Origin of the sequence: Dokdonia genika, from assembly GCF_042652845.1 — a bacterium.
GTDB lineage: Bacteria > Bacteroidota > Bacteroidia > Flavobacteriales > Flavobacteriaceae > Dokdonia > Dokdonia donghaensis.
This window is the reverse complement of record NZ_JBHSHB010000023.1, coordinates 1-115,343: the sequence shown is the minus strand read 5'-3', so window position 1 is coordinate 115,343 and position 115,343 is coordinate 1. Positions and strand designations below refer to the sequence as shown.

Genomic DNA, 115,343 nt, shown 5'->3' with positions numbered 1-115,343 from the left:
TATTTCTTGAGGATTGAGTACCTGCTCATTTTCTTCAAGTAAATCTGTAGAGGCAACGCCATCATTGTTTAAGTCTATAGCCGTCTCTACTGTGTAAGAAATTTGTCTATAAGTCGCCTCTGCAATAGGAGACTTTTCTTTAGACTCATCTGTACCACAACTTATAAAAGCAAGTAGTAATAGTGAGAGATATAGACTTTGTTTCATTTATTTTTTTTAACTCGACAAAGATATAACGTATTAATCGTAGTTAAGGATATACCGTTAAAAATTATTTTTCTCGCACATCACTTAATGTAAATATGAGATGTTACGCTTTCGCGAAAGCGTAAAAAACCCCAAAACCTACATACAAGTTTTGGGGTGCATTTGGGGCATAATTTTTATTACAATACAAATCTATACGTCCATTTTACTAAAAATGTATTCCTGATTTGCTGTCCAAGTATCTGACTATCTGCCGCGTCAAAGAGGCTATCTTCTGTAGAGGCTCCACCTTCGATACCTTGCGACCAGACTAAAAACAACTCAGAGCCAGGCTTATATTCCCATCTCGCTACGAGGTTTGATCTAAATTGAACAAAGTTAAAATCTGGATCTCCAAAGGCATAATCTACACTTCCATCCTCATCTTCATCTACAGTATAACCACCATCTACAGTACTTATTTGGTTTTGATTAAATAAGGTTACTCGCTTGTTAAGATCTTCGTTTTCACTATCTGCTACATAGTTAAATTTAGTATAGGTTCCTTTTGCTATAAACGGCTGCGCATAATACTGTATGGTAAAATTAGGGTTGATATTATAATTAACACGTAGTGTTGCGCTCAACGTTTCTTGATTAATCGCTCCTGTTATATACCTCGTATTATATTGGGCAGGCTCATAAGCTTGTTGAGATACATACTGCGTTCTGTTTGGGTTTTTCTCATAGACTGTAGAGAGTGATAAACTTAATGCATCTAGCGGCTGGTAGTTAAGTCTAAGCTCGTACTGATTAAATGAGAAGTTATTTTGCTTTGCTTGCGAGTTTACATAAATCGCAACTGCACTCAACTTTTTACGCTGGTCTGTACCTGCGGCTACAAAGTAAAAGTTTTCTTCATTAAACCTCCAGCGTGGTCCTCCTCTCAAAAATGAGTTTATAAATATGCGAGGTTTGTGCGCTCCACCTACTTCTGTAAACCAGTTGTTTTTCCAGTTTATCTCTGCCCTACCTTCATACTGAATGCGATTAAAGTTACCTTGAAAATCATACTGTGTAGTTTGCTCTACACCTACATTTGCTTGTCTATACCAAGAGGTAGAATTGTTCCAGAAGCGTCTTACACTTGCAAATTGTACAATACGGTCTGCACGACGCAAGAAGCCTATATCGTTGAGCTCTAGACCTGGAGACCTCCAGTTACCCCCTAGCTCATAGCGCCATTTACCACTACCTCTACCTATGGCAAGATTTCCTCCTGTACCAGAGAGGCTTGTAGCATTAGGGTCTACCGCTACGTGGTCTGCATCTACACGTTGATATAAATGTGTAAGTGAGGTTTGTGTATTGAGTATAGCCTGAGGATCTCCGTTAACACGACTTATAATCCCTCTACCAGTTATGTAATACTTACGATCTTTCCAGTTATGGTTAAAATCTATACCGCCAGAGTAGGCTTGTGTATGCAAGAAGTCTAAGCTACGCTCCATATTACGTGTTGTGTTTGTAAATATGGCCCCTATAAAAGAGTTACGATCATTAAAATCTTTTTGAACTCTACCCACAAAGTAGTTAGTAAGAGGCTCTACCAGTTCTTCTCTTTTTGTACCTAGCTCATCGCTAAGCTCCAGTTGTGTTGTGATTTCTTCTCTATCATCTAGCTCTATCTCTGCAAACTCTTTTGCCGTGACACTTTCAAGTACACCTATAGTCCAACCGTTTTTAGTTTTTCCGCTAAATTTTGCAGCACCTAGTATGGTTGTATTAATAGGGAAGTCTTCATACTCTCCCTTACTTGGGTCTGAGGTAGTAAATCCTTGTGGAGTCCTCCCTATACGTCTCGGGAAAAACACATTATCTGCACCACCACCTACTCTAAAATCAAAGACACTTTTATTTTCGACAAAGAAAGGTCGACGCTCTTGAAAGAAAATCTCAAATCCATCTAGCGCTATAGCTCCAGGGTCTGCATCTACTTGTCCAAAATCTGGGTTTACCGTAAGATCGAGTGTAAGGTCATTTGTGATACCAATTTTTGCATCAAGACCTACGTTGCCACTAAAATCATCTCCATCTCTAAAGGGATTACCCGCCTCTTCTTCAAAAGTATCGTACTGCCCCAGCACAAAGGGTTGTATTTCTAATTGCTTTTGAGGTTTTATTCCTTTTATACCACGCAGCTCTCCAAACTCACTTACCCAGCCAGGAGGATTTGCCGGCAGAGGTTGCCAGGTAGAACGCTCTTCATTTGCAAAGTAGCGTCTTGTAGACTGTATACCCCACACCTGCTCATCATCTGCACTAAAACGCAACTGACTTAACGGGATACGCATCTCTGCCGTCCACCCTTCTTCATCTTCTGAGGTGGCGAGATACCAGATAGGATTCCAGCTGCTATCAAAGTTTCCGTTATTTGATATAAACTCATCACCTTTTACTCCAGAGGCAGAGGCTGTAAATGAGAAACCTGTACGATCGTCATTATAACTATCTATATTAATCTCTACCCAATCACCCGGAAAGTCATCACGGCGGCCTAATCTTTTTTCTAGTTTTGACTTATCACTCTCTAAACAGTGAAAGGCCACATACAGATTTTTTGCATCATAGGTGATTTTCATCTTAGTTTGCTGTGTAGGCGGTGTGCCTACATCTGGCTCAAATTGTAAATAATCTGCAGACCACGGCACGCTAGCCCAGGCACCATCAGATAGGTTTCCATCTATTTTAGGCGCGTCACCGGTAAAGGTATTTGTGGTATAGACTTTTCTTGCAATGGCTATTTTGGTAGAGTCTACTTGAGCAAATAGAGACAGGGAACTTAGAAAGAAAAGAATGATTACTGCTCGTAGGCGATTGACTGTAAGATACATTAGGTTGTTTTTGGTTGATGATATTAGAGAGACTTATAAAAACAAGCGTTGTGACAACCTAAACAGTTTTTTAAGATTTTATTAACTTTTGTGGGGTAAAATATCGCTTTCGCGAAAGCGTAAACAACACCTATTATATAGACCAAAAAAGTACTGTAAATGATAGAATATATTATTGAAAAAAAATGCTTACAAAATATAGTGATACAGAGGTTTGTGTGATAAATAATTTTATGTACTTTTGCAAACCCGTTTTTAGACGGGAAATGGAATGTTTAATTAAAATTAATTAGTGTGGACGCATTAAGTTACAAAACAGTATCTGCAAACAAAGCTACCGTAAACAAGGAGTGGGTTTTGATAGATGCAGAAGGACAGACGCTAGGACGTATGTCTTCTATCGTAGCTAAGTTTTTACGCGGTAAGTACAAGCCTAGTTTTACACCTCACGTAGATTGTGGAGATAACGTTGTTATCATAAACGCTGCAAAGGTGCAATTATCTGGAAACAAGTGGACGGAAAAATCATACATCCGTCACACTGGATACCCAGGAGGGCAACGTAGTCTTACAGCTAGAGAACTCTACGATAAAGATCCAACACGTGTAGTAGAAGCTGCCGTAAAAGGGATGTTACCTAAAAACAAATTGGGGAGTGCAATCTTCCGCAACCTTAAAGTGTATGCAGGAGCAGAGCACGATCAGGAAGCGCAGAAGCCTCGTGCCATTAACCTAAACGAAATCAAGTAAATGGAGACTTTACACAAAATCGGTCGTCGTAAGACCGCAGTAGCTCGTGTTTATCTTACTGAAGGAGAAGGTAAAATCACTGTAAACAAAAAAGAACTGAACAACTACTTCCCTACTGGAACATTACAGTACAAAGTAAACCAGCCACTTGTTTTAACAAACAACGAAGGTAACTTTGACATTAATGTAAACGTATATGGTGGTGGTATCACTGGTCAGGCAGAGGCTATCAGACTTGCTCTTTCTAGAGCGATGTGTGAACTAGACGAAGAAAATCGTCTTATCCTTAAGCCAGAAGGTCTTCTTACTCGTGACCCAAGAATGGTTGAGCGTAAGAAATTTGGTCAGAAGAAAGCACGTAAGAAGTTCCAATTCTCAAAGCGTTAATATATCGCTTCACTTGCAAGTGGCTCAGGCTATATGGCAAGCGAGATTTAGAATTACTTATTTTTAAAAATTTAAATTAATTGAAATGTTGTCGTTGCTTATTATGCTTTCGCGAAAGCGGAATCTTAATAAGGTTAGTTTAGCATCTAAACTTCGTAACACGGAGTTGCTAATTTTAATGTCCAACGGAACGTAAACTATTACAAAAATGGCAAACAACATCGAAATAAAAGAATTGCTTGATGCAGGTGTACACTTTGGACACCTCACAAGAAGATGGGATCCAAATATGGCACCGTATATCTATATGGAGCGTAACGGGATACACATCATCAATCTTTATAAAACTGCAGCAAAAATTGAAGAGACTTGCGAGGCTCTACAAAAGATTGCTGCTTCTGGTAGAAAAATACTCTTTGTAGCTACCAAAAAACAAGCTAAAGATATCGTAGCAGAAAAAGCTCGTAACGCAAATATGCCGTACATCACAGAAAGATGGCCTGGTGGAATGCTTACTAACTTTGTTACTATACGTAAAGCAGTTAAGAAAATGCAGACAATTGACCGTATGAAACAAGATGGTCGTTTTGATACACTTTCTAAGAAAGAAAAACTACAGATGAACCGTCTTCGTGAGAAGCTTGAGAAAAACCTTGGTTCTATATCAGATATGACACGTCTTCCTGGCGCTCTATTTGTTGTAGATATTAAGAGAGAGCACATCGCGATTAAAGAAGCTCAAAAATTAAACATTCCAATTTTTGCAATGGTAGATACTAACTCTGATCCAAGAGAGGTAGATTATCTTATCCCTGCAAATGACGATGCTTCTAAATCTATCGACAAGATAGTAGGTTTTGTTTCTGACGCTGTTAGCGCTGGTCTTGCAGACCGCAAAGCTGGAAAAGATGCTCAAAAAGAAGGTGCAGATGCTCCTAAAAAAGAAGCAAAAACTCCTAAAGCTAAGCCTGCAAAAGCTGCCGTAGCTGCAAGTGAAGAAGAAGAGTAAATAACATTAAGTTAATACTAAAAGGTCGTTTAATTCTTTTCTTTGCGGAAAACGATTAGACGACTTTTTTCAATTTTAAAACATATACAAATGGCAAACATAACAGCCGCAGACGTAAAAAAATTAAGAGAAGCTACTGGTGCTGGAATGATGGACTGTAAAAAGGCCCTCGTTGAAGCAGAAGGTGATTTTGACAACGCAGTAACTGTACTTCGTAAGAAAGGACAAAAAGTTGCAGAAAAGAGAGCAGACAGAGACTCTTCTGAAGGTGTTGTTGTTGCAAAGATTAACGACGCAAACACTCGCGGAGTTGTAGTATCACTTAACTGTGAGACTGACTTTGTTACTAAGAACGATACATTTGTTGAACTTGCTAACAAAATGGGAGATATCGCTCTTTCTGTAAATTCTAAAGATGAGATGCTTGCTGCAGACTTTGATGGGATGACAGTTGCAGAAAAGCTTATCGAGCAAACTGGTGTTATTGGTGAAAAAATTGAAATAGGTGGTTACGAGACATTAGAAGCTCCTTTTGTAGGTTCTTATGTACACGGTAACAAGATAGGTGCTCTAGTAGGACTTACTGCTGCTACAGATAATGCTGCAGAGGTTGCAAAGAGTGTTGCTATGCAAGTTGCATCTATGGGTGCTACTACACTTTCTTACAAAGATTTTGATCCAGCATATGTTGCATCAGAAACTGAAGCAAGAATTGCAGCTATCGAAAAAGATAACATCGAGCTTGGACGTCTTGGTAAGACTTTAAAGAATGTACCTCAGTATATCTCTATGTCGCAACTTACTCCTGAAGTACTTGCAAAGGCAGAAGCAGATATCAAAGAGCAGTTAAAAGCAGAAGGAAAGCCTGAGCAAATCTGGGACAAAATTGTTCCTGGTAAAGTTGAGCGTTTTGTAGCAGATAACACTACTCTAGATCACGAGCAGGCACTACTTGACCAACGTTTTATTATGGACGACAGCCAGAACGTAGCAGAATTTGTTGCTTCTAAAGGTGATGCATCTGTACAAGGATTTAAAAGAGTTTCTTTAACTTAATAGTTTAGAACTTATCCATAAAAAAAGCCTCCACAATGTGGGGGCTTTTTTAGTATATAGAATGTTTAAATTCTATTAGTTTCTCGTGATAGTGAGATTTCCTAAACTCTCTACAAAAGGACCATCACCAGCATATGGGGCATCTACACAAATTCCTATTGTGTTATTTTCTGAAACAGAAGATGACTCATAAGTTTCTCCAGCCTTAGTACCAGCATCAAGCAATACAAGACCTGTTTGAATCTCTTCCTTAAGAGTATTACCATCTACAATATCTAGTGATGCGGCTCCTACAAACCAATCTGGACTAGGGTTGAGCTTTGCTAGAAAAGTCACTCTTGTTCTAGTTGGTGTAAAAGTAATATCAAAAGACGATGTTCCTACAGCACTAGCATTACTAGCTGTTTGAATTAAAAACAAACCTTCACTTTGACCTTGCTGACTTTCTAAAGCAGTAGCTAGCGCATCTACATCACCAGACTCTGCATACGCAGCAAGTCCATCATTTGCGACACTTCCAGTTTGGAAAACATTTATATTAGGAGAATGTATGATTGCGACCACTGGACCAAAGCTAGGGTTACTTGGATATTCTTCGGGAAACATTTCTTCACTAAATGATGTTTCAAAGCTAAGTGTATACTCTGCTGTTGCATTTCCTTCAAAATCAGTCCCGCTATCTGGCTCTCCAGCAGGACTACCATCATCATCACCACAACTAAGTATTACCATACTAAGCACTATTACAAAAGCATATTTAAATTTAAATTTCATTTCCTTGTTTTGAGTTTGTTAATATTTATTTTCTGGCGTGAGGTCTAACTCACCCATAAGGAAACTAAAGATACTAAAGAATAGTAGATGCGGGGTAAGCTTTTATAAAATCTAACCCCTAATCATCGCTTCCCTATTTAAATAATGCTGGTTTCTTACATTATGTGATTTTAAAAAAAGGTTTAAACATTATATTTGCATAATCTTAGATATTATGAAATACAAAAGAATTTTACTTAAGCTTTCTGGTGAAGCATTAATGGGAGAACGTCAATATGGTATTGACCCAAAGCGTCTAGCAGAATATGCAGAAGATATCAAAGCAGTAACAGAAAAAGGTGTTGAAGTTGCTATTGTTATAGGTGGTGGTAACATCTTTAGAGGTGTAGCCGGAGCAAGCAAGGGTATGGATCGTGTACAAAGTGATCATATGGGAATGCTCGCCACGGTTATAAACGGCCTAGCATTACAAGATGCACTTGAAGCCGCAGATGTAAAAACAAGACTTCAGACTGCTATAAAAATAAATGAAGTTGCAGAACCTTTTATACGTCGCAAAGCTATGAGTCACCTTAGAAAAGGGCGTGTAGTAATCTTTGGCGGAGGAACTGGTAACCCTTACTTTACCACAGACTCTGCAGCTGTGCTTAGAGCAATAGAGGTTGAAGCAGATGTAATTTTAAAAGGAACTCGTGTAGATGGTATTTATACAGCAGATCCAGAAAAGAATACAGACGCTGTGAAGTATGATCATATATCATTTGATGATGTACTAAGCAAAGGGCTCAAGGTAATGGACACAACTGCATTTACCCTTAGTCAAGAAAATGAATTACCTATCATTGTTTTTGATATGAATACACGAGGCAACTTAATGAAGGTTGTTTCTGGAGATGATTCTATAGGTACTACTGTAAACTAAGAACGCAGAATATTGGCTCAATTTTTGTAAACTTGTTATCACAATTAATATTACGATGAACGAAGATTTAAAATTTATAATAGATAGTGCAAAAGAAGCGATGGATAATGCCATCGTGCACCTGGGGAAACGCTTACTCACCATTAGAGCTGGAAAAGCTAGCCCTGCAATGCTTCAAGGTTTAATGGTAGATTACTACGGGAGTCCAACGCCTCTTAGTCAGGTAGCAAATGTAGTTGCACCAGATGGTCGCACAATATCTATCCAACCTTGGGAGAAGTCTATTATTCAAGAAATAGAAAAAGCCATTATAAATGGTAATCTAGGGTTCAACCCTATGAATAACGGTGAGAGTGTTATTATAAACGTACCACCACTTACAGAGGAGCGTCGTAAAGAGCTTGTAAAGCAAGCGAAAGCTGAAGCAGAAGACGCAAAAGTAGGTGTACGTAATGATCGTAAAAACGCAAATAACGATATCAAAAAAGTAGACAGCGCCTCTGAAGATGAGAAAGCAAATGCCGAAGTAGATATTCAAAAACTTACTGATATTCATATCAAAAAGATAGAAGAAGTTCTGGCTAATAAAGAAACAGAGATAATGACTGTGTAATTACTTACAGTAGTTAAACAATTACAAAAAGCGACCTCTTGGGTCGCTTTTTTGATACATTTACGTTACAACAATTTATATGCGTATAATTTTCGTATTCCTTTCGTTTATCTGCAGTGCTACACTAAGCGCCCAAACCACACTTACAGCAGATGCTATAGTGCAAAAGGCAATTGATAACAAATCACAAAATGACCCTCGAGAAGCGCTAGAGTCATTCTCGCTACACGCATATGAGAAAACGATTATCACAGACAGCCTCAACGGGAGCTCACACAACTTCTTTTCTGAAAAGGCTAGTCTAGTACAATATGACCGTGAGAGCGACTTTACAGAAGAAATTATGGGCTACCAGCTGGCTGGTTTTAAAAACCCAAGGTATGAAGTCTTTGCAGTAAACATACAGTCTCGCTCGTTTTATGACAGTGATTTTGTCATATTTAATAATAGATATGCCGGCATCCTTTCTAAAAGAGGCGTACGTAATTACAACTATACACTTCAAGAAACCGCACCTGAAGAAGATTACATTATTTCATTTACCCCAAAAGCACCTAAGCGCATCCCGGGGCTAACAGGAACAATGGTACTCGACAGGGAAACCCTTGCTATAAAAGATGTCAAAGTACGTATAAACGATAAGCTCAATATCGTTCTAAACCAAGAATACACGTACCTAGAAGATAATGAGATTTACCTCCCAGTGCGTAGGGAGTTATTTTTAGACAAAGGAGAAGAAGATAGAAAACTTTCTTTCTTTAAAGGTCGTATCTCAATAGGCACCATTGAAAATGAGGTTGTAGAAAATATTGTGAGCCGTAAGTTTCTCGTATCGACTACCACAATGAGTGATTTTAAGATTAACGAGGGTATAGATAAAGAACTCTCAAAATATGCCATCACCTTTGACAAAGAGGCAAACAATAGACCAGAGGATTTCTGGAAAAAATATCGTTCAGAAAATCTCACTACCAAAGACAAGCGAAGCTTTTCTGAAATAGAAAAAATAGTAAATGCCGAAAATATTGAACGTAGACTTGGCACTACAAACAACTTTAGCATAGGCTATTTTAGCTTTAAAGCTTTTGATTTTGATCTTACCTACCCCGTAAAGTTTAATAACTATGAAGGATTACGACTAGGCATAGGCGGCGTTACAAATGAGTCTTTCTCAAAACGCTTTAGGCTAGAAGGCTACACAGCATACGGTTTTAAGGATAAAGATCTTAAATATGGAATAGGTGGAGGCTACTTACTTAATCCAGATAAAGGTGCCTGGATCTCTGCGACATATAACAGTGACCTTGAGGAAGTAGGTAACTATGCATATCTCACAGACCGCAGGGTGTACTCACTATTTGAGCCTCGCCTTGTAAATATTACACAGTTTTACAAACATCGCACCACGCGCATTAATCTAGAGTACAGACTTACCCCACAAATATTATCTGAATTTCAAATTGCTCATAGGCGCTTAGATCAGACCACACCCTACCGCTACAATAAAGATGGTGAGATTATACGTGATTATGACGTAACAGAGGCAACAGCATCTTTTAGATGGAGCCCGTCTAATAAATATTTAAAAACAGATAGCGATGTGCTTCCAGTTTATGAGGGTCACCCCATCATCTCTGGTCAAATCTCTCAAGCAGTAGATGGCCTAGGTGGCGATCTTGCATTTACAAAACTGGCTGCAAAAATGTTTTATCGTGTAGACAGACTCAATAAAACGGCAACCGAAGTTCTTCTTGAGGGTAATATTGCCTTTGGAGACTTACCCATTACTCACCTCTTTCACGCATTTCCAAATGCGCCCACTAAAGAAACCATATTACAGCGATTCTCTGTAGCAGGAGTTAATAGTTTTGAGACTATGTATTTTGGCGAGTTCTTTTCAGATAGATTATTTACTGCTCAAATCAAGCATAGACTCGCACCTTTTAATATCTCAAAGCGCTTCAAGCCAGAGATGGTCTTTATAAGTCGTTTTGCGCTAGGCGACATACGCAATCCAGAAGACCACCTTGATATAGACGCTTTTGGCTCATTAAGCAAGGGATATACTGAAACGGGTTTTGAACTCAATAAGCTTCTTTTCGGTTTTGGTACGAGTTTGACATATCGTTATGGTGCCTACCACTTACCTAACTGGGAAGACAACATTGCATTTAAGTTTACCTTCAACCTAAAACTTTAGTGAACAGACCTAGCTGTTTATGTTTTTATGAACCTAGGTTAATTTTTTTACGCTTTCGCGAAAGCGGTCTACACATTACCCACAAGCCGCTCGCATTTTCTCCAAGTATCTGCTCTCAAAAGAATATCTTTGCACGGCTTAAAACAAGGCAATGGCAAAATTTCTAAGTAAGGGTTTCTGGGAGTCGGTAGCGAGTATTATACTACGCAACCGTCCGTTAATAATCATTCTTGTCTTAGCGTTTACTGTATTTTTAGGATTTCAGTGGCGTCATATGAGATTTACATATACGGAGGCAAATCTTCTGCCTGATGACCACGAGGTAAATCTAGAGTATCAAAATTTTAAAGATAAATTTGGCGAGGAGGGTAACCTCATCGTGCTAGGTATACAAGACGAGCGCCTCTTTACCCCAGAAATACTTACCGCTTGGAATGAGCTCTCTGCTAGAATTGCTCAGGCAGATGCGGTTGCACTTTCTTTATCACTTAAGGATTTAAAAATACTAGACAAGCAAGAGGAGCCACAGCGTTTTGACCTTGTGCCTTTTATGACAGACAGTACGCTCACCGCAGAGAGTGCTGCTAGTTACAGAAAGTTACTCTTTGACGATTTACCTTTTTACGAGAATCTCATTTATAATAAAGAGACCGGTACCGTACGCTCTGCGGTATATCTCAAAAAAGATTTAATAAACACACCAGCCCGTAGGGACTTTGTGGTGAACGACCTCATCCCTGCCATTGCAGATTTTGAAGCGGCACACGACATTAAAGTTCGCACTAGTGGTATGCCTTACATACGCACACTAAATGCTCAAAACATTATAGATGAGATAGGCATCTTTGTGGGTGCAGCATTACTGGTGACTTCATTTATATTTTTCTTCTTCTTTAGATCTTACAGAGCCACTTTTATCTCTATGGTAACGGTGATAATAGGTGTGATGTGGGCTTTTGGATTTTTAGGATTACTAGGGTATGAAATCACTGTACTTACAGCGATCATCCCGCCGCTTATTATTGTTATAGGGATTCCTAACTGTATTTTCTTAATAAATAAATACCAGCAAGAGTATAAAAATCACGGTAACCAAGTAAAAGCACTCCAGCGAGTGATTACAAAAGTGGGTAACGCCACCTTAATGACTAACATTACTACGGCCTCTGGTTTTGGGACTTTTATCTTAACAGAGAGTTCGCTACTTAGTGAGTTTGGTGTCGTGGCGAGTATAAATATCATTGCGATATTTTTATTATGCCTCCTCATCATTCCTATTTTATATAGTTATATGTCTCCTCCTAAGGAGAAACACCTCAAGCACCTAGGTAAAAACTGGATAGAAGGTTTTGTAGACTGGATGGAACGTATGGTGCGCAACAGGCGTACAACCATTTATGCATCAAGTGTATTATTACTTGCATTAAGTATTATAGGGATCTATCAAATAAGTATCTCTGGCTCGCTTATAGAAGATATGCCTAAAAAGGCTGGCTTCTACAAAGACATCAAGTTCTTTGAAGAAGAGTTTGATGGGATTATGCCGCTTGAGATTCTTATAGATACCAAGAAAAAACAAGGTGTAATGAAGCTCTCTACCCTCAAACGAATGGAAGAGCTAAGCACTACTATAGAAGAGCAACCAGAGCTCTCTGCTCCTATCTCTATTGTAAATCTTGTGAAGTATGCAAAGCAAGCTTACTTTAATGGCAACCCTAAGTACTACCAACTCCCTACCAGCAACGAGCGCAACTTTATACTGCCGTATGCAAAGAGTTTTGATAATGACGAAAACCTTATGGGAGCCTATGTAGACAGTACTGGGCAATATGCTAGAATCACTACATTTATGAAAGATGTAGGCACAGACAAGATGGAGCGTGCCGAAGAAAATATACAGCTCAAAATCGATAAACTCTTTCCGGAAGAGCGCTATGAGGTGACAATGACGGGTACTGCTCTCGTTTTTCAAAAAGGAACAGACTACCTCGTGATGAACCTCGTGATAAGCCTATCACTAGCCATATTACTCATTGCTTTATTTATGGCGTGGATGTTTAAATCACTACGTATGATTATTGTATCCCTCATCCCTAACCTACTACCACTACTTGTTACAGCAGGTATGATGGGCTTTATAGGCATCCCTATCAAGCCATCTACGATTCTTGTTTTTAGTATTGCCTTTGGGATCTCTGTAGATGATACAATACACTTTCTTGCCAAATACAGACAAGAACTCAAAGCAAACAAGTGGAAAATTAAAAAATCTGTGTATGCCTCACTACGTGAGACGGGAGTAAGTATGTTCTACACTTCTATTGTGCTTTTCTTTGGCTTCTCGGTATTTATGATAAGTAGTTTTGGCGGTACAGTGGCACTAGGCGGTCTTGTGAGTGCAACGCTATTATTTGCAATGCTTGCAAACCTTCTATTATTACCATCACTCCTACTCTCTCTTGAGTCTGAAATTGCAAATAAAGATGTCTTTAAAGAACCTGCACTTCAAATTGTAGATCGTGAAGGTGATGAAGATCCGGCTGGCACTAAAACTAAAGACAAGCAATAAGCCTGTAAACACATACTAGTGACTATTACACTTTTATAAAGCTAAGCGCTAGCGCGTATCTTTGTAAAAAAAGGCGATGCTAGATCAATATTTTGACGAGGTAAAAAAGGAACTCTCCCTAGGTATTAATAAGAAAGGGCATCCTTTTAGATACCTTACTTTAGGCACGGTAGATGCAGGTGGTATCCCCCAGCTACGCACCGTAGTACTGAGGCAAGTACAAGACGACCTCTCGCTACGTATCTATACAGATAGTAGATCTTCAAAAATCGCTCAGCTGTTACAAAACCCTACGGCCAGTTTACTTTTTTATCACCCTAAAAAGTTACTTCAGGTCAAGGTGACCGCGACGGCAAGCATTATTACAGACCCAACAGAGCTTGCCAAATACTACACGGGTGTGCAACCTAATTCAAAAAAAGATTATACCACCGCACAGCCTCCTGGAGCTACCCTTTCAAATCCAGATGAAGTCTCTTATCTAGAAGCGACGCATTTTTTTACCATTATAGCATTTGCTCCTACACAGATAGAATACCTTCAACTTAAGAGGCCTAACCACATACGAGCATCGTTTACAAAGACTAATGATGAGTGGGAAGGACGCTTTATAAATCCTTAAAATTACGCTTTCGCGAAAGCGTACTAAAAACCCACATTACCACCGCACACAGCTAGCTCAAGTTAGGGTGTTTTACCTTACGCCCTACGGCAAAAAACTTTTATATTTGCCCACTGTCAAGCAAACCTGAAAAAATAACACATATGACACATACACCTATAGTAGAATTACTGAGTAGTGATTCTATTCATCAAGAATTTACCGTAAAAGGGTGGGTACGATCTTTTCGTGCAAACCAGTTTGTAGCTCTTAATGATGGCTCTACGATAAATAACCTACAGTGTGTGGTTGATTTTGAAAATACAGATCCTGCGTTACTTAAACGTATTACCGTAGGTGCTGCAGTGGCTATTACGGGTACCCTAGAAGAAAGTCAGGGTGGAGGACAACGCGTTGAGATTAAAGTAAAAGAAGTAGTAATAGAAGGTGATGCAGATCCAGAGGAGCTTAAAAAAACCATCTTATCGCCTAAGCGTCACACGCTAGAAAAGCTACGTGAGCAAGCACACCTAAGAGTACGTACAAATACCTTTGGGGCGATTATGCGTTTACGCTCTAAGCTCTCTTTTGCAATACACGAGTACTTTAATAAAAACGGATACTACCACGCACACACACCTATTATAACTGGTAGTGATGCAGAGGGTGCTGGTGAGATGTTTCGCGTAAGCGCACTAGATCCAGAAAACCCGCCACGTAAGGAAGATGGGACTATAGATTATAGCAAAGACTTTTTTGGCAAAGAGACCAATCTTACGGTATCTGGACAGCTAGAGGGAGAGACCTACGCGCTAGGTCTAGGTAAGATTTACACCTTTGGACCTACCTTTAGAGCAGAAAATAGTAATACCTCGCGTCACCTTGCAGAGTTCTGGATGGTAGAGCCAGAGATGGCTTTTTGTGATCTTGATGGCAATATGGACCTCGCCGAAGATTTTATCAAGTATGTGATAAGCTACGCGCTAGAAAACTGCCAAGACGACCTTGCCTTTCTAGAAGAAAGACAGACTAAAGAAGACCAGTCTAAGCCTGCGGCAGAGCGTGCTGCAATGCCACTACGTGAGAAGCTTCACTTTATAGTAGATAACAACTTTAAACGTGTGAGCTACACAGAGGCGATAGACATCTTACGTAATAGTAAACCTAATAAGAAAAAGAAATTTAAATACCCTATAAACGAATGGGGCGCAGATTTACAGTCTGAGCACGAGCGTTTTCTGGTAGAGAAGCACTTTAAGTGCCCTGTGATCTTATTTGACTACCCGGCAAATATTAAAGCTTTCTATATGCGCCTTAACGAAGATGGTAAGACCGTACGAGCGATGGATGTACTCTTCCCAGGTATAGGTGAGATGGTAGGAGGATCACAACGTGAGGAACGTCTGGATGTGCTTAAAGAAAAAATGGCAGCCTTAGACATCTCTGAGGAGGAGCTTTCTTGGTACCTAGACACGCGTAAGTTCGGAACGTGTACACATAGTGGTTTTGGCCTTGGCTTTGAACGCCTTGTACTCTTTGTGACTGGTATGACAAACATACGCGACGTGATACCTTACCCACGTTTCCCGGGTCACGCAGAGTTTTAGAAAAAAGTTTTTTAGTACGCTTTCGCGAAAGCATACACTCCGCATAAAATCCAATGTACTTAGGTATGTTGGATTTTTTTTGTAAAAGGGATCGCTTACTCGGGTGAAACATCCTCCCTAGCCCTCCTTCGAAGGAAGGGGCTTTAGTGGTGGTTTAGAAACAAATTCGGCTTTTGTCATCTCGACTTAAGGAGAGATCTTATTATCTAGCTCAGGCAGGTTGCTTACTCGTCGTTCTTATTCGGACTTGCTTACTCATATGCGATTTCTCCGCAAGGTCGAAATGACGAAGGGTTCAAGTTAAAGTTCAGCTTCAAGTTCGATTTCAAATTCAAGTTCAAGTTCAAAACCACTTTTCAAAATAAAATTTCTTTTTGATAAGCTTGAAAACGTAGTCATTACAATGATAAGTTGTATTTTGGTGACGAATAATAATCCAAATTAATTATCTAAAATCAAATTATTAATACGTCTTCTTTCTTTTACCCAGTAAGTGCTTCACTTTAACCCGTGATAAGCCTACAATAAATCCACAAGGAAAGACCACGTAAAATGTATCAAACTATGGCAGAGATACCTGACAACATTATCCCTGTACAAGAAGCAGATGACTTGTACAAAACTTATGGAGATGATCGCGCTCCTATCATTGAAAACAAAGTAAATGATCAATATAGAGATCAAGACCCTCCTTATGAAGCGACAAGATTTGTCACTGCAGATTATGAAAAGCTAAAAAAGTATATCGCTTTTATAGATCAAGAATCAAAAGAAGCTGGAGTAACCCCAGAAGGGCTACGTATCTATTTTGGGGCAACAGAACCTACTAAAGGAAAACCTGGCAGAGAGACGGTGTTCTTTAACCCAGTAGCCGCCTTTAAGGGCATAGATGGAGATATCTCTTATGCGATTCACACAGACTTAGATGGTAACAAACAGGCAATCACAGTAGGTGATGTAATAGATGGAAAAACACCTAAGGCTTCTGACACAGAATTAGTTAATGGAGATGTGCAAAGTCTCGCTGGAAACACGGTAACGTTCCCACCACCACCGCATTCTAACGATCCTAATGATTACCACTAGTAAATACCAACCAGAATAAATGCATCCACTTACGATTATAGCCTATTCTTCTGAAGTTATAGCTGCTATTTTGGCTAGTATTTATTTTTACAAGTATAATCACACTAACCTAAAATACTTTTTAGTTTATTTATGGTACAACGCTGCTAATGAATTAGGAGGGTTGTACCTTCTTAACCAAGGCTTTAAATTTGAACTTACTAATCTATTTTATGTAATAGCCGTAACATACTATTTAAGCGTTATAAGAATGGAAGTAGCTAGCCGTAACCTTAAACTAACTGCTAGTATTTTAATAATTGCATTCTTACTTATTGTAGTTTCTGACTTAAGCTTAAATGGTCTCTCTGAAGCGTGGAAAATGTCTAACACCCTAGGCTCCACCATCGCTATTATTGGCTTTCTGTTATATTTAATACACACGTTAAAATCAAGCAACCTTACAAATTGGTCACGTAATATGATTAATTACTTTGTTGCGGGATTTGCATTATTTTTTATTGCTGGCCCTGTAATTAATTTAGCTCGAGTCTTGTATATAAATAATTATGCACTTAACGTTAGTCTCTCATACATTATGGCAATTGTAGCAATTTTAATGTACACCATCTTCTCTTTTGGCTTTATCTATTCTAAAAAAGCATCTGAGTTAGAAGAGAACTAGGTTATTTCTTTTTTTTATGCTAGTGTGAGCTGTAACAACATTTGCCCTAGCTCCTACTTCCCATAAAGGGTCATTTACCCCTACCCCACTACCTATAAGGGTAGTATAATTGTGTTTCCCTAGCTTGGTTTAAGTTTTAACACTAACCTAAAACCAATTGTACAAATGAAAACAATTAAATTACTGGCCTTACTTTTTGTAAGTGTCATCATCCTTGAGGGCTGTAATGAGAAGCCCGCACATCCCACTGAAGGTGGCTCAATACCACCACCTAAGATTATTATAGACGTTCAAGAAGCTGAGGATATGTACCATCGTTATGGCAAAGACATAGTACCCATTTTAGAGAAAAACAATCCAAATCTTAAAGCGACCAGATCGCTTTCTATAGATTATAATACACTTAAAGATTATCTCGCCTTTATCGAGCAAGAAGCAGAAGAAGCAAATAAAACTGAAATTACAGGACTGCGCATTTATTTTGCCAAATATGACGACTCACAAAATGATGGAAGAGCTACTGTTTTTCTCAATCCCATAATGGAAGCTGGCGCAAGAGGTGACCTAATAGACGATGTTTCTTTTGCAATTAAGACAGAAAATGGAAAGAGCACTGCGGTTCCAGTAGGAAAATTAATAAAAAAACCAACTACTGGATCAAACAGAGCAGACTTAACAATGCCTATACAGAATGGAGTACAGAGTCTTGCGGCGAATGATTTTCCGTGGAGTCCACCACCGAATAGTGACCCCGATGATTATCAATAGGATAAATGAACGAAGAGTTTAAAATAGCAGGTATAATATCTGAATTTACAGCAGCAATTTTTGCTTCTATCTATTACTATAAATATCGTAATTCTAGACTTAAATTGCTGCTGTTTATTTTATGGTACATTCCCCTCAACGAGATGTTAGCTCAGTATCTTTTTGCAAGGACAGCAACTGGATACTTGTTAAAGAATCTCTATCGGATAATAATTCCCGCAAGTCTAATATTTCTAATTGGAACTCAAATCACACAAAGTTTAAGAAAAAAAATTGTTTCTATTTTTTTCTTCTTATGTGTCATTATATTCATAGTGAGTATTTATTTTGTAAACCCTCTTAAAGAATTTTCTAGTACTAATTTTACAATTTTCACTTTTATAGTGTTAGTATCTCTATTAATCTACTTTATTGATCTATTAAAGTCGGATAGGGTCTTAAAAATGTCAAGAGATCTTTTTCTATGGGTCGCTCTGGGGTTTTTAATTTTCTTTATTGCCTACCCTGTAATTTTATTGGCAAGAGAGTTTGTAAGTGACGGAAATAAAATACATAGGTCGTTAAATTATATTCAATTTACAGTGGCCATATTATCATATCTTACGATTGCCTTTGGATTCTATTATGGAAATAAGGTAGAAATCAACAAATAAATATTAACATTTAGAACAAAACATTGTACACCCTGTGGATTACCTAATATACATAGTGCTATTATTTGAGTTTGCTGCCGCAATCTCTGCCACTGTATATTATAAAAAGTACAAGTCAACCCCATTAAAATGGATGCTACCGCTTTTATGGTATATCGCCATTAATGAGTTTACTTGTCACATACTACTAGCGCCCTATAGGTTTGAGATACTTTATAACTTTTATGAGGTTATCGTTTGTTTAGGCTTATTAATAATCACAAGATTGCATTTATCACATCACACACGCATCGCTATAGCAAATGTATTAATCATAATAAGCGCTATCGCATTTACTATTACTGCGATTACTCAAGACCCTTTTAAAGACTGGCCTGTGTTCTCATTTACGTTATCTACTATTTTAATCATTATAGCACTCACGCTATACCTAGTGGAGCAATTAAAAAGTAATAAAATTGCAGCATACACCAGAGATATCTTTTTGTGGGTATGTATTGGTTTTTTAATATTCCACATTTCATATCCCGTCATTATGTTTTCGCGATACTTCCTTGTTATGGATAGTGTTTTCATATATGAGGCAATTTTTCTTATTCAATTTATTGCAGTAATTGCGTGTTATGGCACGATTGCATTTGGTTTTTATAGAGGAGTACATTCAGCAACATTAATAAAGCGCACTTTATGATTAAGGAAGAAGTTCTTGTCATATGGCTGGTCTGCGTGACCATTTTGTTTCTACTATTTTTAGTAGCGACTTTGTTTTGTGCAATTGCGCTGTATTACCGTTTTGATAATAAGCCGCGTGTACGGTAAATGGCGTTTCTCTCGTTTTTTTAAAATTTGGTTTTGAGTACGCTTTCGCGAAAGCGTAATACAACACTCCAGCGTAAAAAATCTTACAAAATGAAAATTTCTAATTTACTACCTTTCAATCTCATCAAATAAACCTCACTCCTTGAGCACCCTAATGTACATATCTGAAATTATAGCGGCACTTGTGGCAACTATTTTCTTCTACAAGTACAAACACCTACCTATAAAAACGATACTGTACATACTCTGGATAGCCGTTATTACCGAAGGTATGGCTAGAGTTTACTCACATTACTACCACAATAATCACTGGGTATATAATCTGTATGCGTTCTTGTTTTACACCTTATTTTATAAAATGATTTATGATCATATAAAAAATAAAACCAGAAAACGACTCGTACTAGTTATTGCTACTATAATGATGACCGCAGTAATTATACGAGGTTTTACTGTGCCTGTAATTACATTCTATATGAGTAAAACGTATAGTATCGCAATGGTGGTAATGGTGTTTTTACTTATGATTTATGCCGTAGAGCGCCTTAAGAGTGATGACAGTTTGCGGGTAAAAAATGAGCTAGCGCTTTTTGTTTTTACAGCTTATCTGGTTTTTGGTATTTCCTTTATTCCTCTGGCTCCTTTTTTGACAGGGCAGATGGACTTTAACTACTCCAGAGCTATGCTAGATATCTTGAGGGGCGTACAGACTGCGGCCTTACTGTTTGCAAATGCCTTACTTGTTTTTGGCTTTATATGGACAAAACCAAGAGCAAGAGAAGTCTTATAAGAGAGCTTTCTAGATGCAAATTTTAAAGCTCATACTGTAAACTAAAGGGCAAATGCCCTATGGTGAATGCGTACCAAAATAAGTATCTTGAACTCTTAATTTAATCACACCCCAATAGCAATCTATGTTTCTGATTCAAGATCAAGATAGCGGCACTCTTTTTATAGTGCTTGTTGCCATCACCATTTTACTACTACTGCTGGTTGTTGTTGTAGTACTATTTTCTGTTTTTATGAAGCGTAAAAACAGCTTACTGTTAGAACAAGAAGAGGCAAAACAACGTTTTGAAAGAGAAATTACAGAAACGCAGATAGAGATACGTGAGGAGACACTACGTAACATAAGCTGGGAGCTACACGATAATATAGGGCAGCTACTTACACTAGCAAAAATACAAACACAAAACTCTGGTGGTAGCCAGCAAGATCTAGACGAGGCAGTGGCAACCATAGGTAAGGGTCTTACGGAGATACGAGCACTGTCAAAACTCATAAACCCAGAGGCGCTTAAAAATATGTCTTTACCAGAGGCACTTAACCTAGAGCTAGAACGCTTTGAGAGAATGGCTTATTTAAAACCATCACTCAAAATATCTGGCAGCCCAATAGAAATAGATAAAAAGATTGAGACCATTATCTTTAGAATATTGCAAGAGTTTTTTACAAACACCATAAAGCACTCTAAAGCTACTCATCTTGATGTACTCCTCAACTATAGAGGTGACAACGTACTCATTACCGTAAAAGATAACGGAGTAGGTTTTGATTATGAAAAAGCCAGGGCAAAAAATGGTATAGGCCTTACTAATATAGAAACACGCGCAAAGCTTATAGGCGCTACCATACAATATATGTCACAAGTTAATGAGGGCACAACGCTATCACTTAACTATAAAACACAATCATTATGAAAACAATAGTTATTGTAGATGATCACACATTACTTAGCCAGGCCATAAGCGGCTTAGTAAATTCATTTGAAAACTTTAAAGTGCTTTATACCTGTAAAAATGGGCAAGAACTACTAGACAACCTAAAGTTTGAAAACAAGCGTCCAGACATAGTACTTATGGATGTAAATATGCCTATTATGGACGGTATTGAGGCTACTACAAATCTCAAAGAGCTCTATCCAGACATACTAGTGCTTGCGCTCTCTGTAGAGGAGGATGATCACACCATTTTAAAAATGATACGCGCAGGTGCAAAAGGATACCTCCTTAAAGACACCGAAAAAAAGGTGCTAGAAAACGCTCTTAATGAACTTATCATAAATGGGTATTACCATACTAATACCGTGAGCCAGCTTCTTGTAAAAAGCCTAGATGGAGATAATAGAGATGAACTTAGGGATAGAGAAATAGAGTTTATAAAACACGCCTGCACAGAGATGACTTATAATGAGATTGCATCTGTAATGTTTTTAAGCCCTAAGACGGTACAGGGATATAGAGATAGTGTATTCTCAAAACTAAATTTAAAAAACAGAACAGGTCTTGTTATTTATGCGCTTAAAAATGGCTTGTTTAAACCTTAACTACACATATTATATGGCCTACCAAACCTCCATAAATATATGATTTGTGGAGGTTTGTTTTTTTAGTGGATGTGTAAACACACCCATCTTTTATATATTTTGCATAGACACAAAATAATAAAAAGGGAGGCTTTCCCCCAAAAGCCTCCCGCTTGCTATCAAATACTAAATTCTATTGCTAGAACTACGATTCATTTGGATGGCAAGTTGTTAGGTATAAAATTAGATGATATTTACCCATTTTACAATTATATATAACGTTATTATTAGGGGTAAATGCCCTATTTATAAAACTACACATTTGTAACAGCCCTGTGGGCTACGTTTAACAACACATCCGTAAGTATCTCAAAATCAATATCTTTTAACCCTTTGTAACGTAGTGACCTAAGATTTTTCCTTTTTTCGCCTCCTACAAGTACCTCTTTATGAACAGTTATTTGCACTCCACGCGGAAAACCCACGTCTATAAACGACTTTCTAAAGTTGAGAAAACAAAACATTTTACCATCTAACATATAAAATGGTAAATTCCATTTATAGGTCTCCTCTACCTCAGGCACGGTACTTTTTATAATGGCTTGTAGCTCTATAAGCATTGTGCGCCAGGGCTCTGGTTTTGAGAGTATATATACTTGAGCAGGATTCATTACTTACTTGATTTTGGTAGTCATAATGGTTTTATCTACGCTTTCGCGAAAGCGTTATATTATTCATTCTCCCACACATACACTATGATAACAGCTTAAGGGGTTTAATGATGTCAAAATATCAAAAAAAACTATGGTGATGAATGCTTATCTTTCGCCTAATATTTCTCTTAAATATAAGACAAATTATACATTCTTATGATAGACTTATCAGGATTAGACATAGCCATTATTGCGCTACTTTTTATCATCATACTAGGTGTTGGGTTTTATGTAGGTAAAAGCGCCGGAAAAAACACGACTCAATATTTTCTATCTGGTCGCAGTATGCCCTGGTGGTTATTAGGTCTATCTATGGTTGCTACAACCTTCTCTACAGATACGCCTAATCTGGTGACAGATATTGTGCGTACTAATGGTGTGTCTGGTAACTGGGTATGGTGGGCATTTTTAGTCACTGGACTGCTCACCGTTTTTGTGTATGCAAAGCTGTGGCGCAAGTCTGAGGTAAAGACAGATATTGAGTTTTATGAGCTGCGTTATGGCGGTGCTCCGGCGCGGTTTTTAAGAGGTTTTAGAGCCATCTATTTAGGTATTGTTTTTAACGTACTGGCTATGGCGGGTGTAACCCTAGCTGCCATAAAAATAGGTGAAGTGATGCTAGGTCTTGACCCAGTAACAACCGTGGTAGTAGCTGGTGTGATTACTGTACTCTTTAGCGCCATAGGAGGGTTTAAAGGTGTGGTATATACAGATTTTATATTGTTTTTTGTGGCGATGGCAGGAGCCTTTGGCGCGGCATATTATATTGTAGGTATGCCAGAAATAGGAGGGCTTGAAGCGCTTATTACACACGATAATGTAAAAGATAAAATTAATATTCTTCCAGATTTTAATAATACAGAGATGCTCATCACGTTACTTATTATACCACTAGCAGTACAATGGTGGAGCTCTTGGTACCCAGGATCTGAGCCTGGCGGTGGTGGTTATGTTGCACAACGTATGCTCGCTGCCAAAGATGAAAACCACGCCATAGGTGCAACTTTCTTTTATAACATTATGCACTACGCGCTACGCCCCTGGCCGTGGATTCTAGTAGCACTAGCCTCACTTATAGTATTTCCAGACCTCGCAAGTATACAGGAAGCCTTCCCAAATATTTCTGAAGATAAGCTAGGGCAAGACCTTGCCTACTCTGCAATGCTCACAATGCTACCTAGTGGCTTGCTAGGCCTTGTGCTTGCATCACTATCTGCAGCATATATGAGTACGATAAGCACACACCTTAACTGGGGAGCATCATATGTGGTAAATGATGTGTATGCACAACAAATTAAACCGGAAGCGACAGAGAAGGAGCTAGTCGCTGTAGGTCGCATCACCACAGTGATACTTATGGTAGTGAGTGCAGGTATCGCACTGGCGCTTACTAATGCGCTACAGCTTTTTAATATTATACTAATGTTTGGAGCAGGTACTGGGCTCATCTTTATACTGCGCTGGTTCTGGTGGCGCATTAATGCGTGGACAGAGATAAGCGCGATGCTCGCCTCTGGTATCATTTCTATACTTATAGAATTTACCTCGCTGGGAGAAACACTTTTTGGCACTAGCGGGATGATGCCTGGCTATGCTAAGTTTCCTTTTGTGGTGTTTACCTCAACGCTTATATGGCTTGTTGTCACCTATCTCACAAAACCAGAAACTAAAGAAACACTTTATGCGTTCTATAAAAAAACGCAACCAGGTGGGCCAGGCTGGAAAGGAATTGTCACCGCTGCAAACCAAGAGGGAGTTACCATCGTACAACACACAGAAGCGTGGAGCGTGCCTATGGGAATAGTCGCAATGCTACTAGGCTGTATATTAATTTACGGAACGTTGTTTACCACAGGTTACTTCATTTATGGCCAACTTACTAATGCACTCATAGGGCTTAGTTTTTGCTTCACTTCTGGAGCCTTACTGATTGCGGTTTGGAAAAAAATAAAAGGAAAAGTACTCTAATGAAATTATCTCTTATTATCACCATATTGTGTTTGAGCCTAGGGCTGCAAGCACAAGAAACGACAGACATATACGAGCAGGCTATTGGTCTTGTAAAAAAATCATCAGCTTTTAAGCAAACTGGTGCGACAGCGATTGCTACGGGTTCAAAAACTATAAGCTTTACAAACCAAGCCTATGCATTTTGGCTAGATGGTCTAGACACCCGTTTTAATGACAAGGATTTTGAAAACTTCTTTGGTGATTTATATCAACCTAAGGAGATAGAAAGCTTTAAAAAAGCTGGAGACAAAAGAAGATCAAAATACCAGCTATATGTTTCTGAAACAGATACAGATCTGTTTGTGATAGAGATGCTTTCGCGAAAGCGTAAACGCAAAGCAAAGTACCCTAAGTTTTTTCAAGGGCAAAGCATCTCATTTCTTTTTGAAAAAACGAGTAATGGAGGTGTGCGCCTTATTGAGACGTTAACCCTACAAAACAATTAGACAATGATAGATTGCCAGCCTATAGTAGATAAAACGTATAAGAAGGTACTCGCTATGGAAAATAGCGGCAATGTAGCAAGCTACATACCAGAACTTGCTAAGGTAGATGATACAAAATTTGGCGTATGTCTCACCACCCAGAACGGTGAGGTGTTTACTGCGGGTGATGCGACTGTTAAATTTTCTATACAGAGTATTGCAAAAGTGCTATCACTTAGTCTAGTGCTTTCTAAAATAGGTGATGACCTATGGAAACGTATGGATTTTGAACCCTCTGGAACTGCCTTTAACTCACTAGTGCAACTTGAGAGTGAGAATGGCATCCCTAGAAACCCGCTTATTAATGCAGGAGCTATTGTGGTATGTGATATTATTTGTGAGCTTTTTGATAACCCAAAAAAAGCATTGCTGGATTATGTACGCGAGGTATCTGGCATAGAAGATCTTCAGTATTCTGAAAATATTGCTCATTCTGAACAGCAAACGGGTTATCGCAACTTTGCACTTGCAAATTTTATAAAGTCATTTAATAACATTAAAAATACCTGTGACCAGGTTACAGACCTATACTTTTACCTATGTAGTATCGAGATGACGTGTGAGCAACTCTCATATACGTTCGGCTTTCTTGCAAACCGTGGGAAGCAGTTTAATACAGGCAAAACAATTGTCACGCCTAATCAAGCCAAACGCATTAACGCCATTATGCAAACCTGTGGTTTTTATGATGAAGCTGGCGAGTTTGCTTATAAAGTAGGCTTACCAGGGAAAAGTGGTGTAGGTGGTGGTATGGTAGCCATACTGCCTGGTAGCTATGCAATTGCTGTATGGAGCCCAAAACTTAACAAACAAGGTAACTCCTATAGAGGAATGAAGTTCTTACAATACTTCACAGATGAAACACAGGATACGGTGTTTTAGGAGCTAGAAATTATTTTTAACCTTTTGAGCACACAAGTATTCTCTTTTCTTCTAAAGTCGTTTCCCGCTTTTCATTACAATTCCTCATTCTGCTAGCGCTCCATTGCGGGATTTCCATTGCAATCGGGGCTAAAGAGTTACACAATACCCCTCTTAATTAATTTGACTGTCACTTATTTTATTGAATAAAACAAATCATAAGTCTCATTCGAATTTTAGCACTTTAAAAAAGTTCTTAAAAAAACATTGTAATACATAAATTAGTATTAACTTTGAATTTCAAAGTACTTTAATATGGAATCGTCAAAATATTTAGAAGACATTGCCAGCATCAAAACGATGATGAGCAAATCTTCACGTTTTATGTCATTGAGTGGATTATCTGGTATACTTGCTGGGCTTTATGCCCTTATAGGCGCCTATATTGCTTATAGATTGCTAGCGTTTAATACAGTACCCGCATACATTCTTGAAAAAAGTAGAGATAATACTACAGTAAATCTTCAATATGGCTTAGAAAATCCCTTAAATATTTTCTCTTATGGATATTCCAATACATTAGCTGGTCAACTAATTATAACTGGACTTATTGTCCTAATTATGGCTCTAGTCACAGGAGGATTTTTAACGTTGAAAAAAGCTAGGAAAAATAATGAAAGATTATGGGATTCTTCATCAAAAAGACTCCTCATAAATTTTGCTGTTCCTTTAATTACGGGAGGTATATTTTCTATTGTACTGATACAATATGGCATTGTAGGTCTTATTGCACCAGCCACCCTCATATTTTATGGCTTAGCCTTAATCAACGCAAGTAAATACACTTTGGGCGATATCAAATACTTAGGACTTGCAAACGTTATTATTGGTCTAGTTGCTACTCAATTTATAGGTTACGGTTTGTATTTTTGGGCACTAGGCTTTGGTATATTTCATATTATCTACGGTACAATAATGTACCGCAAATATGATAAAGGAAATTAACATCTTCTAGATAGCGTAGACTGCATACCACAATAAATAAAAGTTACAACATCATAATAATGTCCATCATAAACAATATAAACAAAGCTTTTGATCATCGCATCCGTCTAGGGATTATGAGCGTGCTTATGGTAAATGAAAAGGCAGATTTTAAAGAACTAAAAGAGCTTCTAGGTGCAACAGATGGTAACCTTGCAAGTCACGCAAAAGCTCTAGAAAAAGAAACTTACATTGTAGTAAAAAAAGCATTTATAGGTCGTAAACCTAACACAAGTTATAGTGTTACAAGCAAAGGTAGAAATGCATTTAAAAAACATATTGAAGCCCTTGAAAAGTTATTAGGAAACAAGTAATACTATTTTTTTATCATTTTCACTTTGAAATACAAAGTACTTTACACGTCATTAAACATATCTAACAAAATTTAAATACTTATCATTATGAAAAAATTTATAATAAGATGTCTAGGCGCCCTGCTTTTCAGTTTATTATTTTATGGGCAAAATCTCGGTGTCAATATGCTTTTGTTTTCTATAATTGTAGTATTGGCTGTAATCATTATACGTCCAGAAACAAAATCAAACAAATCATTCCTATTATCTGCAACTTTATACATAATAAGCTCGATTTTCGTGTTTACGGTGAACAGCTTTCTTGCTATATCTAGCTGCATACTAGCCTTTATAGTCTTTGCGGGCAGTATTTCAGGACTAAAAAATGCTGTTTATATACAATGGCTTAATGGACTGTATCAATCCACCCTAGGCTTTTTGCATCAAAAAATCAACCCTAGCAAAAAAGTGCCAAATCTAGAAAGTAGTTATAATTACAAATTTATTTTTCTAACGACTACCATTGTTATCACTCTAGTTGTCATTTTTATATCACTCTATGGAAAAGCAAATCCTATACTTGGAGAGTGGGTAAACGCTATTAATCTTGATTTTATAAATTTTAACTGGATACTAATTACTTGGATGGGATATTATTTAATTACGAATCTCACCTCAAAAGCAGAACTCGATATAATTACTACCATAGATCGAGATGCTTCTACTTTTTTAATACCCAAAGCTATCTCTAAATTGAACGTCGGCAAGGTCCATCAAGAAAATATACTAGGTACAGTTCTATTGGGCGCTCTTAACACTCTCATAATAATTTTCATAACTACAGACGTTTGGTATGTTCTGAATGATCCACTTGCAAATGCCGTTACACTTTCCACCACTGTTCACGATGGCGTGTCTGCACTCATAACATCCATAGTTATAGCAATTACAACCATTTTAATTCTATTTCGTGGAGATCTTAATTTTTATAAAAAAAATAAAAATCTCAAACGTCTAACATATTTATGGATTGCCCTTAATATTTTAATCATTCTATTAACAGCTTATAAGAACTATTTATATAGTAGTGGTTTTGGGCTTACTTACAAAAGAATAGGCGTGTTTATATATTTAGCATTGTGCATTTCTGGAATGATTACAACATCTTTTAAAATTTTCAACAAACAAAATCTCTTATTTATGCTTAAAGCAAACACAAGAGTAGCTTTCATCCTTCTTATTTTAATATCAAGTTTTAGTTGGGATCGTACTATTACTACTTATAATTTAAGTAAAGTTGAATCTCCAGATATCAATTACTTACTTTCAATAGGAAACAGCAATGGGGATTTACTATATGCTTTCGCGAAAGCACATCCAGAAAAAATTATGAACCGCTCCAGTATAAAAAACAATTATAAGCAATGGCAAACATCACTATCTGAAGAGACTTGGCAATCTGCCACACTTGTAGGTATATTAAACACAAACTCTCGTCCTTATAAAAATCAAACAAAATACAAATAGACAGATACAATTATTTAGAAAATAGCTTTATAATATTATTAAGGAGAATCTAGAATATGAATCACATACAACCTTCCACACATCTCATTATCGCATTACTAATAACTATTTTACTCATAGTAGTTTTATGGTTTTATAAAAAGAAATTACTTGCCAGTCGTAAATGGTTATTTATAAATCCTATCCTTTTTTTATGCGTTTATTTTATTGTTGTGAGTGCTGCTTTATATCAAGACATCTCCCAACAGCTAACCTTGCAAAAATTTGATCTCAACCGTGACGGATTTTTCAGTGGTAATGAGATTACTCCACAACAATCTGAAGCAATGCAAAAATATGTTTCTGACACTGGTAGAACATTTTCGGTTATCTCTGGATTACTATTTGCGGGAACTATCACTATTATGATATCTCTAGGACGAGTTGTTATAAACATCTTCAAGTCCAAATGAACATCTCCATTAAGTACATCACTCTCTTTTTAGTTCTTTTTGCTATTGAAGTTATTATAGCAACATACATACACGACAATTTTATAAGACCCTACTTAGGAGATACGATTGTTATTGTATTAATCTACGCCTTTGTGATGGGGTTTTTCTATGTAGGTCACAGCCTCTCAAGCAAAATTAAAGTTGCCTTTTATGTATTACTATTTGCATTTATAATAGAGGGATTGCAAGCCTCTTCTTTTATTTATAAGATAGGCCTAGGAGATCAAAAATGGGCACAAGTAATCTTGGGCACTTCTTTTTCTTGGTGGGATATTGTAGCATACATAGCGGGCTTTATCGCAATAGTATGTGCTGAATGGGTTATAAACAAAAAGAAACAAGCTTCACACTAACGGCTTGCTAGCTCTAAGCATCTCACGCTTGCCTGGAGGTCCAGGCAGTCGCTCTACTACAAAACCTGCGGCTTGCATTGCCCTACGGGCTGCTCCTTGAGCACAGTAGGTAGTAAGTACTCCTCCTGGAATTAAGGCTTCATACATTTTTGTAAAGATCTCCTCTGTCCATAAAGTGGGCTGCACTCTTGGGCCAAAGGCATCAAAATAAATAAGATCAAAAACCTCACCATCTGTAATATCTTCAAAACGCTGTGTGCGCTTAATGAGTGTAAAATGATCACTTATATTTTCTGGTTGCTCCCAGGCAGCGTCGTGCATCTCATTATAAACTTTTGTAGCATCCTCTTCCTCTAGCTGGCTAGCATACTCCATAGCTTGAGCTTCTTCTTGAGAGACAGGATAAGCCTCTGCTCCTACATAATTAAAAGACACATTATGTTTATGCGCCTCAAAATAGGTAAGCAAGGCATTGAGACCTGTACCAAAACCCATCTCAAGGATAGCTATTTCTTTTTTTTGTGGATATGTAGTTACATAGTGAGCAAGCCCAGTTTTAAGAAAAACGTGTCTAGCCTCTTGTATCGCACCGTGTTTAGAATGATACTGCTCATCCCAGTCTGGTATGTGTATGGTCTTTGAGCCATCTGCCGTGGTAATTATTTCTCTTTTCATTTTTCTTTTGAGGTTATTGCTTTGCGCAACATATAAAAAAGGGCAGGCTTACACCCACCCTTTTAAAACTATTTCGAGTTACTTCTTATTCTGATTTAAGAAGAACACCATCTGCCATAAATCTTAATTCTCTCTGTGGCTCTGTAATGGCTGCAATCTCATCTTCAGACTTGCCACCGTCTTTTGCCATATGTCTCAACTCATCTACAGATACTTCTTCTAGATATGCCTTGCCTTCTACAATCGCTTCTCCTCCATCTGTATCTGTTGGGACAAAAAATCCGTAATCTTTAAATTTTACAAACACCTGCTCCTCACCAGCTATATCCAGTCGCATCCAGCATCCTTTTGAAACACAAACAGCGTTTACTGGAGCCTGAAATTTTACAACCGCCGTATCACCTTCGGCAAGTGAAGCATATTTTTCGGCAATCTCACTTTTAGTTAATGTATTTTCTGGAGATATCGTTGCTCCATAGCTAGCATAATCGTTTTGAGCAATCGTTTGATTTGTAGCTAGTTCTTCATTTTTTTCTGATTCCGCTTTCGCGAAAGCGTCATTACTCCCCTCTTCTCCTTGTTTACAACTTAGTAATGTCAAGAAAATTAAGAATATCGTTGCACATAGTTTCATAATCATTTGGTTTTAAGTTTAACATCGTAAAATTATGCAAAAATCAATCACCGAGTATGACAAATCACTAAATTTGTTACTATGGAAACAACCTCTACTCTTAAGATTACAAAGCGAGACAACAGCAAAATTGCTGATGTTGATTTTAATAACCTTGCTTTTGGAAGCGTTTTTACAGACCATATGTTTTCTGTAGAATATGTAAACGGGCAATGGCAGCAACCAGAAATAGTACCTTACGGACCTATCTCTATGGATCCTAGTGCAAAAGTTTTTCACTACGGTCAAGCTGTTTTTGAAGGGATGAAAGCTTTTAAGGATGATCAAGGAGATATCTTCTTATTTCGTCCAGAAGATAACTGGGAGCGTATCAATACCTCATCTGCACGTTTAGCAATGCCAGAACTTCCTAAAGAAGTTTTTATGGAAGGTCTTGTGGAGCTTCTTAAACTAGACGAAGCTTGGATAAAAGCTGGAGATGGTAATTCTTTATACATACGCCCTTTTCACATTGCAACACAACCGGGAGTATCTGCATCACCATCAGACAGGTATAAGTTTATGATTATTCTTGCGCCTGCTCAATCATACTACTCTGGTGAAGTAAGCGTAGTATTTGCCGAAAAGTATAGCCGTGCCGCGAGTGGTGGTGTAGGTTATGCAAAAGCTGCAGGTAACTATGCTGCACAATTTTACCCTACAAATCTTGCAAAAGAAGAAGGATACCAGCAGGTAATCTGGACAGATGCAAATACACACGAGTACCTAGAAGAAGCGGGTACGATGAATGTATTTTTCCGTGTGGGAGATAAACTTCTTACAGCACCTACTAATGATACTATCCTTAATGGTATCACACGCAAGAGTATCATACAACTGGCAGAAGCAGCAGGTATTACTGTAGAAGTAAGACCAGTGGCTGTAAAAGAGATTGTAGAAGCTGCACAAGCTGGTGAGCTTAAAGAAATTTTTGGCGTAGGTACTGCTGCAGTAGTAGTTCCTTTTAAGAGCTTTGCTTACAAGGGTGAAGATCACAAACTCAATGCACCAGAAAACAGTTATGGAGTACAGTTTAAAAAAGACTTAAACGACATACAATATAACCGCACAGAAGATAAATACGGATGGAGAGTTGCTGTAAAGTAGTACTTCACCATACATAAACAAAAACCGGAATGGCAACTGCTGTTCCGGTTTTTGAGTTTCTACAAGGCTATTATACTAAGAGACTAGAGACTTTTTATTACCTTGTAAGCATTAATAAAAACAACCATCTAGATTATGAGAAGAGGTAGCGGTCTTAAGATCAGGTTACTTATAGGAGTTGCCATTGTTGCATTTGCACTTTTTAAAAACTGTAGCAACAAGGAAGAAAATCCTTATACGGGTAAAACCCAAAGCATCACAATGTCTCCAGAAGAGGAGATTGCCATAGGCCTACAACACGCGCCTGCTATGGCAGAGCAGCACGGAGGCTTACATCAAGACCAGCAGTTACAAGCTTTTGTAGATCAAGTAGGTCACAAGCTCGTACAAGAAAGTATGGCTAGAGAGACACCTTATAACTATGATTTTCATTTATTGCAAGATGAGCAAACGGTTAATGCATTTGCATTACCAGGTGGCCAGATTTTTATCACTTATGCCCTACTCTCAAAACTTGAAAATGAAGATCAAGTTGCTGGAGTACTAGGTCACGAGATAGGCCACGTACTAGGTAAACACAGTGCAGAGCGTGTAGCAAACTCAGAGATGTGGTCTACCATCTCTATGGGTGCAGAAGTAGGCGGAGGTATGGGAGGCGCAGCAGGTGCCATAGGTCAAAACATATTACTAGGTAATGGTCGTGATGACGAGTTAGAGAGTGATGATCTAGGCGTGCGTTTTATGATACGCGCTGGTTATGACCCGTACCAGATGATAGGTGTGATGAAAATACTCAAAGCTGCAAGTGGTGGTAGCCGCCAGCCAGAGTTTGCAAGCACACACCCAGATCCAGAAAATCGTATAGAACAAATCAAGGAGAGCATCCAGAAATATGGTTATACGGGACCAGCGACTATGTAATAATATACTCGCAACCGTTTTCGTTAAAACCCCTTTAAAACCTCGCACCCGCGAGGTTTTGTTTTTATCTTTACTACTCAACCTAAGACGATGAATAAAAAAACAATCCTAATGATACTAGATGGCTGGGGAATGGCCCCAGACAAGAAAGTATCTGCCGTAGACCAGGCACAAACGCCTTTTATAGATAGCCTTTACAATAAGTACCCGCACGCACAGCTACTCACTCACGGTGAGAATGTAGGCCTGCCAGAGGGCCAGATGGGTAATAGCGAAGTGGGCCATATGAATCTAGGTGCCGGGAGGATTGTTTATCAAGACTTTGCAAAGATCAATAAAGCACTTAAAGAAGACACCCTCAAAGATGAGCAAGCGCTTAAGGATGCTTTCGCTTTCGCAAAAGAAAACAACAAGTCTGTTCACTTTCTCGGTCTCGTTTCTGATGGAGGTGTACACTCACACATTGAGCATCTTAAAGGACTTATTCTCGCTGCCGAAAATGCAGGAGTGCCACAATCTTTCATTCACGCGTTTTCTGATGGTAGAGATGTAGATCCAAAATCTGGAAAAAAGATGATAGGTGATATTTCTGCTTTCGCGAAAGCGCACAACGCACAACTAGCATCCGTAATAGGTCGCTACTACGCAATGGACAGAGATAAACGATGGGAACGCGTTGCACTTGCATATAATCTAATTACCAAAGGAGCGGGAACACCTACTAAAGATATAGAACAAGCTATACAAGCCAGCTATGACGCAGGTAAAACAGATGAGTTTATAGATCCGCTTTTTGTGACTCAAGATGGTGAGACCATCTCTACCGTACAAGAAGGTGACGTAGTGATTTTCTTTAATTTTAGAACAGATCGCGGTCGCGAACTAACAGAGATGTTATCTCAAAAAGATTTTGCAGAGCAAGACACAAAAAAGCTTGACGTGTATTATGTTACAATGACTAACTATGATGACACCTTTAAAGGCATTAAAGTTATTTACGACAAAGACAACCTCGTAAATACCCTTGGTGAAGTTTTAGAAAGCGCAGGCAAGAAACAAATACGCATCGCAGAGACAGAAAAATACCCTCACGTAACCTTCTTCTTTTCTGGAGGGCGTGAAGAACCTTTTGATGGAGAATCTAGATTGCTAGCTCCCTCGCCAAAAGTTGCTACCTACGACTTACAACCAGAAATGAGCGCTTTTGAGATACGTGATAAAATTGTTCCAGAAATAAACAAAGGAGAGGTAGACTTTGTGTGTCTTAACTTTGCAAATCCAGATATGGTAGGTCATACGGGTGTGATGGAAGCCGCAATAAAAGCCTGCGAGACAGTAGACAGCTGTACAAAAGATATTGTAACCGCCGCCGAAGAAAATGATTATACTGTAATCATCATTGCAGACCACGGTAATGCAGAGGTGATGATCAACCCAGATGGATCGCCTAATACGGCACACACGACAAATCCAGTACCAGTGATACTAGTCGATAAAGACATCAAGAAAATCAACAATGGTATTCTATCTGATATTGCGCCTACGGTTTTAAAACTGCTAGGCGTACCACAACCAGATGTGATGGATTGTGTACCTTTAATCTAAAATTTATGAAAATGAAAAATATCTTTTATACAGGGTTGCTAGCTGTAGTTCTTGTAAGCTGTAATACTTCAAAAACAGCTACAGAAACCCAGGCTACGGCGCCAAAAGAAGGAAAAGCTACAGTGATTTCAAAAGGTAATAGAATTGAAAAACCTACCACCCCAACAAAACCTGCCTTACCTGCAAGGCCTGCACCTAAAGTAAAGACAATGCTCGTGGGTAAGGAAGATCGCACAGCACTAGAGCAACCACCATTTGGAAGCTGGTACAACACAAACTATGCACGGTATAAAACTGATGATGCACTTATACCAGAAATCACAGAAGAGATAGAAGGCGTTACTATAACAACTTTTATGGGAACTTGGTGTGGAGATAGTAAGCGTGAGACACCTCGTATGTTTAAAATACTAGACAATGCGTCTTTTAGCAAAAAAGACCTTACACTTATTACTGTAGATCGCACAAAGAAAAAACCTACTGAATTTACAGCAGGAAATAACATTATACGCGTTCCTACTTTTATCTTTAAAAAGGATGGAAAGGAAATAGGTCGTATCGTTGAGCGTCCTGTAGAAAGCTTAGAAGCAGATATGCTTAAAATTTTAAAAGGAGAATCTTACAAACACGCATATGAAAATTAAAATAATTGCTCTTGCCGCTCTTACCGTACTATTAACAGCTTGTAATGAGCACAAAACAGTAGAGCAAGTTACCGAAGAGCTAGAAGAAAAAGTAGCTACAGAAGCACCTCTAGAGGAAGAGGCGCCTATACTTATAGGTGAGTTTAAAAGAGACACCCTCGAGTCTCGTGCTTATAATAAATGGTTTATACAGAGCTATAAAGATCACACACTAGATACAGAAAGTCTTCCTGCTTTAAAAAAGGGACTTACAGATGTACGTGTCACCGTATTTATGGGAACCTGGTGTGAAGATAGTCAGCGTGAGGTACCTGCCTTTTTTAAAATGCTTGATGAAATAGATTACGATAGTGACCTTATTCATATAGTAACCGTTTCTGAAGATAAAACAGAACCTGCAGAGCTAGTAAATCATAAAGAAATAACAAATGTTCCTACATTTATATTTACTAAAGATGGTAAGGAGCTAGGCCGTGTGGTTGAGTATCCGTTAGAAAGTCTAGAGAAGGATATGGTAAAAATACTCTCAGGTCAAGAATATAAACACGCTTATGCGGAGTAATATGAACAACCTTTAGATTATCAAAACCCTTCATAAATTATGAAGGGTTTTATTTTTTAGTACTTGTAAAAAGCTAGACAATATTCTTTAGTTTAGCCACACTAACATTAATCAAAAAACACAATTAATTTATGGAATGGTATTTAAAGGTAGTACGAGACAACTATGCAAATTTTGACGGTAGAGCACGTCGTCAAGAGTACTGGATGTTTTATTTATTTAATATGATATTTACTTTCTTACTGTATATCCCTCTCATAGCAGGGGCAGCGATGGAGAGTGAAGCTCTTATGATGGCAGGCGGTTTACTGCTTATGCTTTATATACTTGCAATAATAATTCCCTCTATAGCCGTATCGGTGCGAAGACTGCACGACCAAGATAAGAGCGGCTCTTGGTACTTTGTTACCTTTATACCTATTATAGGAGGTATCTGGCTCTTAATACTTATGGTTACAGAAGGAACTCACGGACCTAACCAGTATGGACCAGATCCTAAAGGAGATCTTATTCAGTAAATAACAATAACTACTTTAAAAAGGGCTTCTATAAAACTTATAGAAGCCCTTTCTTATTATATAAACGTAACCGTAGTTCTTTTTGTAATTTTGCATAAAATTTTAAGTGATTAAAGAAACACAAACCATAGCGGTAGACTTTGACGGTACCATTGTAGAAAATGCGTATCCTAAAATTGGTAAGCCATTATTATTTGCTTTTGACACACTTAAAAAATTACAGCAAGAAGGGAATTTATTGATTCTATGGACCTATAGATCTCAAGATAAACTAGAAGAAGCTGTAGCCTTTTGCAAAGAAAATGGACTCACCTTTTATGCGGTAAATAAAAGCTATCCAGAAGAAGTAATGAGCCCAAAAATAAGCCGCAAGATAAATGCAGATATCTTTATAGACGATAGAGATGTAAGAGGTATGTTAGGCTGGGGAGAAATCTACCAGAAACTAGGCAAAGGACAAGAACAAACCCAAAGCCTTAAGGCAACACAGAAAAAAAAGAAAACACCAAAAAAGAAAAAATCTAAAGGTGGCTTTATGGCACGTATAGAAGAGCTTTTTAAAGAAGATTAATAGCAATGGCAATCATACAAAAAACCAGAGAAGAAATAGAATTGATGCGTGAGAGCGCCCTTGTAGTATCACGCACACTAGGGATGCTAGCTGGTGAAGTAAAGCCGGGTGTTACCACGCTCTACCTTGACAAACTAGCCGAGGATTACATAAGATCTCAAGACGCCATACCAGGCTTTTTAGGTCTTTATGATTTCCCAAACACGCTATGTATGAGTCCTAATGAGCAGGTTGTACACGGTATCCCAAATGACAAGCCACTTGTAGAAGGTGATATTATCTCTATAGATTGTGGTGCTATAAAAAACGGATTTTACGGTGATCACGCCTATACATTTGAGGTAGGAGAAGTAAGCCCAGAAGTAAAAAAATTACTTGAGGTAACTAAGCAATCTCTTTATGTTGGTATAGAACAACTCAAAATAGGTAACCGCGTAGGTGATGTAGGATATGCTATTCAAAAATTTACCGAAGACCACGGTTATGGAGTTGTACGTGAGCTCGTAGGTCACGGTCTAGGTACTACAATGCACGAAGACCCAGAAATGCCTAACTATGGTAAACGTGGTCGTGGCAAAAAGTTTATAGAAGGTATGGTAGTTGCCATAGAACCTATGACTAATATGGGAACAAGAAACATAAAACAGCATAATGACGGCTGGACAATCACCACTCGCGATAATCAACCTAGTGCTCACTTTGAGCACGACGTTGCCATTGTAGATGGTAAACCTGAGCTGCTATCTACGTTTGCATACATTTACAAAGCATTAGGCATAGAGAGTGATGAGGAAACTCCTTTTCGCCAGCAAGCGCTAGTATTATAAGCTTTGAAGAAAATTTTTAAATTTTTCTTAAACGCCATTCCTCGACCTTTATTAATCAGGTTGAGTTATGTGGTGCGGCCACTACTGGCACTTACCCTTAAGGGTAATCGCTATGAAGACCCTATAGACGGTAAGACCTTTAAAAAATTCTTGCCTTATGGATATGGCACTCCTAGAGAAAATGTACTCTCACCATCTACCCTTTCGCTAGAGCGTCACAGATTTTTATGGCTGTGGCTGCAGCGTGAGACAGATTTTTTTAAAGCAGAAAGAAAAATACTTCACTTTGCTCCAGAGCAAGCTTTTTATAAACGCTTTCGCGAAAGCGCACACCTAGATTACACCACTACAGATCTTAACTCTCCACTGGCAGATGTTAAGGCAGATATTTGTGATTTACCATTTGCCGAAAATAGTTTTGACCTCATCTTTTGTAACCACGTACTTGAGCACATACCTGATGACACAAAGGCAATGCAAGAATTATATCGTGTGTTGAGCCCTGGCGGGATGGCGATATTACAAATCCCTCAAGATTTAAACAGAGCAACCACCTTTGAAGATAACACCATCACAGACCGTGATGAGCGCGCAAAAATCTTTGGACAGTACGACCACGTGCGTGTGTATGGTAGAGATTATTTTGAAAAGCTTAGATCAATAGGTTTTAAAGTAGACGAAGTAGACTATACGGCTGTACTAACACCAGAAGAGGTAGACCGTTATCGTCTTGCTCCTGGTGAGATTATACCTGTTTGCTACAAGTAATAGTTACCTCTGTATATATTGCTTAAAACCTGGAGTCATAAAAACACCTCCATCATACACGAGATAGGCTTCTATATTTTGACCTTTTAAGGCCTCTTTTGAGCGCTCAAGCCCCATTGCCATACAAGAAGTTGCCCAAGCATCTGCCGTGGCACAATCATCTGCTATAATGGTTGCACTGAGTACATCACTACGCTCTGCCGAACCCGTAAGTGGGTTTATAGTATGTACGTATTGTTTACCCGTAGCTTTGTCAACGCGATTTTTTCGGTAGTTTCCAGAGCCAGCCATTGCTTTGTCTGTAAGGGTTACGAGAACTGATGCAGTTCTATCTGTCACTTTAGAATCTAGATTTTCTATTCCTACTGTCCAGCGTTGTTCTTTATTGAGGTTGGTCCCGGCGGCTACTATCTCTCCACCTATATTAACGAGGTAGTTATTAAACCCTTTTGAACCCATATAAGCTGCTACTCTATCTACTCCATACCCTTTTGCGATGGCATTAAAGTCAAAATAAATAGTTGATGCTGTCTTGCTTATCGTTCCATCTTCTTGTAATTGTACTTTACTCCAACCTACATACTGCATTAATGAGTCTAATGTAGGTGTGTCTATGGCTTCTAGAGCTTCTGTATCTCCAAAACCATACGCATTGCGCAATGTACCTACTGTAGGGTCAAAGTAGCCTGAGGTGGCTTTATTTAGCTTTCGCGAAAGCGTAAATACATCCCTAAACATAGTATCTACAACAACCGTGGTGTCACCTCTATTTATTTTTGAAATATCACTTTGCGGAATGTAGGTGCTTAGTGACTGGTTTACTGCTGCTACCACAGAGTCTATACCCTTTTTAATTTGTGGAGCCTCTGCTACCTCTCCAAAATATTTTACCCCATAACTAGTGCCAAAAGCGTTGCCTGCTATTGTAATCTCGTCTGGGGTTTGTGACTGTTTACAAGCTAGAAAACTTACAGCAATAAGAAGTAATAGAAGTATGCGCATTATTGAATCTCTTGAAGTCCGTTATAAATCTCTCTGTAAGCCGAATCTTTTTCGACCGGCTTTTGATAATTGTCTCCGTGACCTAGCCCTACCCCAGCATAAAATGTACGTGCTTCAAACTTGAGTGCGTGATCACGCATTTTAATCATAAAAGCTTCATCATACACATTTGCATCCTGTGGAAATGTACGCGCTCTTACGATTACAAAATGTAATTTTTTATCCTTTAGAGCCACAAACTGCGGGTCCTTTTTAAGCTTAGAATTTACTGCCATAAACTCAAAGCCTTGACTCTTTAAATCTTCTCCTACGATATTCATCGCAAGGTTATGAAGCTCTTGTTCTGTAAGAAGTTCTGCCATATTACAAAGATAATTATTGCAGTTCTTACTTTACACATTTGCTCTTATTATTAAGACTATAGAGACTACTTACTTTTAAAGTTATTTAAAAAATCACTGCGCTTGTTACGGGATACAGGCACCTTATTATTCTCTGTAAGTTGGACGTACCCCTCATTGAGGTAAGCAATGATATGATCTAAATTGATAAGGTGCGACTTATGTACTTGATAAAACGTTGTTTTATCTAACATCTTTACAAAGTGGCCTATACTATTAGAGCTCAACATAGTTTTACCTTCTTCTAAATAGAGCTTTGTATAGCCATCTACTCCTTCACAACGTATGATGGATGGGATAGGGATAAACTCTAGGCCTTTTTGAGTGGGCACTACGATCTTCTTTTTTTGAAAATTTTGAACTCCTAGATTTGCGATAAGCTGCTTGTTTTTGGCCAAAGAATCCTTATGCTCTACGTTTTGAATAGCCTTGTGGACCGCCGTGATAAGATCATCCTTATCTGCTGGTTTTACTATGTAGCCTATAGCACAATGGCGTATTGCCTCGATGGCATACTCATCATAAGCAGTTACAAAAATGATTTCAAATGCGGGATTAGGAATAGACTTGAGCATATCAAAACCTGTCATCTCCGGCATTGAGATATCTAAAAATATCACGTCAGGCTGTAACTCTTGTATTTCTGTAATGGCATTTTTGGGGCTTTGACTCTCCCCCACAATAGTCAATTGCGGACAATACCTCTCTAACTTAGAACGTAAGATAGCAAGCGCCTTGCGCTCATCATCTACTAGGTATGCTCGTATATTCATCTTCTATGGGTTTAAAAATTAAAGTAGCTATCGCCCCCTCTGTATCTTCTCTATCTTCTAGTGTGTAGCTCACTTTCCAAGTATTACTGTATTCTAATAGCTTGAGACGATCTTGCAATACGCTAGACGACCTGTTATTAAGTTCTTTGCCGCTGTTATCAAATATTGCTTTAGACTTTACCAGTCCTATACCATCATCTATTATAGTGACTTTAAAAGAGTCTTCACTCACGTAGCCAAAATGAATCGCTATTGTGCCAGTAGTGGCTTTGTGAAAAATACCGTGATTTACAGCATTTTCAACTATAGGTTGCAACAACATTGTGGGTATAATATCTTCTTCATCAAGCTCGGTATCTTTTGTGATGCTATAGTTAAGCTTGTCCTCAAATCGTAATTGCTCAATAGAGAGATAATTTTCTAATAAGGACATCTCTTGCGCTATGGTAATATGACGCTTTCGCGAAAGCGTAAAAAACGACCGTATTAATTTTGAAAACTTAGTCAAATAAATCTCAGACAGCTCTACCTCATTGCGCTGTATATAATATTGAATTGCATTGAGAGAATTATGTACAAAATGCGGATTCATTTGTGATCGTAGCGCTTGGAGTTCTAGGGCGTGTTGTTGTCGCTCACTCATAATCTGATTCTCATACTTTTCTTTAACCAGTTTATTTCTCTGCTTTATAAATACTGTAAAAATAAAAATGAGCGCACCAATAATTGCTAAAATGGAGAACACTGAAATTAGTAAAACAGAATCTATCTTTTCTGAGGACATAAAAATGCTATTGAAAAAAAGCCATACAAAAGAACATTAACTACTACCAGAATAAGGTAGACCACGTTACGACTAGGTAAAAAATCTTTAGTAAGACTGAATGTAATAGGTAAATAACCTAAAGTAAAAATTAATATACCAGTGACAATCCAAAAAGCTGGTAACCTAATAAAATCTATTAATTGATTTGATTTTATAAGAGAGGTATAAAACAAAATGGAAAGTAAAAACATTATCATCGTTCCAACTGTAGACTGAATCTTTAACTCTCCAGTTATATCCTCAAGTATCAAGCTAAAAATTAATGAAATAACATAGCATACACCTAATAAAACGACAAGTTTATTCTTGCTAAGAATTTTATAAAACCAACTTATAAAAAATAGATATGTAACTATGTCAAATAAGGTGTACAATAGTTTATCAATACTGCTTATCCCATTGAAATGAGAGCAAACTTCAATTAAAACCACAAATAACATATAAAATGGAAAGTAAATCAGATTTCCTAGCTTAAGCTCCTTCCAACGCCAAAAAGATATGATTGCAGATAAGAACAAAACAAGCTTTGTCACAATTAACAAAATATCACTCATCATTAATTTGCTATTTTAAATATACTAATTAGAACCTCCTTCAACAGGTTGCGCATCACCTGGTTTTTTACCCATAGGGTCTAACTTATCATAAAAAGCGTGTGGATATGAGAATTTCTTATAATCATCAGTATCAGGAAAATCTGGATCCTCACTATCAGGATCTGGAGTTGCGTGCATCGCTTGAAAAAAAACAGTTGACCTTGGGACATTGTTTTCATCATTCTTTGCTCCAAAGTATATCACTGCTCCAGGATTTTGTTTTCCCTGTGCAATGGCTTCTTTTTTTATATTAATCAAATATTTTTGTAAATCATCAATATCCTTAACAATGACACCCACATTATCTGGCTCTCCGTTTTGATATTGACCTTCTACACCTATGGTAATATACTTATGCTGGTTATTAAAATAAGTTTGTTGCAATTGATATGCGTCGTTTTCACTTATTATATGTTGAGGGTCTGGAGCGCCGCTCGGACAGTCACAGCAAGAGATTAACAAAGCAGATAGTACAGCAAGAACTGCTAATTGTTTGAATGTTTTCATAATTAGAATGGTTAGTTATGCTTAAATATAGCTAAATATTACTAGTTAAAATTTAAGCCCCTAGAGCTCTATAACTCTAAGGGCTTATATTATTAATTGATTAGACAGAAGTTATCAAACCCAACGAACATTCTTCCAAAGTCCTCAAATGGTAAATGAGAATTTGATATCATAATATGGTTGAATCCGGCTGCTGGCATTGGTAACGTATTTGTATCTAATGAAAATGACACACTCGTGTACACATTTGTAGTACCAGATGTGATGGTTATCTCACCAAGGTAAACCGTGTTTGAAGAACCAAACAAATCTAGATTAGACGGTGCTCCTACTCCAGTAGGGTTTGCAGGTAGCGGTGTACTTGTATCATAATTAACTCCATAAACCCCTACCTTGATGTCATTTGAGGTTGCACAAGGTTGACTCATATTTGCATAATCAAAACTGAGTGTATAAGTCCCAGTATTGGGACTTATAACAGCATTTAGTTGATTAAAAAAACCTTCTCTAAATGTAGCACTAGCATCTGCATTGCTATTATTCTCAACCCACATACCTGCAAAAACTCCAGATTGTGGAGTAGGCCCTACAAAACATCCACCACCATAATTTGTTGTTGTATCGTCAAATAGGTCTGCGAGACTTCCAGATTGCCATAATGGACCCCAGCCAGTTGCTAAGTCAATATCATTATCAATTACAGTATTAGGGTCTCCTGTTGTAATTTCAAAGTCACCATTTTTAAAAAATCCAGGGCATTCAGAAATTAAAGTGAAGTCTGGAATACACTCACAAAACTCATTTACAGTCCCATTAGAAACCCCATCGCTATTTACAGAACAAGCGTCTCCTATATTAAGCCCTAAGCTCGGGCAATCTATACTTTGAGTCACTTCATACCCACACTCATCATCACTACAGCTCACTCCTAGAATGGCTAGTGACATCATTATTGTTATTTTATATATTGTTTTCATTTTATATTTAGATTTAAAAAAGGACCGCTTTATCTAAGCTAATTATCAACACCTTATCAGATCATAGTTCAACAATGATTGTTGTGATAGAGCAGTCCCTTTGGCTAACACTTAATTTTAATTACAGATTACTTTCATTTCTGTGCGTCTGTTTATTTGGTGTTTTGTCTCACTACAAGAAACACCATCTGCACACTCATTAAGTAATCTTGACTCACCGTATCCCTTACCTGTGATTTTACTTCGGCTTACGCCTTGCGAGACTACATAGTCTACAGCGGCATTTGCTCTGTTTTGAGATAGCGTTTGATTATAAGAGTCTGACGCTCTAGAATCTGTATGCGAGCTTACCTCTACACGTATACCAGGATTATCTTTCATAAACTGTGCAAGTCTATTAAGCTCTGGTCGTGCATCTGGACGTATATCATATTTATCCAGATCATATAAAATATTATTAAGTGTAATGGCTTTACCACACTCTGCTTCTTCTAGACAGATTTCAAGTTTTACAAAGAGTGTTGTACTTCTGTCATACTCGGCAGGGTTTATTGTAACCGTTTGAGAAAAATATTTATCTTTCTTACCTCTCAACTCATAAGAGCCACGTTGCCCTATATGTAATATGTAGGTACCATTCTCATCTGTGATTGTACTTTTTTGTTCTGCAGCTGTGAGGTTTTTTATAATGACATCTACACCAGGTAGTCCAGTTGCAGTATTACAGATAACGGCTTTACCTTGAAGAATAAAGTTCTCGTCTTCATAAAGAATCTCCTTTTGTAGGGTCTGTCCTTCTTTAAACTCAGAGGCACCTGCATTGTTAGTAGTTAGACCCACCTCATAAAGTTGACCATCTATAACATAATCATCTTTTGCTATGTCATTAAAAACTACTATACCAAATGTATTTGTAGTTCCCGTTTGCACTATATTACCTGCAGTATCACGCAAAGCAACATCAGTATCAGGCAGCACTTGTCTTGAAAACTTATCACGAGCTGTCACCGCTAGCGAGTACTTCTCACAAGTAGTACAACACTTATTATCGTGCTTAGATTTTAACTTTATAGTTACCCCTGCATATACCCCCACAGATGATATATCGTGTTCACAAGCCTCTGCTCGCGTGTAAATATCACCAGTGAGACTGCTACCCTGCTCTGAAATAGTAGCATCATAATATCTAGCAGCCACACCACCATCAAGACTCTCTTGTACACCAAAATGTCTCATATAGTAAGCTCCTGCGTGTATGCCAAAAGTTTGATTAAAGAAATAGGTAAATCTCAGTTGGGCTTTACCCGTAAGAACACTACCCTCATCATAACCTGCGTGAAAGTTTAATCGATCATTAATAACTGTGTTCTCTCTCAACTCAGTCAGTCCGCCTTTTATACTAGCAAGACCACCTCTAAGGTTTAGCTCTGCTTTAAACTTATTACTGGGTGACACATACTGAAAGTTAGGTCCTATACCATAAAAGAGTCTAGTAATACCCTCCTCTCTCAAAGAGAAATCTGTAAGTGTTGTTCCTGAGATATCTATAAGATTATCTATAGGAAACGTGCTCTCTGGACTGTTTTTAATGTAATCAAGATCTAGCCCTATACCAAACCATCTCCAGTAATAGTCTACAGAGAGACCCAGTTCAATACCTCCTTGATAATCTATAAAAGGAGTATCATTATCATATGTAGGAAAATCATATCCTACTCGGGGACTCAACTGCCAGTAATTGTGGTCAGGATGTGTCTGCGCTACACTCCCCCAAGTGCAAGCGAATACTACGAGTAGTACGACGGTTTTCATAAATGCTTTCATAATTAAAAGTTGTTGTTAATAATGATGCAAATATGAACCAGTTACATAAGGTGTAAAATAGCCACTACACGAACGGTAGTTTTGAGTATAGCAACGGTAATTTTAAAATGATAATAGATATGTACGCTTTCGCGAAAGGGTATAAAAAAACCCGATACATTGCTGTATCGGGTTTTTAGGTTTTCGCGAAAGCGAAATTATATACTATCCTCCAAAGTCATCAAAACGGATGTTCTCATCTGGAATTCCATAATCTTCTCCCATTTTCTGAACAGCGTTGTTCATAAGTGGAGGACCACAGAAATAAAGTTCGATATCTTCTGGTGACTCGTGCTTGCTTAAATACTGGTCTATTACTACTTGGTGAATGAAACCTACAAAACCGTCTCCTTCTCCATCTGTAGAGTCTTTTACTTTCCAGTTATCTTCTTCCATAGGCTCAGAAAGCGCTAGATAGAATTTAAAGTTAGGGAATTCTCTCTCTAACTCACGGAAGTGCTCTAAGTAGAATAACTCACGCTTAGAACGTCCTCCATACCAGTAAGTAACCGTACGTCCCGTCTTAAGGGTTTTGAAAAGATGATACAGGTGTGAACGCATAGGTGCCATTCCTGCTCCTCCTCCTACGTAAAGCATTTCTGCTTCAGATTCATTTATGAAGAATTCTCCATAAGGCCCAGAGATTACTACTTTATCACCTGGCTTTTGTGCAAATATGTATGATGATGCAACCCCAGGGTTTACATCCATCCATTGGTTTTTAGCACGATCCCACGGCGGCGTAGCAATACGCACGTTAAGCATAATCTCGCGTCCCTCTGCTGGGAAAGAAGCCATAGAGTATGCACGCTCTACAGTCTCATTATTTTTCATTGTAAGTGGCCATAGACCAAACTTATCCCACTCTGCTTGAAACTTATCTGGTGTTTCGTGCTCCTCTGGGTGAGCCGTGATATCTATATCCTTATAGTTAATCGTACACTCAGGGATTTCAATCTGGATATATCCTCCAGCTTTATACCCCATATCTTCTGGTATCTCAACTACAAATTCTTTAATGAATGATGCTACGTTATAGTTACGTACAACTGTTGCATCCCATTTTTTAATTCCAAAAACTTCTTCTGGAATTGTGATATTCATATTTTGCTTCACCTTTACTTGACAAGCAAGACGTGCTCCGTGAGCAAGCTCCTTACGAGAGAAGTGTGGTGTTTCTGTAGGTAATGCTTCTCCACCTCCTTCAAGAACGTGACACTCACATTGTATACAAGTACCTCCACCTCCACAGGCAGATGGTAAAAATATTTTATTGTTTCCAAGAGTTGATAAGAGCGTACCTCCAGAGGCAACTTCAACTTCTTTTTCACCATTTATAGTAATTGTTACAGGTCCTGATGGAGATAACTTTTGCTTAGTAAAAAGCAATAAGCCCACAAGGATTAACGTAAGCACTAAAAAGGCAGCGATTGTGGCGATAACAACGCCAGACATTGATGCAGCTAGTAACATAATTAGTTTTCTTTTTCGTTAGCAATTTCAACCTCGATCATAGCTACGGGTTGCGTATTTTCTTCTTGTAACTCTATTTGAGCAGCTTCGGTAGCTGGTGCAGCTTCTTCTTCGTCACCACCAGTAAGCATTCCTCCAAAACTCATAAAACCTATTGCCATAAGACCTGTAATGATAAAAGTAATACCAAGACCTCTTAATGGAGCAGGAACATTTGAGTAACGTATTTTCTCACGTATCGCTGCAATTGCAAGAATTGCAAGGAACCAACCTATACCTGAAGATATACCGTAGTTAAAGGCAAGACCTAGCGTTTGGATATCTCTAGATTGCATAAATAGTGACCCTCCTAAGATGGCACAGTTTACTGCAATAAGTGGTAAGAAAATACCAAGTGAGTTATATAATGACGGAGAGAACTTCTCTACTACAATCTCTACCAGTTGTACCATTGTTGCAATAGTTGCGATAAATAATATGAATGATAGGAAACTTAAGTCATAATCTGCATACTCTGGTCCTAACCACGCTAGTGCGCCATCACGAAGAATATACTGGTCAAGTAGCCAGTTTATAGGCACTGTTACTGCTAGTACAAATATGACAGCAGCACCAAGACCAACAGCGGTTGACACTTTTTTAGACACGGCTAGGTAAGAACACATTCCTAAGAAGGTGGCAAATACCATATTGTCTATGAAAATCGATTTGAAAAATAATTCAATATGCTCTAACATATCTTTGATTTTATAGGTTTACGCTTTCGCGAAAGCGTGATAATTCATTTTCTAGTTCTCTTCTACGAGTGCAGGGTTCTTGCTACGCTGTACCCAGATAATGAGTCCAACTACGATAAGTGCCATAGGTGATAGTAACATAAAACCGTTATTCTCGTAGCCTATGCTGTATAATCCTGTTTTTTCTATAGGATCTCCTAGTACTTTAATACCTAGAAGCGTTCCTGAACCTAATAGCTCTCTAAAGAAACCTACTATGATTAAGATCACACCATAACCAAGTGCGTTACCTATCCCGTCTAAAAATGATCTGTATGGACCGTTACCTAAAGCAAAAGCCTCAAAACGTCCCATAATGATACAGTTTGTAATAATAAGACCTACAAAAACTGAAAGCTCTTTACTAAGCTCATAAGCAAATGCCTTGAGCGTCTGGTCTACTACAATTACAAGTGTTGCCACAACGATAAGTTGTACAATAATTCTAATTTTTGATGGTATGATGTTACGCATAAGCGATATCACTACGTTACCAATACCTAGTACAAAAAGTACAGATACTGCCATTACGATAGACGCTTTAAGCTGAGCAGTAATTGCTAGTGCCGAACAGATACCTAATACTTGAATAGTAATTGGGTTATCATCTGCTAATGGATCAAGAATGAGTCGTTGATCTTTTTTTGATAGTATCGCCATTATGCTTTGGTTTTAAAATCTTTAATTACTGGAACGTAGCTCTTAAGTGTGCTTTTAATCATTGCACTCACACCGTCACCAGTGATCGTTGCACCTGCTAGAGCATCTACTTTATTATCGTCCTTACGTTCATTTTTTGGATCATTGTTACCTTTTGCAACTGTGATACCTGAGTACTGAGTGTCTGACATAATCTGCTCACCAGTAAAGTCGTCCATAAAGTAACGCTCTTTAATGTTTGCACCTAGACCAGGAGTCTCACCTTTGTGATCAAAAAATACACCTTGTACTACTAGATCTTTATCTAGCGCTACATATCCCCAGATGGCATCCCAAAGTCCCTTACCGTACATAGGCACAACAAAAAATTGTTTACCATCACGTTCACCTACAAAAAGAGGCATCTTGCGCTCATTTTTAGGCAACTTGCTTTGCTTCTTCATATCTACAGTAAATGCCTCATCACTTTGAGTCACTTTACCATTCTGGATGATGTAAGCTTCTTTAATGTACTTATCGTACTCTGCTTCTACCTTATCTGTAGGGATGAAGTTTACACCTCCATCACCTTCTACATTCTCATTTACGCCCATTGCATAAAGAATGTTCTGCTGCTTTTCAAAGCGCTCATTTTCTTTAATAGCAGGCTTAAGACCTTGTGCAAGTCCTGCTAGAACTCCTCCTACTACGACTACCATAATAGTCGCAAAGAGAATTGTATATCCGTTTCCGTCTGTCTTTGCCATCGTTATGCTGTTTTAAGTTTAAGACGCTTCATTCTTCTCTTCACATTCCCTTGTACCACGTAGTGATCAATTGTAGGAGCAAATACGTTCATTAATAAGATCGCTAGGAATACTCCTTCTGGGTATGCCGGGTTAAATACACGTATCATAATAGATATAAAACCTATTAAGAAACCGTAAATGTATTTCCCTTTATTAGTTTGTGATGCAGTTACCGGGTCTGTTGCCATATATACTGCTCCAAATAAAATACTACCTATTATAAGGTGTTGCCAGAAAGGAACACTCATTAAGCCATAAAACTTACTAGTATCATCTATCCATCCTGCATCTACAACTCCATTAAAGATAAGTCCCATTGCTAGTGCTCCTACTATAGTAGAAAGTATGATTCTCCAGCTACCTATCTTTGTAAAGATTAAGAATAAGGCCCCTACTATAATGAGTATTTTAGAAGTCTCCCCTACAGATCCAGGAATAAATCCTAAGAACATATCTGTGTAGTCATAATTAATCGTTGCTGCATTTTGAGCATAACTACCTAAGATAGTTTCTCCAGATATAGCATCTGGTGTTCCTGCTCTCTCTACTGCTTCGTGTACCCACACCTTATCTCCAGACATCCACGTTGGGTATGCAAAGAATAAGAAAGCACGTATAGTAAGCGCTGGGTTTAATATATTCATTCCTGTACCTCCAAAAACTTCTTTACCTATTACTACACCAAAAACAACTGCTACTGCAAGCATCCATAACGGAATATCTACAGGTACAATAAGTGGCACAAGCATTCCAGTTACTAAGTAACCTTCCTCTACCTCGTGTCCTTTTATTACAGCAAAAATAAATTCTACAAGTAATCCTACACCGTAAGAAACAATTACTAAAGGAAGTACTGTCCAAGCTCCTATAGAGAAGTTGTCTAGATTCCAGAAGTTAGTACTAAAGAATCCTTGAGCTGCTTCAATCTCTCCTGTTGCGAGATAATGCTGGTAACCAGCATTAAATATTCCAAATAACAAACAAGGAATCAATGCTATGATTACCGTGTTCATTGTACGTTTTAAATCATCTACCGCTCTTATGTGACCACCACTGTGTGTAGTCTCGTTTGGAGCGTATAAAAAAGTGTGAAGCGCGTTGAAAGCCGGAGCCATCTTCTTCCCTTCATACTTCATTTTAAGCTTATGTAAACTTTCTTTCATTCCCATAACTTATCCTATTTCTTTATACATAACATCTAATCCCTTACGAATGATCTCTTGGTGTGGCTGCTTAGACACACACATAAATTCTGTAAGTGCAAAATCTTCTGGAGCCACCTCATACATTCCTAAAGCCTCCATCTCGTCTAGATCTTCTACCATACAAGCCTTAAGGATTTGCATAGGGTAAATATCTAGAGGAAAAACCTCTTCATAATTTCCAGTTACTACAAATGCACGGTGCTCACCGTTTGTATTTGTATCAAGATCATATTTCTTTTTAGGCTGTAACCAAGAAAAAGTAAGCGCTCTAGATGGAGAGATTTTATCAAAAACAGGCTTATTCCACCCGAAGAATTCATAATCATCACCCTCTGGTATTACTACAAACTCTGTTGCATAAAACCCAAGCGCTCCGTCTGGCTTAACTTTAGCACCTGTTAACACGTTACCAGAGATAAAACGATTATTATCACCGTCTACTCCAGCATCATATGCAAATGTAGATACCTCTGCACCTATGATTGTACGGTAATACTTAGGCGCTTTTATAGAAGACCCAGAAACCGATATCACACGTTGTGCGTTAAACTTACCTGTAAGTAACAACTCTCCTATAACAACAAGATCTTGTGCTGCAACCGTCCAGGCTGTCTCACCTTTGTTAATAGGACTTGTTTTATTTATTAAGGTTCCCACATTACCAGCTGGGTGTGGTCCTTTTACTGTATATGTTGTAACACCTGTAAGGCTTGCAAATACAGATGCACTAGAACTTATAGATACGTGTACACCACCTTCTGTAAGTTTTCCTAATGCTGTAACTGCTGCCTGCAGCGCTGCTTCTTTACCTGCTAGTACAAAATCAAGATCTGCAGCAAGTGGTCCAGTGTTTACACCAGATATAAAAATTGCTTTTGGAGATACTGTTGGGTTTGCAACCACATCATAAGGACGTTGTTTTATAAACGGCCACACACCACCTTCAAGCAATCTTGCTTTTACAGTAGCAGCATCTGCAGTTGGACTCAACGCTCCAAGATCACGAGTAGCACCAGCATAATCTGCTTCAATCACAATATCAGTAATCACACGGCGAGCGCCACGCTTGATTTCTGTAATTGTTCCAGCAACTGGAGATACAAATTTGATTTCTTCTTGAGACTTTGAGTAGAAAATCTCGTCTCCAGCCTTAAGGCTAGCTCCTTCTTTAAGGACCATTTTAGGAGTCACGAGATGAAAATCTGAAGGCCTAATAGTAATGGTACGCGATCTAGGCCCTTCAGAAATTGTCTTTTCTGCTTCGCCTACTAATCGGATATCAAGACCTTTTTTGATTCTGATGTCTTTTGACATATGTCAGTAGATTTATGTTATCTAAAATCCTCTAAAATTGAGGTGCGCAAATTTACAAAATACGTCTCATTTTTCCGAGCTAGAAAAAGTGAAAGTATTATTTATAACATTTCTAAATAAGAGTTTATCAATCTGTTTAATAAACAGCCACTTTTTTAAGAAATCTATACTTAGACGCTCCACAAAATTCATAACGACTTCAAGTAGGCACCGCTACTCGTGGTTCATTTTCATTACAAACTAATATTAAGTACTTTAAAATTCAATTATTACCTTACAACTTCTTCAATTTCTAAAATTGTAAATACGCTTTTGCGAAAGCGTAAAAAACACAGTGCCCCATCACATCACCCACACCTCAACGCAATATCTCGGCATCAAATTTGTTTATATTTGGCAACCATCGATCCATTATGAAAAATTATTTTACGCTTTTCTTACTATTTGCAACGTTTACCACCTTTGCACAGGTAGCACAAGAAGTACCAGAACCTCCTTTTATTAAAACGGTACAATTTAACGCTACCAGCACATCTGGAACATCTTTACCCATACTACAACTAGGTAGCAGGTTGTCGCTGTCTTTTGACGATATTTATGGAGATGAGCGTGATTACTTTTATAAAATCACGCATCACAATGCAGACTGGACAGAGAGTAGCCTTGCTAGATCTGAGTATATGGACGGGATGGATAATGTGCGCATCCTCAATTTTGAAAACTCGGTTGCAACGCTCCAGTTATACACGCACTATGAGTTATCTATACCTAACCAGATGACTAAGCGCCTCACGAAAACAGGTAATTACCTCCTTAGCATTTACGATGAAGAAGGTGAGCTCGTTTTCTCACGTAAGTTTATGATATTCTCACCCCAATTTAATGTGGGTGCTCAAGTAAAAAGGTCAAGAGATTTACAATACATCAACACAAAACAAGTACTGCGATTTTTTATAGACTCTGGAGATGAAGTTATTATAAACCCAAAACAAAATCTTCACACAGTTTTAATACAAAACAACAACCTCAAAACAGCCATTACAGGCATAGAGCCTCAATATAATATAGGTAACAGACTCGAGTATAGATATGATCAAGAGACGGCTTTCTGGGCTGGCAATGAGTTTTTTAACTTTGAAAACAAAGATGTGCGTGCCGCTACTTTTGCCATAAAAAGCATAGAGCTCAAGAGCCTGTATCACAATTACCTATACTCAAATCCAGCTAGGTATGACCAACCCTACACCTACAATCCAGATATAAACGGAAACTTTCTCATAAACACCCTACAAGGTCGCACACCTCTTACCGAGGCAGAGTATGTATGGATACACTTCTCTTTGAGACACCCTAAACTTCTCGATGAGCAGTCTATACATCTTTATGGAAACTTTAATAACTATGTAATAGACAATAGCACAAAACTGGAGTGGAACACCCGCACTAGAAGATACGAGCTACCGTACTTACTTAAACAAGGTTTTTATAATTACAATTATGTGCTAGTAAACAAAGATGGAAGCATAGATTATAAGAATAGTCTAGACGGTAACTTCTGGCAAACAGAAAACAACTATCAAATACTAGTGTATTACCGTAAGCCTGGAGGACGTTTTGATGAGCTGGTAGGCTTAGGTCAAACTAATTCTTCACAAATAACAAATTAGATTTTTACGCTTTCGCGAAAGCGTATTCACTAAAATCATATATTTACAGGGATGAAGGAAACACCTGTAAAATCTAACTCACGTAAGGCGATGAAATATCGTGGCGTTGAGTGCCTTAACTGCGGGCACCCGCTAGACCTTACCGATCGTTATTGTGCATACTGCGGGCAAATTAACACGACAAAACGGCTCACTATAAAAGACTTCTTTAATGAGTTTGTACTGAGTGTGTTTACTTATGACTCCCGTTTTAGATACACCGTTAAAGATCTACTTTTTAAACCAGGAACCATCACAAGGTATTATGTAGAAGGGAAGCGCCTCAAATATGCAAACCCCTTTCGGTTTTTTCTGAGTGCGTCCATTTCTTATTTTATATTACTCGCAATCATAGGTTTTATAAATGGTAATAATGACTTAGATTTTACAGATGAAGGTGTCGTGCAACTCAATGTAGACCAAGCCAAAGATGATATAGACTCCATAAAAGAAATCACAAAAGACATTGATCTCAACGAGCTTCAAAACCTCAACAATGAAGAAGCACAACTCCTTGAAGAAAAAATAAACAACACTGTAGAGAAGAGTGTAAAAAAGCTAAAAGAGAGAAAACAAGCACAAGAAGCAAAAAAAGACTCCATCGTAAAAGTACCTTATGACACAAGAGCCGAAAGCTCCATAAACGGGATCTATCTTGAGAACATATTTACAAAAGGCGAGATATTTTACGACTTTTATGAATACACAGACATAAGTGACCCACAAGAAGCTCTAGATAGCTTAAAATATAGTAAGACCAGAACTAACTTGTTTTTATATAGCAAGAATGAGGATATAAAGCGCGTTAAAGATAATCCAGCTCGTTTTTTAAGATTTCTAGCTTCTAAGATTCCATTTTTCTTATTCTTTTTTGCACCTATTTTTGCGCTTTTCTTATGGCTAATTTATTCAAAGAAGAAGTTTAATTATATGGAGCACTTAGTCTTCATATTTCACATATTCAGCTGGGTGTTTTTAGTATTGCTTATTGCAATTATTCCAGACCTACTTATTGGAGATGAAATAGTTGCATCTCTATTACTCATTCTTGTGGGTCCATTTTACTTTTACAAGGCGTTGCGTAATTTTTATAAACAAAAACGCAGGTGGACAATTCTAAAATTTGTATTTTTAAACATAGTATTCTATTTAGGAGCGACATTATTTGCAGTAATCTTTTTTGCGATTACCGCATTTTTATTTTAAAATGGTACAACAAGTAACTAGAGGCATAAAGATTTCGGTAGAGACTACCTTTGAAGGCACGTTTTATAAAAACTATAAAATGCACTTCGCCTTTGGCTACAAAGTAACCATAGACAACCAGAGTAAAGATAGCGTACAACTTATGGCACGTCACTGGAAAATACAAGACGCTCTTAACACTCCCGAAGTCGTAAACGGCGAGGGCGTGATAGGTAAAAAACCTGTTTTAAAACCTGGCGAAAGCCACACCTATAGTTCTGGTTGCTTACTTACATCTCCCTTTGGCTCTATGGAGGGGCATTACCAGATGGTAAACTTTACAACTACAAAAAAATTCAGAGTAAAAATACCTGCCTTTAAGCTGAGCGCACCTTTTGCATTAAACTAGCTACCCTTTGCTCTGTAAGCTCAAGGCGAAAAATCTCTTCTCCCTGTTGTATTGTACAGTATGAACAGTTACTATCATAAACAAATTTATAAGGTTGTGTCGCATCAAACCCTTCTGGCAATTGTGTAGTGCCACAAAAGTCTTGCACTCCACGCTCTGTATATCTTTTTACTAATGCCTTAGTCTTATCACCCTGGACTTCTAAATAAAAGTAAGCTCCACTACCCGTACCATCTAGAAAAGTAGCTCCTTCTGGCACCTCAACACTCATCCCATCTTGATTAAGAACCTCAGGAACCTTTCGGTCAAAGAAGTTTGTGAGGTTTTCTTTTAAGGCTGTAGATGTGTATGGTTTTATACACCCATTATATATCTCATACACCCCTTCTTGTGATGCACTACGCTCTACATTACCCACGGTGCTGGGAGTAAATTTCTTATTGCGCTTAAGGTATTTTATTATAGAGTTGTTATTTGTACTAGCCAGTATCGTATCTGTTACAAATCTTGCACAGTTGCTTCCCACTTTCCCAAAGGCTTTGTAAGGAATGCTCCCTTGCCCTTGAAGACCCATTATATATGAGAGAGCCTTATCATAATCTACCGTATCACATAAGGATGCAACAAGACGCCCCTCCCCGTGTGTTTTTTCTGGATGCGCTTCTAGCCATAGCAAAAGCTCATTAAGATTAATTAATTTATGATTTTTTATCTGAGCTTTTACGGGCACAACAAGCTCTACATCTGTAAGAGCCCCACGCACTCTCCCCTTGCCTGGAGGAGTAATATACCTGCCAAAATCAAAGTACTGAGCCACTCCCGTTTCACTTTCTATAAGAACCAGCGCAGCGTGACCTGCTTTAATATGTGTGCGTGTGCCTAAGCCTACTAGTGGTAATATTTTACACATAAGCTCATCAGACATTTTTACAAAAGTATCTGGAAAAGCAAGCACTATTATTTTACCCGTATTTTTCAAACAGCGACTGCATCAAAGTTAGTAATGTGCACCTCATCCTTTTGCAAATCGCGGTAGGTCATTATACAATCTTCCTTAGTCTTTTCTACTTGGGTTACACTTACGGTACCTAGTTTACCACGATTCATTTTAAGATCTACCTTTTCATCTCCCTCACCAGCTGTGGTATGAAAACTTGATAATTGCTCACTACTCCAGTCAGTATTTTGAGCAAATGTTTTAAACCACTTTTTACGCTTCTCCTTCATCTTTGCAGTATATAAGGTAGAAGAAGACCATATTTTTGGTAAATCATCTAGTTCGCTTATATGCGCCTTCAAACCATCCCAAACCAGTTCTGTTGCCTTGAGACCAGTGTTCCAATCTATAGCGATAATGGTGAAGGGCTCAATTCCCTTATAGTCAAAATCATTTATAGAAGTCGTTAAATCATCAGACTTAAGTAGTTCTTTTACCACTACGCCTCTACTCATCTTATAATCCTCAACCTTTATATGATTTTCAAATCCTCCATTAAGAAGGCAAATCATTGTATTTTTTTCTGAAACTCCTATCCACGATCCACCGGCTACGGCATCTTTTGGAAACAGCATTTTTACCCCATCTATATCATAAAAGCTAGGCGCAAGTGTGGTTCTTCCATAAGCCTCGTCACGATTAGACGTTAGGATAAAAGTGTTATCTTTTTTAGGTATATAAGTAACTGTACACATTCTTTATAGGTCGTAAGTTCTGTTTGCAACTTACGAAAAAGCCTACACTTGCGGTTTCCATACCGATTATTTTGTAGTGTGACTGTCTACCATTGTCTCACTTACATTAAAATGTGATCTTCACAAATCTAGATATGATTGTATTCTATTTTACTTTCGCGAAAGCGTAAAAAACCCCAACTGTTACAGTATTGCCAAACCGCTGAGCTATCGCAATAGAATTTGTACTTTTGCACTACCAAAAAATTAAAACCAAACACCACTATGGGAAAAGGATTTTTTCAAGTTCCAATCGCTGTAAACGAAGAGGTAAAATCGTATGCACCAGGATCTCCAGAACGCGAGGCCGTTGCCGCAGCTTATAAAGAGTTATTTAACGCACATACCGAAGTACCTATGTACATAAACGGTAAAGAGGTGCGTACTAAAAATACACAACCTATCACGCCACCGCACGATCACAAGAAGGTGGTAGGTGAGTTTCACCTTGCCGAAAAAACACACATTGACCAGGCTATCGCTGGGGCACTTGAGGCTCGTACGGAGTGGGCAGAGCTTCCTTGGGAGCAACGTGCTGGTATTTTCTTAAAAGCTGCAGAGCTTATCGCTGGGCCTTACCGCGCAAAGATTAATGCTGCAACAATGATTAACCAGTCTAAAACGATTTATCAAGCAGAGATTGATGCTGCTTGTGAGCTTATAGACTTCTTACGTTTTAACGTGCAGTTTATGACAGATATCTATAACGAGCAGCCAGAGTCTACCTCTGGAGCTTGGAATAGACTAGAATACCGTCCGCTAGAAGGATTTATCTATGCGATTACCCCTTTTAACTTTACTGCCATCGCGGCAAACCTTCCTGCTGCTTGTGCACTTATGGGTAATGTAGTAGTATGGAAACCTTCAGACAGCCAGATGCTTTCTGCAAAGGTTATACTTGACATCTTCCGTGAGGCAGGTGTGCCAGATGGTGTGATTCAAGTGGTACACGGTGATCCAGTAATGATTACAGATACTGTACTTGCAAGCCCAGATTTTTCTGGATTACACTTTACAGGATCTACACACGTATTTAAAGATGTGTGGAAAAAGATAGGAGAAAACATACACAACTACAAAACCTACCCTCGCATTGTAGGTGAGACAGGTGGTAAAGATTTTATCGTTGCACACCCTACTGCACCAGCAAAACAAGTGGCAACAGCCATCTCTCGTGGAGCGTTTGAGTTCCAAGGTCAAAAATGTAGTGCTGCAAGTCGCGGGTACATACCAGCATCTTCTTGGGAAGAAATTAAAGAGCTTGTGATAGAAGACGTAAAGTCTTTTAAAATGGGATCTCCAGAAGATATGACCAACTTTATCACAGCCGTGATACACGAAGGATCTTTTGATAGGCTTGCAAAATACATTGACCAGGCAAAAGAAGATGCAAACGCAGAGATTATAGTAGGTGGAGGTCACGATAAGAAAAAAGGGTACTTTATAGAGCCTACCGTTATTGTAACTACAGATCCTAACTATACAACAATGCACACAGAGCTTTTTGGCCCAGTGATGACTATTTATGTATATGAAGATAAAGACTGGAGCGAGATGCTTAAGCTTGTAGACAGCACTAGTGAGTATGCACTTACTGGAGCAATACTAGCAACAGATCGTTATGCAATACAAGAAGCTACAAAAGCACTTAAAAATGCCGCTGGTAACTTCTACATAAATGATAAGCCTACGGGAGCTGTTGTAGGGCAACAGCCTTTTGGAGGAGCACGTGCTTCTGGAACAAATGACAAAGCAGGATCTGCTTTAAACCTACTACGTTGGGTAAGCCCACGTATGATTAAGGAAACATTTGTTACTCCTACAAATTACAGATACCCTTTCTTAGCTAAGAAATAGGTAACCTTTTTTTCGTCTTTGAGACGAGGTATATAATAAGCAACAGGCTTTCTATTATAGAGAGCCTGTTTTTTATTGCGCTTTCGCGAAAGCGGAATTACAGAATTTGGCGCTAGAGGGTTTTTCACTCATTAAAAAGGCCACTTCACTCATTCTAAATTTAAAAAAGTATAGAGGGCTAGTATGTTTGTCGAGCAATCAAAAACACTAAGAGTTATGAGAACCGTTATCGCACTTCTATTCACACTAATACCTATATTAAATATAATTGCCCAAGTAAACGTTGCTGGAACTATTTATGGTAATGAAACACCTCTAGCATTTGCCACGGTTACAATTAAAGGATCCGAGAAAGGAAGTATTACAGACGAGAACGGCCATTTTACATTAAGTGCAGAGACAAATGATACTTTATTAATCTCTCACGTGGGTTTTACTGCCAGAGAAATTAAAGTGACCCACTCAAACACTTTGAACATTAAGTTAGATAATAACAATCTGGAAGAAGTTATAGTTTATGCACAAAATATAAAGACCGAACAAAAAGTGATTGGTGGTTGTAAATTTCACACAATTATTAGCTGTAATGCAAAAGCCATTGGTGTTAGAATTGAAAACGAACGAAACGTACAACCTGAAAAAATTAGAGCTGCTTTTCCAAACCCTACATCTAGCGGATATTTCGACATCTTACTTAATGAGACCTTTCACAAAGTTTCAGTTACAATATCATCTATGACTGGCCAAATTATAGGCTCTAAAACTACATATGATATTAATCAATTAAAAAACCTTGATATTTCATCCTATTCTCCTGGAGTTTATGTTGTAAATATCATTGCAGATGGTAAACCTCTTAAACCACTTAAAGTTATAAAATCGTAATATCACATAAGAGAACACCCAACTAACCCGCAAGTCTACACGCACCATATACCTCTGGGATTCCCATAAGGCGCACCTCGCGCAAGCCATTACCATAACGCTGTACTCGCGTAGGTATCAACCATATTGCATACCCAAAAATCACAACCCACAATGCAGCTGCTATAAAAAAAGATGCGATCGGATCTACCAGATAACACAGATACTGAACGCCTGTTACAGCAGTTGCTGCCTTTATCACATACCTAGCCCATAACTTGACTGCGTATACCCTCACCTTATGCTCTTTTCTAGTTTTTGGCAATTCCATACCGAAATGCATAAGCAAGGCATATGCAAAAGGTCTATGTGCAGTTACGGCCACACTTGCGCTACCTAACAGCATTAAAAAATGTAGTATCTCCATTAGATTAATTTTTTAAAAAACAGCCGCTGCTATCTGTCTAATATTATCACTTTTACCCATAGAGTAATAATGTAACACGGGTACTCCAGCAGCTTGCAACTCCTTGCTTTGCTGTATGCACCACTCTATCCCTATCTGGCGTATGGCAGCAGTGTCCTTGGCTTTTACAACTTCCATTACCAATGCATCTGGCACATCTACGCTAAAGCGTTGCGGAATTAAATTGAGTTGCTTCTTTGTCGCCAGCGGCTTGAGTCCTGGTATAATAGGTTTTGTGATACCTGCGGCTCTGCATTTTTCTACAAAGTCGAAGTATTTCTGATTGTCAAAAAACATTTGGGTCACCACATAACAGGCACCAGCTTCTAGCTTTTTCTTTAAAAAATGAATATCACTTTCAAGACTGGGCGCTTCCAAGTGCTTTTCTGGATATCCCGCCACACCTATGCAAAAGTCTGTCTTGGCGCTGTTCTGCAAATCTTCATCTAGGTAGGTGCCATTATTTAAATCAATAATTTGCTCTACGAGGTCCTGCGCATAGATATTTCCGTTTTTATTGGGCTTGTAGTAAGTCTCACTCTTTACCGCATCACCACGTAAGGCCATTACATTCTCAATACCTAGAAAATCCATATCTATCAAAAAATTCTCAGTATCTTCTTTTGAAAAACCTCCGCACAACACGTGTGGTACTGCATCTACTTGATAGCGGTTTTGTATCGCAGCACAAATACCCACGGTACCAGGTCGCTTGCGCACCACCTTTTTCTCTAGCAACCCATCCTCACGCTCCTTATAAATGTATTCCTCACGGTGATAAGTTACATCTATAAAAGGCGGCTTAAATTCCATAAGCGGATCTATATTATCAAAAATGGTATTGATATTTTGTCCTTTAAGAGGTGGCAAGATTTCAAAAGAAAAATCGGTTCTCTTCGCTGCTATTGCTTCTGCTATGTGATCTCTTACTTTTGTCATAATCTACTCTGCTATATTTGGGGTGAGCCATTTTTGCGCTTTCGCGAAAGCAATATTTTTGCGGCTCGCATAGTCCTTTACTTGATCTTCTTTTATTTTACCTAGCCCGAAATACCTTGCCTCAGGATGCCCGAAATAATACCCACTCACACTTGCCGCCGGCCACATTGCCAAACTTTCGGTAAGGGTAACACCTATGGACTTTTCTACATTGAGGAGCTTCCAGATAGTCTCTTTCTCAAGGTGATCTGGACAAGCGGGATAACCTGGCGCTGGACGTATACCTTGGTATTTTTCTTTGATTAAATCTGTATTTGCTAGTGCTTCTCTGGTGGCATATCCCCAGTGTTTTGTGCGTACTTCCTTGTGTAGATATTCGGCAAAAGCTTCTGCGAGTCTATCTGCAAGTGCTTTAATCATTATAGCGCTGTAATCATCTAGTGCATCTTCAAACTCTTTTGCCTTTCTGGCTGTTCCAAATCCTGCTGTAACACAAAAAGCACCCATATAATCTTGCAATCCACTATCTAGCGGAGCAATAAAATCTGATAGCGCAATATTGGGCTTGCCCGCTGCCTTTTTTGATTGTTGCCTGAGGGTTCTAAACACCACCGAATCCTCTACTCGCTCCTGATTTACTACAATATCATCTTGGTTATTTGCATTTGCTTTAAAAAGTCCAAAAGTCGCTTTGGCAGTGAGCCATTTTTCGGTAATGATTTTTTTGAGCATTTGTTGTGCATCGTCAAATAGTTCGCTGGCTTGTTTTCCTACCACCTCATCTGTCAAAATCTCTGGGTACTTACCGTGTAAATCCCAACTCCTAAAAAATGGACTCCAATCTATATAAGGCACCAGTTCGTTGAGATCTAAATGTTCAATCACCTGTACACCTAGTTCTTTTGGAGCGACAATATCCTCGGCTATAAAATCTATTTTTAATTTATTTGCTCTTGCCTGCTCAATCGTTACGTATTCCTTAATGCGTTGTCTTGAGTTAAAATTTTCGCGAAAGCGGGCATATTCCTCCTTCAGTTTATTTTTAAAAAGAACACTTGTATCTTTCTGTAATAAATCGCCCACAATAGTTACCGCCCTGCTGGCATCGTTTACGTGCACAACGGCACTCTCATAATGCGTATCAATTTTTACAGCAGTGTGTGCCTTGCTTGTGGTCGCACCACCTATCAAAACTGGGATTTTGATATCTTGTCTTGCTAGCTCTTTGGCTAGATAAACCATCTCATCAAGGCTAGGTGTAATCAAACCACTTAGACCTATGATGTCTGCATTTTCGGCAAGGGCGGTGGCTATGATTTTTTCTGGTGGTACCATCACACCTAAGTCTATAATCTCATAATTATTGCACGCTAGCACAACGCTCACGATGTTTTTACCTATGTCGTGCACATCTCCTTTTACGGTTGCCATTACAATTTTACCCGCACTCTGACTCGCGGCTTGGGTACCGTTTCTCAGTTTCTCTTCTTCTATGTAGGGCAATAAATAAGCAACGGCTTTTTTCATCACTCGGGCAGATTTTACCACTTGAGGTAAAAACATCTTCCCACTCCCAAAAAGGTCTCCCACCACATTCATCCCCGTCATCAAGTGGCCTTCTATCACTTTAATAGGAGCATCTACAGCTTGTCTGGCCTCTTCTACATCTTCTAGAATATAGGTGTCTATTCCTTTTACCAGTGCTCTGGTAATACGGCTCTGCACATCTTCTGTTCGCCAGGCTTCGGTTTCTTTTTGTGTAGATTCTCTTTGACCTACAGTCTCTGCAAATGTGAGCAGGCGCTCTGTTGCATCATCTCTTCTATTGAGTACTACATCTTCTACACGCTCTAGTAAATCTACTGGAATATCATCATACACCTCAAGCAAGGCGGGATTAACGATACCCATATTCATCCCTGCATCGATAGCGTGATACAAAAACACCGAGTGCATCGCCTCGCGCACGGCATTATTTCCTCTAAAACTAAAAGACACATTACTTACACCACCACTCACACTACAATGAGGTAAATTATTTTTTACCCATCGCGTGCTCTCTATAAAGTCTAATGCATTGCGTTTATGCTCATCCATACCCGTCGCCACAGGAAAAATGTTGAGATCAAATATGATGTCTTCTGCCGGGAAGTTTACGTCATTAACTAAAATCTCGTAGCTGCGCTTTGCAATCTCAATGCGACGCTCATAAGTATCTGCCTGACCTACTTCGTCAAAAGCCATTACAATCACAGCGGCACCATAACGTTTGATAGCCTTTGCTTGCTGTATAAAAATGGCTGCACCTTCTTTTAAAGAAATAGAGTTTACAACACATTTACCTTGTACTACCTGCAAGCCAGCTTCTATAATCTCCCATTTTGAACTATCTATCATAATGGGCACTCTCGCGATATCTGGCTCTGCAATCACAAGATTTAAAAAGGTAACCATCGCCTCCTTACCATCTATGAGACCGTCATCCATATTAATATCGATGATCTGGGCGCCGTTTTCTACTTGATCTCTTGCAACAGATAGTGCTTCTTCAAATTGTCGCTCTTTTATGAGCCTCAAAAACTTTCTTGACCCCGCAACATTAGTACGTTCTCCTACATTTATAAAATTACTTTCTGGAGTAATCACTAGAGGCTCAAGGCCAGAAAGTCGCATATATCTAGGAGTCACATTCATTATAGCTTACATTTTCTAGGGGTTGCATTGGCTACTAGTTGAGCAATGGCTTTAATGTGTGCAGGTGTGGTGCCACAGCAGCCACCCACAATATTTACAAGGTTTTTATCTATATATTTTTTAATCTGCGTTGCCATTTGCTCTGGTGTTTCATCATACTCCCCGAAGGCATTAGGCAATCCCGCATTAGGATGTGCAGAAATACCCACTTCTGTTTTACTTGCTATAGCTTCTAGATGTGGCTGCAGCTGACTAGCGCCTAGCGCACAGTTAAAACCAACAGATAACAACGGAATATGTGATACCGAAATTAAAAATGCCTCTGCCGTTTGCCCAGAAAGCGTTCTACCAGATGCGTCTGTTATGGTGCCCGAAATCATTACTGGCGTGTCTACCCCTCGCTCCTCTTTTACCTGATCTATCGCGAAAAGCGCAGCCTTTGCATTGAGCGTGTCAAACACAGTTTCTACCAGCAGTACATCCACACCACCGTCTAGCAAGGCTTCTACTTGCTGCTTATAAGCAACTCTAAGTTCTTCAAAACTTACGGCACGATAACCCGGGTCATTTACATCTGGCGACATACTCGCAGTCTTATTTGTAGGGCCTATACTTCCTGCTACAAATCGTGGTTTGTGAGGTTCTTTTGCGGTTATGGATTGAGCGACATCTTTGGCAATTTTCGCGGAAGCGTAATTCAAATCATACACATACTCCTCCATCTCATAATCTGCCATTGCAATGGTGGTACTCGAGAAGGTGTTAGTCTCCACAATATCTGCTCCCGCCTCAAAGTACTTGCGGTGCACCTCTGCAATTGCGGCAGGCTGCGTAAGTGACAGTAAATCATTATTACCTTTTACAGACCGATGAAAATCTTTAAAGCGCTCTCCTCTAAAATCTTTTTCACTAAAGTTATATGCCTGTAGCATCGTTCCCATCGCACCATCTAGCACGAGGATACGCTCTTTTAGTGCCTTTACAAGTGCCGTGCTCATAACTAGTTAAGACTTGTAGTGATTTTTAAAATATCACTCAGCACACCTCTTGCCGTCACTGCCTTTCCTGCGCCAGCTCCTTGTATCACTAGTGGGTGATCGCCGTAGGAGTCTGTATAAATTTCAAAAACAGCATCAGCACCTTGCGTTTGCCCCAGTGCTGTGTGCTTAGATTCTTGCACTAGTTTTACTTCAAGTTGTTGTGTTTTTAAATCTAGCTCACCTACGTGTCTCAACACTTCATTTGCTCCTAGTTGGGATTTACTTTTCTCAAAAATGGCATCAAGGGTTTTTACGCTTTCGCGAAACTGGGGTAAGGTAGTGGTACCATTTAAAGCTTTAGGCACTAGTGATTGTACTTTTACATCGTCAAACTCTTTTGTGAGTCCTACCTCTCTCCCTAAAATCAAGAGCTTGCGTGCCACGTCTTTACCAGATAAATCTTCTCTCGCATCTGGCTCAGTGAGTCCCAACGCATCTGCCTCAAGTAATATGTCTGAAAAACTCTTATTCTCTGCCGAAAAGGTGTTAAACAAATAACTAAGAGAGCCAGAAAATATGCCTCGTACCTTATGTATTTCTTCACCACTATCGTATAAACTTTTTATAGTCTCAATGATAGGCAGTCCTGCTCCCACGTTTGTTTCGTATAAGAACTTCTTGTTGTGCTGTTTTAAAGATTTACGCAGGGTTTTATAAAAATCATAAGAGCGTGTATTTGCAATTTTATTTGCCGTTACGATATGAAATCCATTTTCAACGAGAGATACATAGTTCTCTACAAACTGCGGACTCGCAGTGACATCTACTGCGATAAACGAGCTTTTATAATCGTGATTTGACTCTTGTTGATGCTTTAATTTTTTCGCGTAAGCGTAAATATCATCTAGTGTGTATGGATGTGCTTGGTTCTCAAAATCTGCACTCCAGCTGCCTCTCGTCTCATTTTGAAACAACGCCAGTGTAGAGTTTGCAATACAAAAAATGTTAAGTTGCTTACTGGAAGACTTTTCATTAAAATCTGTAATCTGTGTGATGAGCGTGCTCCCCACATTACCTATACCAAAAATGGCGATGTTTATTTGTGACATAATTGTGTTGAAAAAATGGGTTTTACAAAGCTTGATAACTGCTCATATTCTATTAAAAAGGCATCGTGACCGTGTATGGATTTAATCTCATCATAGGTAGATGAGATACCCATCTCTTGTAATTGCAAGTGGGTCTCATACATCTCATCTGCTAGAAAAAGTCCGTCTGTATCTATAGCTACTTGATGCACGGTACCGGTAAAGTCACGTAGGGACTCTTTAAAATCTTTGCTTCCTTGTGTAATATCTGCACTAAGCAATAACTGATTCATAAGCCTATATGCCGATAACGAAAAACGTTCTGAGAGTTTTATGCCGTGGTGATTAAGCCAGCTTTGTGTATTATACAATTGCTCATCACGCTTACTGCGATTAAACTTCTCCTTAAAAGAAGCTGGTGTGCGATAAAAGGTCATTGCGTGCATACGCGCATCTGCTACGGGCTGGCTAGAATGGGTAAGCAAGCTGTCTTGTATGTGACATTGTGCTATCACCCAATCTGTCGCTTTCCAGTCTGTCGCAATGGGTATTAAATGTTTTATAAGCTGTGGCTGTTGGCTTGCAAGTTCCCAGGCTATCTGCCCTCCTAAGGAACCACCTACAACGGCAAAAAGTGATGTTATGTTAAGATGCTGTAGCACCTCCCCGTGTATGCGTGCGATGTCATAATTTGTAAACTCTTTATAAGCTGTAATGCGCTGCGTGCTTGCGTAGCCATTACCTGGTATATCTATAGATAGTATGGTGTAGCAACCTGTATCTATAGCTTTTTCTTTACCTATCAAATCACTCCACCAGCCTTTGTCTCCAGTTATGGTAGAGTTACCCGTGAGCGCGTGATTAACCAGTACTACAGGTGCTGTACCTAGTACCTGACCTGCCAGCTGGTATGACACTTCGAGATCACAATGATAACCAGAACGTGTGGTAAAAGATGATATGGATACTATGTTAAGCATATGTATTGTAGTTTAAGATGGGATAAAAGGCTACTTATTGTAAAAAAGCTCCAACTAGCTCTGGCAAAAAGCTAGCTGGAGCATCACAATTAATTACACTAAAACAGTTTTATCTACGCGCGCAAAAGCCGCTACGAGATCTTCTTTAAGATCTTCTATATTCTCAAGACCTACAGAAAGACGCACGAGATCTTTAGTCACTCCAGTTGCCTCTTGCTCTTGGTCTGAGAGTTGCTGGTGTGTGGTACTCGCTGGGTGTATAATGAGTGATTTACTATCACCTATATTTGCGAGTAGTGAGAAAAGCTTAGTCTCGTTTGCAATAGTTTTTGCACTTTCAAAACCACCTTTTATACCAAAGGTTACAATCCCACTCTGCCCCTTAGGCAAGTATTGCTGTGCAAGATCATTGTACTTACTTGACTCAAGGCCCGGGTAGTTTACCCACGCCACCTCATCACGAGTTTCTAGCCACTGTGCAAGTGCAAGTGCATTTTGCGAGTGCTTTTGCAATCTAATTTCTAGTGTTTCTAGCCCTTGTAATATTTGGAATGCATTAAATGGACTTAATGCCGCACCGTGATCTCTCAATCCTTCTATGCGCACCTTTGCAATAAAAGCTGCCTCTGCTAGTGCATCGTGGTATACTAAACCGTGGTAGCCAGCAGAAGGCTCTGTAAACTCAGGAAATTTACCATTACTCCAGTCAAATTTTCCTGCATCTATGATCACTCCCCCTAGTGCGGTACCATTACCGTTTATGTATTTTGTAAGAGAGTGAATCACGATATCTGCCCCGTGCTCAATTGGGTTAAGAAGCGCTGGAGTTGCCACCGTGTTATCTACAATGAAAGGGACTTTATGCGCTTTCGCGAAAGCGGAAATACCTTTTAAATCTAATACATCCAACTTAGGGTTACCTAGTGACTCCACAAAAAAGGCACGGGTATTTTCTTGTGCTGCGTTTTTAAAATTTTCTGGATCTGAAGGATCTACAAAAGTGGTTGTAATCCCAAAACGAGGAAGTGTCACACTTAGTAAATTGTACGTACCTCCATAGAGACTACTTGAAGCTACTACGTGGTCTCCTTGCTTTAGCAGTGTAAGTAGTGTGGTGTTAATTGCTGCGGTACCAGATGCGGTTACTACAGCTGCCAGTCCTCCTTCTATCTCTGTGAGGCGCTTCTCTAGCACGTCATTTGTAGGGTTATTAAGGCGTGTGTAGATAAAACCTGGCTCAGAGAGGTTAAAAAGGTTTGCTGCGTGGTCTGCATCATTAAAAACGTAGGCAGTGCTCTGGTAAATAGGCACGGCTCTTGTTCCTCCGTTTGCTGCATAATCGTGTCCTGCGTGCAACGCTTTGGTTGCTAATTTTTGTGTACTCATTTTTCCTTTTTTTGAGTTTAATAGATTCCCCCTCACCTTGTGTGAAAGGATTAAAAACAAAAGCCAAACGTCTCTTAAACCTTTTTACAGGCTCTCAAGATTTTTAAGAAAAATATTATAAGAAAAAACATAAGCACGTACCTGAGCGGTACTGCTCGATGTTATCTATCCTCAAGATTCGGTAATGAGCGACTCTTGGGTAGAATGTAGCACCTTCTTTCTAAGTGAAAGGGTTGCTAAGGCTTCATAGGGTCATTCCCTCAGCCTTTCTTGATAACATTTCAATAAGTTGTTGAACTTTGTGAGCACAAATATTGTAAAAACAATTTTACAAAAACAAACTTTTTAGAATAATTTTCTAAATAAAATTATTCTAAATCTAATTAGCCAAAAATTAAACTGTATTTAATCTATATATAAAACTATTTTTCTAACACCTCCATAAAAGCAGAAAATAGGTCTTAGAAAATTTTCACAAAAAAATAACATTACCCTACCAGATTGGTAGGGTAATAGATTATTTATATCATTAAAGTTTCTTTACTTTTGTACCCATAATAACGAGGACAGATTTGACTGCTTGCAACCTCAAAAAAAAATGGCTAAAATCAAACACAAGACTTTAACATTTCTTGTGTTATGTTTCTACCCAGCGCTCGTCAAATCTACTTCTTGACAAAAAATTAAAAAATGGCTTATTTATTTACCTCAGAATCTGTTTCTGAAGGACACCCAGATAAAATTGCAGATCAGATTTCTGACGCACTTATCGATAACTTTCTTGCTTTTGACACGCAGTCTAAAGTTGCTTGCGAGACCCTAGTTACAACTGGGCAGGTAGTTCTTGCAGGAGAAGTAAAGTCTAATGCATACCTAGATGTTCAAAAAATTGCCCGTGAGACTATTAATAAGATAGGATACACAAAGGGTGAGTATATGTTTGACGGTAACTCTTGTGGTGTACTGTCTGCCATACACGAGCAGTCTGACGATATAAATCGTGGTGTAGACCGTGAGAGCAAAGAAGAGCAAGGTGCAGGAGACCAAGGTATGATGTTTGGTTATGCGACTAAGGAAACTGAAAACTATATGCCACTAGCTCTCGAGCTATCACATAGACTACTTATTGAACTAGGTAAACTACGCCGTGAGGATGATGAGATTACCTACCTACGTCCAGATGCCAAAGCTCAAGTTACTATTGAGTATAGTGATGATAATGTGCCGCAACGCATTGAAGCTATTGTGGTGTCTACACAACACGACGACTTTGATGAAGATGAAGCAATGCTAGGTCGCATACGCGGTGACATACAAGATATTCTTATACCTCGCGTAGTAGGAATGCTACCAGAAAATATCGCTGCGCTCTTTAATGATGATATTAAGTATCACATCAATCCAACAGGTAAGTTTGTGATAGGCGGACCTCACGGAGACACAGGTCTTACAGGTCGTAAAATTATAGTAGATACCTACGGTGGTAAAGGAGCTCACGGTGGTGGTGCTTTTTCTGGAAAAGATCCATCAAAGGTAGACCGCTCTGCAGCTTATGCAACGCGTCACATTGCTAAAAACCTAGTAGCTGCCGGAGTAGCAGATGAGATACTTGTACAAGTCTCTTACGCAATAGGTGTTGTTGAGCCTATGGGAATCTTTGTAGATACCTACGGTTCATCAAATGTGTCGCTGTCTGATGGTGAGATTGCTCAAAAGGTAACCGAACTTTTTGATATGAGACCAGCTGCAATAGAAAGCAGATTAAAACTGCGCTCTCCTATATACAGCGAGACTGCAGCATATGGACATATGGGACGTACAAACGAAGTGGTAACAAAAACTTTTGAAAGCTTTGACGGTAAGAAAAAGGAAGTTGAAGTAGAACTCTTTACTTGGGAAAAACTAGATTATGTAGAGAAAATAAAAGAAGCTTTTAACCTATAATCTATCCGTATAGATAGTAAAAAAGGGAGCCTAGTGGCTCCTTTTTTTTGTTTTGTATGTTATCACTCATATGTGCTCAATGTGATGCGATTTCTCGGCAGGCTCGAAATGACAAAAATGTAGTTACTCAAATATGATTTTATCTACTTCTATCTCAAAATCTGTTGCGGCTTTTGTATTTGAAATTAGCCCTATGCGTATAATCTCTGCAAGATCATCTTTATCGGGGTGCCCTTCCAGAGGTTGCCCCAGTCTGTAGGTGCCAAAATCTGTGAGATTATAGGTGACGGTTTTCCACTCCCCTTGAGTGATGGGTAGGTTTATTTTATAATTCGGTCTCCAGAATCTTTTATACTTATTGAGCGTGAGCCCAAAATCTTGTCCCGCAGACTTATATCGTACAGTTACGGTTGTATAACTCGACAAATCATAAGACTGGTAAGGAGTTCTCAAGGATGCAAAACCACCATTATTCTCAAGACTTACGCTTCCGCGAAAGATGAAACTTTCCTTAGTTTGCTCAATGCTACCCGTAGATAATCCTCCCATCACACCATCAAGCACGACAAACCAGTCATCACAAGTGTTGCAAGTAGTTCCAAAATCAAAAGAGAGCGGTGTCGTATTCATAGTAGTTGTGATCAGTAAGGCTAAGAGATATTTCATAGCTTTTTTCTTTAAAGTTACGCTTTCGCGAAAGCGTAAACCTTATACTTACCACATTTTTAACACTACTCGACAAGTGTCATTTTCTTCTTAAAACGACGATCAATAAGAAATTGAACAACAAAAAGAAAGACAAAAATCATTCGAGCAAACATTGGGAACACCAGTGTACAGAGCGCGGCAAGAACCCAAATTATTAAAACATTTATAGCCCTTGCACGATACCAGCGATACAGTACTCTGATAAAACCTGTTTTCTTGTTTTCTGAGTAATACACATAGCGCGTCATAATTAAGTTAAAAGCACCTATAACCGCAAGATTGATACAGTAAAACATAAAAGGACCTGGGTAATCAAACCCATTTACATACATCGCTGTTGAGAATGGAAGTAAGACGATGGTGAGCAAGAAAAATATATTAATCCACAGTAGCTTACCCGTTACCACACTTACAAATTTCATTAACTTAATGTGACCTATCCAATATAATGCGCTCACTAAAAAACTCACCACTAGACCTATGAAATCTGGTATCCTGTTAGCAAGTACGGCTCCAAAAGACAACTTATTAAGTGTAGCAATACTAGGGACACCTACCTCTAGAATGAGAAGTGTCATTACAATAGAAAATACAGCATCTGAAAAGTTTACTACGCGAGCTTTATCATAAGTTTCTTGTATCATTTTTCTAAAGTAATTAAAAAAAGTAAAAGCGACCTCATAAAGAATGAAGTCGCTTTTAAAAAGTGTTTCTTGTAGTTATGCTACAAACTATACTGTACTGTAAACATTACAATACGAGGCTGCACAAAATACTCTGTATTTGAGATGGTAAAATCATTTACACTATTTGTACTTATCACATCTACATCTAGCAAGTTTGTGGCTTGTATTCTAAACTCCCACTTACTTTCTGGTTTTTTATAGTAGAGATTTGCTTCTAAGAAAGAATATCTATTTTCTATCTCTGTACTATCATCATTATCGTCATAGTTGTACAAGCTCCAGTCTGCAGCAATTGTAAATCCTTTACCAAAACTCCACTCTGCATTTGCAAATGGTCTATTTGTGAAAAAGGTTCTATCTGTCACCCCGTTATCTGAGTTTGTGCTCGTAAAGTTATAACCTATTTCAAAATTGGGTCCTTCTTTAAAATTAGTCTCTGCACTCGTTGTATAGTTTTGGGTTAAGTTTTTTGTATTACGGTCTTCTGTATTTACAATGTTATTGAGATCACTGTAGCTACCTCTTGCGCTTGCGTTAAACTTCCACTTTTTAAAACGTTTTGAGAAGCGCGCATTTGCACTTAACGTCTGGTCTGCAAAATTTGTATTATTTACAGGTCTTGATATTCTGTTTATACCTATAAAGTCACCAGCTGTCTTAATAGGATCTACACGACGGCTATAATTAACACCTCCAAAAAGACTCGTAAAGTTGAACATACTGAAGCTAAAGTAATTTAAACTCACGTCGTGATAGATGGCATTTTCTATATCTCGATTACCTCTAAAGAGGCTGTTGTAGTTATTAAACAACAAGCCTTCGACAAAATTATTTACGTCTGTATACTGGGCAGTCATCTGGTAATTAAAACGTAAGCTTTTACCTTGAGAAAACTCAACTACAGTATATAAGTCTGGCAGCACCATCCACTCACTATCTTCTGTTATGCTAGCTAGCTGTGTGCTCTTAGTAGTATAATTATGTAGTGTAAGCCCTGGTGTGATTGTAAATATGCCTGTCTTTATTTTATAATGAAGACCTAAAAACACATCACTAAAATTAAAGCGCACATCATTACCTATAGGTGTACCGTCTTCTGTCTCGTTGAGATCTTGACTGCTACCATTTTCTAAAATTTCAAATAAGTTAGAATTAAAGTCTTGACGACTCAAAGTGGTTCCTAGTGTGAAATTGAGATTACTCTTATTATTAAGAACATAGTAGTAATCTATCTTTGCGTCAAGCTTATTTGAGATAACGCTTTTATTTTGATTAATATCAAAAAGCCCGTCTGCTCCTGATGTAAAATCTATGGCCTCAAAAGGATTATCTGGATCATCTGGGTTAGGAGACGTAAAAGGCTCTTGAGATAATAACGCACTATAAAATGGATTTTCATCCTGATATAAATGCTGGAAGGTACCTGAGAATATATTATTCTCATCTAGCGTAAAATAAACGTTTGCATTTTGATTTATAGAAAATGGTTCATTCTCCTTATTCTGGTCTACAATATCTGTTGTGGTCTCTCCATCTTGCGTAATAATACTTGCGCCATCAGAAAATTCTGTTTGTTTTGACTTTTTAAGCAGTACATCATAATCTACCTGCAGGCTAGCATTAGGCTTAAACTTTGAGCTTAATTTTGCCATACCAAGCTGGTTGCGCTGGTCAGTCACTTCATCAAACCCTTGAGTAAATCCTTGATTGATAAATGTGTTGAGAGAGTTATTTACAAAGTTGGTTTTATTATCACTTAGTAGCGCAAAGCCGCTAAGGTCCCACTTAGGTGAGGCTGCATAGGTAAAGTTTGCCGCTACAAAATTAGACTCAATCTCATTTGCTCTATTATTTTGAGTAGTTAAAAAGCCTAAACCACTATCGCTTACATTAAATCCAGTACCACCTCGTCTATTAAACCCTCTAAAACCACCTGTAAAGTTGAAATAATCACGAAAAGTAAAAGGTACATCTCCTGTATTATTAAAATTAGATATAACATTAATACTTCCCTTAGGGCTGTAATAAAACAGTTTTGCCTTACCCAGATAGCGCGTCTTCTCACCATCACCTAGACCGGCAGTCACATCACCAAACCAAAAATTAGTCTTTCCTTCTTTAAGTCTTAAGTTTATCGCAACATTATCTTGATCATTACCCAGACCTCGCATCTGGTCTACTTCATTATAGTTTTTAAGTACTTCTACTTTTTTGAGTGCATCTGCAGGGATATTTTTTGTTGCTAGCTTAGAATCTCCGTCAAAAAACTCCTTCCCTTCTATCATCACTTTGCTCACAACCTGTCCTTCTACCTCAATCTCACCATCATCATTTACCTCAACACCCGGTAATTTTTTAAGTACATCGCCTAGCTTGCGTTCTGTACCATTTGTAAAACTGTCTGTATTATAAACAATGGTATCGCCTTTTATAGTAACCGGCATCTCATAGACAAGCTCTACATTATCAAGCTGATTTGGATCTTCTCTAAGTACAAAATCTTTAACTACCTCATCTGCATCTTGGGCAGGTGTAAACTCTTCTAGTATAGACTGTAATCCCAAGTAACTAACTTTAAGATCGTAAGTAACACCCGTAGCAAGATCCAGCTTATATCTACCAGATTGATCTGTAATACCGTAAGACTCTAGGGTACCTTCAGCCTTGTTTGTAGCAATAATATTTGCTAGCTCAAGCGGGTTCCCTATGCTGTCTTTAACCACACCTTTGAGTGTCATACTTTGGGCAAAAATAATGCTGGGCAATGCAAGCAGCACTGCCAAAAGAAGTTGGGTATTTTTCATCTTTGGATTGGTTGTTTTTTTACACCGCAACGTCCAGCAATTAAGGGTCGTTGTGTATAAAATAATTATGAATGTTAGTCCTACGCTTTCGTTCTTCGGCAGGCTTTGTATAGACTACAGCAAACGTAAAGCGATGATAGCTTTTCTAAAATCTGCCGCCGCCTTGACCACGTCTTCCTCCTCTGCCAAAACGCTCTGCCATTTCTTTTCCTTTTTCTTCAAGGATTTTTGTGTACTCCTCGCGGCTTACTTCCTTACCTTTTACAGGAGCCTCAATGTTTACAGGCTCTTTTGGGTTTAACACCACCTTTGTGCATAAAATAGTGGTATTACTTGTGCTTAACTCTAGTATCAAACCTGGTAACCCGCCAAACTCGTCTGGGCCGTGACTTGCAGGAATCATAGGTGTATACCAGGCTACGATTTCTTCAGTCTTTGGTTCCTCTTCGGCAACGGTTCCTCCAGCCTTTTTAATAGAGTCATTTTTTTCTTGCAACTCTCTTGCTCTTCTCCCCATTCTAGACCACAGGTTAGTCTCAAGGCTGCGCGTTGCCACTGCCTTAAAAACGGGATACTGGCCTATCATCTTACTTTCTTTTACAAGCTCCCAGTTAAGGTTATTTAAGGTGTCTTTTACAAGAAAAGTTTTACCCATCATATCATTCTCACGTGCATAGTCATTACTTGCACGGTTAGAATAAATCCCTCCTTGTGTAAAACCACCGCCAAAACCACGGCCTCCTCCACCTTGTCCTGGGGTTTCTAACTTTGCCTCTTCCTTATAAAAAGACTCATCTTTTGTAAAACTTAGTGTATATTCTTTTTCTAAGAAGCGCTTCATACGCTCCATCATTTGCTTTTTCTGAGCTTCGCTCATTTGCTGACCACGACGTCCAAAATTAGACATATCTACCGTGCGTTTGCTCTGGTAAGTGGCCACCCCAGTAATCTCCTGCGCAGTAATCACTGCCGAAAAAAGGAATGTGCAAATCATTAAAAAAGAAAAGGTAGCTTTACTCATAACATCTGTGTTTGAAATTTTAGACTATAAAGCTAGCTAATAGTTTAATAAAAATTCAAAAATTTTTATCCCTGTATCTCAATACTAATGTGATTACCTCCCTTTTTACCTTTAGTCTGGTAACGCTCCATCATTTCTTTTGCTTTTGCTGTAGAAATTTCTTCATACTCCTCTGCACTTACTTTTTTACCTTTTGTAGGTGGTGTTATGTTAAGTTTTTCGCTTGGATTGAGCACTACCTTTGTGCACATCATAGCCATCTTACCGTCATTTACTTCGAGTATAAGTCCTGGCAATCCCCAGAAACGATCTGGCCCTTGCTGCACAGGTATGTCTAGCGTGTACCAGGCAGTTGTGACCTTTGTTTCTTTTGTTGGGTCTGTTTCTTCTCCATTAACCATATTAATAGTCTCCTTCTCTTCTGTAAGTGTCGCTTTAAAACAGGTGTATTGCCCTATATTTTTCATCTCTTTCTCAAGTTTCCACTCAGGCTTTTTTAAGCTGTCTTCTATAAGGAAGTCTTTTCCCATTAGATTGGTCTTATTTGTAAAGCTCTGCTCTTCTATATTATTAAACAGCTCATCATTACTAGTAGATACCTGAATTTGTATCCCGTTACTTGAAGGCGCTTGTGGCTTGTTTAATGTTGCATTTTCTTTCCACAAAGACTTTTTACCATCAAAGGTGAGTGTGTATTCTTTTTGAAACTGCTTGCGTAGCTGCTCTTGTAAGGTCTTCTGTATATCGCTTGTAATACCCGAAGTGCTATCCATCTTCATTTCTATATGACGTTGCGTTTGGTATGTTGCCACTCCAGATACTTGTTGTGAGTACGCTTTCGCGAAAGCGCAAACCATCACAAGCACTAGTAAATTTTTGGATATAGATTTCATAGTCTTTATGTTATTTGTTGTTCTTATTATTTTGTTGCTCTAGATTTTCAACTCTAGATTTTAATTCTAAAAAGGTCGGACTTTTTTCTAATATGCTTGCCGCTTCCGAAAGTTCTTTCTCAATATTGCTTAAGTCTTCTTTTGTAAGCCCAGCAAGTGGGGTTTGATCATCTTCATCTAGATTTATAGTAATTTTTACATTTTTTGTAACCTTAGCATTAAAACCTTCTGGAGTAATATCTTCTTTTTCAAAAGTGTAACTTACTTTCTGACCTGCTTCCTTTAATTTTGCCTCTATTTTTGCTATTTCTTGGTCTGTAAAAAAAGTAGTTCTATTTGTATCTTCAAGCTTTTCAGAAAGAACTGTGAGCGCCTCTTTTAGTTCTTCTTTAAATTCTTGAGACACTTCGAGCTTCAACTCTTTTTGTTGAGCAAAAGAAACACTCACTAGTAAGGATAGAATGATTGTGATAATTGTTTTCATATAGATTGGTTTTAAAATGTTTGTTGTATTGAACAGTACAAATATGGAGAACATCTTTGGGTATTTGAGTTAACAACCGTTAACGAGTGTTAAGCGATTTGGTAACAGCTAGTTAACCCACTACATTTGAATTATGCAAGAAAGACATTATAAAACCATATTGTACTTTATAAGCGCCGTCATAATATGCACACTCGCAGTGCAGATTTACTGGAATTATAAAAATTATGAGGTGGGAAAAGCACAGCTCAAACGTGATATGCAAACCAGTATTGATAATGCTGTAAGCGCCTATTATGAAGATATCACGGCTTCTAACACTATAGGATTTCTGGGAGACGATCAAAATCTAGATTTATTTTTTAAATCAGATAAAATGCAGAATCTAGGTAAGCGTGTAGACAGTGGTCTTACTATAAATAGTATTAAAATAGAAGAGACTAATAATGATGATAACATTATAGTAGAAGGTGCAAGCCCAACAGAACTAGACAGCATTTTTGCCAGTCGTGTGGTTAAAGTAGATACCACATATGCTCAAGAATTTAAACGCAACTCACCTACATCGAGCAGTCAAACTACTTTTAAAGTATTTGGCGAAAGTGAGAAAGCAGTAGAAGTGCTTTCAAAAAGAATAAAAAACAACCTACTTACCTCACAACAGATAACAGACTCGTCACAAACAGCATTACCAGATAGACTGGAAGCACTTACAGACCTTACAACGAGTATAGTTTTGTCATTTAAAGATGATAAGATAAACGTGCCTACCCTAGATAGCCTTATTAACCTAGAGCTTACGCGAAAAAATCTAAACAACACACAATATACTATTGCTTACAACACAGCAGAAAGTGACACCACACAAACACTCAATAATCACGATCTTGCTATCGTCTCTACCTCAAATTTACTCCCTAAGAAGAGTAGCCTAGCCGTAGGTTTTAAAAATGTAGCCAGTATCGTTTTACAACGTAATTTACTAGGGATGCTCCTCTCCCTACTACTTGTAGGTGCTGTAATAGCCAGCCTACTCTACCTCCTTAAAATCATACAAGAGCAAAAGCAGCTTGCCGAGATTAAAAATGACTTTATAAGCAACATCACCCACGAGTTTAAAACCCCCATAGCCACCATAGGTGTAGCTATAGAAAGTATACAACACTTTAATGAGGCAGACAGTAAAGAGAAAACAAAAAAGTATCTTGAGATGTCATCACAGCAAGTATCAAAACTCAACACAATGGTTGAGAAACTACTTGAGACCGCCACATTAGACAGCGAAGCTTTAGAACTTAATAAACAAGAGACTAACCTCGCTGAGCTACTTGAGCACATCACACAGTCACATCAAGAAACCACAAATGGCAAAGCACTAATCTTTACCACTCAAGACAGAAATATAATGGCATCTATAGATGTTTTTCACCTAGAAAACGCGCTAGATAATATTATAGATAACGCCATAAAATATGGTGGAGTCACCATAAAAATAACCCTTAACAGCACCAAAGAAAATATACAAATCACCATCGCAGACGGTGGCAACAAGCTTACAAAACAACAAGCTCAACACATTTTTGACAAGTTTTACAGAGTGCCAAAGGGAAATAAGCACGATGTAAAAGGTTTTGGTATAGGTCTCTACTATACAAAGACCATTATAGAAAAACACAGTGGTAATATCACGGTACAAACCCAACCCACCACTTTTAAAATCACACTGCCATATGTCTAAAATAAATCTACTACTCGCCGAAGATGAGCCTGCGCTAGGCCAGATTGTAAAAGAGAGCCTTGAGACTAGGGACTTTACCGTCACACTATGTCCAGATGGTGAGACTGCTTTTGAAAAATTTAAACAAGACACTCCAGACATACTTGTACTCGATGTAATGATGCCTAAGATGGATGGTTTTACTCTAGCCAAAGAAGTAAGAGCTATAAATGATGAAATCCCCATTATATTTCTCACAGCAAAGTCTCAACCAGCAGATGTTGTAGAGGGGTTTAGCATAGGTGGTAATGACTACCTAAAGAAACCCTTTAGTATGGAAGAACTCATCGTGCGTATTAAAAACTTATTGAATCACTCTGCACAACAAAAAAAGTCAGAGGTACTTAAGGTGGGTGACTACAGCTTCGACTTCCCGAGGCAAGAGTTGCATTACAATAATGACGTCACCCGTCTCACACATAGAGAAGCCCATCTTCTTTTTAATCTGGTAAAAAATAAGAATCAAGTGCTGGACCGTAGCCTGATTTTAAAAAAACTATGGGGCAATGATGATTTTTTCAACGCACGTAGTATGGATGTCTTTATCACAAAACTTCGCAAGAAACTCAAAGAAGATCCTAAAGTAGAAATTGTAAACGTGCGTGGTTATGGCTATAAATTGCTGTGCTAGATTTAACGCAAAGTATTAGTTGCTGTGTTACGCTTTCGCGAAAGCGTAATTATTCCACTCTTGGTTTTGCCTGAAACATATTTACTAGAAAGAAAGTTCCAATCTTACGAGCACGAAACTTTGCCATCTCTGCAAGTTCGCCTTCATATAATTCATCTACCGTTTGCACCCAGTGATTGAGCCACACGCCAAAGTGTTGCTCATTTATAGTGTAACCCTCATCTCTATCTACACGCTTGTGAGCCTGCAAAGGTCTTCCTGTAAAAATGCGCTTTTGAAACAGGTTCCCTTCCCAAAAATCTGTGAGATGCTCAAAGTGATGTGGCCAGTCTGTAATGTGCTTATTAAAAATAGGTCCCAGATAAACATCACTACGTATGCGACCATAAAAAGTGGTAACCAGTTTGTATACGTCTTCTCTATTTTTAATCTCTTTTCTCACATTACAAAGGTATTAACTATAACGGCTAGATTTTTGTACTTTGCTTACTAATGCATAAACTGATTTACATACTATTATTTCTTGCTTCTATCACAGTTACAAGCCAGAGCTACTCCCTAGAGAAGGTCAATGAGGTCACACTAGACACAGACAGCTTTATAGCTGTAGATGCTTTTAATGCACTATACCACATTAAAGGTGATATCTTATATAAGACTGATGTGCAAAATGAGTATCAATTTTCGGCATTGCAATTGGGTGCATTAATTTCAGTAGATGTGCTCAACCCGCTTAGAATTACCCTGTTTTATGAAAGCTCAAACACAGCTGTCATTCTTGACAACACACTTAACGAGATCACACGTGTAAACTTCTCTACGATAGAAAACTTTAGAAATGTAAGCCACGTGCGTACGGCAAGTGATAGGCGTTTCTGGATTTTTAATACAGATTTACAACAGTTGGAAATTTTTGACTGGAATACTCAAAAGGTTCTTACCCAGTTTCCCCCTATGGCACATAATGCCACAGCACTTATGAGCAACTTTAACTTTGCCTGGGTGAGTACTAAAGATGGTGTTTTTTACTACAATAATTATGGGAGTTTTATAGAGAAGATAGAAAGTCCTGAAAGCCAGCTTATGTCACAAGACCAAGGTGCTTTTATACTTTATGCAGATAAAAAGCTCTATTACAAACCTAATGATACTGCTGCTGTAGGAGTTATAGAAACATTAGATTTATCTATAAAACAGCTTTCTTTAAAAGGGGAAAGTCTCTATATTTACAGTGATAAAAAGCTCACTGCTTTCCGTCTCAAACTAGCTAAACAACCTTAACTATGCACATCGCCATCGCCGGTAATATTGGTGCCGGTAAAACGACACTGACTAAACTTCTCGCAAAACATTTTAAGTGGACTCCACAGTTTGAAGACGTGGTAGATAACCCTTACCTAGATGATTTTTATAATGAGATGGAGCGCTGGTCTTTTAACCTGCAAATTTATTTTTTAAATAGCCGTTTTAGACAATTACTAGAGATACGCGATAGCAATAAATCTATTATACAAGACCGTACTATCTATGAAGACGCATTCATATTTGCGCCTAACCTGCACGCGATGGGCTTGCTTACTAATAGAGATTACAACAACTACAAGTCGCTTTTTGACCTTATGGAGAGTGTAGTAGATGCACCAGACCTTATGATTTACCTGCGTAGCTCTATCCCAAACCTTGTATCGCAAATACACAAGCGTGGCAGAGATTATGAAAACTCTATATCTATAGATTACCTAAGCCGTCTTAATGAACGATACGAGGCGTGGATACACGGTTATGACAAAGGAAAACTTCTTATTATAGATGTAGATAATCTTGACTTTGTAGATAATCCAGAAGATCTAGGAGATATCATAAATAGAATAGATGCTGAGTTAAACGGGCTTTTTTAACATAACCCAATGTTCTTATTGTAAGCATATTAGATTTATTAGCTCATCCTAATTCTAGAAGAAAATTCTTTCTAGTTCTGTTTTTATAAACTAGATTTGCGCGTTTTTAAACTTAAAATATTTTATGAAAAAGATTACTCTATTTTTAGTTATGGCAATTTCTGTGATGACTATATCTTGCAGCAATGACGACGATTCTTCTGAGCCAGCAGGACCAACACTTACACCTGCACTACTTGCCGGAACTTACAACTTAAACTTTTACGAGAGTGAAGAGGTAATACAAGAAGAAGTTACAGGTGGTACAGCTACTACAACGATAAGTGAGGTGGGTGATACGTTTGGAACATCAAATATTGTTTTTGACGCAAACGGAACTTATACTGTAAACTTCCAATACCGTGTTACAAGAACAACTCAATTAGAGAGCAACGACCCTGTAGAAGAAACTGAGATTATCACAAACTCAGATACAGGTAATTATTCTGTAAATGACACAAACCAGACACTTACTATAGATGGTGAGGCTGGAGATGTTACTTTATTTAACGACAGCCAGCTTAGACTATTATTTGAAAGTACAGATGTAGAGGCAAATGGCACATCTACATTTACTAGTGAATTACGTTTTGCGAGACAATAGTCAAAACACAATTTAACTACATAAATAAAAACGGCTACTTTAATTAAGTAGCCGTTTTTTATGCTTTATGCTATAAGACCTATAGATCTCGCGTGCTCCTCTGCAAAGGAACTCTTTTCTACTAGTACTGCTGGCGTGGTCTCATACTGTGCAAGCACACTTTTTACACGCATTACCTTTTTCTTATGCTTTACACTACGCAGGTACACCGCTAGTATTTGCTCTGGATACTCCTTTGCTACTTCTAGATAAATATCTACATCGTGCTCTCCACTATCACCTATAAGCACAAACTTTAAGTCTGGATAGGTGTTTAATATATTTCTAATCTCGTGCTGCTTGTGGGGCTTTTCTGGTTTTGGAGTTTTCTCAAAAGGCCCTCTAAAATCTCTTAATAATATAGGCCCTTTCGGGAAATTTTGATTCCTCACAAAAGATTCTAGGTAGTTATATAAATTCCAAGGGCTGTTACTCACATAAAACATTGGGTTTGCATCTGCTTCAGAAGTTCCTCTATGTAGCTTTTGATATAAAGAAGGAGCTCCCTCTAGCGATGTACGCCTCCCTACATCTTTAAAAAGTGTATTTACAATCACTCTCCACTTAAGAAGCGACGCTACTCCCGTATGTAAAATCGTGTCATCTATATCACTTATGACTCCATAAGACGCATTTTCTGAAGGGATAAGCATCTCTATAGCAAACTTATTTTCCCCCATAAGTACCACATCCTTTTTTACATCATCAAAGCTCACTGTAAGCTGTAGCCAGCCCTCACTATTAGTCATCTTATCTAAGCCGTGTACCTGCTCATCTATTTTAAAATATCCTTCGGCATCTGTGGTGGTGTAAAAGACAGCTCCATCTGGTAAAGTCACTTTAAGTTTTGTGTGACGCAACTCATCTGTAGCAAACTGTTTATAGGCATTTTTAAAAGCAGCAAGCACACCCTTTTTCTTTAGATCTACTCCTTCGTGCTCTAAAGCGCGACCTATGAGGTATAAGTGGTTTTTAGTCCCATAAGACTGGTACCCGTCTATTTGTATAGGATCTTGTTTTTTAGAAAAGAACATTGTACGATGTATTGGTTAGTATTACGCTTTCGCGAAAGCTTAAAAATAATAGCTTCATAAAAAAAGTGCACAACTATAGTAATGCACTTTTTTAGTAGAGATATGTATCTATATCTTACGCATTTTGAGGAATTCCTTTTACCTCTCCTCTAGCTGGGTAATCTTTTTTCATAATAAAATCTATCCCTCCTAAAATGTCGTCAAAGTGCGGTCTTGCAAAAGGCATAGACTGTACACTTGAGAAAAATAGTGTTCCATCAGGTTTTATCAAGAAGAGACCAGGCTCTGTAAAGAAGTCTGGCTCCTTATCTGAAACTGCTTCAGAAACAAACAATCCGTACTCTCTTGCTTTCTCTAGTGATAGATTATATGCTACTGGCAGCCCTTCTATATCCCAATCTTCACCTGCTATTTTTGCTCTCTTCTCTGTATCTGCACTTATAGCCACCACATTAATCCCGCGATCTACAAACTTATCTAGCTTTTGAGAAAGCTCTTCAAGTTGTTTTTTACATACAGGACAATGCAGTCCTCTATAAAAAACTAAGAGTGTAAAGTTTTCTGCATTTTGATCGCTCAGTTTCCAGTTAGTATCATTTATTAATGGAAGCTCCAGTGAAGGAACTTGTGTTTTTGGTAATAACATAATTTTAATTTTTACATAAAATTACCGCATAAACAGCTGCAGCTCTCACAACACCATTGTAAACCTTTGTTAAGGTATGTAAATGTCATAAAAAAGGTGAGTCTATAAGACTCACCTTGTTATATGTAATTGCTAGTGTATAAACTATTTATTGCGAAGTGATGCTTCAAAGGCGTCCATTTGCTTTTTTACCTCTGCTTCTGTACCTGTAAACTCTTTTACCTCAGTACTCATCTCACCATTATCATCTGTCGTAATAGTTACTGTTCCTACAAACTGCCCATCACGCTCTGCCATAGAGAAGCGAACTTCTTTTTGCACCTCACGTGTTTCCTTAATGCGTCCATCTTGAGCAATTGCGACTACAGTCCCATCTTCTGTAGTAATAGCCAGACCATCATCTGTATGACCACCTAGTATAGGTGCAATTACAAGACCTATAAGGCAAGTAAGCTTTATAAGTATATTCATAGACGGTCCAGATGTATCTTTAAAAGGATCTCCTACCGTGTCACCAGTTACAGCAGCTTTATGAGCATCAGAGCCCTTGTAAGTCATCTCACCGTTAATCTCTACTCCTGCCTCAAAAGATTTTTTTGCATTATCCCAGGCACCTCCAGCATTGTTCTGAAAGATTGCCCATAACACGCCACTTACCGTAACGCCGGCCATATACCCTCCTAGCATCTCTGCAATAGCAAGACGATTCATCCCAAAGGCAAGCGGCAAGAAAGCAATCACGAGCGGAAAACCAATGGTTAAAATACCTGGCAGCAACATTTCTTTAAGTGAAGCTTGTGTAGATATAGCCACACATTTATCATACTCTGGTTTCCCTGTTCCTTCCATTATACCTGGTATGTCTCTAAACTGGCGACGTACCTCTTGCACCATTTCCATAGCTGCTTTTCCTACGGCATTCATCGCAAGTGCAGAAAATACCACTGGAACCATTCCTCCTACAAAGAGCATTGCCAGTACAGGTGCTTTAAAAATATTAATACCGTCTATTCCCGTAAACGTCACATACGCTGCAAATAATGCGAGCGATGTAAGCGCTGCAGATGCAATCGCAAATCCTTTTCCTGTAGCGGCCGTAGTATTACCTACAGAATCTAGAATATCTGTGCGCTCACGCACGATAGGCTCCTGCTCACTCATCTCTGCTATACCTCCAGCGTTATCTGAAATAGGTCCAAAGGCATCTATCGCAAGTTGCATCGCTGTAGTAGCCATCATTGCAGAGGCTGCTAGAGCCACCCCATAAAAACCTGCAAATGTATATGACGCCCAGATCGCACCAGCAAATAATAATACCGATGGAAATGTAGAGATCATACCCGTAGCGAGGCCTGCAATAATGTTAGTCCCGGCTCCTGTACTTGATTGTTGTACAATTTTGAGAATAGGCGTTTTACCAAGACCCGTATAATATTCTGTCACAGAAGAAATCACAGCTCCCACAACTAGCCCCACTATAGTCGCATAAAAAACACGCATAGATGAGATTTCTTGCACTCCTTCTCCAAAGAATTCCATTTGCATCGTTTCTGGAAGCATCCATTTACATAGTGCAAAACAAGCTACTGCTACAAGTATTATAGAAGTCCAGTTACCTATATTAAGAGCACCCATAACCTGAGACTCCTTTGCGTCGTTACTCTTAATTTTAACAAGCATTGTACCTATAATAGATATAATAATACCCACACCTGCTATTGCCATAGGCAACAATATAGGACCAATACCTCCAAAGGCATCTGAGATACTACCTCCCATATCTTTTATCACATAATTACCTAGTACCATAGCTGCAAGTACAGTTGCTACATATGAGCCAAATAAGTCTGCCCCCATCCCTGCTACGTCTCCTACATTATCTCCCACGTTATCTGCAATAGTTGCAGGGTTGCGAGGATCATCTTCTGGTATACCAGCTTCTACCTTACCTACAAGGTCTGCTCCCACATCTGCAGCTTTGGTATAAATACCACCGCCTACACGAGCAAAAAGTGCAATAGACTCTGCACCTAGAGAGAATCCTGCTAGTGTTTCTAATACAATGGTCATATCCATCGTATTTGTCCACTCACCACCCATAAAGAAATGGAAGAAAAAGATAAAGAATGCTGTAAGACCAAGTACTGCAAGACCAGCAACTCCAAGCCCCATCACCGTACCGCCGCCAAAAGAGATTTTAAGCGCATTAGGCAGGCTAGTACGTGCCGCCTGAGTGGTACGCACATTCGTCTTAGTAGCGATTTTCATTCCTATGTTTCCTGCAAAGGCAGAAAATACAGCACCGCATATAAATGCAATAACAATAAGCCAGTGCGTGGTAGGCACTACATAAGATACAATAGCTAGTAATACACTTACGATAATTACAAATATGGTAAGCAGCTTATACTCGGCATTTAAAAAAGCGAGCGCTCCCTCATAAATGTGATCAGATATTTCTTTCATCTTACCATCACCAGCATCTTGCTTCATAACCCAAGATTGCTTTATGATCATATAGACAAGCCCAAGAAGGGCCAATACAATCGGCACGTAAATCATCATTGATTCCATAAATTTTGTTTGGTTTTAGTGAGAATTTCTTAATAAAATTCTTAAAATTTTAGATGTTACTAATGTAGCAAAATCAACACAAATCACAAATACTTAACAATCAATAGAATACATAAAACAACAACAAACAAAAAAAGCCGTAACGCATTGCGTTACGGCTTCTAGGCTAATTCGTTTATACTGTGAGTCTTAGTAAATACTCACTTCGCTACGTGGTACATCAGACTCTTGGAATCTCTGGTAACACTTTGCTACAATTTCTCTAGCTTCGTGTACGTCTCCCCATCCACCTACGTCTACTTTTTTCTCTTCAAGATCTTTGTACACTTGGAAAAAGTGCTCAATCTCTTTTATAAGGTGTGGGTTACAGTCAGATAAGTCTTCAAGCTTGTTTGCACTTGGATCTGTTACTGGTACACAAATTACTTTTTCGTCTGGTCCTTTTTCATCTGCCATATGGAAAACACCTATAGGCTTTACCTCAATCACACATCCAGGAAAAGTAGGCTCTGTTACAAGAACCAGTACATCAAGAGGATCTCCATCTAGTGCAAGAGTTTCTGGTATAAAACCGTAATCTGCAGGGTACATCATAGAAGAAAAGATCATACGATCGTAACGTATTTTCTTTAGCTCAAAATCATACTCATATTTGTTACGACTCCCTTTTGGGATTTCGATTAAAACGTCAAATGTTTTTACTTTTTCTGCTGTCATATCATTATAAAAAACAAATTATGCTCTCTCCTATTAAAAAATCTCTTAATGTATGAGCACTAATTTGTGTTGTTAGTATTGCGCTTTCGCGAAAGCTAAATTTTAAATAGCTGAAATTCAATTAATTATAAACAGCAGCTTGCCAAAAAATATCTTTCGGGGTGCAAAAATACGCTGTAAAAGCGTTATCACCAAAGGAATACGTGTTAAGATTAGGTTAGGCACCTACTCGTACAGCGGTTTAAAAAAGAAAGGTGATACTAATTAAAGTACCACCTTGAATGTTTTCACAACAAGATAATCTGTTTGTTGTTCTATTATCTCATTAATGCGATTTACTTAAATAAACATCTCTGACGGGAATACTACTTTCGCGAAAGCGTAAAATCAAATTAAAAATAAAATCCAAAGCTACCTGTCACCCCTATCTTACGAGCATCTGGCAAGAAGTTGTAGTTTCCTCTAAAGTTTACGTCTATACGAAACACCTTAAAGATATTACCTACCCCGACGCTGTACTCATAATACGGCTCCATAGATGGGGCAATCATAGATGGTGTGATGGCGGTTACTGGATCTCCCTCTGCAAAGAGAAGACTCTCAAAGGCGGGTCTGTTAAGATCAATATTAGCCTGTGATATATTACCTATAATACCACGCACGCCTATAATCTCTCTGAGGTTTAACCCCTTTAAGAAAGGAATACGGTTAAAGATTCTTCCTCCAAAGTTATGTTCTAACTGTAAAGAAGCATACTCATCTGTAGTAAACTCATAAAAATTAAGCTGGCTAAAGGTGTTAAATATTGAGAACAGTGACTGGTTACCTGGCACTGGACTTAATAATGCCAGTGGCACCTCATCAAAGGTTTTACCTACCTCTGTAGAAGCGGTAAGTGTACCTAGACCTCCTACACGTATTGCCTTACGAGCAGAAAATTGAAGCTTATCGTACCCAAAATCACTGTCTAGCGTACCCTCTAACCCACGTGTGTAACTAGCATAAAAGCTAGGGAACCACTCGTTTGTGACGCGTCGCTCTACGCCAAAACCTGATGTCTTTTTACCTGGCTCCCAGATAGTAGTAAGAACCACCTCTGCTTGTTTAAGCTCACCTGTGGTGGTGGTTTGTGAGGCATCTGTAAAGTAGTCTAGACTAAAGGTCTCTGAGGCAGACTCGAGCGTGCGCAGTGAGAAATCTGCTCGTACCTGCAGGTTGCGCACCACCTCTATCTCTGCAGCTACGTTTGCCAGTTTTATAGAGGTGAGCTTATCATTAGTCGCTGTGTTTACTAGAGATGATGAGGCAAGATTTCTACCTAGTACATCTCTTGAAGTGGTAAGGCTCGCCCCTATTTGCTCTACATCTTGACGGTAACCGCCAGAGATAATAAGTCTACTCTTTTTATCTAAAAGCCATTTACCAGAAATACCAAATTTTCCTTTTTTGTCTTTAAAACCATAGGCTAGAAAACCTTCTAGACGCCAGGGATCGTTTTGAGAAAAATAAGTTCTTCCTCCGGTACGTACACGCAAACCTTCTACCTCGTTAAACCCAAAGGTTGAAAATATAGGTCCATAATCAAAATTGAGACTTGGGATCTCATAATAACCAGAGGCTAGCACAGAGCCTGCATTATAGAGATTTCTAAATTTCTTAACCGTCTTAAGGGTGTCTAGCATTTTATAAACGCCTAGCTCATCTTTACTGAGTTCTTCTTTTCTATTCTCTTCCCAAAACTCATCATCACGATTATAGATATCCTTATCATAGTTATAGACTTCCTTGTCGTAGTAGTCTTTGTCTAGCTTTTTATCAAACTCATAGTTATCATACAGGGTCGTACGCTTACCGTACATTCCTCTAGATTGCTCTTTTTTATTAAAAGCAAAGTCTGACAAGAAATAATCTCGTGAGAGTAAGAACGTAGTATCGTTTACGATATCAAACTCTTGCTCCATATAGATTTCTTTGACCCAGTTTATGTTTGCACTTTTTGAGAGCTGCATATTAATCTCCTTAATTGCCCAGGTTGAGTCGTTTACCCAGAAATCTCCTTTAAAGGTGAGTTCGTTCTTACGACGTGGGTAATAAATGATATTATAACACCATTTATTATCTATGTAGGCACTATCTGAGAGTACATAATTATAGGTTTGTATCCCTGTGCGCGACAGCGGACTTGTAAAACTCTTATCAAAAAACTGTAAGTAGTTCTGGTAGATATCATAATCACTGTACAGATCTTTTACAAAACCTATCACTGTTTGATTCTCGCTAAAACCACTGTTTTTATTACCTAGCAGCTCTTCTTTTACTTTGTTAATCTCGTTATCTCCATAAACTTTTGACACGGCTTCGTTTACAAAAATGGGTAGATAGGTTTTACCTGTCACATTTGAAGTATCTGTCTGGTCAAAAATAAATTCCATCCCTTTAAAGAGGCGGCTATTTATAAGGGCACTGTCTATGGTGTTAAGGTCAAACTCTAGCTTTTCATACTTATCATACTGGTATTGCTTAAACTGCTTGAGTCCATTCTCTCTTTTATTTGCCCATATCTTGCGGAGTATGTCTACAGCAGGGTTGTTCTTTTTATCTGTTTTACCCGTAAAGATTACGACCTCATCTAGGGCCCCAGCCTCTTCTTCTAGTATGATTTTCATCTCGTAGTTCACTTTTTGCTCTAAGTCTACAATAAGGTTTGAAAATCCTATAAAAGAAAATCGCACTTGCTCCCACGTAGCATCAGACTCGAGGTAAAAGCGACCATTCTCATTTGTAATAGTTCCCTCATTTGAACCCATAAAAACGACATTTACAAATGGTAATGCATTTCCCTGCGCGTCAAAAACTTCTCCACTCACTTTAGTCTGACTATAAGATATAGCCACCGTAAAGAGCGTAATAAGGAAGAAAAGTAAATTATGTTTCATCTATTAATTCTATTTGTGCGTTGTTACATATCATTCAGTAGGGTTACAATGATTACCCTATAACGTTTAGAATATGTATTATTCTGTATGAGATGTTATTTTATACACATTAATTAAAAAAACCCTCTCTTAGGTAGAAAGGGGTCAAATATAGTACGCTTTCGCGAAAGCTTATCTGTACATCACCTTTTTGACAGCCTTTACAACGTCATCACTGTTAGGCAACCACTCCTTAAGTAGTACTGGTGAGTAAGGGGCAGGTGTATCTGCCGTGTTTATTCTTTGTATAGGTGCATCTAGGTAATCAAAACAATGCTCTTGTACCTGGTGACTTATCTCTGTAGATACGTTTCCAAAAGGCCAAGCCTCTTCAAGTATCACAAGTCTATTAGTTTTCTTTACTGAGTCAAAGATAGCCTGCTTATCTAGCGGGCGTACCGTACGTAAATCGATAATCTCGCAAGAAATACCATCTTCTGCCAGTTGGTCTGCTGCTTTGTAAGCCTCTTTTATAATTTTTCCAAAAGAAACGATGGTTACATCTGTTCCCTCTCTCTTAATATCTGCAACACCTATAGGTAATACATACTCTCCATCTGGCACCTCACCTTTATCACCATACATTTGTTCAGACTCCATAAAGATTACAGGATCGTTATCACGTATCGCTGCTTTAAGTAGTCCCTTTGCATCATAAGGGTTAGATGGTACAATTACTTTAAGACCAGGTGTGTTTGCAAACCAGTTTTCAAAAGCTTGAGAGTGTGTTGCTCCTAGTTGACCTGCAGATGCTGTAGGTCCTCTAAAAACGATAGGACAAGAAAATTGCCCACCAGACATCTGTCTTATTTTTGCGGCATTGTTTATAATTTGATCAATACCTACCAGTGAGAAGTTAAAGGTCATATACTCCACAATAGGACGACAACCCGTCATAGTACTACCTACACCTATACCTCCAAAACCAAGCTCTGCAATAGGAGTATCTATAACTCTATCTGCACCAAACTCGTCTAGCATTCCTTTTGAGGCTTTGTAAGCACCATTATATTCGGCTACTTCTTCTCCCATTAAATAAACAGATGCGTCACGACGCATTTCTTCACTCATAGCCTCACAAACGGCTTCTCTAAACTGGATTGTTCTCATATAAGTTACCCACTAGTGGGTTAATTTGCAAAGGATTCTCAAAGCATTGCCTTAATCACCTAATTAATAATCGTTTTTTACGTACTCACAAAAATAAGCAATTCAGAAACCTCAAAAAATGAGAATTTTGCAAAATTTTACTATGCGCGCATAGTAAAATATAGTTTTTTACCTTATTTTTGTAACGATAACGAAATAGTACGAGTTTACGCTTTCGCGAAAGCGTACCTTTATCTTTATAAAAAACAAATTCTATGAAAATATTAGTGTGCATCAGTCACGTACCTGATACGACTTCAAAAATTAACTTTACTGAAGGAGACACCAAGTTTGATACTAATGGTGTTCAGTTTGTGATCAACCCAAATGATGAGTTTGGATTAACCAGAGCAATGTGGTTTAAAGAAAAACAAGGAGCTTCTGTAGACGTAGTAAACGTAGGAGGACCAGAAACAGAACCTACACTTCGTAAAGCACTTGCAATAGGTGCAGACACAGCTATACGTGTTAACACAGAAGCAAAAGATGGTTTTCAAGTTGCCAAAGAACTTGCAAAAGTAGTACAAGACGGTGGTTATGACCTTGTAATCGCAGGACGTGAGTCTATAGATTATAATGGTGGTATGGTACCAGGTATGCTTGCAGGTCTTACTGGAGCAAACTTTGTAAATACGTGTATATCACTAGAAGTAGATGGCACAAACGCTACTGCAACTAGAGAAATAGATGGTGGTAAAGAAACAGTTACTACAACTTTACCTCTTGTAATAGGAGGTCAAAAAGGACTAGTAGAAGAGAGCGACCTACGTATACCTAATATGAGAGGTATTATGATGGCTCGTAAAAAACCATTAAGTGTGGTAGAACCTACTGGCGCAGCAACCGAAACAGCAGCTGTTGCCTTTGAAAAGCCAGCACCAAAAGGAGCCGTAAAACTTGTAGACACTGTAGACGAGCTCATCGATTTATTACATAACGAAGCGAAAGCTATCTAAAAAGTACGATAATATGTCAGTTTTAGTATACACAGAATCAGAAAACGGAGAATTTAAAAAAGCTTCACTTGAGGTAGCATCTTATGCAAAGGGTGTTGCAGATATGATGGGAACTTCTGTTACTGCTATTGCAGTAAATGGGGGTGACACAGCGCCACTAGGAACCTATGGTGTAGATAAAGTTTTAAACCTTAAAGACAGCAAGCTAGACGCATTTAATGCAGCTGCTTATGCAAAGGGTATTGCTGCTGCAGCAAAGGCAGAAGGTGCAACAGTAGTGGTATTAAGCCAGAGCGCAAATGCAAAGTATCTTGCTCCTTTACTAGCGGTAGAGCTTGAGGCAGGATATGCATCAAACGTAGTTGCACTTCCAGAAAGCGCAGCTCCATTTAAAGTAAAGCGTACTGCTTTTACCAACAAAGCATTTAACATTACAGAGATCTCTACAGATGTAAAAATTGTAGGTCTTGGTAAGAACGCATATGGTCTTAAAGAAAACAGTGCCGCTGCTGCAACAGAAGATTTTAGTGCAGATCTAGGGACATTTGGTGTAGAGGTTGCCTCTGTAGATAAAGCTACAGACAAGGTTTCTATCGCAGATGCTGAGATTGTAGTCTCTGCAGGTCGTGGTATGAAAGGACCAGAAAACTGGGGGATGATAGAAGAAATGGCAGACATACTTGGAGCAGCAACTGCTTGTTCTAAGCCAGTATCTGATCTAGGGTGGAGACCTCACGGTGAGCACGTAGGGCAAACTGGTAAGCCTGTTGCTTCTAACCTATACATCGCGATAGGTATCTCTGGAGCTATACAGCACCTTGCGGGTATTAACTCTTCAAAAGTAAAAGTAGTAATCAACACAGATCCAGAAGCTCCTTTCTTTAAAGCAGCAGATTATGGTATCGTAGGTGATGCTTTTGAAATTGTACCTCAACTCAACGAGAAGCTTAAAGCCTTTAAAGCTTCTAACAGCTAGAAATATATTATTAGTTATATAAAATGAGCTTAAATTCTATTTAAGCTCATTTTTATTTACCCTTATCCACCTAACAGACTGCACATTACCTTGTAATTAAGATAACAATACGGCAAATCGTATAAACTTCTTAACTTATAAACCCTTTTTCCTATTTTTGCAACTTATGAGCTTAGTGCGTTTAAATATTAAAGGAATCTCCTACAGCCAGACTCAAAATGGCGCGTATGCCCTTATTCTTACTGAACAGGATGGAGAACGTAAGTTACCTATTGTAATAGGAGCTTTTGAGGCACAGTCTATTGCAATTGCATTAGAAAAGGAAATAAAACCACCCAGACCTCTCACACACGACTTATTTAAAAACTTTGCAGATCGTTTTGATATCGTCATTAAACAAGTAATAATACACAAACTTGTAGATGGTGTTTTTTACTCTAGTATTATTTGTGAGAGAGACAAAATAGAAGAAATTATAGATGCACGCACCAGTGATGCTATATCACTAGCCCTACGTTTTCAAGCACCTATATTTACTTATAAAAACATACTTGATAAAGCAGGTATCTTTCTCAAAGGAAACACAAACCCAGAGGAGTTTACTGAAGAGGATGAAGTCCTAATGGATGAAATCATTCTGGAAGAAGAGCCTACAGCAAGCGGTGATGATTATAAAAAAATGTCACTACAAGAACTACACAACAAATTAGAGCAAGCAGTAGCTAGTGAAGACTATGAAACTGCGGCAAAAGTGCGAGATGAAATCTCAAAACGCAACTAAACATTTTTATATGCGCAAGCTACTACTCACCCTATTAGTATTAATGAGTTCACTTACAACATTTGCGCAGGAGCAATCACAGGCTATTGTAGATGTTATCCCTTCACAAGGTTTTACCCTTGAGAGTTTTGGTCGTGGTGTTTTGGGTATGATTACCCTTATTATCATTGCTGTGTTATTTAGTAGTAATCGCAAAGCGATAAACTGGAAAACAGTAGGGCTAGGTCTCGCATTCCAGCTTATTATAGCTGTTTGTGTACTTAAAGTTCCTTTTGTAGAAAGTATTTTTGATTTTATAGGGAGCATCTTTGTAAGCATACTAGAGTTTACCCTTGCTGGAAGTGATTTCTTATTTCAAGGTCTCGTGAGTGACACCTCAACTTTTGGGTACATATTTGCTTTTCAAGTATTACCTACCATTATCTTCTTTTCTGCGCTTACCTCTGTGATGTACTACTTTGGAGTAATACAGAAGGTTGTAAAAGCCTTTGGATGGTTGCTATCAAAACTGTTAGGTATCTCTGGAGCAGAGAGTTTAAGTGTAGCGGGTAATATCTTTTTAGGCCAGACTGAGGCGCCACTTCTTATAAAGGCATACTTAGAAAAAATGAACAAGTCAGAAATCTTACTTGTAATGATAGGTGGTATGGCTACAGTTGCTGGAGCGGTACTGGCTGCATACATAGGTTTCTTAGGTGGTGAAGACGAAGCGCTTAGACTTATTTTTGCAAAGCACCTACTTGCAGCCTCAGTAATGGCAGCACCAGGAGCAATTGTAATTTCAAAAATATTGTACCCTCAGACAGAAGAAGTAAACACAGACGTATCTGTCTCAAACGATAAAATAGGAGCAAACGTACTAGATGCTATTGCAAACGGAACAACAGAAGGGTTAAGACTTGCTGTAAATGTAGGAGCTATGCTTCTTGTTTTTGTAGCATTCATAGCAATGGCAAACGGCCTACTAGGCTGGATAGGTGAAATCACGACACTTAACGGCTGGATAGCTACACACTCTGCATACCCACAACTATCACTAGAAGCTATTTTAGGAACCATCTTTGCACCACTTATGTGGCTTATAGGTGTAGCTAGTGAAGACACAACGATGATGGGACAGCTACTAGGTATAAAACTAGCAGCAAGCGAATTTGTAGGTTACATACAGCTTGCAGAGCTTAAAGATACCACAAACGTTGTACACCTCAACTACGAGAAGTCTATCATAATGGCAACTTATATGCTTTGTGGATTTGCAAACTTTGCCTCAATAGGTATTCAGATAGGTGGTATAGGTTCTCTAGCTCCAGGGCAGCGCACGCAATTATCACGTTTTGGTCTTAAAGCACTTATAGGAGGTTCTATAGCTTCACTTATATCTGCAACCATTGCCGGTATGATTATAGGGTAATAGATCCTTATCTAGCACCACTCTTTTTTTTTAGATTTTTACGCTTTCGCGAAAGCGCAATCAGTCACACCCACGTTTATTAAGCAAAACTATATACTGGGTGAAAGCAATCTTTACAACACCCGACAAAAGTGTACTACCTACATCAATTTTTGTCGTATCTTAATGGGGTAGAATAGATTGCATACTAAAAAAACCGCTTATGAAAACGCACAAAAAACCGCTAACTAGCCAGCTCTCGTGGCTACTTGCACTATGCCTAATACTAGCATTTACACCAAGTACCTATGCCCAAAAAATCACAAACTATTTAGAAGTAAAAGGAAAAATAGCCGAATCTGAGTCCAAAGATGAAATCGCCAAGGCAACCGTTACTCTTATGGGAACTAACCTAAGCACTGTATCAAATAATGAAGGTGAGTTTGCTTTAAAAATACCAGCAAAAGACGCAAATAAGCAGCTCAAAATTACCGCGCTTGGCTTTAATGAAAAGATTATTCTATTACCAGAAAATCTCAAAAAGCCACTCAAAATTAAACTCGATTATAGCATCATAAATCTTGATCCAGCAAATCTTGTTGCCTATACAGATGCAAAGGCCCTTGTAAAAAAAGTACTCAATAAAAGAAAAGATAATTACCTAGGTAATGAGACCGTAATGACTGCATTTTATAGAGAGACCATAAAAAAACGCAGTAAAAATGCATCGCTGGCAGAAGCCGTTGTAAATATCTATAAGCAACCTAATGCAAACAGCAAGAAGGATCAAATAAGACTTGTAAAATCAAGAAAAGACACAGATTACTCTAAGCTAGATACCATCGCCCTTAAACTACAAGGAGGTCCTTTTAGCACGTTATATGTAGACGTGATGAAGTATCCAGAATATATCTTTAGCCCTGAAACGATGGATGCTTACACCTTTAGATTTGGCAAAATATCAGAAATTAATGGTGAGAATGTATTTGTCATACGATTTAAGCAACGCGGGGAGGTTCTTACACCTCTATATGAAGGCAATTTATATATAGGAGCCACCAGCCTTGCACTTGTAAAAGCAACCTATGCGCTCAAACTTGATAATACAGACGAGGTAAATAAAATGTTTGTGCGCCGCAAACCGAGTGACGTAAAAATAAAACCACGCAACATTTCTTATGAAGTTAATTATCGCGAGAAAAATGGCAGGTGGGTTTATGGATATAGCAAAGCAGATCTCTCATTTGAGGTAAAGAAAAAGCGACGCTTTTTTAAATCCATCTATACACTCTCTTGTGAGATGGCTGTTACAGACTGGCAACTCGCCCCAGCAAATGCATCTTGGGAAGGTGATGATGAGATAGATGAATATATCATTATGGCAGATCAAAACCTAGGTTTTGGTGATCCAGAATTCTGGGGAACATACAATGTAATTGAACCAGAAAAATCTATAGAGTCTGCGATTAAAAAAATACAGCGCAGGCTAGAACGCTCAGAAGATCGAGCCTCACTAGGCGGTAAATAACCCGTACGTTAATAACTCATAATAAGTAGAAACACCTTTCGTTGTAGAAAACGATAGGTGTTTTTATTTTGCTTAAACTTTGCAAGAGACTTTTTACGCTTTCGCGAAAGCGTAATCACCACCAGCATAAGCACCTTACAATTATCACTTAGTAAACTAGATGTATGAAACAGTATCACGACTTAATGAAGCACGTACTCGCCGAAGGTAACTTTAAAGGCGATCGCACCGGTACAGGAACAAAAAGTGTATTTGGGTATCAAATGCGTTTTGACCTCTCAGAAGGCTTCCCGATGGTTACTACAAAAAAGCTACACCTTAAATCTATCATCTATGAGCTTTTATGGTTTTTACAAGGTGATACTAATGTGAAGTATTTACAAGAAAATGGTGTGCGCATCTGGAATGAGTGGGCAGATGAGAATGGAGACCTAGGTCCCGTTTATGGTTACCAGTGGCGCAACTGGAATGGTGACGAGATAGACCAGATAAAAGATATTGTAGAGACACTTAAAAAGAATCCTAATAGCCGCAGAATGCTGGTAAGCGCTTGGAACCCTTCTGTAATGCCAGATACCTCTGTCTCTTTTTCTGAAAATGTTGCAAATGGTAAGGCTGCCCTACCTCCTTGTCACGCATTTTTTCAATTTTATGTAGCAGATGGAAAGCTAAGTTGCCAGCTATACCAGCGCAGTGCAGATATCTTTTTAGGAGTTCCGTTTAATATAGCTAGCTACGCACTATTTACAATGATGATGGCGCAGGTATGTGGCTATGAGGCTGGAGATTTTATTCACACCTTTGGCGATGCACATATTTACAGTAATCATATGGAACAAGTTGAGCTTCAATTATCAAGAGAAATTCGTACTTTACCTACTTTGAAAATAAATCCTGAGATAAAAGACATCTTTGGCTTTACTTTTGATGACTTTACTTTAGAAAATTACAATCCGCATCCTCATATTAAAGGAGCTGTTGCGGTATAACCTCAAATTAACCTACTTACAACAATGAAAATATTACTATTTGCCCTTGCTTTTTTTGCTGCATTTACAACTATGAGCGCTCAAGAAGGCGTGACTATGAGAAAGTCTACCACTCTTAAAGTTGCAGAGGTACCACCTACGTGGCCAGGATGTACTGGGTCTATCAATCAAAAAAACAATTGTTTACGCCAGAAACTAGCAGGACATATTGTTAAGAATTTTAAATTTCCATCAGACTATGTAAAAGGTAAGGTGGCAATTGATATGTTTATAAACAAAGAAGGTAAGCCTGTGATACGATCTGTAAAAGGCGGGTCTCCAGGAGTACAAAAAGAAGTAAAAAGAGTGATTATGATGATGCCTCAAGTAATTCCCGGCAATATGGGAGGAACAAAAAAGGATAGCGATCTTAAACTTGCATTTACTTTGTAAGGCTGTAAGAACATACACTATTATAAAGCGAGGAGCAAAAGAGATTTTGCTCCTCGCTTTATTTATAGCTATCTCAATAGTAAATAGTTATCGGTGTTTTCCATATCCTCCTACTTTAATAGATATATTTATCACTCATCATCAAAACAACATTTATGAATCGCTTGATAACTATACTCGTACTACTTGTATGTGCCACCTCTTTACAGGCACAATCTTACTCAGACAGCAAAGAATATTTTTACGGCTCGCAAGCCGGTGTAAAAGCCTTTGAGCGCCCTCCCATCTGGCCTGGCTGTAATTTTGAGAATATATATAAACTGAGAAGGTGTTTTGACGAATCTTTAAGTGAGCATATAGCGACCAATTTTAAAATTCCATACGATCTTATGGAAAAACTAGAGTATAAGAAGGTTACAGTAAACTTTTATGTTCAAAAAGATGGGTCTATTAGAATACGAAGTATAAAGGGAGGAATACCAGAAATAAAAGAACTGGCCAAAAAAGTCATCTTATCTATTCCAGAAATTAAACCTGGAGAACTAGGAGGTAAAAAAGTAGCTGCAGAATATACAATACCCATCACCTATTAATACTACCTACCTACTCGATTAAACTTGGTGTATCATTTAACCTAAATATTAACATTTTGCCAAATGAGGTCATAAAATTTTACACACACTTAAAAACCCGTAACTTTATGTGACTTATAATTGTCACCGCTATGATTGTTACAGAAAATTTACTTGAGTTTTTTCTTGAAACTCGACAGCACACAGAGCGCCTGTGTAAACCACTTGAGATAGAAGACTATGTTGTACAACCCATAGTAGATGTCTCGCCACCTAAGTGGCACCTAGGTCACACTACGTGGTTTTTTGAAGAGTTTATTCTAAAACATCATAAAGAAGGTTACACACTTTTTAGCGATGACTTTGCTTTTGTTTTTAATAGCTATTATGAGAGTGTGGGTAAGCGTGTTGTGCGCACAGACAGAGGTAATCTATCCAGACCCACGGTAGATCAAGTATATGCTTACAGAAAATATGTGACAGAGGCCCTTAAGGATCTTCTAGAAGGAGACGTTTCGGCAGAGGTGACCAAGTTACTTACCATAGGCATACATCACGAGAAACAACATCAAGAGCTACTTGCTACAGATATAAAATATATACTAGGCAATAACCCACTTATGCCTGTTTACGGAGGAGATATTAGCTTTCGCGAAAGCGTAAAAGAAATCCCACAATCACAATGGACCCATATAACCGAAGGTGTATATGAAATAGGACATAACACTACAGATTTTTGCTATGATAATGAGCTGGGGCGTCATAAAGTATACCTACACGACTATGCAATATCTAATACTCTTGTAACAAACGGTGAGTGGATAGCTTTTATAGAAGCTGGAGGATATAATAAAACATTGCTCTGGCACGCCGAAGGCTGGGACTGGGTTCAAAAAAACAATATAGAATGTCCTATGTACTGGCATAAAGTAGGTGATAAATGGTATCACTACACACTAGAAAAAGGCTTACAAGAAATAGACAAGAGTGCCTCTCTAGCTCATATCTCATACTACGAGGCATTTGCTTATGCACAATACAAAGGTCTACGCTTACCTACAGAATTTGAGTGGGAAGTAGCAAGTAAACATCTAGACTGGGGAGACCGCTGGGAGTGGACAGAAAGTGCCTACCTACCCTACCCTGGCTATAAAAAAGAAGAAGGAGCACTGGGAGAATATAATGGTAAGTTTATGGTAAACCAGAAGGTCTTAAGAGGTGGCTCTGTCGCAACATCTAGTAAACATACACGACACACCTACCGCAACTTTTTTCAAACTGGATTGCGATGGCAATTTACAGGACTACGCCTAGCAAAATAATAGTAAGTTATTACCATACTACACGACCATTACATATATGACACAAACTAAACCAACTATATCAACCGCATTTCATAAAGAAGTTGAAGAAGGACTTACGGCATTTCCAAAATATCTTTCTTCAAAATTTATATATGATAAGAAGGGAGACAAGCTCTTTCAAGATATTATGGCAATGCCTAGCTACTACCTCACAGATTGTGAGTATGAAATTTTTGAAACACATAAAACTGCCATTGCACAAGCTTTTACAAGTAAAAGCGGCTTTGAGCTTATAGAACTAGGGGCTGGTGACGGGAAGAAAACAAAGATTTTACTAGAACACCTAGTAACTCGCGGAGACACTTTTACTTACCTCCCTATAGACATCAGTCAGAATGCGCTAGACGGGCTAGAAGAAAGTATGAATATCGATTTACCGCAAGTAGATATAAAACCACAACAGGGCACCTATTTTGACGTACTAGAAGGGCTAGCAAATTACAACTCTCGTAAAAAAGTAATTGTAGTACTAGGCTCAAACATAGGGAACCTTTTACACCCGCAAGCTATAGACTTTTTATCAAATATTAAAAAAGCAATGAGCCCGGGAGATTTACTTTTTATGGGGTTTGACCAGAAAAAGAATCCGCAGGTGATACTTGATGCTTATAATGACCCAGAAGGTATTACCGCTGCTTTTAATAAAAACCTACTGCACCGCATTAATGATGAGATGGATGGTACTTTTAATCCAGACCAGTTTAAACACTGGGAGGTTTACGACCCAGAAACAGGAACTGCAAAGAGCTATCTCGTGAGTAAGCAAGATCAAGATGTACGTATTAACGCTCTAGATCTTGATGTACACTTTAATGCCTGGGAGACCATACATACAGAGATAAGCCAGAAGTATGACGACAGCATTGTAGAGTGGCTTGCAAATGAGTCTGGGCTTAATATTATAAACGACTTTGCAGATAGTAAGGGATATTACAAGAACTATTTATTTGAAAAGAAATAAGAGTACGCTTTCGCGAAAGCGTAACAACATCTAAAAAAAAGAATTATGAAAGCAATATGGAACAACGAAGTAATAGCAGAAAGTGATGATACGATAGTGATAGAAAACAATCACTATTTTCCGCACGAGGCTATAAAGAAAGAATATTTTAAATCTAGTGATTTACACAGTACCTGCCCGTGGAAAGGTAAGGCATCATATTACTCAATAGAGGTAAATGGAAAAGAAAATACTGATGCCGCTTGGTATTATCCAGAAGTAAGTGAGCTAGCAAAAAGTATAGAGAATAGGGTTGCCTTCTGGCGTGGTGTCGAGGTAGTAGAGTAATTCTATATTTCTGTAATGTAAAAAAAGCCATTTTCTAACCGAAAATGGCTTTTTGCACTATAAGTTGGGGGAAAACTTAACGTTATAATTCTAAAACACTGTTTTCGGCAGCGGCATAATCATTCCATTGGTAACCATCTGCAGCTTCTTCATTTACCCACTCTCCATCTACTACATATTTAAACTCGTATGACTTTTCTGTAGGGATATCAAAAGTTCCTTTAAAGGTTCCGTTCTTAAGTTTTTTAAGAGGTGTTGTGGTATCCCAGTTATTAAAATCACCTGCTACGGCAACCGTATCTGCCTCTGCAGCAGCAATCGCAAAGGTTACTTTACAAACAGGCTTTGTTTTTAAAAATTTCTTAGTAAGCGCCATAATTCTTTGTTTTTGATAAAGTACAAAGATAGGACTAGAACACTATAAAAAACAGATAATCAGACTATTGAGTGTATTATTCACGATTTAATAATATTGCACCTCTTAAAATTGATATCTAGTAAATCGAAAACGTTTGCAGACATCATAAATTGATAATATGGTGATTAATTAACACCTCAATCACATAAAATTTACAGTAAAAACCACAAAACAAAGGAATTATGACTTAATGACTTCAAGTAAATGTGCTAGATCATCTTCTGTATTAAAGTAATGAAAACCTACCCGCACGCCTTCACCTCGCACCATCGTAAGTATATCTTGGTTTTTTAGTTTTATTATAGTTTGGTCGTCTCCTTTTATATTAAAAAATGTACCGTGACTCTCGCGCTCTGCAATTGCTTTTGAAAGAAGTCCATTTTCTAAAAACATCTCTTTGGCCTTGAGATTTATATCCTTAATTCTCTTATCTATAACACTCATACCAAGTTGATTTATAACATCTATTGCTACTCCTAGACTTCCATAATTGAGCGTGTCTTGGTGTCCCGGCTCAAAACGGCCTAAAAAATTCCCTTCTTGAGGCTTATACTTACCTTGTACAGAATTAAAACCTGTTGTGCTAGGTGCAACACGGTCTACAATACTTTCTTTAAACAAGAAAAAGCCATTACCGTACCCAGCATTCATCCACTTATAGGTACTCGCACCTATAGCATCTAGTGCAGAGTTATCAAAATCAAACACCTCTGTACCTACGTACTGTGTAGCATCTGCAAGAAATAATGTATCAGGATACAGCGCTTTTAAATCTTTAAGAAACCCTTGGTTTATTTTTAACCCATCCAGCCACTGCACAAGTGAGAATGCAAAAATATCTGGCGTATCTTTCTTAAAAGCTTCTGCAACGACCTCTTCAAGATTAGAACTAATCTGGGTGTACTTAATATCAAAATCTCTACTCTCAAAAGGCCAGTTTATAGATGGGTAATCTCCTTCTAGCAACAGTACCTTTTTGTGTGTTTTTATACCTTCAAGTAGTGTATTAAAACCGTATGAAAAATTAGGAACAAGGGCTACTCTATTTGCCTCGCAAGAAAAAAGCTTGCCTACCTTCTCACGCACACTTCCTAGTATCTTACCTTGATTTTCTTTAAGCAAGCTACCTTGTACGAGAAAATCAAGATCGTGTTCTTGCCTCCACTCCATTACTGGCACAGATAATAAACCAGAAGATGGCGTATTGAGATAGGTATACTGGCTTAGGATTGGGAAGAGTTTGGCAAAATTTTTCATAAGCTATTTTTAAAATGACGTTCTAAAAGGCTAATTTTATATGATTATATAAAGGTCGCATTTTATGGCACTATTCTCAAAGAAAACAACAACATCTATAGATCCAGTTCAAAAAGAACTTATAGAAAACGCTCAAGCTCGCGTAAGGCAAAAGAAAAACCTATACAGGCACTTTGTAGCTTTTCTAGCAGGCGCAATACTTCTTATTGTAATTAATCAAGTGCTCAATGTAGGTGAAGAGTTTAAACCTTTTGAGACTCCTTGGTTTGTATGGGCCATTCTTATATGGACATTCTTCTTTCTAATACATCTCATAAACGTCATTGTAATGAGCAAGTTTATGAATAAGGAGTGGGAACAAAAACACCTAGACAGACTCGTAGCCAAACAAAAACTACGCATCGCAGAGCTAGAAGAAGGTGTGCAAGTATCGCACCCTTTACCAGAAAAAAAAAGTCCAATCTTAACAGACCCAAACACCTCACTAGACAACCAGAATACTCCCCTATGATAACAATGATAGCAGCTGCTGCCGAAAATAATGCACTGGGTAAAAATGGTGACATACCCTGGCATCTTCCAGATGATTTTCGTCATTTTAAAAAACTCACCACAGGTCACCATATTATTATGGGACGTAAAACCTGGGAGTCTTTCCCAAAACCGCTACCTAATAGAACACACGTAGTCATTACAAGAGATAAGCAATACAACGCACCAGGTGCTACCGTTGTGCATTCCCTAGAAGATGCGCTGGCATTTTGTAAGCAAGAGGCTCACACATTTATTATAGGCGGTGGCGAGATTTATAAACTAGGTATGCCATATGCCACACATATAGAACTTACCCGAGTACATAACGAGTATGCGGCAGATGCGTTTTTTCCAGAAATACCAGAGAGTGAGTGGCAACTTGTAAACAGTACCTTTCACGATGTAGATGATAAACATAAAAGCGGCTTTACTTTTCAAAGCTGGAAGAGAAAGTAGAGCAAAGAACTTATACGTAGTTTTGAGTACGCTTTCGCGAAAGCGTATATCTCCTCATTGAGTCTCTCTCATTTTGTACTTTTACACCTACTAACGAATATAAATTTATGAAAGCATATATATTTCCAGGTCAAGGTGCTCAGTTCTCAGGAATGGGATTAGACATTTTTGAAAAATACCCAGATGCTCAAGATCTTTTTTTAAAGGCAAATGATATTTTAGGTTTTAATATTACTGATGTAATGTTTGAAGGAACTGCAGAGGATCTCAAAGAAACTAAAGTAACACAGCCGGCTATCTTTATACATTCTATAGCACTTAAATCTGTTATGACAGATTTTGAACCGGCAATGGTGGCTGGTCACTCACTAGGAGAATTTTCTGCCCTTGTAGCAAGTGGCGCATTAAGTTTTGAAGATGGATTAAAGCTTGTGAGCCAGCGTGCACAGGCTATGCAAAAAGCTTGTGAGACACAGCCATCTACTATGGCAGCCGTATTAGGTCTAGAAGACGCCGTGGTAGAAGAGGTGTGTGAGCAAACACCAGGAGTTGTAGTAGCCGCAAATTATAATTGCCCAGGCCAGCTTGTAATATCTGGAGAGATAGAAGCCATAAATAAAGCCTGTGAGACTATGAAAGAAAAAGGTGCACGTAGAGCGCTTGTGCTTCCTGTAGGAGGAGCTTTTCACTCACCTATGATGGAGCCAGCTAGAGAAGAACTAGCCGCGGCTATAGAGGCAACCAAGTTTACAAAACCTATATGCCCTATATACCAGAATGTAACTGCTAGCGCTATAACAGATGCTAGCCAAATACAGGCAAACTTAATAGCACAACTTACCGCTCCAGTAAGATGGACACAAACCATACAGCAAATGATTGCAGATGGTGGTACAGAGTTTATAGAAGTAGGTCCTGGCAAAGTGTTACAAGGCCTTATGAGAAAAATAAACAGAGATGTAGCTGCAAGTAGCGCTATACTACCTCAATAGTATTACTCTATTTTACAACATAAAAAAAACCAGCCTAACAGCTGGTTTTTTTATTTATGATGGTTAAGTGTCTTCTTAGTGACCTGTCGCCTTCTTTACTTTATCTACAGCTCCGTTTGCAGCATCTTTTGTTGCATTTGCAGCGTTATTTGCAGCGTCTTTTGTTGCGTCTACAGCATTGTTTGCAGCATCTTTAGTTGCATCAATAGCGTTGTTTGCAGCATCCTTAGTTGCATTTGCAGCATCTTTAGCTCCCTCTACTGTTGCATCTGCAGCATTTTCGATAGCGTTTCCTGTTGCATCTACGGCATCTCCTGCAGCGTTTGCAGCGTCATTTGCAGCATCTTTTACAGAGTTACCAGCGCTCTCAAGAGCATCACCAGTTGCGTTTGCAGCATCATTTGCAGCATTTTCAACAGCGTTTCCAGCTTCATTTGCTTTTTCTTGTACTTCTCTACAAGAAACTGCTCCTACGATAAGGGCTAGTGCAGCAACATTTAATAATAATTTTTTCATAATAGAAATTTGTTTAGATAGTTGTGAGGTGCAAATTTAACATAATTTCACATTTAATCAGCAATATTAGATATTCACTACTATCTTTAACCGATAAAAAACATAAATACATCGACAATCTGTCTTACACAACACTTGTTTTTAAAATGTTATGTTCTTTATACGTCCAAAGTGCTGAAAAAGATGTTTTTAGATAAAATAATTTTTATTTGGAAATATTCCTAATTTTCATACATTTACCGTATGGGAACAAATGATTTACCTTCAGAAATACGTAGATTTAAAGAAGTGCGTGAAGATCACGACTTCACACAAGCAGAGTTTGCCGAAAAATTAGGCATAAAAAATAGTACTGCAGATATAGAGCGTGGCCGTACAAAACTCTCTGGCCAAGTTATTACAGAGTTACTGCGCCTTTTTCAAATAAACCCACTATGGATTTACGGTTACAGTAAACAGAAGCACCTTAACCCAGATAAAGGAGACATAAGTCCTAAGGTTGTCATAGTAGATAAGGAGGATAATGAAAATATGGTTTTAGTAAATCAAAAAGCCGCTGCGGGTTATCCTAATAATATTGCAGATGTAGAGTGGTATCAAAACCTGCCTGCCTTTGACTTCCCTATACCTCAATACCGTAATGCTACTTATAGAGGTTTTCAAGTAGAGGGCGACAGTATGCTCCCTAACTTTAGACCAGAAGACTGGGTACTTGCAAAAGGTGTAGAAAGTCTTGAGTATGCTAGTGATAATAAAGTATATGTCATTGTTATGCAAGATGCTGTAGTGGTAAAAAAACTACAAAAACTTCCAGATTCATCTCGTGTACTTCTTATATCAAGCAATGAAGATTATGCACCTTATGAGGTTGCCGTAAGCGACATACAGGAAATATGGCAAGTAAATAGTAAGCTCACTTTTAATCTAGATGAAGGTAGTAGTAACAGCCTACTTAAAGAGCTACAACAGTCTATGCTTGAACTCAAAGCGCAGATGACAGAATTTAAAGCATAAAAAAAGGATAATACAATAACTTGTATTATCCTTTTTACGTGCCGTTACAAAACAGACTAATAATCTGTTTTAATTTTAACCTCTCCATCTTCATCTACCTTTACTTTGGTCTCAGAACCGTCTACATTTTCTGTTTTTAATTTATAACCGTCGTCTGTATTTTTTTCTTTTATCTCAGCGGCATTTTCTTTTGCTTCTTCTATAGCCTGCTCTGCTTCTGTTTTCTTCTCTTTACAAGAGGTTAATGATACAGCCATAATACCTAGAGCAATTGCTCCTATTTTTATTGTTTTCATAATCATATTGGTTTAGTGTACTACAAATGTAGATTGATTAATAAGGCTTCACGCACAAAGCTTTACCAATAAGCTCTAAAGTTACGTTAACATTTGCCTCCCATACTTACTATATAACCTACAACTGTTAATTTTAAAGTAAAAATGAACTTTCAAGATACCTACGATTTTCTCGAAAAACTTCAACAAAACAACTCTAAAGAGTGGATGGATACTCATCGCAAAGAGTATCACCATATTAGAGACAACCATATAAACTGGCTCAACAAACTTAATGCGAAGCTGGCGGAAGTAGATGGAGCGTATTTCGACACACCTGGTAAAAAGGCTATAAACCGTATCAATAACAATCTAATGTTTCACCCCAACAAGCCTATTTACAAAGACCATATAGGCGCAGGACTGGACCAAAGAACTAAACAAGGGGATTTTTACATTGAGATAGGTCTTAAACATAATCTTGTAGCCGGTGGTTACTGGAAGCCTAAAAAAGAAATTCTAGATAGTATACGCGATGCTATAGATTATAACGGAGAAGAACTCAAAGCTATATTAGAAAAACCTAGCTTTATAAAGGCATTTGGAAACCTATGGGGTCAAGATAAACTAAAAACCGCACCAAAGGGTTTTTCTAAGGACCACCCCCATATTGACTTACTTAGGTATAAAACATTTGCAGTGGAGACTACGCTTTCGCGAAAGCAAGTTTTATCAAAAGATTTTGATGCACTACTTATTGAAATGTATAAAGAGATGCTACCTTTTAGAAGATACTTGAGAGAAGCCGTATCTGTGCTTACTTAATTGCTGTCTTTGATATAGTCTATTACAGCTCGCGTAGCCCCAGTATTACTATTTACAAAATGCCCTGCAATCATACCTGTCTGAGCTCTAAACTTATCATCACTGAGTAGTTTATTGAGTCGCTCGTCAAATTGATCTTGACTCGCAACCGCATATAATCCAGCAAGCTGCTGGAGTATTTTTGCCTCGGGAAATTTATTAAAATGAGGACCTATAAGAATAGGCACTCCAAAGGTCGCAGGTTCTAAAATATTATGTAATCCTGTATTCCCCATAGCACCGCCTACATAAGCTACATCTGCATAACTATAGATTTTAGTAAGAAGTCCTATCGTATCAACTATAAGTACATCATAATCTTTTAGAGTATTTACATTCATTGTAGAGTAACGCGCGACTCTAGCGGTACAAGCTCCTATAAATGCTGATATTTTTTCTTCTTTAATCTCGTGTGGAGCGATAATAAATTTCGCCTTGCCTTCGTGATTGTTTATGTAGTCTATAATTAGTTTATCATCTTCTGGCCAAGTGCTTCCGCATACCAGACAGAGATTATCTTTCTTAAATTGTGAAACAAAATCAAGTGTATTATCCATTGTAAGCTGCTGGCTCACTCTGTCAAAACGAGTATCTCCACTTATTGTATAATTTTGAAATCCTAGCTTTTCTAAAGCTTCGGCAGAGTTTTGATCTTGTAAAAAGAAATGCTCAAAACTCTCTAATGATTTGATCATCCATTTACCATAAGGTTTAAAAAAAGGCTGACTTTCTCTAAAGACTCCAGAAATCAAAAAGGTTCTAATCTTTCGGCGTTGTAGCTCTCTTAGGTAGTTAGGCCAGAATTCATACTTAACAAAAAAAACTGCTTCTGGTTTTATGGTATCTAAGTAGGTACTAACGTTTGATGTGGTGTCTAGTGGTAGGTAGATGGTCGCTTTCGCGAAAGCGTTATTTTTCTTTATTTCATAGCCAGAGGGAGAGAAGAAGCTTATCACCCACTGGTGGTCTGGATAATGCTCAGTAAGGGCTTTTAATATAGGTACACCCTGCTCATATTCTCCCAGGGAAGCGGCGTGCATCCACAACGTTTTCTTTCCAGTTATGAGCTCGGCATTTAAAAACTTGATAGTATCCTTTCTACCTGTAATAGACTTTTGAAGCTTTTTATTAAAATTTCCAGCAAGCGGTAATACAGCCTGGACTAACCTCATTAATAAAGAATACAGTGTGTGCATAGGTCAAAAATACACTTTGTATTTAAATAGGTCTGAGTAGGAGATGGAGATTTTGTATTTTTGTTTCCAATAAAATTAGCGACATTTATTAATAACTTAATATAAAAAGGCAACTTGCCTTTCAAACTTCTAGGATGAAAAAAATACAAATGGTCGATCTTCAAGGCCAATACGCAACGATAAAAGAACAAGTAGATAATAGTATTGCAGAGGTGATTGCAAATACCGCTTTTATAAATGGTCCTGAGGTTAAAAAATTTCAAACTGAGCTTGAAGAATATCTAGGCGTAAAGCACGTAATACCCTGTGCAAATGGTACTGATGCCCTTCAAATTGCAATGATGGGATTGGGTCTAGAGCAAGGAGATGAGGTCATCACGGCAGATTTTACTTTTGCAGCTACTGTAGAGGTAATTGCCCTTTTAAAACTTACTCCGGTTCTTGTAGATGTTGATTCGGTAGATTTTAATATCGACATTGAAGCTATTAGGAGAGCTATCACACCAAAAACAAAGGCTATTGTGCCTGTTCACCTTTTTGGTAGAGCAGCAAATATGGATGCTATTATGGATCTAGCAAAAGAACACGACCTCTTTGTTATAGAAGATAACGCACAAGGTATAGGTTCATACTACACAGGTCGTGATGGTAAGAAAACAAAAACTGGAGGAATAGGTCACGTAGGTACAACATCATTTTTCCCTTCAAAAAATTTAGGTTGCTATGGTGATGGCGGTGCAATTTTTACAAATGACGATGATCTTGCTCATACCATAAGAGGTGTGGTAAATCACGGTATGTACGTACGATACCACCACGATGTAGTAGGGGTAAACAGTAGACTGGACTCTATACAAGCAGCAGTTTTAAGAGCAAAACTGCCACATCTAGACTCATATAACAAAGCGAGACGCGATGCTGCACGCAAGTATACAGAAGCCTTTATGAGTAATAAAAAGATTATTACGCCTATAGTTTGTGATAGTTGTGATTGCCACGTTTTTCACCAGTATACACTACGAGTAGTAGACACAGATCGTGATGCTCTCGTAGCACACCTTAATGAGAATGGGATACCTTGCGGCGTGTACTACCCTATCCCACTGCACAGCCAGAAAGCTTATAAAGATGAGCGATATAATGAGGCAGACTTCCCTGTGACTAATGCTATTGTAAAAGACTGTATATCTCTACCTATGCACACAGAGCTAGAAGACGACCAGATTGCTTTTATAACTAAAACCGTGATTGACTTTGTAAATAAATAATCTATGAAATATACGCTATCCCTTCTACTTGCTTGCCTTGTGAGTATGACCACTTTTGCACAAGAGACGTTACTACATTGTGGTAAAATAATAGATACTCAAAATGGTAAAGTTTTAAAGGAGCAAACCATTACCGTGCTAGGTAATCAAATTGTGAGTGTTGAGAAGGGGTACGCTTCCGCGAAAAGTGGACAAAAAGTAATTGATCTTAAAACCAAAACGGTAATGCCTGGTTTTATAGATATGCACGTGCACATAGAGGGCGAGACAAACCCGAAGCAGTATCTTGAGACTTTTACTAAGAATGAGGCAGACATAGCCTTTACAGCAGCCGAAATTGCAGAAAGAACATTACTCTCAGGCTTTACAACAGTAAGAGATCTAGGCGGTTCTGGAGTAAATGTATCCTTAAGAAATGCTATTAACTCAGGAACCACTCGAGGTCCTCGTATTTATACTGCCGAAAAGGCCATAGGAACCACAGGAGGCCACGCAGATCCTACTAATGGTTTTAAAAAGGTAAATATGGGCGACCCTGGTCCAGCCCAAGGTGTTATAAACAGTGTAGATGACGCAAGAAAGGCGGTAAGGCAACGCTATAAGAATGGTGCTGACCTTATAAAAATCACAGCCACCGGAGGTGTTCTTAGTGTGAGTAAAAATGGTGATAACCCACAATTTAGACAAGAAGAGGTAGATGAGATTGTACGCACTGCAAAGGAGTACGGAATGCACGTAGCTGCACACGCACACGGTAAAGAAGGGATGCAACGTGCTATTAAAGCGGGTGTACGGACCATTGAGCACGGCTCATTTATGGATGAAGAAACTGTGCAGCTTATGAAAAAACACAACACCTACCTCGTACCAACACTATCTGCAGGAAAGTACGTCGCTGCCAAGGCTAAAGTAAAAGGTTACTACCCAGACATCATAATTCCAAAAATTGAAAAGGTAAATACAACACTTAAAAAGACATTTACAATGGTTGCAAAATCTGGTGTAAATATTGCTTTTGGGACAGATGCGGGTGTCTTTCCTCACGGTGAGAATGCAAAAGAGTTTAGATATATGGTAGATTATGGATGGAGCCCTATGTTTTCAATACAATCTGCAACTATTACAAACGGGAAACTTCTAGATATGGAAGGTAAACTAGGTGTACTAGCCCCAGGCTACCTCGCAGATATTATAGCTACAGACGATGACCCTACACAAAACATAGCAACCACAGAAAGTGTCTCTTTTGTTATGAAAGATGGATTAATCTATAAGCAATAAAGACGTAAGACTTTAAAAGAAGTAACTAGGCTAGGTAAAACTACCCTTAAAAACCCTCGCTCATTTCTGAGCGAGGGTTTTTAATTAAGTATAAATGACCTTTATTTTGTCACTATAATAAATTCAGACCTTCTGTTAAGTTGGTGCTCCTCTTCTGTACATTCTATACCATTACCACAAGCATTAGTAAGTTGGGTCTCTCCATATCCCCTACCAGTAAGGCGTGACATACTAATACCGCCCTGATCTACTATGTATCGTATTGTAGATACATTTCTACGCTGAGATAAACTCATATTATAAGCATCTGGAGCTCTACTATCTGTATGTGAGCGTACATCGATCTTAAGACTTGGGTACTCCCTCATTACTGCGATAACCTTCTCAAGCTCTAATGCGGCATCTGGACGAATGTTATGCTTATCAAAATCAAAGTAGATAGGATTAAGCTCTAGTGTCTTTGCAAGATCGTCTCCTACCTCTATCTTTAATGGTGGTTTTAAGTATAAATCTCTGTTTAAAACCAGCCCTACCTCTGATGTGGTGTTGACTATAGCCTCTGCTGGCTCATATGAAGACTTACTAGCACGTACTATGTATGATGTATTACAATCTACATCTGGAAAACTAAAACGCCCCGCATTGTCGCTTATTTTTGTCCCTACAACTTCATTTGCAATATTGCGCAACTCTACCGTAGCTTGAGGAAGTATCCTATCGGTCTTTACATCCTTTGTAATTCCTGTAATATTCTGAGCACAATCTGTAAGCAACTTTTGTTTACGCTCAAAACTATAAATATCATCATTACCAAGACCTGTAGCCCTACTAGAGGCAAAATAACCCGTGCCAAGCTCCTCGTTTAATATCAACCCAAAATCATCTGCACTACTGTTTACAGGCTTACCTACATTGTAAGAATCTCCTATACTACCAGCCGCGTCTAACATACTAACAAAAATATCAAGACCTCCTAAACCAAGATGCCCATCTGAAGCATAAAAAAGCTTGTTATCTGAACTGATAAAAGGAAACGTCTCTCTACCCTCGGTATTGATACGATCGCCAAGATTTACAGGCTCACCATAACTACCATCTCCATTAATGGTTACCATCCATAAATCACTTAAGCCTTTTGTACCAGGCCTATCTGAGGCAAAGTATAAAATATCTTCTTCAGGACTCAAAGCAGGGTGTGCAGTAGAAAACTCATCACTATTAAAAGGAAGCTCTACAGGAACAGACCAACCATCATTAGATTTTTCACTCACATATAACTTTAGCTTTGTTGTACCATCCTCATCTCTCTTTAACTTTGTCTTCTTTGAATAGTTATTTCTTGTAAAGTAAACAACATCTCCATTTTCAGTAAACACAGAAGTACTCTCGTGATAAGGAGTGTTTATCTCATCTGATAAACGATTAATAGTAGGATCATTAGTCTCTGTATCTCTTACAACAAAAAGATCTAAAAAAGGTTGATCGTTCCAATCGTGTATGTAGTCTCCAGTAGCTACTTCGCGATTTGAAGAAAAAACAAGATCCTCACCATAGTAACTAGGACCAAAATCTTGAAGCTCACTGTTAAAAGAAACCTTCCCAATGGTATATCTACCAGACTGTGCTTCGATTTCCTTAAGGTAATCACGCTCGGCTACATAACGCTCTGCTCGAGAATCATCTCCATTTAACCTATTAAAAATATCCATTTGAGTATCTGCCAGGTCATAGCGCTTCATACTCTTAAGAGACTGAGCATATCTAAAGTAATACTCAGCATTTGCAGCAAGCGTATCACTTTCTGAACCTAAAAGTTCACCATACCACTTTGCAGCCTGCTTATAATCGGCAGTGAGATAATAAGCATCACCTAGTTTCTTTAAAACCTCTGGTGATCTAAAACCCCTCTCTGCAACTCGTAAATATAAATTACGAGCATCTACAAAGGCATATTGATCAAAATTTTCAGTCGCTTCCCGTACCTTACCCTCTTGTGCCGTAACAGTAAAGCACAGCAAACACATTATTGATGCTAGTAAGCTCTTTAGTAATCTTTGTTTCATACAAAATAATTTTAGTCAGCTCTATTTAAACTAACGCTTTCGCGAAAGCAAAAAAATATTAATATATCTAATTAGAAGAATCTAGGGGAAATCAAACGTTTAGGTTTCTTTAAAATCTCAAACCTTAAAAACACCTCGTAACTACCGTTGTTAAACTGTTGTAACTCGGTAGTTTCACGATCATAAGCAAAGCCTATCATTAAACTATCTGTCACCTGAAAACCTACAAGACCACTTAAAGCAGCACTCCACCTATAAGCAGCACCTAAGGTTAATCTATCATATAATAAAGCATTTGCAGTAACATCTACTTGTAGTGGCGCTCCAGATACCCACTTTGCAATAGCAGCAGGTTTTAACTTAAAGTCTGGAGTAATATTAAAAACATAACCCGAAGTGAGGTAGTAGTTAATACGCTCGGTAGCGAGATAAGTAGCATTAGGATCGTTCGTGTTTTGGCTATCATCAAAGTGATCGGTCTCCAATAAATTTGGAGCACTTAAACCAGCATAAAAACGATCTGTAGAATAAAATAACCCCACTCCTATTTGAGGAGAAAACTGGTTGTCTATATTATTCTGAATAAGCGCATCACCATTCTGAAATGGCGAAGCCTCTGAATAGTTTACATCTAATAAGTGTACCCCTCCTTTTAATCCGAAACTAAGCTTACCAATATCTGATGTAGGTATTGAGTAACTAAAGGCAAGGTCTACATAGGTCTCACTGGTGATAAAAATATCATCTTGAACGATATTAAGACCTAAACCTACACGCTGAGAGTCTCCTATAGGAGAATGGATAGAAGCGGTTTGTGTACGAGGTGCGCCGTCAAGACCAACCCACTGGCTTCTGTGAAGACCCAGCACACTAACACCACCACGTGAACCCGCATAAGCAGGATTAATACTTAACGTATTATACATATACTGTGTATACTGTGCGTCTTGCTGGGCATTTAACTGAACTGTACTCAGCGTTAAAATGAGCAATGACACAACAAATATAGTGTTAAAACATTTTTTCATATTGCTTTATTTTAATCCGGTGTACTCTTACAAGTACACCGAATATTAGTATCTATTATTATCTGTTTAAGTATAAAGGTCCCGCAAGTTGCTGAAGTTTACCTGAAGCATTAGTATATTCTACAGTGTAGTAATACGTTCCTACTGGTAAAAGCTGATCGCCGTTTATAGTAGCACGACCATTACTCTCTCCTCTAAAGTACTGACCATCCTGACCATAACCTTTTACTCCATAAACCTCTACTCCCCAACGGTTGTAAATACGTACAGTATTGTTTGGATACTGCTCAATACCTCTTATGACAAATACATCATTTAAACCATCGCCATTAGGAGTCATTATATCAAATACTTCTAAACCATCGGTCGCATTAGGATTATTATTGTTAACCTCTAAGAAATCTGGTATTCCATTACCATTTTCATCACCTAATTCATCTCCGTTAGGTATACCATCACCATCACAATCTCCATCAAGGAAATCTTGACTCACGTTTACTGTCTGGCTTTCTACTTCAAGACTACAAGGATCATTAGGATTAGTTCCATCTACACCTTCTCTACCATCTAATACTCCATCTCCATCGGTATCAGGATTTGTTGGGTCGGTAGTATTACCATTAGGATCTGCAGGAGTATTTGGATTATCAATACCTGTTATTTCTTCCTCATTTGTTAACCCATCGTTATCACAATCTGCATTGTCAAACTCCGGTGTCGTTAGAAGTGTTTGACTATCTGCAACAAAATCACAAACATCAAACGGATTTGTACCATCTGCAATCTCATCTCCATTAGTAACTCCATCACCATCACAATCAAGGGTATCAAAATCACCTCCTACAGGCAGTGTAATACTACCAACTAAGAAATCACAAGGGTTATTAGGGTCTGTACCATCCTCTGCTTCATCTCCATCTGTCACTCCATCACCATCTGTATCAGCATTTGTAGGATCTGTTGTATTTCCATTTGGATCTGCAGGAGTATCAGGATCATCTATACCCGTTATTTCTTCACCATTATTTAAACCATCCATATCACAGTCAAGATCATTCCAAGCTTGAGTAGGATCAATAGATTGACTACTCACCTGTAAATCACAAGGATCATTAGGATCGGTCATATCTCCAGCTTCATCGCCATCGGTTACTCCATCTCCATCACTATCAGGATTCTGTGGATCTGTGGTATTACCATTTGGATCGTTTGGAGTTGATGGATCATCAATTCCAGTTATCTCCTCATTGTTAGTAAGACCATCCATATCACAATCTGCACTGTCATAAGCAGCATCAGTCATTTCTGTCTGGTTAGCTACC

114 protein-coding genes and 1 riboswitch (1 of these 115 running past the window's edge) are annotated in these 115,343 nt (G+C 38.4%); of the genes, 64 read left to right on the top strand and 50 right to left on the bottom strand.

Annotation, left to right across the window (positions count from 1 at the left end; genetic code table 11):
• On the bottom strand, positions 1-207 hold the start of the coding sequence (locus ACFO5T_RS11750) for a hypothetical protein (protein WP_380034591.1). It extends 294 nt beyond the left edge of the window; the window shows 207 of its 501 coding nt (coding positions 1-207); it begins with the start codon at positions 205-207; its stop codon lies off the left edge, out of view.
• Between the two features lie 179 nt (positions 208-386).
• Complete coding sequence (locus tag ACFO5T_RS11745; RefSeq protein WP_380034589.1) at positions 387-3,080, bottom strand: DUF5916 domain-containing protein; 2,694 nt, start codon at positions 3,078-3,080, stop codon at positions 387-389.
• Between the two features lie 294 nt (positions 3,081-3,374).
• Between ACFO5T_RS11745 and rplM the strand changes: the two genes are divergently transcribed.
• The 4 genes from rplM (at position 3,375) to tsf (ending at position 6,282) form a co-directional block, all read left to right on the top strand.
• Entirely contained in the window at positions 3,375-3,830 is a 456-nt protein-coding gene (gene rplM / locus ACFO5T_RS11740) for a 50S ribosomal protein L13 (protein ID WP_021778118.1), read from the top strand.
• A complete protein-coding gene (gene rpsI, locus ACFO5T_RS11735; RefSeq protein ID WP_021778117.1) occupies positions 3,831-4,217 on the top strand; it encodes a 30S ribosomal protein S9 in 387 nt (128 codons plus the stop codon).
• 208 nt (positions 4,218-4,425) lie between these two features.
• Positions 4,426-5,226: a 30S ribosomal protein S2 gene (rpsB, locus tag ACFO5T_RS11730; RefSeq protein WP_380034586.1), complete on the top strand. Its 801-nt coding sequence runs from the start codon at positions 4,426-4,428 to the stop codon at positions 5,224-5,226.
• A 90-nt stretch (positions 5,227-5,316) separates the two neighbouring features.
• The gene (gene tsf, locus ACFO5T_RS11725) at positions 5,317-6,282 is read left to right on the top strand and encodes a translation elongation factor Ts (protein WP_021778115.1); all 966 of its coding nucleotides are present in this window, start codon (positions 5,317-5,319) and stop codon (positions 6,280-6,282) included.
• 75 nt (positions 6,283-6,357) lie between these two features.
• Here the strand turns inward: tsf and ACFO5T_RS11720 are convergent, their stop codons facing one another.
• Positions 6,358-7,056, bottom strand: a complete 699-nt coding sequence (locus tag ACFO5T_RS11720; RefSeq protein WP_380034583.1) for a spondin domain-containing protein — start codon at positions 7,054-7,056, stop codon at positions 6,358-6,360.
• A 214-nt stretch (positions 7,057-7,270) separates the two neighbouring features.
• Here ACFO5T_RS11720 and pyrH point away from each other — a divergent pair, with 214 nt between their 5' ends.
• The 14 genes from pyrH (at position 7,271) to ACFO5T_RS11650 (ending at position 21,884) form a co-directional block, all read left to right on the top strand.
• Entirely contained in the window at positions 7,271-7,978 is a 708-nt protein-coding gene (pyrH, locus tag ACFO5T_RS11715) for a UMP kinase (RefSeq protein ID WP_021778113.1), read from the top strand.
• 55 nt (positions 7,979-8,033) lie between these two features.
• Positions 8,034-8,591: a ribosome recycling factor gene (frr, locus tag ACFO5T_RS11710; RefSeq protein ID WP_380034581.1), complete on the top strand. Its 558-nt coding sequence runs from the start codon at positions 8,034-8,036 to the stop codon at positions 8,589-8,591.
• 79 nt (positions 8,592-8,670) lie between these two features.
• Positions 8,671-10,791 carry a DUF5686 family protein gene (locus tag ACFO5T_RS11705; protein ID WP_380034579.1) on the top strand — a complete coding sequence of 707 codons (2,121 nt, stop codon included), beginning with the start codon at positions 8,671-8,673 and terminating at the stop codon, positions 10,789-10,791.
• Between the two features lie 151 nt (positions 10,792-10,942).
• The gene (locus ACFO5T_RS11700) at positions 10,943-13,360 is read left to right on the top strand and encodes an efflux RND transporter permease subunit (protein WP_380034577.1); all 2,418 of its coding nucleotides are present in this window, start codon (positions 10,943-10,945) and stop codon (positions 13,358-13,360) included.
• 76 nt (positions 13,361-13,436) lie between these two features.
• The gene (locus ACFO5T_RS11695; RefSeq protein WP_380034575.1) at positions 13,437-13,982 is read left to right on the top strand and encodes a pyridoxamine 5'-phosphate oxidase family protein; all 546 of its coding nucleotides are present in this window, start codon (positions 13,437-13,439) and stop codon (positions 13,980-13,982) included.
• A 143-nt stretch (positions 13,983-14,125) separates the two neighbouring features.
• Positions 14,126-15,568 carry an asparagine--tRNA ligase gene (asnS, locus tag ACFO5T_RS11690; RefSeq protein ID WP_380034573.1) on the top strand — a complete coding sequence of 481 codons (1,443 nt, stop codon included), beginning with the start codon at positions 14,126-14,128 and terminating at the stop codon, positions 15,566-15,568.
• A 564-nt stretch (positions 15,569-16,132) separates the two neighbouring features.
• Positions 16,133-16,654 (top strand): hypothetical protein, encoded by a 522-nt coding sequence (locus ACFO5T_RS11685; protein ID WP_380034571.1) that lies wholly within the window; start codon positions 16,133-16,135, stop codon positions 16,652-16,654.
• Positions 16,655-16,673: 19 nt separating this feature from the next.
• On the top strand, positions 16,674-17,318 hold the full coding sequence (locus ACFO5T_RS11680; RefSeq protein ID WP_021778106.1) for a hypothetical protein: 645 nt from the start codon (positions 16,674-16,676) through the stop codon (positions 17,316-17,318).
• Between the two features lie 165 nt (positions 17,319-17,483).
• The gene (locus tag ACFO5T_RS11675; RefSeq protein WP_380034568.1) at positions 17,484-18,086 is read left to right on the top strand and encodes a hypothetical protein; all 603 of its coding nucleotides are present in this window, start codon (positions 17,484-17,486) and stop codon (positions 18,084-18,086) included.
• Between the two features lie 5 nt (positions 18,087-18,091).
• Positions 18,092-18,739 (top strand): hypothetical protein, encoded by a 648-nt coding sequence (locus tag ACFO5T_RS11670; protein ID WP_021778104.1) that lies wholly within the window; start codon positions 18,092-18,094, stop codon positions 18,737-18,739.
• Positions 18,740-18,773: 34 nt separating this feature from the next.
• Positions 18,774-19,430: a hypothetical protein gene (locus tag ACFO5T_RS11665; RefSeq protein ID WP_021778103.1), complete on the top strand. Its 657-nt coding sequence runs from the start codon at positions 18,774-18,776 to the stop codon at positions 19,428-19,430.
• Between the two features lie 282 nt (positions 19,431-19,712).
• Positions 19,713-20,348 (top strand): hypothetical protein, encoded by a 636-nt coding sequence (locus ACFO5T_RS11660; protein WP_038597388.1) that lies wholly within the window; start codon positions 19,713-19,715, stop codon positions 20,346-20,348.
• Positions 20,349-20,472: 124 nt separating this feature from the next.
• A complete protein-coding gene (locus ACFO5T_RS11655; protein ID WP_380034565.1) occupies positions 20,473-21,258 on the top strand; it encodes a sensor histidine kinase in 786 nt (261 codons plus the stop codon).
• On the top strand, positions 21,255-21,884 hold the full coding sequence (locus tag ACFO5T_RS11650) for a response regulator transcription factor (protein WP_035325623.1): 630 nt from the start codon (positions 21,255-21,257) through the stop codon (positions 21,882-21,884). The genes ACFO5T_RS11655 and ACFO5T_RS11650 overlap by 4 nt, the downstream gene beginning before the upstream one ends.
• A 293-nt stretch (positions 21,885-22,177) precedes the next feature.
• Here ACFO5T_RS11650 and ACFO5T_RS11645 read toward each other — a convergent pair whose 3' ends face one another.
• Positions 22,178-22,534 (bottom strand): DUF1801 domain-containing protein, encoded by a 357-nt coding sequence (locus tag ACFO5T_RS11645; RefSeq protein WP_380034563.1) that lies wholly within the window; start codon positions 22,532-22,534, stop codon positions 22,178-22,180.
• 198 nt (positions 22,535-22,732) lie between these two features.
• On the opposite strand from ACFO5T_RS11645, the gene ACFO5T_RS11640 reads away from it, so the two are divergent.
• From ACFO5T_RS11640 to ACFO5T_RS11605, 8 genes are all read left to right on the top strand, one after another.
• Positions 22,733-24,544: a sodium:solute symporter family protein gene (locus ACFO5T_RS11640; RefSeq protein ID WP_375252637.1), complete on the top strand. Its 1,812-nt coding sequence runs from the start codon at positions 22,733-22,735 to the stop codon at positions 24,542-24,544.
• Entirely contained in the window at positions 24,544-25,032 is a 489-nt protein-coding gene (locus ACFO5T_RS11635) for a hypothetical protein (RefSeq protein ID WP_380034561.1), read from the top strand. Before ACFO5T_RS11640 ends, ACFO5T_RS11635 begins: the two co-directional genes overlap by 1 nt.
• A gap of 6 nt (positions 25,033-25,038) precedes the next feature.
• Complete coding sequence (locus ACFO5T_RS11630; RefSeq protein WP_375252644.1) at positions 25,039-25,953, top strand: glutaminase; 915 nt, start codon at positions 25,039-25,041, stop codon at positions 25,951-25,953.
• A gap of 294 nt (positions 25,954-26,247) precedes the next feature.
• Positions 26,248-26,937 carry a hypothetical protein gene (locus ACFO5T_RS11625; RefSeq protein ID WP_380034559.1) on the top strand — a complete coding sequence of 230 codons (690 nt, stop codon included), beginning with the start codon at positions 26,248-26,250 and terminating at the stop codon, positions 26,935-26,937.
• 59 nt (positions 26,938-26,996) lie between these two features.
• Positions 26,997-27,290 carry a winged helix-turn-helix domain-containing protein gene (locus ACFO5T_RS11620; protein WP_380034557.1) on the top strand — a complete coding sequence of 98 codons (294 nt, stop codon included), beginning with the start codon at positions 26,997-26,999 and terminating at the stop codon, positions 27,288-27,290.
• 87 nt (positions 27,291-27,377) lie between these two features.
• Positions 27,378-28,796 carry a DUF4153 domain-containing protein gene (locus ACFO5T_RS11615; protein WP_380034555.1) on the top strand — a complete coding sequence of 473 codons (1,419 nt, stop codon included), beginning with the start codon at positions 27,378-27,380 and terminating at the stop codon, positions 28,794-28,796.
• A 56-nt stretch (positions 28,797-28,852) separates the two neighbouring features.
• Entirely contained in the window at positions 28,853-29,248 is a 396-nt protein-coding gene (locus ACFO5T_RS11610) for a hypothetical protein (RefSeq protein WP_380034553.1), read from the top strand.
• A complete protein-coding gene (locus ACFO5T_RS11605) occupies positions 29,245-29,643 on the top strand; it encodes a ribosomal maturation YjgA family protein (RefSeq protein WP_380034551.1) in 399 nt (132 codons plus the stop codon). Before ACFO5T_RS11610 ends, ACFO5T_RS11605 begins: the two co-directional genes overlap by 4 nt.
• On the opposite strand, the gene mnmC2 is transcribed toward ACFO5T_RS11605, so the two are convergent.
• Entirely contained in the window at positions 29,635-30,318 is a 684-nt protein-coding gene (gene mnmC2 / locus ACFO5T_RS11600) for a tRNA (5-methylaminomethyl-2-thiouridine)(34)-methyltransferase MnmC2 (RefSeq protein WP_380034549.1), read from the bottom strand. The two genes, ACFO5T_RS11605 and mnmC2, sit on opposite strands and share 9 nt — an antisense overlap.
• A gap of 85 nt (positions 30,319-30,403) precedes the next feature.
• On the bottom strand, positions 30,404-30,952 hold the full coding sequence (locus ACFO5T_RS11595) for a DUF4920 domain-containing protein (RefSeq protein WP_375252633.1): 549 nt from the start codon (positions 30,950-30,952) through the stop codon (positions 30,404-30,406).
• Positions 30,953-31,033: 81 nt separating this feature from the next.
• Between ACFO5T_RS11595 and ACFO5T_RS11590 the strand changes: the two genes are divergently transcribed.
• The 9 genes from ACFO5T_RS11590 (at position 31,034) to ACFO5T_RS11550 (ending at position 38,514) form a co-directional block, all read left to right on the top strand.
• Positions 31,034-32,098, top strand: a complete 1,065-nt coding sequence (locus ACFO5T_RS11590) for a branched-chain amino acid aminotransferase (protein WP_380034547.1) — start codon at positions 31,034-31,036, stop codon at positions 32,096-32,098.
• A gap of 135 nt (positions 32,099-32,233) precedes the next feature.
• The gene (locus ACFO5T_RS11585; protein ID WP_021778090.1) at positions 32,234-33,019 is read left to right on the top strand and encodes a M48 family metalloprotease; all 786 of its coding nucleotides are present in this window, start codon (positions 32,234-32,236) and stop codon (positions 33,017-33,019) included.
• A gap of 90 nt (positions 33,020-33,109) precedes the next feature.
• A complete protein-coding gene (gpmI, locus tag ACFO5T_RS11580; protein WP_380034544.1) occupies positions 33,110-34,624 on the top strand; it encodes a 2,3-bisphosphoglycerate-independent phosphoglycerate mutase in 1,515 nt (504 codons plus the stop codon).
• Between the two features lie 11 nt (positions 34,625-34,635).
• Entirely contained in the window at positions 34,636-35,268 is a 633-nt protein-coding gene (locus ACFO5T_RS11575) for a thioredoxin family protein (protein WP_380034542.1), read from the top strand.
• Positions 35,258-35,830, top strand: a complete 573-nt coding sequence (locus tag ACFO5T_RS11570) for a thioredoxin family protein (RefSeq protein ID WP_298353706.1) — start codon at positions 35,258-35,260, stop codon at positions 35,828-35,830. Before ACFO5T_RS11575 ends, ACFO5T_RS11570 begins: the two co-directional genes overlap by 11 nt.
• A 131-nt stretch (positions 35,831-35,961) precedes the next feature.
• Positions 35,962-36,348: a DUF805 domain-containing protein gene (locus ACFO5T_RS11565; RefSeq protein ID WP_380034540.1), complete on the top strand. Its 387-nt coding sequence runs from the start codon at positions 35,962-35,964 to the stop codon at positions 36,346-36,348.
• Between the two features lie 109 nt (positions 36,349-36,457).
• Complete coding sequence (locus ACFO5T_RS11560) at positions 36,458-36,919, top strand: BT0820 family HAD-type phosphatase (protein ID WP_035328802.1); 462 nt, start codon at positions 36,458-36,460, stop codon at positions 36,917-36,919.
• Positions 36,920-36,924: 5 nt separating this feature from the next.
• The gene (map, locus tag ACFO5T_RS11555; RefSeq protein WP_380034538.1) at positions 36,925-37,746 is read left to right on the top strand and encodes a type I methionyl aminopeptidase; all 822 of its coding nucleotides are present in this window, start codon (positions 36,925-36,927) and stop codon (positions 37,744-37,746) included.
• A 3-nt stretch (positions 37,747-37,749) separates the two neighbouring features.
• The gene (locus tag ACFO5T_RS11550) at positions 37,750-38,514 is read left to right on the top strand and encodes a class I SAM-dependent methyltransferase (protein ID WP_380034536.1); all 765 of its coding nucleotides are present in this window, start codon (positions 37,750-37,752) and stop codon (positions 38,512-38,514) included.
• Positions 38,515-38,517: 3 nt separating this feature from the next.
• Here ACFO5T_RS11550 and ACFO5T_RS11545 read toward each other — a convergent pair whose 3' ends face one another.
• The 14 genes from ACFO5T_RS11545 to ACFO5T_RS11480 all read right to left on the bottom strand — a co-directional run bounded on the left by ACFO5T_RS11545 (position 38,518) and on the right by ACFO5T_RS11480 (position 51,675).
• Entirely contained in the window at positions 38,518-39,516 is a 999-nt protein-coding gene (locus tag ACFO5T_RS11545; protein ID WP_380034534.1) for an FAD:protein FMN transferase, read from the bottom strand.
• Complete coding sequence (locus tag ACFO5T_RS11540) at positions 39,516-39,878, bottom strand: Na(+)-translocating NADH-quinone reductase subunit F (protein WP_375252627.1); 363 nt, start codon at positions 39,876-39,878, stop codon at positions 39,516-39,518. Before ACFO5T_RS11540 ends, ACFO5T_RS11545 begins: the two co-directional genes overlap by 1 nt.
• A 65-nt stretch (positions 39,879-39,943) precedes the next feature.
• Positions 39,944-40,690 (bottom strand): LytR/AlgR family response regulator transcription factor, encoded by a 747-nt coding sequence (locus ACFO5T_RS11535; RefSeq protein WP_298353723.1) that lies wholly within the window; start codon positions 40,688-40,690, stop codon positions 39,944-39,946.
• Positions 40,662-41,333 (bottom strand): sensor histidine kinase, encoded by a 672-nt coding sequence (locus ACFO5T_RS11530; RefSeq protein WP_380034531.1) that lies wholly within the window; start codon positions 41,331-41,333, stop codon positions 40,662-40,664. Before ACFO5T_RS11530 ends, ACFO5T_RS11535 begins: the two co-directional genes overlap by 29 nt.
• A gap of 122 nt (positions 41,334-41,455) precedes the next feature.
• Positions 41,456-42,073, bottom strand: coding sequence for a hypothetical protein (locus ACFO5T_RS11525; RefSeq protein ID WP_380034529.1), 618 nt, complete (start codon positions 42,071-42,073; stop codon positions 41,456-41,458).
• Positions 42,074-42,094: 21 nt separating this feature from the next.
• The gene (locus tag ACFO5T_RS11520; RefSeq protein WP_380034527.1) at positions 42,095-42,619 is read right to left on the bottom strand and encodes a hypothetical protein; all 525 of its coding nucleotides are present in this window, start codon (positions 42,617-42,619) and stop codon (positions 42,095-42,097) included.
• A 92-nt stretch (positions 42,620-42,711) separates the two neighbouring features.
• Positions 42,712-43,596, bottom strand: a complete 885-nt coding sequence (locus ACFO5T_RS11515; protein ID WP_380034525.1) for a hypothetical protein — start codon at positions 43,594-43,596, stop codon at positions 42,712-42,714.
• Between the two features lie 117 nt (positions 43,597-43,713).
• Positions 43,714-45,420 carry an OmpA family protein gene (locus tag ACFO5T_RS11510; RefSeq protein WP_380034523.1) on the bottom strand — a complete coding sequence of 569 codons (1,707 nt, stop codon included), beginning with the start codon at positions 45,418-45,420 and terminating at the stop codon, positions 43,714-43,716.
• 204 nt (positions 45,421-45,624) lie between these two features.
• Complete coding sequence (gene nqrF / locus ACFO5T_RS11505) at positions 45,625-46,932, bottom strand: NADH:ubiquinone reductase (Na(+)-transporting) subunit F (protein ID WP_298353736.1); 1,308 nt, start codon at positions 46,930-46,932, stop codon at positions 45,625-45,627.
• Positions 46,933-46,934: 2 nt separating this feature from the next.
• A complete protein-coding gene (gene nqrE / locus ACFO5T_RS11500) occupies positions 46,935-47,669 on the bottom strand; it encodes an NADH:ubiquinone reductase (Na(+)-transporting) subunit E (protein ID WP_035334627.1) in 735 nt (244 codons plus the stop codon).
• Positions 47,670-47,720: 51 nt separating this feature from the next.
• A complete protein-coding gene (locus ACFO5T_RS11495) occupies positions 47,721-48,368 on the bottom strand; it encodes an NADH:ubiquinone reductase (Na(+)-transporting) subunit D (RefSeq protein WP_021778072.1) in 648 nt (215 codons plus the stop codon).
• Positions 48,368-49,114 (bottom strand): Na(+)-translocating NADH-quinone reductase subunit C, encoded by a 747-nt coding sequence (locus ACFO5T_RS11490; protein ID WP_021778071.1) that lies wholly within the window; start codon positions 49,112-49,114, stop codon positions 48,368-48,370. The genes ACFO5T_RS11495 and ACFO5T_RS11490 overlap by 1 nt, the downstream gene beginning before the upstream one ends.
• Positions 49,115-49,116: 2 nt before the next feature.
• Positions 49,117-50,325 carry an NADH:ubiquinone reductase (Na(+)-transporting) subunit B gene (locus ACFO5T_RS11485; RefSeq protein WP_299150451.1) on the bottom strand — a complete coding sequence of 403 codons (1,209 nt, stop codon included), beginning with the start codon at positions 50,323-50,325 and terminating at the stop codon, positions 49,117-49,119.
• 3 nt (positions 50,326-50,328) lie between these two features.
• Entirely contained in the window at positions 50,329-51,675 is a 1,347-nt protein-coding gene (locus ACFO5T_RS11480; protein ID WP_380034519.1) for a Na(+)-translocating NADH-quinone reductase subunit A, read from the bottom strand.
• Between the two features lie 413 nt (positions 51,676-52,088).
• On the opposite strand from ACFO5T_RS11480, the gene ACFO5T_RS11475 reads away from it, so the two are divergent.
• The 3 genes from ACFO5T_RS11475 to apaG are packed head-to-tail and all read left to right on the top strand — an operon-like array spanning position 52,089 to position 54,975.
• Entirely contained in the window at positions 52,089-53,342 is a 1,254-nt protein-coding gene (locus tag ACFO5T_RS11475) for a type IX secretion system plug protein (RefSeq protein WP_380034517.1), read from the top strand.
• 51 nt (positions 53,343-53,393) lie between these two features.
• Entirely contained in the window at positions 53,394-54,587 is a 1,194-nt protein-coding gene (locus ACFO5T_RS11470; protein ID WP_380034515.1) for a DUF3667 domain-containing protein, read from the top strand.
• 1 nt (position 54,588) lies between these two features.
• Positions 54,589-54,975 carry a Co2+/Mg2+ efflux protein ApaG gene (gene apaG / locus ACFO5T_RS11465; RefSeq protein ID WP_021778066.1) on the top strand — a complete coding sequence of 129 codons (387 nt, stop codon included), beginning with the start codon at positions 54,589-54,591 and terminating at the stop codon, positions 54,973-54,975.
• On the opposite strand, the gene ACFO5T_RS11460 is transcribed toward apaG, so the two are convergent.
• Positions 54,944-55,954, bottom strand: a complete 1,011-nt coding sequence (locus tag ACFO5T_RS11460) for a DUF6695 family protein (protein WP_380034513.1) — start codon at positions 55,952-55,954, stop codon at positions 54,944-54,946. The two genes, apaG and ACFO5T_RS11460, sit on opposite strands and share 32 nt — an antisense overlap.
• A complete protein-coding gene (locus ACFO5T_RS11455; RefSeq protein WP_380034511.1) occupies positions 55,951-56,667 on the bottom strand; it encodes an NRDE family protein in 717 nt (238 codons plus the stop codon). The genes ACFO5T_RS11460 and ACFO5T_RS11455 overlap by 4 nt, the downstream gene beginning before the upstream one ends.
• 264 nt (positions 56,668-56,931) lie before the next feature.
• On the opposite strand from ACFO5T_RS11455, the gene pruA reads away from it, so the two are divergent.
• Both pruA and ACFO5T_RS11445 read left to right on the top strand, forming a co-directional pair.
• The gene (gene pruA / locus ACFO5T_RS11450; protein ID WP_380034509.1) at positions 56,932-58,563 is read left to right on the top strand and encodes an L-glutamate gamma-semialdehyde dehydrogenase; all 1,632 of its coding nucleotides are present in this window, start codon (positions 56,932-56,934) and stop codon (positions 58,561-58,563) included.
• A 216-nt stretch (positions 58,564-58,779) separates the two neighbouring features.
• Positions 58,780-59,448 (top strand): carboxypeptidase-like regulatory domain-containing protein, encoded by a 669-nt coding sequence (locus ACFO5T_RS11445; protein WP_380034507.1) that lies wholly within the window; start codon positions 58,780-58,782, stop codon positions 59,446-59,448.
• 22 nt (positions 59,449-59,470) lie between these two features.
• Here the strand turns inward: ACFO5T_RS11445 and ACFO5T_RS11440 are convergent, their stop codons facing one another.
• The 7 genes from ACFO5T_RS11440 to ACFO5T_RS11410 form a co-directional block, all read right to left on the bottom strand.
• A complete protein-coding gene (locus ACFO5T_RS11440) occupies positions 59,471-59,854 on the bottom strand; it encodes a hypothetical protein (RefSeq protein WP_380034505.1) in 384 nt (127 codons plus the stop codon).
• Positions 59,855-59,866: 12 nt separating this feature from the next.
• On the bottom strand, positions 59,867-60,832 hold the full coding sequence (gene metF, locus ACFO5T_RS11435; protein WP_035334642.1) for a methylenetetrahydrofolate reductase [NAD(P)H]: 966 nt from the start codon (positions 60,830-60,832) through the stop codon (positions 59,867-59,869).
• 3 nt (positions 60,833-60,835) lie between these two features.
• The gene (gene metH / locus ACFO5T_RS11430; RefSeq protein ID WP_380034502.1) at positions 60,836-63,526 is read right to left on the bottom strand and encodes a methionine synthase; all 2,691 of its coding nucleotides are present in this window, start codon (positions 63,524-63,526) and stop codon (positions 60,836-60,838) included.
• Complete coding sequence (locus ACFO5T_RS11425) at positions 63,526-64,524, bottom strand: homocysteine S-methyltransferase family protein (protein ID WP_380034500.1); 999 nt, start codon at positions 64,522-64,524, stop codon at positions 63,526-63,528. The genes metH and ACFO5T_RS11425 overlap by 1 nt, the downstream gene beginning before the upstream one ends.
• Positions 64,525-64,526: 2 nt before the next feature.
• A complete protein-coding gene (locus ACFO5T_RS11420) occupies positions 64,527-65,615 on the bottom strand; it encodes a homoserine dehydrogenase family protein (protein ID WP_380034498.1) in 1,089 nt (362 codons plus the stop codon).
• Positions 65,603-66,574 (bottom strand): alpha/beta fold hydrolase, encoded by a 972-nt coding sequence (locus tag ACFO5T_RS11415; protein ID WP_380034496.1) that lies wholly within the window; start codon positions 66,572-66,574, stop codon positions 65,603-65,605. Before ACFO5T_RS11415 ends, ACFO5T_RS11420 begins: the two co-directional genes overlap by 13 nt.
• A 93-nt stretch (positions 66,575-66,667) precedes the next feature.
• Positions 66,668-67,960, bottom strand: a complete 1,293-nt coding sequence (locus ACFO5T_RS11410; protein ID WP_021778056.1) for an O-acetylhomoserine aminocarboxypropyltransferase/cysteine synthase family protein — start codon at positions 67,958-67,960, stop codon at positions 66,668-66,670.
• 158 nt (positions 67,961-68,118) lie between these two features.
• Positions 68,119-68,240, bottom strand: a riboswitch (SAM riboswitch).
• A 410-nt stretch (positions 68,241-68,650) separates the two neighbouring features.
• Here ACFO5T_RS11410 and metK point away from each other — a divergent pair.
• Entirely contained in the window at positions 68,651-69,904 is a 1,254-nt protein-coding gene (metK, locus tag ACFO5T_RS11405; RefSeq protein WP_380034494.1) for a methionine adenosyltransferase, read from the top strand.
• A gap of 123 nt (positions 69,905-70,027) precedes the next feature.
• Here metK and ACFO5T_RS11400 read toward each other — a convergent pair whose 3' ends face one another.
• The 6 genes from ACFO5T_RS11400 to ACFO5T_RS11375 all read right to left on the bottom strand — a co-directional run bounded on the left by ACFO5T_RS11400 (position 70,028) and on the right by ACFO5T_RS11375 (position 76,500).
• Entirely contained in the window at positions 70,028-70,570 is a 543-nt protein-coding gene (locus ACFO5T_RS11400; protein ID WP_380034492.1) for a CIA30 family protein, read from the bottom strand.
• 65 nt (positions 70,571-70,635) lie between these two features.
• Entirely contained in the window at positions 70,636-71,256 is a 621-nt protein-coding gene (locus tag ACFO5T_RS11395) for a TMEM175 family protein (protein ID WP_380034490.1), read from the bottom strand.
• Positions 71,257-71,336: 80 nt separating this feature from the next.
• Positions 71,337-74,102 carry a carboxypeptidase regulatory-like domain-containing protein gene (locus ACFO5T_RS11390; RefSeq protein WP_380034488.1) on the bottom strand — a complete coding sequence of 922 codons (2,766 nt, stop codon included), beginning with the start codon at positions 74,100-74,102 and terminating at the stop codon, positions 71,337-71,339.
• Between the two features lie 145 nt (positions 74,103-74,247).
• A complete protein-coding gene (locus tag ACFO5T_RS11385) occupies positions 74,248-75,123 on the bottom strand; it encodes a GLPGLI family protein (protein WP_380034486.1) in 876 nt (291 codons plus the stop codon).
• A 65-nt stretch (positions 75,124-75,188) separates the two neighbouring features.
• On the bottom strand, positions 75,189-76,016 hold the full coding sequence (locus ACFO5T_RS11380; RefSeq protein WP_380034484.1) for a GLPGLI family protein: 828 nt from the start codon (positions 76,014-76,016) through the stop codon (positions 75,189-75,191).
• A gap of 10 nt (positions 76,017-76,026) precedes the next feature.
• Positions 76,027-76,500: a hypothetical protein gene (locus tag ACFO5T_RS11375; protein WP_380034482.1), complete on the bottom strand. Its 474-nt coding sequence runs from the start codon at positions 76,498-76,500 to the stop codon at positions 76,027-76,029.
• Positions 76,501-76,633: 133 nt separating this feature from the next.
• On the opposite strand from ACFO5T_RS11375, the gene ACFO5T_RS11370 reads away from it, so the two are divergent.
• Positions 76,634-78,238, top strand: coding sequence for a sensor histidine kinase (locus tag ACFO5T_RS11370; RefSeq protein ID WP_380034480.1), 1,605 nt, complete (start codon positions 76,634-76,636; stop codon positions 78,236-78,238).
• Positions 78,231-78,908: a response regulator transcription factor gene (locus tag ACFO5T_RS11365; RefSeq protein WP_380034478.1), complete on the top strand. Its 678-nt coding sequence runs from the start codon at positions 78,231-78,233 to the stop codon at positions 78,906-78,908. Before ACFO5T_RS11370 ends, ACFO5T_RS11365 begins: the two co-directional genes overlap by 8 nt.
• A 49-nt stretch (positions 78,909-78,957) precedes the next feature.
• Here ACFO5T_RS11365 and ACFO5T_RS11360 read toward each other — a convergent pair whose 3' ends face one another.
• Positions 78,958-79,350, bottom strand: a complete 393-nt coding sequence (locus tag ACFO5T_RS11360) for a group III truncated hemoglobin (protein WP_380034476.1) — start codon at positions 79,348-79,350, stop codon at positions 78,958-78,960.
• Between the two features lie 50 nt (positions 79,351-79,400).
• On the opposite strand from ACFO5T_RS11360, the gene ACFO5T_RS11355 reads away from it, so the two are divergent.
• The 3 genes from ACFO5T_RS11355 (at position 79,401) to ACFO5T_RS11345 (ending at position 81,449) form a co-directional block, all read left to right on the top strand.
• Entirely contained in the window at positions 79,401-80,189 is a 789-nt protein-coding gene (locus ACFO5T_RS11355) for a hypothetical protein (RefSeq protein WP_380034474.1), read from the top strand.
• A gap of 2 nt (positions 80,190-80,191) precedes the next feature.
• Positions 80,192-80,806 carry a deoxynucleoside kinase gene (locus tag ACFO5T_RS11350; protein WP_021778044.1) on the top strand — a complete coding sequence of 205 codons (615 nt, stop codon included), beginning with the start codon at positions 80,192-80,194 and terminating at the stop codon, positions 80,804-80,806.
• Positions 80,807-80,930: 124 nt separating this feature from the next.
• Positions 80,931-81,449, top strand: a complete 519-nt coding sequence (locus ACFO5T_RS11345; RefSeq protein ID WP_380034473.1) for a hypothetical protein — start codon at positions 80,931-80,933, stop codon at positions 81,447-81,449.
• A gap of 65 nt (positions 81,450-81,514) precedes the next feature.
• On the opposite strand, the gene ACFO5T_RS11340 is transcribed toward ACFO5T_RS11345, so the two are convergent.
• From ACFO5T_RS11340 to ACFO5T_RS11315, 6 genes are all read right to left on the bottom strand, one after another.
• A complete protein-coding gene (locus ACFO5T_RS11340) occupies positions 81,515-82,522 on the bottom strand; it encodes an App1 family protein (protein ID WP_380034471.1) in 1,008 nt (335 codons plus the stop codon).
• A 115-nt stretch (positions 82,523-82,637) separates the two neighbouring features.
• Complete coding sequence (locus ACFO5T_RS11335; protein ID WP_380034469.1) at positions 82,638-83,168, bottom strand: peroxiredoxin-like family protein; 531 nt, start codon at positions 83,166-83,168, stop codon at positions 82,638-82,640.
• A gap of 144 nt (positions 83,169-83,312) precedes the next feature.
• Entirely contained in the window at positions 83,313-85,742 is a 2,430-nt protein-coding gene (locus tag ACFO5T_RS11330) for a sodium-translocating pyrophosphatase (protein ID WP_380034467.1), read from the bottom strand.
• A 189-nt stretch (positions 85,743-85,931) separates the two neighbouring features.
• On the bottom strand, positions 85,932-86,459 hold the full coding sequence (locus tag ACFO5T_RS11325; protein ID WP_021778039.1) for an inorganic diphosphatase: 528 nt from the start codon (positions 86,457-86,459) through the stop codon (positions 85,932-85,934).
• A gap of 392 nt (positions 86,460-86,851) precedes the next feature.
• Positions 86,852-89,395: a DUF5686 and carboxypeptidase-like regulatory domain-containing protein gene (locus ACFO5T_RS11320; RefSeq protein ID WP_380034465.1), complete on the bottom strand. Its 2,544-nt coding sequence runs from the start codon at positions 89,393-89,395 to the stop codon at positions 86,852-86,854.
• A gap of 171 nt (positions 89,396-89,566) precedes the next feature.
• Positions 89,567-90,544: a pyruvate dehydrogenase complex E1 component subunit beta gene (locus tag ACFO5T_RS11315; RefSeq protein ID WP_021778037.1), complete on the bottom strand. Its 978-nt coding sequence runs from the start codon at positions 90,542-90,544 to the stop codon at positions 89,567-89,569.
• Positions 90,545-90,798: 254 nt separating this feature from the next.
• On the opposite strand from ACFO5T_RS11315, the gene ACFO5T_RS11310 reads away from it, so the two are divergent.
• The 11 genes from ACFO5T_RS11310 (at position 90,799) to ACFO5T_RS11260 (ending at position 100,859) form a co-directional block, all read left to right on the top strand.
• The gene (locus ACFO5T_RS11310) at positions 90,799-91,539 is read left to right on the top strand and encodes an electron transfer flavoprotein subunit beta/FixA family protein (RefSeq protein ID WP_035325702.1); all 741 of its coding nucleotides are present in this window, start codon (positions 90,799-90,801) and stop codon (positions 91,537-91,539) included.
• 13 nt (positions 91,540-91,552) lie between these two features.
• On the top strand, positions 91,553-92,515 hold the full coding sequence (locus tag ACFO5T_RS11305; RefSeq protein ID WP_021778035.1) for an electron transfer flavoprotein subunit alpha/FixB family protein: 963 nt from the start codon (positions 91,553-91,555) through the stop codon (positions 92,513-92,515).
• Between the two features lie 166 nt (positions 92,516-92,681).
• Positions 92,682-93,296: a bifunctional nuclease family protein gene (locus ACFO5T_RS11300; protein WP_380034462.1), complete on the top strand. Its 615-nt coding sequence runs from the start codon at positions 92,682-92,684 to the stop codon at positions 93,294-93,296.
• A 43-nt stretch (positions 93,297-93,339) separates the two neighbouring features.
• Positions 93,340-94,707 (top strand): NupC/NupG family nucleoside CNT transporter, encoded by a 1,368-nt coding sequence (locus ACFO5T_RS11295; protein WP_380034757.1) that lies wholly within the window; start codon positions 93,340-93,342, stop codon positions 94,705-94,707.
• Positions 94,708-94,909: 202 nt separating this feature from the next.
• Complete coding sequence (locus ACFO5T_RS11290; RefSeq protein WP_380034460.1) at positions 94,910-96,214, top strand: carboxypeptidase-like regulatory domain-containing protein; 1,305 nt, start codon at positions 94,910-94,912, stop codon at positions 96,212-96,214.
• A 164-nt stretch (positions 96,215-96,378) separates the two neighbouring features.
• The gene (locus tag ACFO5T_RS11285; protein ID WP_375253020.1) at positions 96,379-97,203 is read left to right on the top strand and encodes a thymidylate synthase; all 825 of its coding nucleotides are present in this window, start codon (positions 96,379-96,381) and stop codon (positions 97,201-97,203) included.
• A gap of 24 nt (positions 97,204-97,227) precedes the next feature.
• A complete protein-coding gene (locus ACFO5T_RS11280) occupies positions 97,228-97,635 on the top strand; it encodes an energy transducer TonB (protein ID WP_375253019.1) in 408 nt (135 codons plus the stop codon).
• A gap of 155 nt (positions 97,636-97,790) precedes the next feature.
• Entirely contained in the window at positions 97,791-98,228 is a 438-nt protein-coding gene (locus ACFO5T_RS11275) for a hypothetical protein (protein ID WP_380034458.1), read from the top strand.
• Positions 98,229-98,359: 131 nt separating this feature from the next.
• Positions 98,360-99,529, top strand: a complete 1,170-nt coding sequence (gene egtB, locus ACFO5T_RS11270) for an ergothioneine biosynthesis protein EgtB (RefSeq protein ID WP_380034456.1) — start codon at positions 98,360-98,362, stop codon at positions 99,527-99,529.
• A gap of 37 nt (positions 99,530-99,566) precedes the next feature.
• On the top strand, positions 99,567-100,532 hold the full coding sequence (locus ACFO5T_RS11265) for an L-histidine N(alpha)-methyltransferase (RefSeq protein ID WP_380034454.1): 966 nt from the start codon (positions 99,567-99,569) through the stop codon (positions 100,530-100,532).
• 45 nt (positions 100,533-100,577) lie between these two features.
• Positions 100,578-100,859, top strand: coding sequence for a DUF427 domain-containing protein (locus tag ACFO5T_RS11260; protein WP_298353860.1), 282 nt, complete (start codon positions 100,578-100,580; stop codon positions 100,857-100,859).
• A gap of 82 nt (positions 100,860-100,941) precedes the next feature.
• On the opposite strand, the gene ACFO5T_RS11255 is transcribed toward ACFO5T_RS11260, so the two are convergent.
• Both ACFO5T_RS11255 and ACFO5T_RS11250 read right to left on the bottom strand, forming a co-directional pair.
• Positions 100,942-101,235: an isoamylase early set domain-containing protein gene (locus ACFO5T_RS11255; RefSeq protein WP_375253014.1), complete on the bottom strand. Its 294-nt coding sequence runs from the start codon at positions 101,233-101,235 to the stop codon at positions 100,942-100,944.
• Between the two features lie 222 nt (positions 101,236-101,457).
• Positions 101,458-102,534: an aminotransferase class V-fold PLP-dependent enzyme gene (locus ACFO5T_RS11250; RefSeq protein ID WP_380034452.1), complete on the bottom strand. Its 1,077-nt coding sequence runs from the start codon at positions 102,532-102,534 to the stop codon at positions 101,458-101,460.
• A 64-nt stretch (positions 102,535-102,598) separates the two neighbouring features.
• Here ACFO5T_RS11250 and ACFO5T_RS11245 point away from each other — a divergent pair, with 64 nt between their 5' ends.
• From ACFO5T_RS11245 to fabD, 3 genes are all read left to right on the top strand, one after another.
• Positions 102,599-103,045, top strand: a complete 447-nt coding sequence (locus ACFO5T_RS11245) for a 2TM domain-containing protein (RefSeq protein ID WP_035325720.1) — start codon at positions 102,599-102,601, stop codon at positions 103,043-103,045.
• A complete protein-coding gene (locus ACFO5T_RS11240; protein WP_380034449.1) occupies positions 103,042-103,524 on the top strand; it encodes a dihydrofolate reductase in 483 nt (160 codons plus the stop codon). The genes ACFO5T_RS11245 and ACFO5T_RS11240 overlap by 4 nt, the downstream gene beginning before the upstream one ends.
• Positions 103,525-103,631: 107 nt before the next feature.
• Positions 103,632-104,516 (top strand): ACP S-malonyltransferase, encoded by an 885-nt coding sequence (gene fabD / locus ACFO5T_RS11235; RefSeq protein WP_380034447.1) that lies wholly within the window; start codon positions 103,632-103,634, stop codon positions 104,514-104,516.
• 75 nt (positions 104,517-104,591) lie between these two features.
• Here the strand turns inward: fabD and ACFO5T_RS11230 are convergent, their stop codons facing one another.
• Positions 104,592-105,032 carry a hypothetical protein gene (locus ACFO5T_RS11230; RefSeq protein ID WP_380034445.1) on the bottom strand — a complete coding sequence of 147 codons (441 nt, stop codon included), beginning with the start codon at positions 105,030-105,032 and terminating at the stop codon, positions 104,592-104,594.
• Between the two features lie 243 nt (positions 105,033-105,275).
• Between ACFO5T_RS11230 and ACFO5T_RS11225 the strand changes: the two genes are divergently transcribed.
• Positions 105,276-106,046: a LexA family transcriptional regulator gene (locus ACFO5T_RS11225; RefSeq protein WP_021778021.1), complete on the top strand. Its 771-nt coding sequence runs from the start codon at positions 105,276-105,278 to the stop codon at positions 106,044-106,046.
• Positions 106,047-106,102: 56 nt separating this feature from the next.
• Here ACFO5T_RS11225 and ACFO5T_RS11220 read toward each other — a convergent pair whose 3' ends face one another.
• Positions 106,103-106,342: a hypothetical protein gene (locus ACFO5T_RS11220; RefSeq protein ID WP_380034443.1), complete on the bottom strand. Its 240-nt coding sequence runs from the start codon at positions 106,340-106,342 to the stop codon at positions 106,103-106,105.
• 144 nt (positions 106,343-106,486) lie between these two features.
• On the opposite strand from ACFO5T_RS11220, the gene ACFO5T_RS11215 reads away from it, so the two are divergent.
• Positions 106,487-107,146 carry a DUF2461 domain-containing protein gene (locus ACFO5T_RS11215; RefSeq protein ID WP_380034441.1) on the top strand — a complete coding sequence of 220 codons (660 nt, stop codon included), beginning with the start codon at positions 106,487-106,489 and terminating at the stop codon, positions 107,144-107,146.
• Here the strand turns inward: ACFO5T_RS11215 and ACFO5T_RS11210 are convergent.
• On the bottom strand, positions 107,143-108,357 hold the full coding sequence (locus tag ACFO5T_RS11210) for a 3-deoxy-D-manno-octulosonic acid transferase (protein ID WP_380034439.1): 1,215 nt from the start codon (positions 108,355-108,357) through the stop codon (positions 107,143-107,145). The two genes, ACFO5T_RS11215 and ACFO5T_RS11210, sit on opposite strands and share 4 nt — an antisense overlap.
• A 158-nt stretch (positions 108,358-108,515) precedes the next feature.
• On the opposite strand from ACFO5T_RS11210, the gene ACFO5T_RS11205 reads away from it, so the two are divergent.
• Both ACFO5T_RS11205 and ACFO5T_RS11200 read left to right on the top strand, forming a co-directional pair.
• Positions 108,516-109,649, top strand: a complete 1,134-nt coding sequence (locus tag ACFO5T_RS11205; protein WP_380034437.1) for a DegT/DnrJ/EryC1/StrS family aminotransferase — start codon at positions 108,516-108,518, stop codon at positions 109,647-109,649.
• Positions 109,650-109,652: 3 nt separating this feature from the next.
• Positions 109,653-110,930: a metal-dependent hydrolase family protein gene (locus ACFO5T_RS11200; protein WP_380034435.1), complete on the top strand. Its 1,278-nt coding sequence runs from the start codon at positions 109,653-109,655 to the stop codon at positions 110,928-110,930.
• A gap of 101 nt (positions 110,931-111,031) precedes the next feature.
• On the opposite strand, the gene ACFO5T_RS11195 is transcribed toward ACFO5T_RS11200, so the two are convergent.
• From ACFO5T_RS11195 to ACFO5T_RS11185, 3 genes are all read right to left on the bottom strand, one after another.
• Complete coding sequence (locus ACFO5T_RS11195) at positions 111,032-112,993, bottom strand: OmpA family protein (RefSeq protein WP_380034433.1); 1,962 nt, start codon at positions 112,991-112,993, stop codon at positions 111,032-111,034.
• A gap of 71 nt (positions 112,994-113,064) precedes the next feature.
• On the bottom strand, positions 113,065-114,021 hold the full coding sequence (locus tag ACFO5T_RS11190) for a PorP/SprF family type IX secretion system membrane protein (protein WP_380034431.1): 957 nt from the start codon (positions 114,019-114,021) through the stop codon (positions 113,065-113,067).
• A gap of 58 nt (positions 114,022-114,079) precedes the next feature.
• Positions 114,080-115,343, bottom strand: a 1,264-nt coding sequence (locus tag ACFO5T_RS11185) for a T9SS type B sorting domain-containing protein (protein ID WP_380034429.1), incomplete at its 5' end; no start/stop codon positions are given.

Coding starts and splice junctions, on each gene's coding strand:
- ACFO5T_RS11745 (WP_380034589.1), bottom strand. CDS start 3,080: ATGTATCTTACAGTCAATCGCCTACGAGCAGTAATCATTCTTTTCTTT.
- rpsI (WP_021778117.1), top strand. CDS start 3,831: ATGGAGACTTTACACAAAATCGGTCGTCGTAAGACCGCAGTAGCTCGT.
- rpsB (WP_380034586.1), top strand. CDS start 4,426: ATGGCAAACAACATCGAAATAAAAGAATTGCTTGATGCAGGTGTACAC.
- tsf (WP_021778115.1), top strand. CDS start 5,317: ATGGCAAACATAACAGCCGCAGACGTAAAAAAATTAAGAGAAGCTACT.
- ACFO5T_RS11720 (WP_380034583.1), bottom strand. CDS start 7,056: ATGAAATTTAAATTTAAATATGCTTTTGTAATAGTGCTTAGTATGGTA.
- pyrH (WP_021778113.1), top strand. CDS start 7,271: ATGAAATACAAAAGAATTTTACTTAAGCTTTCTGGTGAAGCATTAATG.
- frr (WP_380034581.1), top strand. CDS start 8,034: ATGAACGAAGATTTAAAATTTATAATAGATAGTGCAAAAGAAGCGATG.
- ACFO5T_RS11705 (WP_380034579.1), top strand. CDS start 8,671: ATGCGTATAATTTTCGTATTCCTTTCGTTTATCTGCAGTGCTACACTA.
- ACFO5T_RS11700 (WP_380034577.1), top strand. CDS start 10,943: ATGGCAAAATTTCTAAGTAAGGGTTTCTGGGAGTCGGTAGCGAGTATT.
- ACFO5T_RS11695 (WP_380034575.1), top strand. CDS start 13,437: ATGCTAGATCAATATTTTGACGAGGTAAAAAAGGAACTCTCCCTAGGT.
- asnS (WP_380034573.1), top strand. CDS start 14,126: ATGACACATACACCTATAGTAGAATTACTGAGTAGTGATTCTATTCAT.
- ACFO5T_RS11685 (WP_380034571.1), top strand. CDS start 16,133: ATGGCAGAGATACCTGACAACATTATCCCTGTACAAGAAGCAGATGAC.
- ACFO5T_RS11680 (WP_021778106.1), top strand. CDS start 16,674: ATGCATCCACTTACGATTATAGCCTATTCTTCTGAAGTTATAGCTGCT.
- ACFO5T_RS11675 (WP_380034568.1), top strand. CDS start 17,484: ATGAAAACAATTAAATTACTGGCCTTACTTTTTGTAAGTGTCATCATC.
- ACFO5T_RS11670 (WP_021778104.1), top strand. CDS start 18,092: ATGAACGAAGAGTTTAAAATAGCAGGTATAATATCTGAATTTACAGCA.
- ACFO5T_RS11660 (WP_038597388.1), top strand. CDS start 19,713: ATGTACATATCTGAAATTATAGCGGCACTTGTGGCAACTATTTTCTTC.
- ACFO5T_RS11655 (WP_380034565.1), top strand. CDS start 20,473: ATGTTTCTGATTCAAGATCAAGATAGCGGCACTCTTTTTATAGTGCTT.
- ACFO5T_RS11650 (WP_035325623.1), top strand. CDS start 21,255: ATGAAAACAATAGTTATTGTAGATGATCACACATTACTTAGCCAGGCC.
- ACFO5T_RS11645 (WP_380034563.1), bottom strand. CDS start 22,534: ATGAATCCTGCTCAAGTATATATACTCTCAAAACCAGAGCCCTGGCGC.
- ACFO5T_RS11640 (WP_375252637.1), top strand. CDS start 22,733: ATGATAGACTTATCAGGATTAGACATAGCCATTATTGCGCTACTTTTT.
- ACFO5T_RS11635 (WP_380034561.1), top strand. CDS start 24,544: ATGAAATTATCTCTTATTATCACCATATTGTGTTTGAGCCTAGGGCTG.
- ACFO5T_RS11625 (WP_380034559.1), top strand. CDS start 26,248: ATGGAATCGTCAAAATATTTAGAAGACATTGCCAGCATCAAAACGATG.
- ACFO5T_RS11620 (WP_380034557.1), top strand. CDS start 26,997: ATGTCCATCATAAACAATATAAACAAAGCTTTTGATCATCGCATCCGT.
- ACFO5T_RS11615 (WP_380034555.1), top strand. CDS start 27,378: ATGAAAAAATTTATAATAAGATGTCTAGGCGCCCTGCTTTTCAGTTTA.
- ACFO5T_RS11610 (WP_380034553.1), top strand. CDS start 28,853: ATGAATCACATACAACCTTCCACACATCTCATTATCGCATTACTAATA.
- ACFO5T_RS11605 (WP_380034551.1), top strand. CDS start 29,245: ATGAACATCTCCATTAAGTACATCACTCTCTTTTTAGTTCTTTTTGCT.
- mnmC2 (WP_380034549.1), bottom strand. CDS start 30,318: ATGAAAAGAGAAATAATTACCACGGCAGATGGCTCAAAGACCATACAC.
- ACFO5T_RS11595 (WP_375252633.1), bottom strand. CDS start 30,952: ATGAAACTATGTGCAACGATATTCTTAATTTTCTTGACATTACTAAGT.
- ACFO5T_RS11590 (WP_380034547.1), top strand. CDS start 31,034: ATGGAAACAACCTCTACTCTTAAGATTACAAAGCGAGACAACAGCAAA.
- ACFO5T_RS11585 (WP_021778090.1), top strand. CDS start 32,234: ATGAGAAGAGGTAGCGGTCTTAAGATCAGGTTACTTATAGGAGTTGCC.
- gpmI (WP_380034544.1), top strand. CDS start 33,110: ATGAATAAAAAAACAATCCTAATGATACTAGATGGCTGGGGAATGGCC.
- ACFO5T_RS11575 (WP_380034542.1), top strand. CDS start 34,636: ATGAAAAATATCTTTTATACAGGGTTGCTAGCTGTAGTTCTTGTAAGC.
- ACFO5T_RS11570 (WP_298353706.1), top strand. CDS start 35,258: ATGAAAATTAAAATAATTGCTCTTGCCGCTCTTACCGTACTATTAACA.
- ACFO5T_RS11565 (WP_380034540.1), top strand. CDS start 35,962: ATGGAATGGTATTTAAAGGTAGTACGAGACAACTATGCAAATTTTGAC.
- map (WP_380034538.1), top strand. CDS start 36,925: ATGGCAATCATACAAAAAACCAGAGAAGAAATAGAATTGATGCGTGAG.
- ACFO5T_RS11545 (WP_380034534.1), bottom strand. CDS start 39,516: ATGCGCATACTTCTATTACTTCTTATTGCTGTAAGTTTTCTAGCTTGT.
- ACFO5T_RS11540 (WP_375252627.1), bottom strand. CDS start 39,878: ATGGCAGAACTTCTTACAGAACAAGAGCTTCATAACCTTGCGATGAAT.
- ACFO5T_RS11535 (WP_298353723.1), bottom strand. CDS start 40,690: ATGAATATACGAGCATACCTAGTAGATGATGAGCGCAAGGCGCTTGCT.
- ACFO5T_RS11530 (WP_380034531.1), bottom strand. CDS start 41,333: ATGAGTGAGCGACAACAACACGCCCTAGAACTCCAAGCGCTACGATCA.
- ACFO5T_RS11525 (WP_380034529.1), bottom strand. CDS start 42,073: ATGATGAGTGATATTTTGTTAATTGTGACAAAGCTTGTTTTGTTCTTA.
- ACFO5T_RS11520 (WP_380034527.1), bottom strand. CDS start 42,619: ATGAAAACATTCAAACAATTAGCAGTTCTTGCTGTACTATCTGCTTTG.
- ACFO5T_RS11515 (WP_380034525.1), bottom strand. CDS start 43,596: ATGAAAACAATATATAAAATAACAATAATGATGTCACTAGCCATTCTA.
- ACFO5T_RS11510 (WP_380034523.1), bottom strand. CDS start 45,420: ATGAAAGCATTTATGAAAACCGTCGTACTACTCGTAGTATTCGCTTGC.
- nqrF (WP_298353736.1), bottom strand. CDS start 46,932: ATGTTACTAGCTGCATCAATGTCTGGCGTTGTTATCGCCACAATCGCT.
- nqrE (WP_035334627.1), bottom strand. CDS start 47,669: ATGTTAGAGCATATTGAATTATTTTTCAAATCGATTTTCATAGACAAT.
- ACFO5T_RS11495 (WP_021778072.1), bottom strand. CDS start 48,368: ATGGCGATACTATCAAAAAAAGATCAACGACTCATTCTTGATCCATTA.
- ACFO5T_RS11490 (WP_021778071.1), bottom strand. CDS start 49,114: ATGGCAAAGACAGACGGAAACGGATATACAATTCTCTTTGCGACTATT.
- ACFO5T_RS11485 (WP_299150451.1), bottom strand. CDS start 50,325: ATGGGAATGAAAGAAAGTTTACATAAGCTTAAAATGAAGTATGAAGGG.
- ACFO5T_RS11480 (WP_380034519.1), bottom strand. CDS start 51,675: ATGTCAAAAGACATCAGAATCAAAAAAGGTCTTGATATCCGATTAGTA.
- ACFO5T_RS11475 (WP_380034517.1), top strand. CDS start 52,089: ATGAAAAATTATTTTACGCTTTTCTTACTATTTGCAACGTTTACCACC.
- ACFO5T_RS11470 (WP_380034515.1), top strand. CDS start 53,394: ATGAAGGAAACACCTGTAAAATCTAACTCACGTAAGGCGATGAAATAT.
- apaG (WP_021778066.1), top strand. CDS start 54,589: ATGGTACAACAAGTAACTAGAGGCATAAAGATTTCGGTAGAGACTACC.
- ACFO5T_RS11455 (WP_380034511.1), bottom strand. CDS start 56,667: ATGTGTACAGTTACTTATATACCTAAAAAAGATAACACTTTTATCCTA.
- pruA (WP_380034509.1), top strand. CDS start 56,932: ATGGGAAAAGGATTTTTTCAAGTTCCAATCGCTGTAAACGAAGAGGTA.
- ACFO5T_RS11445 (WP_380034507.1), top strand. CDS start 58,780: ATGAGAACCGTTATCGCACTTCTATTCACACTAATACCTATATTAAAT.
- ACFO5T_RS11440 (WP_380034505.1), bottom strand. CDS start 59,854: ATGGAGATACTACATTTTTTAATGCTGTTAGGTAGCGCAAGTGTGGCC.
- metF (WP_035334642.1), bottom strand. CDS start 60,832: ATGACAAAAGTAAGAGATCACATAGCAGAAGCAATAGCAGCGAAGAGA.
- metH (WP_380034502.1), bottom strand. CDS start 63,526: ATGAATGTGACTCCTAGATATATGCGACTTTCTGGCCTTGAGCCTCTA.
- ACFO5T_RS11425 (WP_380034500.1), bottom strand. CDS start 64,524: ATGAGCACGGCACTTGTAAAGGCACTAAAAGAGCGTATCCTCGTGCTA.
- ACFO5T_RS11420 (WP_380034498.1), bottom strand. CDS start 65,615: ATGTCACAAATAAACATCGCCATTTTTGGTATAGGTAATGTGGGGAGC.
- ACFO5T_RS11415 (WP_380034496.1), bottom strand. CDS start 66,574: ATGCTTAACATAGTATCCATATCATCTTTTACCACACGTTCTGGTTAT.
- ACFO5T_RS11410 (WP_021778056.1), bottom strand. CDS start 67,960: ATGAGTACACAAAAATTAGCAACCAAAGCGTTGCACGCAGGACACGAT.
- metK (WP_380034494.1), top strand. CDS start 68,651: ATGGCTTATTTATTTACCTCAGAATCTGTTTCTGAAGGACACCCAGAT.
- ACFO5T_RS11400 (WP_380034492.1), bottom strand. CDS start 70,570: ATGAAATATCTCTTAGCCTTACTGATCACAACTACTATGAATACGACA.
- ACFO5T_RS11395 (WP_380034490.1), bottom strand. CDS start 71,256: ATGATACAAGAAACTTATGATAAAGCTCGCGTAGTAAACTTTTCAGAT.
- ACFO5T_RS11390 (WP_380034488.1), bottom strand. CDS start 74,102: ATGAAAAATACCCAACTTCTTTTGGCAGTGCTGCTTGCATTGCCCAGC.
- ACFO5T_RS11385 (WP_380034486.1), bottom strand. CDS start 75,123: ATGAGTAAAGCTACCTTTTCTTTTTTAATGATTTGCACATTCCTTTTT.
- ACFO5T_RS11380 (WP_380034484.1), bottom strand. CDS start 76,016: ATGAAATCTATATCCAAAAATTTACTAGTGCTTGTGATGGTTTGCGCT.
- ACFO5T_RS11375 (WP_380034482.1), bottom strand. CDS start 76,500: ATGAAAACAATTATCACAATCATTCTATCCTTACTAGTGAGTGTTTCT.
- ACFO5T_RS11370 (WP_380034480.1), top strand. CDS start 76,634: ATGCAAGAAAGACATTATAAAACCATATTGTACTTTATAAGCGCCGTC.
- ACFO5T_RS11365 (WP_380034478.1), top strand. CDS start 78,231: ATGTCTAAAATAAATCTACTACTCGCCGAAGATGAGCCTGCGCTAGGC.
- ACFO5T_RS11355 (WP_380034474.1), top strand. CDS start 79,401: ATGCATAAACTGATTTACATACTATTATTTCTTGCTTCTATCACAGTT.
- ACFO5T_RS11350 (WP_021778044.1), top strand. CDS start 80,192: ATGCACATCGCCATCGCCGGTAATATTGGTGCCGGTAAAACGACACTG.
- ACFO5T_RS11345 (WP_380034473.1), top strand. CDS start 80,931: ATGAAAAAGATTACTCTATTTTTAGTTATGGCAATTTCTGTGATGACT.
- ACFO5T_RS11340 (WP_380034471.1), bottom strand. CDS start 82,522: ATGTTCTTTTCTAAAAAACAAGATCCTATACAAATAGACGGGTACCAG.
- ACFO5T_RS11335 (WP_380034469.1), bottom strand. CDS start 83,168: ATGTTATTACCAAAAACACAAGTTCCTTCACTGGAGCTTCCATTAATA.
- ACFO5T_RS11330 (WP_380034467.1), bottom strand. CDS start 85,742: ATGGAATCAATGATGATTTACGTGCCGATTGTATTGGCCCTTCTTGGG.
- ACFO5T_RS11325 (WP_021778039.1), bottom strand. CDS start 86,459: ATGACAGCAGAAAAAGTAAAAACATTTGACGTTTTAATCGAAATCCCA.
- ACFO5T_RS11320 (WP_380034465.1), bottom strand. CDS start 89,395: ATGAAACATAATTTACTTTTCTTCCTTATTACGCTCTTTACGGTGGCT.
- ACFO5T_RS11315 (WP_021778037.1), bottom strand. CDS start 90,544: ATGAGAACAATCCAGTTTAGAGAAGCCGTTTGTGAGGCTATGAGTGAA.
- ACFO5T_RS11310 (WP_035325702.1), top strand. CDS start 90,799: ATGAAAATATTAGTGTGCATCAGTCACGTACCTGATACGACTTCAAAA.
- ACFO5T_RS11305 (WP_021778035.1), top strand. CDS start 91,553: ATGTCAGTTTTAGTATACACAGAATCAGAAAACGGAGAATTTAAAAAA.
- ACFO5T_RS11300 (WP_380034462.1), top strand. CDS start 92,682: ATGAGCTTAGTGCGTTTAAATATTAAAGGAATCTCCTACAGCCAGACT.
- ACFO5T_RS11295 (WP_380034757.1), top strand. CDS start 93,340: ATGAGTTCACTTACAACATTTGCGCAGGAGCAATCACAGGCTATTGTA.
- ACFO5T_RS11290 (WP_380034460.1), top strand. CDS start 94,910: ATGAAAACGCACAAAAAACCGCTAACTAGCCAGCTCTCGTGGCTACTT.
- ACFO5T_RS11285 (WP_375253020.1), top strand. CDS start 96,379: ATGAAACAGTATCACGACTTAATGAAGCACGTACTCGCCGAAGGTAAC.
- ACFO5T_RS11280 (WP_375253019.1), top strand. CDS start 97,228: ATGAAAATATTACTATTTGCCCTTGCTTTTTTTGCTGCATTTACAACT.
- ACFO5T_RS11275 (WP_380034458.1), top strand. CDS start 97,791: ATGAATCGCTTGATAACTATACTCGTACTACTTGTATGTGCCACCTCT.
- egtB (WP_380034456.1), top strand. CDS start 98,360: ATGATTGTTACAGAAAATTTACTTGAGTTTTTTCTTGAAACTCGACAG.
- ACFO5T_RS11265 (WP_380034454.1), top strand. CDS start 99,567: ATGACACAAACTAAACCAACTATATCAACCGCATTTCATAAAGAAGTT.
- ACFO5T_RS11260 (WP_298353860.1), top strand. CDS start 100,578: ATGAAAGCAATATGGAACAACGAAGTAATAGCAGAAAGTGATGATACG.
- ACFO5T_RS11255 (WP_375253014.1), bottom strand. CDS start 101,235: ATGGCGCTTACTAAGAAATTTTTAAAAACAAAGCCTGTTTGTAAAGTA.
- ACFO5T_RS11250 (WP_380034452.1), bottom strand. CDS start 102,534: ATGAAAAATTTTGCCAAACTCTTCCCAATCCTAAGCCAGTATACCTAT.
- ACFO5T_RS11245 (WP_035325720.1), top strand. CDS start 102,599: ATGGCACTATTCTCAAAGAAAACAACAACATCTATAGATCCAGTTCAA.
- ACFO5T_RS11240 (WP_380034449.1), top strand. CDS start 103,042: ATGATAACAATGATAGCAGCTGCTGCCGAAAATAATGCACTGGGTAAA.
- fabD (WP_380034447.1), top strand. CDS start 103,632: ATGAAAGCATATATATTTCCAGGTCAAGGTGCTCAGTTCTCAGGAATG.
- ACFO5T_RS11230 (WP_380034445.1), bottom strand. CDS start 105,032: ATGAAAAAATTATTATTAAATGTTGCTGCACTAGCCCTTATCGTAGGA.
- ACFO5T_RS11225 (WP_021778021.1), top strand. CDS start 105,276: ATGGGAACAAATGATTTACCTTCAGAAATACGTAGATTTAAAGAAGTG.
- ACFO5T_RS11220 (WP_380034443.1), bottom strand. CDS start 106,342: ATGAAAACAATAAAAATAGGAGCAATTGCTCTAGGTATTATGGCTGTA.
- ACFO5T_RS11215 (WP_380034441.1), top strand. CDS start 106,487: ATGAACTTTCAAGATACCTACGATTTTCTCGAAAAACTTCAACAAAAC.
- ACFO5T_RS11210 (WP_380034439.1), bottom strand. CDS start 108,357: ATGAGGTTAGTCCAGGCTGTATTACCGCTTGCTGGAAATTTTAATAAA.
- ACFO5T_RS11205 (WP_380034437.1), top strand. CDS start 108,516: ATGAAAAAAATACAAATGGTCGATCTTCAAGGCCAATACGCAACGATA.
- ACFO5T_RS11200 (WP_380034435.1), top strand. CDS start 109,653: ATGAAATATACGCTATCCCTTCTACTTGCTTGCCTTGTGAGTATGACC.
- ACFO5T_RS11195 (WP_380034433.1), bottom strand. CDS start 112,993: ATGAAACAAAGATTACTAAAGAGCTTACTAGCATCAATAATGTGTTTG.
- ACFO5T_RS11190 (WP_380034431.1), bottom strand. CDS start 114,021: ATGAAAAAATGTTTTAACACTATATTTGTTGTGTCATTGCTCATTTTA.